This is a genomic window from Shewanella sp. NKUCC01_JLK (genome assembly GCF_019345615.1).
GTDB lineage: Bacteria > Pseudomonadota > Gammaproteobacteria > Enterobacterales > Shewanellaceae > Shewanella > Shewanella oncorhynchi.
In genome coordinates, this window is record NZ_JAHKRD010000005.1 from 115,343 (window position 1) to 230,685 (window position 115,343).

Consider the following 115,343-nt stretch of genomic DNA (forward strand, 5'->3'; position numbering starts at 1 on the left):
GCCGAATTATACGATTTTACTGACACAAACCCAATAAAAAAGCCCGGAGATCCGGGCTTTGTCTTTGTGATCATCTTGAAGTTGCGAGCTGCAACCTAGACGCTGGCAGATTTAGTTCATCATATTGCAAGTATCACAGTAGATGTAGACGTTATTTGGATCATCAAAAGAGGTTAACGTTTTCAAACTGCTAGTCCACTGTTGTAGCATTTGCTCTAACATCGATGACTGACTTAGTGAGGCGGGCAGGTAGCTCGATACTGAGGCAAACATCTGCTGCATGAATTTTTGTTCGGGTGTCAGCTCTTGTTCGATGACGCGGGTGTCAAATAGCGTCATATCCGCGAGTTTAGCGGCTTTAGCTATGGCTTCATCTACATCACCCAGTTCATCGACTAAGCCAAGCTCAAGAGCCTTTTTACCGCTCCACACACGGCCCTGAGCAATCTTATCGACTTGTTCTATGGTCATCTTACGTTCTTTAGCGACCAGGGAGATAAAGTCTGAATAGCCGCGTTCAATATGACGTTGGATAATCGCTTCAATCTGGGGGGAAAGTGTGCGCGTAACAGATAATCCTGCCCATTCTGAGGTCGATACGCCATCGGTATGCACGCCTATACTGGCCAATGAATCTTCAAAGGTAGTGATCATACCAAAGATCCCAATCGAACCTGTGAGTGTTGTTGGCGTTGCGAAGATATAGTCGGCACTGGCTGAAATCCAGTAACCACCGGATGCGGCTAAACTGCCCATGCTCACAACCACGGGTTTACCTGCTGCTTTAAGTGCCAGTAATTCTTGACGAATTTGCTCAGAGGCAAAGGCGCTACCGCCAGGGCTATCAACACGTAATACTAAGGCTTTAATGTGCTTATCAAAACGTGCCTTACGTAGCAGCTCGGCGGTGCTTTCGCCGCCAATTTGGCCCGCAGGTTGAGTGCCGTTCAAAATTGTGCCACTTGCCACAATAATACCAACACTGTCTTGCTCTACAAAGCTGGGTAATGGCGTCACTAAGGCTAAGTAATCATAAAAACTGACTTGTTTGAAACTGTCACCACTGCTGGCTTTTCCTACGGTTTCTAGCATGGTTTTACGAAAATCTTCTGTGGTCGCTAGGTTATCAACCCATTTCATGTTGATTGCCATTGTGGCTGAATCGCCATTGGCTTTATCAAGCTCTGCCAAATAAGTGGTTGCGTCGGGCACCAGAGAATTCGGTTCGATATTGCGATTGCCTGCAACCGTTTGTGTGTAGCTTTGCCATACATCGGCTAACAGTGCACTACTGGCTTCCCGCGCAGCATCTGACATATTGTCACGTATGTAGGGTTCAACCGCAGATTTAAAGGTCCCCACGCGGAAAATATGCGCTTTGACTTTGAGTTTTTCTAAGGCCGATTTGAAATATTGGTTGTACATACTCAGGCCATCAAGAGAGACACCGCCTTGGGGATTGAGGTAAATGGTGTCGGCAAAACTGGCGAGGAAATATTGATTTTGCTCGTAGTAGTTGCCGATGGCGATGACTTTTTTACCGCTCTCTTTAAAGCGATTGAGTGCATTTCCGATAGATTGTAGTTTGCTGATCCCTGCACGTTTAAGATCGACTAGATCGAGCACTAGTACGCTAATACGTTGATCTTGCGCTGCATTGTCAATGACATAAAGCACATCGGCGAGTAGGATTTCACCATCGGCGTTGGCATTTTGGCCTTGTTTGAATGCGGCTTCTAAGGGATCGACTTGTTGTTTCTGATCGACAATAGAGCCGGCTAAATTAAGCACCAGTGCCGAATTATCTTCAACTTGGATATCTTCGCTACTGCCAATGGAGATAATGATCGCGGCTAAGAGTCCAAAAAAGATTAGATTGAGGATGAGTTTACGTGTCCCGTTCAGGGTGTGCCAAATAAACAAACATATTCTCTTGAAAAACGATGGGTTAGCGGACATCTGCCACTCCTTTATAAGTCCAATCTGCCAATGCTAACTGAAAATGGCGCTACAGGCTAAACACAATTGTAAAGGATTTTGACTGATGGCCTCGATCCAACGGTTGAGCTTAGATTTGACACAAGGTATGCTGATTTAAATCACTTGTTTTAAAAGGATGTTTGAATGTCGTTTCCCCATTTATTAGAACCCTTAGATCTGGGATTTACCCAGCTCAAAAACCGTGTGCTTATGGGCTCAATGCACACAGGTTTGGAAGAAGAAAAGGGCGGATTTGAGAAACTGGCAGCGTTCTACAAAGAACGCGCTCTGGGCGGTGTAGGTTTGATTGTGACAGGTGGTATTTCCCCCAATCTTCGTGGTCGCCTTACGCCCCATGCCTGTCAGCTGAGTTTTCCTTGGCAAGTGGGTAAGCATCGCGTGGTAACGCAGGCGGTGCATGAGGCTGGCGGTAAGATCTGTATGCAAATTTTGCATGCGGGACGTTATGGCTATCATCCTTTTTCCCAAGCACCGAGCAAGATTAAATCACCCATTACACCTTTTACGCCGTCTGCTATGTCTAGTCGCCAAGTGCGCTCGACCATTAAGGATTACGCCAGCTCCGCCGCCCTTGCCAAGAAAGCGGGTTACGATGGTGTTGAGGTGATGGGCTCTGAAGGATATTTGATCAATCAGTTTGTCAGTGCGCGCACCAACACTCGCACCGATGAATGGGGTGGTGCGTTTGAAAAACGGGCGCAATTCCCGATTGAGATTGTTAACGCGATACGGGCAAAAGTTGGTAAAGATTTCATCATTATCTTCCGTTTATCCATGCTCGATCTGGTGGATAACGGTTCGACTTGGGATGAAGTAGTGCAACTGGCCCAGTGGTTAGAGCAAGCTGGTGTGTCCATTCTAAATACGGGCATTGGCTGGCATGAAGCGCGAGTACCGACCATTGCGACAAGCGTGCCCCGTGGCGCCTTTGCGTGGGTGACAGAAAAGCTCAAACAATCTGTTTCCGTTCCCTTAATTGCGACTAACCGCATTAATACCCCTGAGATTGGTGAGCAGATTATCGCCTCTGGTCAAGCTGACATGGTGTCGATGGCGCGGCCTTTCCTTGCTGATCCTGAGTTTGTGAATAAGACTGCGGCGAACACGCCGGAGCTTATCAACACCTGCATTGGCTGTAACCAAGCTTGTCTTGATCATACTTTTTCCCTCAAGCGCGCAACTTGCTTAGTGAATCCTCGCGCCTGTTATGAGACTGAAATCAACTTCTTACCCACAGCCAATAAAAAGCGTATTGCGGTGATGGGGGCAGGCCCTGCGGGCATGGCGTTTTCTGTTTATGCCGCTATGCGAGGCCATCACGTTGTCTTGTTTGAAGCGAAATCTGAGGTGGGTGGTCAGTTTAATCTCGCCCGTAAAATCCCTGGGAAAGAAGAGTTTAACGAGACTATTCGTTACTTCATAAACCAAATTAAGTTGCATAAGGTGGAGCTGAGATTAAACACTCGTCTCGATGCCAGTGTGCTGGCGACGGAAACGTTTGATGAAGTGGTAATCGCCTCAGGCGTTGTGCCGCGTGATTTAGTCTTACCCGGCTTTGATGACCCACGGGTGGTCGATTATCAAAAAGTGCTTTCGGGTGAAGTGACTGTCGGTAATACGGTGGCCTTGATTGGCGCCGGCGGTATAGGATTCGATATGGCGCACTTTTTGTGTGAGCGCCAGTCGAGCACCTTGAACCCCGATAAATGGCTGCAACAGTGGGGCATAGATAAAACTTACCAGCATGCGGGCGGCCTAACTGAACCTCATTCCGACAATACTGATCATCGTAAGGTGTTTTTACTGCAACGTAAAACGTCGAAGATGGGCAAAGGCTTAGGCAAAACAACAGGCTGGATCCACCGTCTTGTGCTTAAGCAACATGATGTGAAGATGAAAACGGGCGTGAGTTACGACAAGTTTGATGATGCAGGACTGCATATTCGCGTGGGTGAAACCGCTGAAGTGCTGGCCGTTGATAATGTCGTTTTGTGTGCTGGGCAAGAATCGAATCGCACGTTAGTGGATGAGATGAAAGCGACGGGCCTGCCTGTGCATCTGATTGGTGGCGTAGATGTCGCGGCAGAGCTTGATGCTAAGCGTGCAATCCGCCAAGGCGCTGAACTGGCAATGCGTTTATAGAAAGTCGATAAGCCTTACGTTTTAAACCTTAAGTATTCAATTTTAGATCCTGAAAGCCTGAACCTGTGTTCAGGCTTTTTTGTTTTAGTTTGTTTTAGTTTGTTTTAGGTTTTTTAGTGTGAATGCATTGAAAATAGAGAGAAGGGAAAATAGTGGGGTTTAAAACGTTTGGTATCTAATGGCACGGATTGATTTAGGCTGTATTGAAAGGGGCTGTTTGTCTTAAAGCGATTTTGGGTTTTAACGACACATCTTGTTTAAAGCAGCTTATTGAACAATCGAGTCTTGCCACTATGAGTCTTCAAGCACTGCCTGTTTCTGCGTGCGTGTGTCACTTGCTACATTTTGTGTTTGCTTTGACTTAGCCAAACTGGCTTTATTCTGATGAGATTGACACGTATAGGTGACCACAGTTGCACCTTCAGGTGATAGATCCAGCTCTAAATCTTCGGTTGGTACACAGCAACAGGGCAAACATTCATCATGTTTGAGTTCGGCTAAGGGTTCGTTTAAGTAGCTGACTTTTCCGCTGATGACGCGTGTTTTGCAGGCGCCGCAGAAACCGTTGCGACATTCTGAGAAGATTTTAACTTTTTTAGCTTCGAGCGCTTGCAGCAAAGTGCCTTGTTGCTCGGTAAAGAGCAACACAGGTTGACCTTGAAGGCGCACGATCGGCGCCTTCGCAAACAGGTTTTGTGGCCGTTTTTTTGATGTCACTGTTTTAATGCCATTTTGTAACGTCACTTTTAAGTGTCTTATAGATCGAAGTCGAGGAACTCATCACCATCAACCGCGGAGTCAATTTGGCCAACAAGGTATGAAGAGACTTCAACTTCCTGTGGTGCAACTTGCACTGCATCGCTTTCTAACCAGTTTTTCATCCAAGGTAATGGATTGGTTATTTCTGGGTATGGTTGCGGTAGATTCACCGACTTCATGCGTTGATTAGTAATAAACTCAACGTATTGGCACAGGATCTGTTCATTCAAACCTATCATAGAGCCGTCTTTGAACAGGTATTTGGCCCATTCTTTTTCTTGCTCTGCGGCTTTGAAGAATAAATCGAAAGCTTCCTGTTGGCATTCTGCAGCAATTTCACCCATTTCTGGATCGTCTTTACCGCCTTGCATGATGCTTAAAATATGCTGAGTGCTGTTTAAGTGTAAGGCTTCATCACGGGCGATTAAGCGAATAATTTTCGCGTTACCTTCCATGAGCTTACGTTCAGCAAAGGCAAATGAGCAGGCAAAGCTAACATAGAAACGAATGGCTTCTAGGGCGTTGACTGACATCATGCACAGGTACAAGGCTTTTTTCAGGGTGCGGGTGTTGACTATGACTTCTTTGCCATCGATGACATGGGTTCCTGCACCGAGTAAATGGAATATCTGAGTCAGTTGGATCAAATGATCGTAATAAGCGGCGATATCGGTCGCACGGCTTAAGATTTCTTTGTTCACGACGATATCGTCGAAGATCACTGAAGGATCGTTAACGATATTGCGAATGATGTGGGTGTATGAGCGCGAGTGAATCGTCTCAGAGAAAGACCAAGTCTCAATCCAGGTTTCTAATTCAGGCAGTGACACCAGCGGCAAAAAGGCCACATTGGGCGAGCGGCCTTGAATCGAGTCGAGTAGGGTTTGGTATTTCAGATTCGAAATAAAGATGTGTTTTTCATGATCAGGCAATGCACCGTAGTCAATCTTATCGCGACTGACGTCTACTTCTTCCGGGCGCCAAAAGAAAGATAACTGCTTTTCTATCAGTTTTTCGAACACTTCATATTTTTGTTGATCGTAACGAGCCACGTTGACCGATTGACCTAAAAACATAGGTTCACGGGTGGCATCGTTAGGTGTTTGACAGAAGGTAGAGTAGGCCATGGTGCTATTTTTCCAATGGATAGGGATCCACTAAATAGGGATCCCTATAAAACCGTTAACGTTAAAGTTAAAGACTAGATTTTACATGCGCCGCCGGCGCAACCGTCATCTTCTTTCTCTAAATTGGTGATGTCATCGTGTGAATCCGACGCACCATCGCGAGTGTTATGGTAGTAAAGCGTTTTAACACCTAACTTGTAAGCATTGAGCAAATCTTTCAGCAGGGTTTGCATGGGTACTTTACGGCCTTCAAAACGTGAAGGATCGTAGTTAGTGTTAGCCGAAATCGCTTGGTCAACGAATTTCTGCATAATACCCACTAGCTGTAAGTAACCGTCGTTGCTTGGCATTTTCCACAGCAATTCATAGCTATCTTTCAGTGTATCGAAATCAGGTACCACTTGTTTTAGCTGACCGTCTTTGCTCGATTTCACGCTGATAAGACCACGTGGTGGCTCGATACCATTGGTCGCATTGGAAATTTGCGACGAGGTTTCTGATGGCATTAATGCCGACAGCGTTGAGTTACGCAGGCCATATTGCTTGATATCGCTACGCAGTGATTCCCAGTCTAAGTGCAATGGTTCAGCACAAATTTTATCTAGGTCACGTTTGTAGGTATCGATTGGCAAAATACCTTGAGAGTAAGTGGTCTCGTGGAATAACGGACACGCACCTTGCTCTTTGGCTAAGTTCATTGAGGCTTTCAGTAAATAGTACTGAATCGCTTCGAAGGTTCTGTGGGTTAAAGCGTTCGCGCTACCATCAGAATACTTCATGCCATTTTTCGCTAAATAGTTAGCGAAGTTGATCACGCCTATACCTAAAGTACGGCGATTCATCGAGGCGATTTGCGCGGCCTTGATAGGGTAATCTTGATAATCCAATAGATTATCCAGTGCGCGTACGGCGAGGTCGGCTAATGGCTCAATATCAGATAACTCTTTGATAGAACCTAAGTTAAGTGCTGACAGCGTACAAAGCGCGATTTCACCTTCAGGATCATCGATGTTGTTCAATGGTTTAGTCGGCAGGGCGATTTCAAGACACAGGTTAGACTGTCTGATCGGCGCGACTTTTGAATCGAACGGGCTGTGAGTGTTGCAGTGATCCACGTTCTGAATGTAGATACGGCCTGTTGAAGCACGCTCTTGCATCATCAGTGAAAACAGCTCAACGGCTTTTATCGTTTTCTTACGAATGCTGCTGTCTTGCTCATATTGCAGATATAAACGCTCAAACTCGTTTTGATCTTCAAAGAAAGCATCGTACAAGCCAGGTACGTCAGATGGGCTAAATAAACTGATGTTCTCGCCTTTGATCAGACGTTGATACATCACTTTGTTCAACTGCACACCGTAGTCTAGATGACGGATACGGTTGTCTTCGACGCCGCGGTTATTTTTCAATACCAGCAGAGATTCGACTTCTAAGTGCCAAATAGGGTAGAACAGGGTCGCAGCACCGCCACGCACGCCGCCTTGAGAGCACGACTTCACTGCGGTTTGGAAATACTTATAGAAAGGTAAACAACCTGTGTGGAAGGCTTCACCACCACGGATTGGGCTACCTAAGGCGCGAATACGACCGGCGTTAATACCGATACCCGCACGTTGGCTGACGTATTTCACGATAGACGAAGCGGTCGCGTTGATAGAATCTAAGCTGTCACCACATTCGATCAGTACGCAAGAGCTAAACTGACGCGTTGGGGTGCGCACACCGGCCATAATTGGCGTTGGCAGCGACAGTTTAAAAGTTGATACCGCGTCATAGAAATCTTTAACGTATTTCAGGCGCGTCTCTTTTGGATAACGGGCAAACAAGCAAGCCGCAACCAAAATGTAAAGGAACTGCGCGCTCTCATAGATTTCGTGGGTCACACGGTTTTGAACTAAATATTTGCCTTCAAGCTGTTTTACCGCAGCGTAGGAAAAATCCATATCGCGCCAATGGTCGATATAGGTATCCATCACATCCAGCTCTTCGCGGGTGTAATCTCTTAAAATGTGTTGGTCGTATTTACCCAGCTCAACCAATTTAGTCACGTGAGCATACAATGCGGGCGGCTCAAACTGACCGAAGGCCTTCTTACGCAAATGAAACACCGCTAAACGGGCAGCGAGGAACTGATAGTCCGGTGATTCTGGAGAAATTAAATCCGCCGCAGCCTTGATAATGGTTTCATGGATAGCTTCGGTTGGGATGCCATCGAAAAACTGTAGGTGCGAGCGAAGTTCAACTTCAGAAACAGAAACGTTTTTTAATCCCTTGGCTGCCCAAGTAATTACGCGGTGTATTTTTTCGAGATCGATATTCTCACGATCGCCACAGCGTTTTGTGACTGTCATAGTGCTATTCATTTGGAGATAGGCCTTGGTTCTTATATGTATTTAGGTGAGCAAAATCACCGTACGTATCCTTGTAAAACAATCAATAATCGTCCCTTAAATACAGCTGACTGGTTAAAAACGAGTCAATTAAGCGGCGAGCTTCTAGTGTGTCTGATTGTTACCTATACACAAGATATGGTGTTTTAAATTATATGGGATACAAGATAGTGAGGTTTGCCCCTATTTGCAAGTCTGAATTCAGGGGACATCTTGTGGATAACGTGAGGATAAAATTTTGCGTTAGTAACGACTAACCTTGAAGCTCAATTTCAGGTTAGCGTGTCACACTCATGGGGGATTTTTAGGCGATCTTTTCTTTAGATCGCGATCGCTCACGAGTGCCGATCTTTTATCCGCCTGACTTTTTCCGTGGGTCATAAATAGTATGCTGACACACTGATGTCCGTCAGTGAAGTTACGTATTGGATGCCTTAGTCTTGAGCATTGTAGGCGCTGTTTTTGGTTGATGTTGTTAAGCCAATGCTTCGATTAGTGCTTGATGTAGCTCAGTTGGGCTCGCAAAATGCGCGTGCGCTGGCCATTGCAACGGCTTGTCGTTCACGCCCAGATAACCCCATAGGGCCACGCCGCCTAACATGCCAGCAGCCTTGGCCGCGAGCAAATCTCGCTCGGCATCCCCAAGATACAAAATGTGTTCTGGAGCACAGTTCAGCTGTTGTGCGCCTAACAGCATAGGTGCAGTGTGGGGTTTTGGGTGTTTTGTAGAATCGCCACTAATGATAACGGGCATACGCAAGTGTAAATTCAGTTTTCGCAATAAGGGACGGGTAAAGCGCGCAGGCTTGTTGGTGATTACCCCAAACGGCAGCTGAGTTAACTCGAGCCAGTCGAGTAATGCCGCTATGCCTGTGAATAGCGCACAGTGATCGCCATTTATACGCTGATAGTGGGCGAGTAGCCCTTGCTGAACTTGAGACCGAAGATCTTCTGCCGCATCAGGGATCGCGGCATCGACTAAGGCAAAACTGCCGTGGGATGCGGCGTAGCGCATGGCCGCTAACGGCTGCGCGGCGATGCCGACGTCTTGAAGACTTAAATTGAGGGCTTGCACCAGATCCGGCGCGGTATCGGCTAAGGTGCCATCGAGATCGAACAGTACGCCTTTGATCTGTGCCAGACTCATATTAATCAACCTTACGCGTCGCTATCATGTAATTCACATCAACCTTAGGCGTGTACTTAAAAATGCCCGTCAATGGGTTGTAGCTTACCCCTAAGGCATCGGTACAGATAAGATCGGTATTATCTACTAGCTCAATCAGCTCCGAAGGCTTAATGAATTTTTTATGCTCGTGGGTGCCAACTGGCAGCATTTTTAGCAAATATTCCGCACCTAAAATGGTGTGCACGTAGGATTTAATGTTGCGGTTGATGGTGGAGAAAAACACATGACCACCGGGTTTGACCATGTCACAGCATGCTTTAATCACAGATTGTGGATCGGGTACATGTTCGAGCATTTCCATGCAGGTCACCACATCGTAATAGGCTTGATGATCTTGGCTGTGGGCCTCGGCAGTATTTTTTACATAATTAATGCTCACGCCCGTTTCGAGGGCATGTAGGCGGGCGACTTCTAAGGGCTCATCACCCATATCTAAGCCATCAACCTCGGCGCCGATGCGGGCCATGCTTTCAGACAAAATGCCGCCACCACAGCCGACATCGAGCACTTTCTTGCCGAAAATACCGCCAGCGGTTTGATCGATATAGTTTAAGCGCAGCGGGTTTAATAGATGCAGCGGCTTAAATTCGCCGTTGAGATCCCACCAAGTTTCGGCCATACGTTCAAACTTTGCGATTTCCTGTGGGTCTACATTGGTATTCTGATGCATGCTATTACCTGAAGAAGCTGTATTGTGCGGCTATTATAACGACTATGTTTGATAAACAAAGTGCTCGACTGAGCTAAGCCCTTGTGGTTGAGTGAATTTTCAGCAGTTATCTGCTTTTATGTTAATTGTTGTGCTCCGTATCGACCTTTTACTTTATCCCTTTGACGATTTTTCCTCATCGTAAGCCGTGAATTTCAACGCTTGTTTATCGCACAAACGACCAAATTGACAGTGTTTTCATCTATTAAGCCACCAGACTCTCAATTCGATAATGATAGGTCTGGCGACATTAAATAACTGTGTTAGAATGCCAAATCACGTTTTTGGGCTAGGCAATGATACGGATTATACGTTGTCAGCTATTTTTCAGGGGAACGAGCAGTTTATGACTGATCTGGCATCATCTATTTCGCCAATTAATATCGAAGACGAACTAAAGAATTCGTACCTTGATTACGCCATGAGCGTTATCGTGGGACGTGCATTACCAGACGTGCGCGACGGCTTAAAGCCGGTTCATCGCCGCGTTCTGTTTGCCATGAGTGAATTGAAGAACGATTGGAACAAGCCTTACAAAAAATCTGCCCGTGTGGTTGGTGACGTCATCGGTAAATATCACCCTCATGGTGACTCTGCTGTTTATGACACTATCGTCCGTATGGCCCAGCCATTCTCACTGCGTTACACCTTAGTAGACGGCCAAGGTAACTTCGGTTCGGTCGACGGTGACTCAGCGGCGGCAATGCGTTATACCGAAATCCGTATGGATAAGTTAGCGCACCAATTACTGGCTGATCTTGAAAAAGAGACAGTGGATTTCGTCCCTAACTACGACGGCACAGAACAGATCCCAGCTGTATTACCTACACGCGTACCTAACCTGTTAATTAACGGTTCATCGGGTATTGCCGTGGGTATGGCAACCAACATTCCACCACACAACCTAACGGAAGTCGTGAAAGGCTGTTTGGCATTGATTGAAGAACCTTCACTGTCGATTGAACAGTTGATGGAATACATTCCAGGTCCGGATTTCCCCACTGCAGCGATTATCAATGGCCGTAAAGGCATTATCGATGCCTATAAAACTGGCCGTGGTCGCGCGATCATGCGTGCTCTGGCAGATGTGGAAACCGAAGATAATGGCCGTGAGCGCATTATCGTCACTGAAATCCCGTATCAAGTGAACAAAGCCCGTTTAATCGAGAAGATTGCCGAGCTGGTTAAAGATAAAAAGCTTGAAGGGATTAGCGGTCTACGCGACGAGTCTGATAAAGACGGTATGCGTATTGTTATCGAAATTAAGCGCGGTGAAGTGGGCGAGGTTGTACTCAATAACCTTTATGCTCAAACGCAAATGCAGTGCTCTTTCGGGATTAACATGGTGGCCCTGACCAATGGTCAACCTAAACTGTTTAACCTTAAAGAAATGCTCGAATGTTTTATTCTGCATCGCCGTGAAGTGGTGACGCGTCGTACCGTATTCGAACTGCGTAAAGCCCGTGAGCGTGCCCATATTTTGGAAGCGCTGGCGGTTGCACTGGCTAACATTGACCCGATTATTGCACTGATCAAAGCCTCACCAACGCCTGCGGATGCCAAAGTGAAATTGGTTGAGCAAGGTTGGGAATTAGGCCACGTTCAAGGCATGCTGGAAAAAGCGGGCGATGACGCCGCGCGTCCAGAGTGGTTAGAGCCACAATACGGTATTCGTGACGGTCAATACTTCCTGACTGAGCAACAAGCTCAGGCCATTCTGGAACTGCGTTTACACCGTTTGACCGGTCTTGAGCACGATAAGATCATCGCCGAATACGAAGAACTGCTCGAATTTATCGCGGGTCTGCTGTTTATTTTGCGCAGTCCTGAGCGTTTGATGGAAGTGATCAAGGAAGAATTAGTTCAAATCCTTGAAGAATATGGTGATGCGCGCCGTACAGTGATCAATGCCAACGAAGTCGATATGAGTCTTGAAGACTTGATCAACGAAGAAGACGTTGTGGTAACACTGTCGCACTTAGGTTATGCCAAGTATCAACCATTGACCGATTACCAAGCCCAGCGCCGTGGCGGTAAAGGTAAAGCCGCGACGAAAGTGAAAGACGAAGATTTCGTCGAGAAGCTGTTAGTTGCCAATACCCATGATACCATTTTGTGCTTCTCTGATTTTGGTAAGATGTACTGGCTCAAAGTGTATCAACTGCCATTAGCGAGCCGTACGGCCCGTGGTCGTCCAATTGTTAACTTGTTGCCGTTATCCGATGGCGAGCGCATTACTGCGATTCTGCCAGTACGTGAATACGCTGCTGACAAGTACATCATCATGGCCACCTCACACGGTACTGTGAAGAAAACCGCACTAACTGCTTATAGCAACCCACGTGCAAACGGCATTATCGCCGTTAACCTCAAAGACGGTGACCAACTGATCGGTGTCGATATCACTAACGGTGATGACGAAATCATGCTGTTCTCGAACGAAGGTAAAGTGGTTCGCTTTGGTGAGAAAGTACGTGATTCTGAAACAGGCGAAGTGAAAACCGATCCTGAAACCGGCGAAGAAGTCTTGTCCTTACGTCCTATGGGCCGTACTGCAACAGGCGTTCGTGGTATTCGTTTAGAAGAAGGTCAGAAAGTCGTGTCGCTTATCGTACCCAAAGGCGATGGCGCGATTCTGACTGTGACTGAAAACGGTTACGGTAAACGGACGCAACTGTCTGAATATCCTGCGAAGAGCCGTGCGACTAAAGGTGTAGTTTCAATCAAGGTGAGCGAACGTAACGGCGCTGTTGTTGGGGCTGTTCAAGTCGGTCTTAACGACGAACTGATGCTCATCAGTGATAAAGGTACCTTAGTGCGTACACCTGCGAGCGGCGTGTCTATCATTGGCCGTAACACTCAAGGTGTAACGATTATCCGTACTGCGGGCGACGAGAAAGTGGTCGGCCTACAACGTATCGACGAAATCCAAACTGAAGAAGATGAAGTCGAGCTGGATGAAAACGGTTTACCGATTGTTCCTGTCATTGTCGAAGGCGAATTAGCCGACGAGGCGCTTGAAGAAGCGCTGGATGACGAAGAAGAGTTGGACGAAGATGAAGACGAGCTTGCTGATGATGAGCAAGACGAAGAGTAATTAAGTGTCATATTAACGAGCGTCCAATTGGACGCTCGTTTTTTTAATGGCATTGATGTTGATAGCATTGTTCGTTATAGAATGGTTTCGTATTTATCAATACCTACATCATGGTTGGGATTAAGGAGAGTGTCAGTGAGCGCGATTTATAATTTCTGTGCTGGACCTGCAATGTTACCCGCAGCGGTAATGAAAAAAGCACAACAGGAATTACTTGATTGGAATGGCCAAGGCGTTTCCGTGATGGAAATCAGCCACCGAAGTAAAGAGTTCATCGCGCTTACACAACAAGCCGAGTCCGATTTACGTGAACTGATGCAGATCCCCACAAATTACCATGTGCTATTTATGCACGGCGGTGGTCGTGGACAGTTCTCCGCTGTTGTGAATAATTTTTTAGGTAATCATGGCCGAGCCCTGTATTTAGTCAGTGGTCAATGGTCATCTGCCGCATTAGCCGAAGCACAAAAGCTCGTGGGTGAAGCGCAGATTGATAGCTTGAATATTGTTGAAAAACACAATGGACTCAATGCGGTTGTCTTGCCTGATTTACATAAAATCGATGCCGATTATCGCTATGTTCACTACAGCCCTAATGAGACAGTAGATGGTATCGAAATTTTTGATGAATTAGACTCACCTTGGCCAATTGTTGCCGATTTATCGTCAACCATTATGTCACGTGAAATCGACGTCAGCCGCTACGGTTTGATTTACGCTGGCGCACAAAAGAACATAGGTCCATCGGGTCTGTCGATAGTGATAGTGCGCGATGACATGTTAAAACTGCCGAGTTTACCGCAGTCGTCCATCATGGACTATCGTTTAGCCGTTGAGCATGACTCTATGTTCAACACACCGCCAACCTTTGCTTGGTATCTCGCCGCTGAAGTCTTTGCTTGGCTTAAGTCCATTGGCGGCATTGCGAGTATTGCAAAAATTAATCAACAAAAAGCGCAGATGTTATATCAATGCATTGATGGTAATGCTTTCTACCGTAATGGGGTTGTTGCAGCGAACCGCTCACAAATGAACGTGACTTTCCAATTAGTCAACGAAGCGCTCGATAGTGAGTTCCTAAAGCAAGCCCAAATAGCTGGACTCGTTGCCTTAAAGGGCCATCGTATCGTAGGTGGTATGCGTGCTAGCCTCTATAATGCAATGCCACTCGATGGCGTAGTTGCCTTGGTCAAGTTTATGAATGAGTTTGCAAACAAACATAGCTAGGCTTAGCTGTATTGAGTTACTCATTAGCTTGCGACGCTTAGCGTCTAGAGTTTGCTGCTTGAATATCAACGTTATGCTTATTGAATGTTGATCATCAGTTAGCCATCTCAAGTGAGACATCCCAAAAGCGAATGCTCAAATGCATTCGCTTTTTTGTTAACTTTAATTTATCGACAATGGCGTTAAGCAAGATGACGTTGAGACCAGATGCCTTCAAGAACACTCGTTTTGAGAAAGCCTGTGAGCTGACGCGCATTACTGAGTAAGATGCTGGGTTAGTTGTATGTTATTGTTTATCATAATTAAAAGAACGTATCTTTAGATGTGTATACACGATAAATCAATAGGATGTCACCGATGGATTTGGCCAAACTTTCGCGGATTAGTATGAAGCATTTGATCACTTTGCATGTGATGCTCGATACCCTGAGTGTAACCGCCAGCGCCGAACGTTTATGTTTAAGCCCCTCATCCGTCAGTAAAACCTTAAGCCAGCTCAGGGACAGTTTAAACGATGAACTGTTCTATCGTAACGGCAACTCACTTGTAGCAACCCCATTGGCAAGACGATTAGGGCCAAGTGTGCAGCAGATGATCAATGATATGAATCAGATCATGAGTCAGGATGCGTTTAACCCTGCACATTTTGAGGGGCGTTTCTCGCTTGCGATGCGGGAAAGTACCTTTGAGCTGCTGGCCGCCAAGCTCAGCGCCCATATTCTGAATTTGGCTCCTAATATTCGCCTCGATATTTACAGCAAAGACAATATTGGTTTTGATGGATTGCTTAAAGGTACATTAGACTTTGTGCTGTTACCCCATGATCTGAGTCAACCTAATCCTCTTCAAGACGATCTGGTATGGGAAACCTTGTTTAGCGATGAAATGATCTGCCTGATGAATTCATCCCATCCCTTGGCTAAACAGCCGCATATCAGCTTTGATGATTACCTGAGTTTTAGCCATATTGGCATTACAGACACAGATCTGAGTACGCCTTTTTTTGATATTTTGCTCGCCCAGCAATCTAAAAAACGTGCCGTTCCCATTTCGGTCCCAGACTTTGGCAGTGCGGCGTTAATGTGCCATCACAGTGAGTTGCTCTTTACCTGCTCGCGCCGCTGGGCATCCATCGCTAGCCAAGCTCAAGGCTTAACGATTAAATCTTTGCCTATAGAATATGGCAAAGTGGCTTACAGCTTAGTTTGGCATAGTCAAAGCATGAAAGATCCCGCACTGCGCTGGCTTTATGAGCAAATTTTGCTTTGCAGTCGTTAAAGGTATATAGAAGGCAACACGAGATTGGTTACGCCTCGCTTTGCAAGCGTTGCGGCTAAGCGTTCAATATCGGCTTGTTTACAGCTTGGCCAATTGAGAGCTTCATCGACAACACCATGATGGTGAAAGGCATTTAACTTAACTCGCGTATCTGGGCCTAGCAGAAGTAAATAGGTCGCTAGTGCGTCTATTTCTTCCTCATAATCCGTGATGCTCGGAATGTGCAGCAATCTCACCTCATACAGTTTTTGCTGTTTAGCCAATAACTGGATTGATTTGAACACGGCATGGTTATCACGACCGGTAATATACCTATGGGTATCTTGCTGCCACGCTTTAAGATCCACCATAGCGCCATCTAAAAACGGCAGCAGTTTATGCCATCCCGTTAGACTTAAACTGCCATTGGTGTCGAGCATGCAAGTTAAGTGTGATAACGACTCTGTCGCCTTAATTCCTTTAAACAACGCAAGAATAAATGGCAGTTGCAGACTCGCTTCGCCGCCGCTAACCGTAATACCATTAATAAAGTGACGCTGACTATGGAGAATCGTCAGTATCTCCTCAACGGTGTAACGACTGACCTTAGGGCTCGCTTGTTTCGGGCATACGGCAAGACAAGTATCGCATTGGCTACAACGCTCATTATCCCAGTGAATGCGAGGCTTATCATTGAGGTTTATTAATGTCAGCGCATTGTCAGGGCAGGTGGCGACACAATCGCCACAGGCATCGCATAAACCTATGGTATGTGGGTTATGGCAGTTTTTGCATTGATAGTTGCAGCCCTGCAAGAATAACACGAGCCTGCTGCCAGGCCCGTCGACGCATGAAAAGGGCAATAGCTGACTGACAATAGCGTGTCTATTTAAAGACACAAGGGGAGTGTTCATGGGCGATAACTCGTGCTTGTCGTTGCAATATTCCCGTATTAACCGTAGCTTCTGCGGCTAAGCCTGTGGTATTGAGACGCGAGCCGCACTGTTTAAACGCTTCAATATCTGAGCGTTTTACCATATAGCCAGTCACGCGCATTAAATCGTTAGAGGCGACATTGGCGGTAAACTCCCTAAAACCTAACTCAAGCGCGGCTTTACACAGTTGGAACATGGCTTGAGGATTGGATTTCACGGTTTCATCGATAGTCAAAATATCGCTAATCCCCGCCGTATAATACTGATGATGCTGCGCTAAGGCTTGAATATGGGCGATGGGATTCGGTTCAGTGCCATAGGGGATGCGGACACCGGGAGTCACATCGTTGTCGATACTGATACCGCCCTGTGAATGCAGTAGTGCCCGCTCATGGTAACCATGGGCGACGGGTGTGGATTTCACTATGGCATCGAGCGTGGCAGAAATACGGTAGCCAAGTTGATTTGCGTCTGTCTGATGACCATAGCCAGTGTGTTGATCTCGTTGAGATAACTTCGTTACATCAGTAGCCGTGAATGTCCGCAGAATATTCACGGCTTCTGCCATGCCGTAAATACCAAACATGGGTGCAAAGCGCGATTCATCAATCAATTGTTCTTTAACTAAAAAGCTGTCAAAGAAGTGTGATTCTTGATGCAAAAATGCCGAGCGCGCGTCAATGAGCTCGAAGGTGAGTGAGCAGTAATTTGGCAATACAGTATCAAAAAAATCGTTTATAGAATTGGCCTTTAACGCCACTTCTTTAAGATTAAGTCGAACTAAAGTATTGGCGCCGCCCGCTAACGGCAACGCGTTGTAGCAACTGACAATACCAAAACCGCGCTCATCAAACGCACTGGCATGCAGAGGGTAATTCGCGATATGTGGCTTACTGCACTGACAAATGTTGGTGGTCGCAAGTAACAACAATTCATCTGGCGTGACGGCGGGGTCGTACATAAAGGTCAAATTGGGGGCAACTTGTTTTAACTCGGCATCAATGCGCAGTAGGGTGCGGCAAACGATGTTATCTGTAGGGCCAATATTCACATGCATAAAGGCATCGGGCAGGGTTCGGTCGAGCATGATCCAGAATAGTTTTAATTTACGATAAAGGACTTCCGCATCCATTCCTTCAACGAAAGGCATCAAAATGTCATCCAGCTGACCTAAATACACGGGGATATTGGTCACCGATGGCACGTGATGATACAGAATCGTTAAGGCATTGATGGCTTCGTCCAAGTTTTTTGCCGCAGATAACTCTAAGTATTCAGAGCCTTGTTGAAGGTAGCGGGCATAATCTGGCAACACATAGCGTGGTTTAAACGGCGCATGGCCTTCAAACATGTCGCAAATAATACCGTCATTCATCGCCGCTTTTACCTCGGGCGATATCGACATATAGGGCAAACTGGCTTCCGCTTCTAATGCTAAATAGTTGGATTTTTGCTTGGGTGAAAGCAGCGGGTTGGTGACGATTTGCATTAATTTATCTTGTAATAACATGGCTGAACATCCACAAGTTCTATGATGACCACTAATCTACTCAGTGGCGTTGGCTTTAAAAAGTGAAAATAGCCGCAGTCCTGATTAATGAAATGGAAATCCGCCGACCGAGGTCACAATTTGTGGCTTATTGCGATAAAGCCGCGATGTCAAAATCACTAGAATGTGGTTTTACGATTAAAAATAAATGCTTGAACAGTGAGACGTGGCCTTGCTTGTCATATTGTGGATATGAAACTGAGGTTAATGAACTGCCAAAACTGATCGGGTGGGATGATTGAAAAATTTAACACTTGAGGCGGTAAATGAACTCTGCTGTATTCCTTTATTGCGGGAATACAGCAGAGTGAGCGGTGCAGATAAACTCAGCGGCGCTTAGAGCACTTTAGCAATTGATTGGGCTAAGTAATCGACGTTATCTTCACTGATCCCAGCAATACTGATGCGGCTTGAACCTACCATATAGATGCTGAATTCTTTTTGTAGGCGCGCCACTTGCTCTGGAGCCACCCCAAGGAAAGAGAACATACCTTTTTGGCGGGCGATAAAGCTAAAGTCACGGTTTACGCCGTTGGCTTTAAGTTTATCCACTAAAATGGCGCGGTTGCCGTTGATGCGATCGCGCATCACTTTCAGCTCATCAAGCCATTCTTGGGTTAATTCTTTTGATCCTAAAATCGTCTCAACAATCGCCGCGCCATGGGCAGGTGGCATAGAGTAAAGGCAGCGAACCACATAAAGCAGTACCGATTGCGCGATATTGGCGGTATTGGCATCTTTGGCAATCACAGAGCAGGAACCAATACGCTCACGGTACAAACCGAAGTTTTTCGAGCATGAGCTGCACAGGATCATATTATCGACCGCTGCCGCCATATGACGCACGCCGTAGGCATCAATATCAACGCCATCACCAAAGCCTTGGTAGGCCATGTCAATCAGTGGCGTAAAGCCTTGCTCTTTTGTAAGGGCAACCACTTTATCCCATTGCTCTGTGGTTAAATCCATTCCGCTTGGGTTATGGCAACAGGCGTGGAATAACACCACATCATCAGTACTTACTTGCGATAATGCAGCAAGCATCTCATCAAATTTCAATGATTTTCTATCGTAGTCATAGTAAGGATAGGTTTTAACAGTAATGCCAGCCGCTTCGAATAAACCGATATGGTTTGCCCAAGTTGGATCGCTTACCCATAACACGGCATTCGGGTTGCAGCGTTTGATAAAGTCACCCGCCACGCGCAGCGCGCCTGTACCACCGGGTGTTGAAACTGTGCGGATACGGTTAGCGATAATGGCACTGTGGCCAACACCAAAGGCTAATTCCGTCATCAAGGTGTTGAATTGTGGTGAGCCTGTTGGGCCGATATACACTTTGGTGGTTTCGGTATCGAGACGGAATTTTTCCGCTTTTTTCACGCAGCTTAGAATAGGGGTAACGCCGGTAGGATCTTTATAAACGCCCACACCTAAATCCACTTTTTGTGGGTGAGAGTCTTCGCGGTACTGAGTTAACAAGCCAAGGATGGGGTCCGCTGGCATTGCGATGAGTGAGTTAAACATAGCTCCATCTACCTTTCTGGTTATAGTGCAAACGTGATTGTTCGTATCAGATATGCGTTATTTATCGTTTAAAGGGTAGAATAGCGCGGAAAGGTAAAGTAATTAAAGTGAAAACTGTGATTACACGCCAGTTATCTTGGCAAAAAAGCCTGCCAAAAATACGGTTAAATCATAAATTAACCGCTTAAATTTTGCGTTTTTGTTATTTTTACACTGATCTCAGCAAATAATCTGACCAAAATGCCATTTTTCTCGAAAAAACGGTTGAATCCTTAGCGACAATCGGTAATTTTATAACGACGAAGCACCAACAAGGCCCCAATCTCCTTTTATTTGTAATCTTAACTTGACGCGCTGTAGCGTGAAGTTGCCATTTTGCGTATTCAGTCCGCGTGATCGTGATGATGACGCCCTATAGAGAAAGAAGATTTATTCATGAAGCAATTACGTCTTGAACCTGTTGTGCAAGTCCACGGTGAAATCAATATTCCGGGCTCAAAAAGTATTTCAAATCGAGCCTTATTATTGGCCACCTTAGCCCAAGGTACGACCACGCTCACCAATCTGCTCGATTCAGATGATATCCGCCACATGCTGGCCTCCCTCAAGCAGTTAGGGGTTAACTACCGTTTATCGCAAAACAATACTGTGTGTGAACTCGATGGTTTAGGTGGTGTGATTTCCTCAGCATCCGCGCAGGAATTGTTTTTAGGCAATGCGGGTACCGCAATGCGCCCCTTATGCGCCGCCTTAACCTTAGGCCAAGGTGAATTTACCCTCACGGGCGAACCACGTATGGAAGAGCGTCCGATTGGCGATTTAGTCGATGCCTTAAGGCAACTCGGTGCCAATATTGTTTATCTTAAAAATGACGGTTTCCCGCCACTGACGATTAATGCCACTGGCCTTAATGGCGGTGATGTTGAAATTGCAGGCGATTTATCGAGCCAGTTTTTAACGGCTTTGTTGATGGTGGCGCCGCTTGCTAAGGGCAGCGTCAATATCCATGTCAAAGGTGAGTTAGTCTCTAAGCCTTATATCGATATTACTATCGCTTTGATGGCGCAGTTCGGCGTTAACGTCATTAACCATGACTACGCGCGTTTTGAGATTGTTGCAGGCCAGCGTTATATATCACCAGGTAAAGTACTGGTAGAAGGCGATGCGTCATCGGCATCATATTTCCTCGCGGCTGGGGCGATTAAGGGCGGCGAAGTCAAAGTCACGGGTGTGGGTCGTTTGAGTATCCAAGGCGATGTAAAATTTGCCGATGTGCTCGAAAAAATGGGCGCAGATATCGAGTGGGGCGATGACTATATTATTGCCCGCGGCTCCCAATTAACGGCCGTCGACTTAGATATGAACCATATTCCCGATGCGGCCATGACCATTGCAACGGCCGCATTATTTGCTAAAGGCACGACGGTTATTCGCAATATCTATAACTGGCGTATTAAAGAAACCGACCGGTTAGCGGCTATGGCAACTGAACTGCGAAAAGTGGGCGCCGAGGTTGAAGAGGGCAATGACTACATTAAAATCACCCCGCCAGCCGTGATTAACACCGCTGAAATTGATACCTACAATGATCACCGCATGGCCATGTGCTTTTCTATGCTGGCATTTGCCGATTGCGGTATCACCATCAATGATCCTGACTGTACTTCTAAAACATTCCCTGACTACTTTAAGCAGTTTGCGAGCCTGCAAGGCTAAGTCTGTTTGTTTCGTCATTGTTACAACCATCGATGTCAAGAATTGTAAGCCGTATTTGTGCGGCTTCTATTCTTCATAAAAAATCCACGGATTTTGTTTGTCTTTTGTTGTACAATGCTGCGCGCTCATTTTCGGGGGCTCACTTGATGAACTCACGGATGATGGTTATTTTTTGCGGAGGAATGTATGTCTGAACGGGCTCCTGTAGTCACAATCGACGGCCCAAGTGGTGCTGGCAAAGGTACAATTAGTCAATTATTGGCTCAGCATCTAGGTTGGCAACTACTTGATAGTGGTGCCATTTACCGAGTTCTTGCGCTTGCAGCAATTCATCATAACGTTGAACTGGAAAATGAAGAGTCTATCACGTTGTTAGCGGCACATCTGGATGTGAAGTTTCTAACAGGCAATGATAAAGATCCGGTTCAAGTGATATTGGAAGGTGAAGACGTCACCAACGACATTCGCACCCAAGAGTGCTCGAATGCCGCTTCAAAAGTCGCTGCCTTTCCACGGGTGAGAGAAGCCTTATTACGTCGCCAACGGGCCTTTAAAACGGCGCCAGGATTAATTGCCGATGGTCGTGACATGGGAACAGTGGTTTTCCCAAGTGCGCCGGCAAAATTATATTTAACCGCCTCAGCTGAAGAGCGTGCCCAAAGACGCTATAATCAGTTGCAGGACAAGGGCTTCGATGTTAATATCGAGCGCCTTTTAAGTGAAATTATCGAACGTGATGACCGCGATATGAATCGTCCGGTGGCTCCTTTAGTCCCCGCCGATGACGCGCTCATTATCGATACTAGCGGTAAGGGTATTGATGAAGTGCTAGCGCTTGCGCTTAACTTTATCAACCAAAAATTATCCGGCACTAACTAAGTTAGTCCACCGGATAGGTATTCGTATTAAGGATGATACGGATAATTTGACTGACTCCACGTCTAGGACGGACAGTGGTTTAATAAAGAAAGTAACCTAAACATGACTGAATCTTTTGCTGATCTATTTGAACAATCCCTTCAAACTCTGGAATTCCGTCCAGGCTCTATCGTTCGTGGTACTGTTGTATCAATCAAAAACGGTATGGTACTGGTTGACGCGGGTCTGAAGTCTGAAAGCCCAATCCCAGCTGAACAATTCAAAAACGCTCAAGGCGTTTTAGAAATTCAAGTTGGCGATGAAGTTGACGTAGCTCTTGACTCTGTTGAAGACGGCTTCGGTGAGACTCAACTGTCTCGCGAAAAAGCGAAACGTCATGAAGCTTGGATCGTTCTGGAAAAAGCTTATGAAGATGCTGAAACTGTAATCGGTATCATCAATGGTAAAGTTAAAGGCGGTTTCACTGTTGAATTAAACGGTATCCGTGCCTTCTTACCAGGTTCTCTAGTTGACGTGCGCCCAGTTCGCGACACCGCTCACTTAGAGTACAAAGAATTAGAATTCAAAGTTATCAAGCTAGACCAGAAGCGTAACAACGTTGTTGTTTCTCGTCGTGCAGTTATCGAATCAGAAAGCAGCGCTGAGCGTGATGCACTGTTAGAAAACCTGCAAGAAGGTCAAGCAGTTAAGGGTATCGTTAAGAACCTGACTGACTACGGTGCATTCGTAGATTTAGGTGGTGTTGACGGTCTGTTACATATCACAGATATGGCGTGGAAACGTGTTAAACATCCATCAGAAATCGTCAATGTTGGCGATGAAATCAACGTTAAAGTACTGAAGTACGATCGTGAGCGCACTCGTGTGTCTCTAGGTCTGAAACAACTTGGCGAAGATCCATGGTTAGAAATCAGCAAACGCTACCCAGAAAACACACGTTTAACTGGTCGCGTTACTAACCTAACTGACTACGGTTGCTTCGTAGAAATCGAAGAAGGCGTTGAAGGTCTGGTTCACGTTTCTGAAATGGATTGGACTAACAAGAACATTCACCCATCTAAAGTGGTTAACTTAGGTGATGAAGTTGAAGTTCTGGTTCTGGACATCGATGAAGAGCGTCGTCGTATTTCTCTAGGTCTGAAACAATGTAAGACCAATCCATGGGATGACTTCGCAACTCGTTACAACAAAGGCGACAAGGTTTCTGGTAAGATCAAGTCAATCACTGACTTCGGTATCTTTATCGGTCTTGACGGCGGTATCGATGGTCTAGTTCACCTGTCTGACATTTCTTGGAACGGTACTGGCGAAGACGCAGTTTCTGAATACAAGAAAGGCGATGAAATCCATGCAGTGGTTCTGTCTGTAGATCCAGAGCGTGAGCGCATCAGCTTAGGTGTTAAGCAAACTGAAGATGATCCATTCAACGCATACTTGGCTGACAAGAAGAAAGGTACTATCGTAAACGGTACTGTTTCTGCTGTTGATGCTAAAGGTGTGACTGTTGAACTGGCTGACACTGTTGAAGGTTACATCCGTGTAGCTGACATTTCACGTGAGCGTATCGAAGATGCATCTACTGTCTATAATGTAGGTGATGCAATCGAAGCTAAGTTCATGGGTGTTGACCGTAAGAACCGCTCTATCAGCCTGTCAATCAAAGCGAAAGACGAAGCTGAAGAGAAAGAAGTAATGGCGACTCTGAACAAACAAGATGACGCTGTTATTAGCAATGCAATGGCTGAAGCGTTTAAAGCAGCTCGTAAATAATCGCCTGTTGTTTGGGGAGACATCTCTCCCCATTAGGCGACTGTGTTTGGCTTGATAATAGGGGATAGCTAGGATGACGAAATCTGAACTTATCGAAAAACTCGCCACCAGGCAGTCGCAGCTGTCGGCGAAAGAGGTTGAAGGCGCAATCAAAGAAATGTTGGAGCAAATGGCAACAACATTAGAAAGCGGTGATCGTATTGAGATCCGTGGCTTTGGTAGTTTCTCGCTTCACTATCGTGCACCGCGGACTGGCCGTAATCCAAAGACTGGTTCATCAGTCGATTTGGAAGGTAAATACGTCCCGCACTTTAAGCCAGGCAAAGAACTGCGCGAGCGTGTTGACGCCGTTAATGTGTGATTGACCGCATAGTAAAAAGCCTCCGTTAGGAGGCTTTTTTGTATCGATTGCAAGGCAATGCTGGTCAGCTTAGTAAATTTCTTGGATAATCATTAAATTGAAACGCGTTTAGGGAGTGCAGCGTGAAATCATTTGTAGCAACTGTGCTTGTGGCACTGTTATTTATTCTGGCGTTGATTTTTGGCGCGCGTAACGAACAAGTGGTGACCATCAGCTATTTTGTCGCACAGGGTGAATATCGTTTACCTGTTGTCTTAGCGATTGTCTTTTTTGCTGGTTTTATTTTGAGTTGGTTATTTGCTAGCTACTATATTGTCCGCTTGAAATTAAGTTTAGCGGCAACTAAAAAGAAACTAAATCAAGTGATCGCTAAAATCCCTCAGGATGTAGACGCCTAATATGCTTGAGATCCTCTTTCTGTTGCTTCCCATTGCTGCCGCCTATGGTTGGTATATGGGGCGACGGAGCATAAGGCAGAATCAAAGTAATCAACGTAAACAATTGAGCCGGGATTATTTTACTGGCCTCAATTTCTTACTGTCGAACGAATCGGATAAAGCTGTCGATTTGTTTATCAGTATGCTAGATGTTGACGATGAAACCATAGATACCCATCTGTCACTCGGTTCGCTGTTCCGTAAGCGAGGAGAGGTCGACCGCTCTATTCGTATCCATCAAAATTTAATCGCGCGGCCTACATTAAACAATGAGCAGCGTGACATCGCTATGATGGAGCTGGGTAAAGATTATCTAGCAGCAGGTTTTTACGACAGAGCTGAAGAAATCTTTATCAACTTGGTCAGCCAAGACGATCACAGTGAAGAATCTGAAACACAGCTGATTGCTATCTATCAAGTGATTAAAGAGTGGCAAAAAGCCATTGATATCACTAAGCGTTTGAGTCGTAAACGTCAGCAAGTTTTAAAGCCGTTAACGGCGCATTTCTATTGCCAGTTAGCCGATGAAGCCAGTGATGACGCGCAGAAAATTAAACTGCTGCAACAGGCGCTGAAGCAAGATCCCCAATGCGGTCGTGCATTATTGACCCTAGCGAAAAAATTCCTCGATATTCAAGATTATGCCCAGTGTAAGCAAATGCTGCTGCAACTGAAAAAAGCCGATATCGAGCTTTTTGCCGATGCGATTCCAACGGCCAAACAAGTTTATCGCGATACGCAAGATAAAGAAGGTTTTCAAGAATTACTCGCGGGCGCCATGGCCGATGGCGCCGGTGCTTCTGTGGTGGTCGCCTTAGCGCAGCACATGATAAGTCTTGATGAGATTAAAGCGGCAGAGACCATGGTACTCGATGCGTTATATCGCCATCCTACCATGAAAGGTTTTCAGCACTTGATGCAAATGCATTTGCGTCAAGCCGAAGAAGGGCAAGCCAAGCAAAGTTTAACTATGCTAGAGCAGCTCGTTGAACAACAAATTAAATTCCGTCCGAGTTACCGTTGTAAGGAGTGTGGTTTTCCTTCCCATGCGCTTTACTGGCATTGTCCTTCCTGTAAAAACTGGGGCAGCATTAAACGGATCCGAGGCCTAGACGGCGAATAATCTATTAGAAGAATACACAGTTTGTGTAACCCCGTTGGAGAGATGATGACGACTAAACCTATCCTCGTAGCGCTTGATTACGATAATAAAAACCATGCTTTACAACTGATAGAAAAACTCGATCCCAACATGTGCCGCCTTAAAGTTGGCAAAGAAATGTTTACCTTGTTTGGCCCGCAACTGGTGAAAGATATCCATGATCGTGGTTTTGATTTATTCCTTGATTTGAAATTTCACGATATTCCCAATACTGTCGCCAAAGCCGTGGCCGCTGCTGCTGAGCTGGGCGTATGGATGACGAACGTACATGCCAGCGGTGGCTTAGCCATGATGGAAGCGGCCAAAAAGGCCTTGCTGCCATACGGCGACAAAGCGCCTATGCTGATCGCGGTCACGGTATTAACCTCGATGAGTGATGACGATCTTAAATTACTCGGCATCAATGTGCCTGCGTTTGAGCATGTGCAACGTTTGGCGAAGCTCACGCAGCAAGCGGGACTCGATGGCGTGGTGTGTTCCGCCCAAGAAGCGACAGCCTTGAAATCACTGTTAGGTCAGGATTTCAAGCTCGTGACGCCTGGGATCCGCCCAGTTGGCAGTGATGCTGGCGATCAACATCGCGTGATGACGCCACCTCAAGCGATAGCAGCGGGTTCTGATTACCTAGTGATTGGCCGCCCAATCACCAAAGCCGCCGATCCGTTAGCGGCATTGCAAGCGATTCACCAATCATTGGCATAGACGCCACACTAGCCGTCTAAAGCGCGGTTTGAAAGCCGTTTGACCGTCGTTTAAATAAAAAAGGCTTGGAATCGCTTGTTGGTATCCTTGATATGATGGATAAAAATTGAAATAGTATGTTGAATGACAACATAAAATAATTAATCACACCCTGAGTGCTTATCTCACTGTTCACGGAGAACGCCCATGTTTAATGCTACGATGTTTAACTATCAAGGTAAGAATGTTGTCGTTGTCGGAGGAACCAGTGGGATAAATCTCGCGATTGCCATTGCGTTCGCACAGGCTGGCGCAAATGTGGCCGTTGCGAGCCGCAGTCAAGATAAAATCAATGCCGCGGTATTGCAGTTGCAACAGGCCAATCCTGACGGTATTCATTTGGGTGTGAGTTTTGATGTGCGCGATCTTAGCGCCCTTGAAGTCGGTTTTGATAAAATCGCTTCTGAGTTTGGTTTTATCGATGTGCTGGTAAGCGGCGCGGCGGGGAATTTCCCTGCCAGCGCCGCAAAGCTTTCGGCCAATGGTTTTAAGTCGGTGATGGACATTGATTTGCTCGGCAGTTTTCAAGTGCTAAAGCAGGCTTATCCTTTGCTGCGTCGCCCCAATGGCAATATTATCCAGATTTCGGCGCCGCAGGCTTCGATCGCTATGCCAATGCAAGTTCATGTGTGTGCGGCTAAAGCGGGTGTGGATATGCTGACGCGAACTTTAGCGTTAGAGTGGGGCTGTGAGGGGCTGAGAATTAATTCGATTATGCCAGGCCCCATAGCTAACACTGAAGGCTTTAATCGCCTTGCACCCAGCGCTGCATTACAACAAAAGGTTGCCCAATCCGTTCCGCTAAAACGCAACGGCGCAGGTCAGGATATCGCCAATGCCGCGCTATTCTTAGGCTCTGAATTAGCTTCCTATATTACGGGAGTTGTGCTGCCGGTTGATGGCGGTTGGTCACTTGGCGGCGCCAGTATAGCGATGACAGAGCTTGGCGAACTGGCCGCAAAAATGTAGTTTGGTTTTAGATGTTTGATATTCAAAATCGAGAACTTTGATTTTATAGAAATTAAGTAGGTAATGATCCATGGCTAATGCATTACAAGAGCAGCTACTCAAAGCAGGGCTTGCCAGTAAACAAAAGGTTCGCGATGTTAAGACTCAAAAACGCCGTGACAAAAAATCACGAGTTGATGATGGCTCCAGTGCTTTTAAGCAAGAAGTGGCCGAGCAAAAACGGTTGCAGGCGCAAAAAGATAAAGCGCTAAATGAGCAACGTTTTGCTGAGGCATCTGAGCGTGGACAGGTGCGCGGTTTAATCACTGAGTTCACTAAGTCTGCGATTAAGATCCCAGCTTATGCTGAAGTGAAATTTAACTATACTCTTGATAATAAAATCTATTCTTTATACATAGATGAAAAACTGCAGGCAGAATTGCTTAAAGGGCAGTTAGGCATAGTGCGTTACGAAGATAAGAGTTACTTAGTACCACATAAGTTAGCCGAGCGAGTTAAACTGCTGGTGCCGCAGTGGTGTGGTTATCTGTGGCAACAGGATGAATCTAAAGCTGTGGTCGTTGAAGATGATCCCTATGCAGATTACGCAATTCCTGATGATTTAATGTGGTAATTGCCACAAGCCTGTGAGCTAACGCTGCGACAACCCTGTGTTAAAGCTTATAAAATAGAGACCCTTAAGTTCAAGCTTAAGGGTTTTTTATGTGTTGAATTTATACTTAGCTCGCACACTCGCATACTTTTATATTATTCGCGGCTGTATTTGTAATGAGATTGTTTTCTACAGTGAACTGGTATAAATTAAAACAACTGTTTTAATCCTACGTTTAAGAGTCTACCAATGAATCCTTACCAAGCCCCGTTGACGGATATGCGTTTCCTACTGGAACAGGTATTTGATGCTCCAAACACTTGGGCACAATTGCCTGAGATTGCAGAAATGGTCGATATCGACACGGCCAATGCTATTTTGGAAGAAGCAGCCAAGATCAGCTGTGAGTTGATCCATCCGCTGAACCGGACGGGCGATGAGCAGGGCGTGTTGCATCAAGACAATCAAGTGATTACCCCTGATGGCTACAAAGCCGTTTATGAGCAGTATTCCCAGGGCGGTTGGATTGGTTTGTGTGGCGATCCTGAATTTGGTGGCATGGGGATGCCGAAGATGCTGGGGATCTTAGTCGACGAAATGGCTTACAGTGCTTGTAATGCGTTTACGCTTTATGGCTCGTTAACCGCGGGGGCGGCTTTATGTATCAATGCACACGGCAGCGAAGAATTGAAACAAGCTTATTTGCCTAAGTTATATTCCGGCGAATGGGCGGGTGCTATGGATATGACGGAGCCGCAAGCGGGTTCTGATCTGCGTAATATTCGCACTCGAGCTTTACCGCAGGATGATGGTAGTTATGCCATCACGGGCAGCAAGATTTTTATTACAGGTGGCGATCACGATTTAACTGAAAACGTCATCCACTTAGTGCTTGCTAAGCTACCGGATAGTAAAGGGATTTCACTCTTTCTGGTACCTAAGATATCGGTTAATGCCGATGGCAGCTTAGCCAATGCCAATGGTGTATCAGTGGGGTCTATCGAGCATAAGATGGGCCTTAAAGGTTCTGCGACCTGTGTGATGAATTTTGATAATGCCCAAGGTTTCTTGATTGGTGAGCCTAATCGTGGCCTAGTGTGCATGTTCACTATGATGAACTATGAGCGTTTAGCAATTGGTATTCAAGGGCTTGGCAGTGCGCAGGCGGCGTACCAGATGGCGGCCGATTATGCTAAAGAGCGTAATCAAGGCATCGCCGCTGGCGGCTCACCGACGGGCAGTGATTCTGATCCCATTATAGTCCACGGCGATGTGCGCCGTATGTTGTTGACCATTCGTGCGATGACAGAAGCGGGCCGTGCTTTGTCTGTGTTTACAGGACAACAGCTGGATTTAGCAAAATATGCCCAAGATGAGGTTAAGGCTAAAGCGGCGCGTTATGTGGGTTTATTAACGCCAGTGGCGAAAGCATTTTTAACCGATCGGGGTCTAGATGCGACTATCATGGCGCAACAAGTCTTTGGTGGACATGGTTATATTCGTGAAACAGGTATTGAGCAATTAGTTCGTGATACCCGTATCGCTCAGATTTATGAAGGCACTAATGGCATTCAAGCCATCGATTTCCTCGGTCGTAAAGTCACTGGCGATAACTTAGCCGCATTAAATGAATTTGTGGCTGACTTGAAGGCACAAATGCGCGCATTTACTCACGTTGATGCGGTGAAAGTGGCGGCAGTATGCGCACGTTTAGATGCCTTGGTCATCGTTGCCGAGTCAGTTAATGATCGCAAAGTGGCTCAGCCTGCACTTATTAATGCGTGTGCGGTCGACTTTTTAGATGCCTTTGGTTACACCCTGTATGGTTTCTACTGGTTGGCTATGGTCGATAAGGTCGCGGATCATGAAGATAAAGCTTTTGCCGAGCAGAAAGTCTATTTGGCTAAGTTCTATTTTGATAAGTTATTGCCAAAAGCGGATTACCATATCGCTCAAGTCAGAGCTGGTGATGCGACGACTATGGCGATGCCTGCGGAGTTGTTTTAACAAGGCTTCGGTATATTCGTTTAGATAAAAACTGAAAAAGCACTGATGACTCAGTGCTTTTTTGTGCAAGTTTTTTACTCTGTAGCAGTTAATTAATGACTCTAGTGAGCCGCAGTATTCACAGTCGCAGTGGTTGATGACGGTTGCAGCACTGAAATCAATTGTTTAAGAAACTCGGCATTGAATGAGGGTTTATGTTGATTTTTCAATTCAGGACTCATGCCATTCTCAAGGATTACAAACAAGGTATCGTTATGCTGGGGCAAACGGATAAACCCCGCTAAGTTAGACACGCCTTGCATCGAGCCTGTTTTAGCAAAAATTTGCTGTTTAAGCGGCGGCTTGTTGTAGCCCATGCGATATCTTAAGGTGCCGCTGATCCCCGCCTGTGGCAGACTCGTGATTAACGGACTAAAGCGGCTATCTTGGTGGATTAGCGCCAACACCGCGGCTAACTGCTTGGCATTGAGCAAGTTATAGCGTGACAATCCTGAACCATCCACAATATTGGCGTTACTCAAATCTATGCCTAAATTCGTTAAAATTCGCTGCATGGCAGCGGCACCATTGGTAAAGCTGCCTTGGGTCTTAAAATAACTTTTACCAAGTTGCTTAAAAAGGCTATCGGCAATCAAATTATCTGACTTGAGCAGCATAGTCTCGAGCAGCTCAGGTAAGGGCGCCGAGCTATGGCTGGCAATTAGTTTTGCCTTTTGGGGTAAGCTAGTGCCGAGTTGTACTTTACCCGCAAGAGACATCTCGCCTTTAAGTAGGGAGGTGAGGTTATCTTGGGCAAATTTGAACGGATCGCTGACCGCAATCGCCAGTGGTATCGCCTCACCGCCAGGGTAACAGCCGCGTAAATGGTAGTTATTTTGACCTAATCTGACCATATCAAGTTGGCAAAATTCGCGGCTCGCCTTTTGATCAAACACCGCATCGCTGCTGATTTTAACTCCATAACTCCCCGCACGCAGACTTACCTGTGAAGGTTTGCTGGTAGAGCTGGGGCTAAACTGACCATAGACACAGTTTTGATTGATAATATAACTCGATACAGGCGCAGCAAAACAAATACCTAAGTCATCCCATACCCAACCGGGAGCTTGCATTTGCTCTTGTTTATCGCCGAGCAAATACAGATGTCCATCAATGCGATTAATGCCTTGTTTTACGAGATTGACAAAAATGGCCTTGAGATCGGCTTGAGTCAGCGTGGGATCGCCACTAAAACGCAGATAAGCACTGCCTGCGATATGGCCCTTGCGTATCGGTGCATCTGTCCATAATTGTGTGACATAACGAAAATCAGGCCCAAGCTGAGCCATAGCACTGACTGCCGTGAGCAGCTTTTGGGTACTGGCTGGAATAAACAAGGTCTCAGCTTGTTGGCTATAGATCACTTGATTGTTCGACATATTCATTGCCAGTAAGGCGATTTGTGAATGTCGAGGGCTGATCTTACTGATTGCTTGGCTAAGCGAAGTGGTTTGAGCACTTATCGGCCTAGAATCATGTTGCTCTGCATAGGCCATATTATGACTTGCGGCTAGGAGCAGGCCGGCATATAGAGTGGTTTTCAGTAACGTTTCCATGTTAGCTATTGGCCATTTTTATCAAAACATCATTAAGATTAGGTTGGTATTGTGTGCGGTTAATCCTCACTGCTGCCGTCATCCTTTTCCATCAAGCGATATAAACGTAGGGTAACAAACAATACTAGCCCAATAAACAACGGCAGGATGAGTAACCCTAACTGGGTTTTAAAATGGAAAATACCCCAAGCAAACAGCAATGTCAGTGCTAACGTCAGCAGAATTTTTTTGTTCATAGTCTTAATCTTGTATCGTGTGGTCTAATCGCAGATAGGCGGTTTAGTTTACGCTAAATCACTGGATTCGGGGTGAATGAAATGGGTTTGAAGATTATTTTGTGATTTGGCAGACATTTTGGGTGCAGTTTAGTGAAATTTGGACTGATTTGTAGCGTTAAGAATCACCCTATTTAGGGGCGAAATATTGTGTGGACGGGCAAATAATGCCGAGAATACTCGCCGTAAAATGCGATTTCAAGCAAGGATAAATGAAGAAGATTTTTAGGTAAATCGGTGCACTGAAGTGGAATAAAATCGCGTGAGGTCAAATTACCAGCAAAACCGTTAGGTTTAACAAGACTTTTGGGAGAAAAGTCTTGCCGAGACGAGGTGAAGTCGGTAATTTCTACCCCTTACGATTTTAGGTTCTTAGGTAACAACTAAACCATGCCACATATTAGTATGCGCGGCTTACCACAAGCGGTCGTTGCAGCGTTCAGCCAAACATTACTGCAGTCATTGGCGGATATATGTAAAGGTAATGCAGAGAGTTTCACATTAGATTGGATCCCAAGCATCAGTTTTCGAAATGGAAAAATTGATCAACGCTTTGTCCAAGTTGAGTTACTCTGGTTCCCTAAGGACCCTGATATACATCTTAAAGTAGAACAAACGATCAGGTTGGCAGTGACAGAGGCCTATCCAGAGTTAACACATATTGCTGTGATGTTTTTATCACTGAACCCTAGTGCTTCCTATCGGGGTGGTCAGCATGTTTAAAGGAGGATGCCTTGCTAGATAAGCTTGGTGGAATAGCCGTTCAACCCGAGGCTTTAACGTGGTTGCTCACGCCATGCCGTTTCAAGGCAGAATTACTCGCTCGTATTGCGAGCGCCAAGCACAGTATTTATATTGCGGCGCTGTATTTAGAAGATGACGAAGCGGGTCGTGAGATATTACAAGCCCTCATGGATGCCAAAGCAGCAAATCCAACGCTTGATATCAAAGTGTTAGTCGATTTTCACCGTGCAAGACGTGGCCTGATTGGCCATAAAGGTGATAGCGGTAACTATTTGATGTACCGCAAAGTTATGGCTGAAGCCGAACATCCCATTGATATCTTAGGTGTACCCGTCAAATCCCGTGAATTTATGGGTGTGTTGCACCTTAAGGGATTTATTATCGATGATGCCGTGATTTATAGCGGTGCCAGTCTCAATAATATCTATTTGCAACAACACGATAAGTACCGTTTCGATCGTTATCACTTGATTGAGTCTGCCGAATTAGCGCGCAGTATGCGCGCGATGATCCAGAAAAATATCATTTCTGATCCAGCTGTGTGTTCATTAACGCAAGATGCTGAGCAAGAAGTGCTACCACCAAAGACAGATATGCGTAGCTTTAAGCTGAGACTGTCTGACGCTGAGTATCAGTTTAAGGAGACCCGTGATGGCAATCGCATCACGCCGTTACTTGGGCTAGGACGTAAGAAAAACTTGCTCAATAAAGTGGTTGTCGCCTTGGTGGAAGAGTCAAAAGACTCGCTGTTTATTTGCACACCCTATTTCAATCCGCCGTACATTTTAGTGCGCGCTTTAGCGAAGCATTTACGCAATGGCAAACGTATTGATATCGTTGTGGGCGACAAGACGGCTAACGATTTTTATATTCCGCCTGAGCAGGATTTCTCGACCATAGGTGCCTTGCCCTATATGTATGAGCAATCATTGCGTAAGTTCGCTAAACGCCAACAGTGGGCGATTGATAATGGTCAGTTGAATATCCATCTGTGGAAACACGGCATCAACAGTTATCACCTCAAGGGCATCAGTGCCGACGGTAATAAGCATTTGATCACAGGCTCTAATCTGAATCCAAGAGCTTGGGCGCTGGATCTTGAGAATGGTTTGTTGATCCAAGATGAAATTGGCTGCTGGAAAGCTCAGTTTGAAGCCGAGCAGGCACATATTCTGGAACACACACAGCGGTTATATCACTACAGCCAAGTGGATACCTTACAGAGCTATCCTGCGCCAGTGAAGAAGATCATGACCCGAATTCGTCGCCTTAAAGCTGACTTTTTACTGCGTCGCATTTTGTAACGATTAAAGCTATAGAAGCAATAAATTAATCGATATTTTTGATTTATTACAGTGTCTTATCGATTTAAAAAGCCCACAACAATGTGGGCTTTTTATTGACTGACGGTAATAGATTTAGCTTAAACCAAGAATTGTCGCTTCAAATCATATCCATTAAATCTGTGGCATTAAATTCTGGTGAGTATCATTTTGATCTTTGGCGTAATAAAGAGACAGGATCACTAAAACCACCATTACAGCACTTAATAAACCTATGCTCAACTGGCCGCCCATAGGCACTAAAGACATTGTTAATGCGGCAAGTCCAGCACCAAAATTTTGTAATCCCCCCAATAATGCGCCCGCAATCCCCGCCTGACGTGGAAATGGCTCTAACGCAGCAGATGTTAGGGTAGGGAACAGCATGCCTGCGCCACTGAAGAATAAAATTGATCCAATAAGTAAACTCCAGCCAACCACTAAATTAAAAAGACCAGGGATCAACATAAATAATGCGCCAGCACCGAGTAACGCAACACCTTGGTAAACAACTCTTTGTGGCTTATTCTGTCGGCCCGCGATGAGTGCCCCCAGTAAGTAGCCAGGAATTGGCGCAACAAAATAACAACTGACCATAAAAGGTGTCAGTCCGAGATATTGGCCATAGAGTACACCAGCAATTGCTTCAAACGCCGCAATACCGGCAAAGGTGGCGATCAATGAAAATAAATAAGCGCGAAACGCTCTATGGCGCAGGACATGCTTATAGGATTTGAAAACGGCTTGATGTTCCCGTTGCGCCTTAGGTAAAGACTCTTTAAAGAGGAATATTAACAACAGCCAGACCATGACACCGAATACCGCTAATACCCAGTATACGGCTTGCCAGCCAAAATAGGCCGCAGTGGCGCTGCCGATAAATGGTGCAAGCAAAGGTAAAAACACTACAGCCATAGAGACATAGCTATTAAATTTTACCAGTCGGTCGCCAAAGTAATGATCGCGGGGAATGCTACGGCACAATGCGCCTGCGCTGGCTGTGCCTAATCCTTGGATAAGGCTTGCCATAATTAGTTGGTTAAAGCTTGTGGCCTTCGCCGCGAATACAGCGCCTAGAACGAAAATTGCGATACCCACGATGAGTGGCATTTTGCGGCCAACGCGATCTGACACTGGGCCATACACAAATTGAAACATCCCGTAGGAGAGTAAGTAACAGGCCATCACGGCTTGTAGTTGGCTGGCGTCCACATGGAGCCCGAGTGCGATTTGCGGAAGGGCTGGAACAAAAATCGTCTGCGCCATTTGGCCACAGGCGACCATAAAGACAATCATTAACAGTAGGCTAGACTGACTCGCCGCGGGAGCGACATCGTGATGAATAGGAGAATGTGGCGTGCCTGACATGATATTTCCGAAAAAGGTCACTTAAGGTATTTGCGCGCATCTTACTCCCTAAAAGCGTAACTTCAAGTGTCAATCATATTGATTTAACGAAATAATTTTTAATGCGATGCATAAGTTTTTATCCTGATTTTAAGCTGTAAAGCTAAACTTACGATAGGTTATTTGTCTGTTAACTAGGTCGATGAGTTGCAAATGAATTAATACTCAGATTAACCCTTCACTGCCTATTTTCTTACATGGGAGTTTGCTTAAAAATATTGGCTATTAAGAGATTGGAGGTAAGTAAGTGGATAAGGTGCTTAATACAAGCCACCCTAAAAAAATCACGCTAAAAGGAACAAATAAGAAAGGAGATTGCGAATCGGCCTATCTCCTTTAATAGTCGCGACTAGCAAGATGCTATTTTTGTAATTTCTCTATGCCCGTTAAAATCTGATACCCCACAGTCACCCGAGGCGGTACGGGATAATTTTTATTGCTTAACAATACTATGCCAAGCTTTTGCGCGGGAATAAATGCTGCATAAGCGGCAAAACCGCCAGTAGAGCCGGTTTTATTAATCCACACATTTTGCTGCGGCGCGAGGGGCGGCACTATGGGTTTAACGGGTGTACTGCCAAACACGACTTCCTGAGTATGGCCCATAAGTATTTTATCAAGATCAATAGGATATGAGTAATGCTCCCAAATCATATCTTGGGTCATCATGCCCACATCAAAGTATCCCGTGTGGGTCTCATCGAGTGCCGTTTGCAGTGGTTTGGGTAACGAATGTATATGCATATTGGCCTCAACAAATTGCAGTAAATCCTTGGCTGAGGTTTTAACGCCGTAGGCTTCATCGGCTAATACACCGGGATTGACTCGCACTGGCATGTCTTGCTTATCATAGCCTTGGGCATAATCGGCCATTTTGTTGCTAGGAACCTTGAGATAGCTGTTTGTCATACCCAATTGTGGAAATAGTGTTTGCTCAAGGGCTTGTGGAAACGTTTGCCCTAAACTCTGCGCGGCAATCATGCCAAGTAGTCCAATACTCGGATTGGCGTAATTCCTATGGGTCCCCGCGGCAAATGATGGTTGCCAATGCTTAAGGTAATCCATTAACTCTGCGTTATTAGTGACCTTATCAGGAACTTGCATCGGCAAATCACCCGCTGTGTGGGTGGCTAAATTGATGAGACTAATCTTATCAAAATGGCTGCCTTTTAATGCTGGAACATAATCACTGGCCATATCCGTGAGTGTTAATTTACCTTCGCCCTGTGCATAGTTAGCCAGTGTTGCGGTAAAGGTTTTACTGATAGAGCCAATCTCGAACAGAGTATCTTCAGTCACACTTTGCCCAGAGGTTTTAGAACTGACGCCATATTGGTAAAAATACTGTTTACCTTCTATGGTGATGCCAATTACTGCACCGGGAATAGCATACTCGGCCATCAGTGGTTTAACTGCGGAATCTACAATTGACTGGATGTCTTTGGTATTAAGCGTTTGGGCCGTAGTGATATTAGAAAATAGCGTAGCAGTAAGCAGTACGCTGCTTAATAACGGTATAGAAGTGAGCGGGGCTTTTTGTTGCATAATTGACCTTTCATTGAGACTGTATTTGTAGAGTAGATTTTCGCATGATATTAGGGCAATTCCACACTAAGTTAAGTCATTACTGATATTTAGCTTAAATACTCCCCCAATAAGTAAGTTAAACGTTAATTTGGTCGGTTTAGTGTTGCATACTAAGTGGTAACACAGATTAATACATTACAGTTGTTTTAAGAGAAGATTATTCAGTGCTCTTAAATTATCTCGCTGACGTTAGGCTGCAGATGAAACCATCAACCACTGATACCTGCCTTTTATCATGATCATGTATTGCGCGATTGCACCATTGATGGCCAAGGGATAAACTGCGCCACCGCGATAAAAAAGTGCTAACTGATGTGGTCGCGATCCTTAATAAGTTTGATAGAGAATTGGTTTTTATGGCTTTAGCCCCCCATGCAGTGCACCATTTATATCAGTACCGTAAGTCTATTTCGACTAAACCCTTTGGTGCCCGCGGTAAAAAACTGATCCGCTGTCCATTATGCCTCTTAGGTGAGCAGTTCTGTACCTGTGCGCTACGCCGTCAGTTAGATACTCACGCCAGTTTTCTGCTGATTATGTATAACGATGAGGTGTTAAAGCCGACTAATAGCGGACGACTAATAGCGGATCTTATTCCTGATACCCACGCCTATATTTGGTCACGTACAGAACCTGAAGCTGAGTTGCTTGCTTTGCTGAATTCGCCGCAATATCAACCCTATTTAGTGTTTCCTGCCCAGTATGCAGAGCAAGGGCAAACCGTACTGAACCAAGTGCCAATGTCGACATTGGCCGAAGGTAAACGGCCGCTGCTTGTTCTGCTTGATGGCAGTTGGCGTGAAGCGATTAAAATGTTCCGTAAGAGCCCTTACTTACACTCACTGCCGTTGCTTTCCTTCGATCCCGACACGCTCGCGACCTATGCATTGCGTAAAGGTAGTCATGATTTTCAACTTGGCACCGCCGAGGTGGCATCATTGGCTTTAGGAGCGATTGGCGAAGCGGCTAATGGCAAAGCCTTAAGTACTTGGTTTGATTTGTTTGTTGAATCTTCCTTACTTGGCCGCAATCGCCGTTGCCGTGAGGATCTTCTGCCAATTACAGATTTTACCGATGCTTTTGAACTGGCCTTTGAACAAGCAAGTCGTAGTAAGAGTTAATCGATGTTAGATTTAATCTATTTTGAAAAAGGCTAGTTAACTATCTTCTTAAATAAAAAATCCCCTACAGTGAGGGGATTTTTTATGTGTAGCAATTAACTTATAGGAACTTCATATTTAAGAAGATACCTCGCACAAGCATAATTGTTTATACCGCGACTTCTTTACCATCTAACTTACGGATAACGACCGTAGCGGCGCGAGGGCGTAATGTCGTGCCCGCAGGCGTTTTTTCAGCGGCATTGGACGAATAAGGCCAATTACCGGGATGCTGAATGTTAGCAAAAACAGAAGTGTAATCAGGGCTAATAGCAAAACCCGTAACCTCACAGTCGTTTGGTCCAACGAAGAAACGCTTTAATTCCATTTGGTTATCAGCCGTTACGCCGAGCTGTTTCTCTTGGCCATCAACAAGCGTTGAAGGCACTATTGCTAGCATCTGATCGTTGGTTTCTTCTGCGACCTCCTTGGCTCCATTGTCGGTTTGAACCCACAAAATACCGCGTTGATCGAAGGCTAAACCGTCTGGGCTGGCAAATTGGTTAAGATCTGTTAAGCCTGATAAGTTTGTTTCTGCGTTACCATCACTTGGTGATCCGAATACGAAGATATCCCATGTAAATTCAGTATCTTTGTCACTTTCATCCCAACGAATAATATGGCCAAAGTGGTTTTTCAATCTTGGGTTCGCTGGATTGGTTTCAGTTCGTTTTGAGTTGTTGGTTAGGGTCAAATAAATTGAACCTGTGAAAGGATCGACAGCACACCATTCAGGGCGATCCATAGGTGTTGCACCAACAAGATCCGCTGCGCCTGCGGTGTTCAAAATAATCTCGGCTAAGCTAGCGAAAGTATTGCCTAGGGTTTTTCCGTCCGTAGTCTGGCTATCTAAGGTTAAAGGCAACCAAACACCACCACCATTTGCATTAAACTTAGCTGCATATAAAGTACCTTCATTCATATACTTATCGCCAGTTTGTATGCGATTGCTGCTGTCAGCATCTTTTGCATCCCACGCCGCGGCCGAGACAAATTTATATAAGTATTCGAATTGTGAATCGTGACCAGAATAGAATACTACTGGCTTACCTTCGGTTAGCTTGCCAAAGGTACATCCCTCATGGCGGAAACGACCAAGCGCGGTACGTTTAACTGCGCGCGATGTTGGATTGAAAGGGTCAATTTCAACAATATAACCGTGACCATTCGCTTCATTACGATAGTCATCTTGAGCACTTGCACCTTTTGGCGTGACATCAAAACGCGCGAATTCATCGAGACGTTCTTCATCATGACCTGCAAGATCATCCCAGCCATAACGTGTGCTGGTTTTGCTGATCCCAATGCGATTTTGCTCGGCAGTTAACGTACCACGGTTTGCGAAATAGCCAGGCCAGTTTTCTTCACAGGTCAAATAAGTGCCCCAAGGAGTGTAACCATTGCCGCAGTTATTTAATGTACCGCGAGCCTGACTCCCGTCGGGAGAATAGCGGGTTTCGAGTAGAGAAGAGTAGGCGAGAGGACCGCTAATATCCATCACAGTCGCACCGGTGAATCGGCGGTTATGGTTATCATTGCTAACCACTTCCCATTGATTATTAACCAGTTTTATACGTACAACCGATACGCCATGGGCGTTGATTTCTTTACGTACCTCATCGATAATCGTGCGCAAACCTGAAGTAGGATCAAAAGTTTGTCCTGCAGGATGTAATGCAACTTCATCAATGTATTCATGGTTAATGCAAAGTAAACCGTCATTACCCGAATCATTTAATGGAAAGAAATGCATGCCATCATGGTGCATACCGACTGAGTTCGCTTGGTCATCGGCAGTGTTACTACCATCGCTTTTCCATGGTGCTGCTTTTGCATTTAATGGCGTGCCCCATGGTGCAAGTACCTGCGCTGTATAGCCTTCTGGCACAACGACGGCATCTAAACGAGAACCCGCAACTGACGTAAAGTTTAGCTTGGCGGTACTTTTTGTCGGTGGCAAAGGTGTCACTGGATCAACAGGTTTTGTAACGGGTGTGTCATCTGATCCGCAAGCAGTTAAGCCTACACTGGCAAAAGCTGTCATAGCACTGAGGCCTAAACCACTTTTTACGAAGTTACGGCGAGATAAATGTTTATCCAACACTTGGTTAAATGGCTCGTTATTACTTTTATTATAAAGTGTAGGATCAAAGGTGGCCTTACTCATATATTACTCCGGCTAGTACGATGGATTAAATTCGTGACTAAGGCTAAAGTATCAATATGACAATAAAGATGATTTTATATTACAATAATACTGCAGTGAGCAATAAACCCGATATGCTATGAAAATGTTAACCTGCAGTTTGCTATGGTCTAAGCTGCTGATGTCAAAGTACCTCAATTAGAATTTTTACTCTGTCATAATGTCAAATCTTGTATCCAAGATAAAAATATATAATGTGAAATTATTGCTTTAATTATTTTTCAAATTAAAAATTGGAAATAATTTTAATATAAATTACTGAATATCATTTTTATTCATAAACATGATAGGTTTATTTTAACGTTATAATTGCTATTTTATTTTAGGTAAAAAAATAACTGATTCTTATTGAGTCATGATCTAGTTTGGTCTTTTGGGTTTTAGTCTCTTGGTTTTAAATAATGGCGAAGTGAGCGCGGATCGGTATGGCCAGTTCTGGCCATAATGTATAAATGATCTTTATCATTTTCATAGAGTTGAGTGACACAACCACTACGCAGACTGTGGGCGCCATAAAACTTTGCAGGTAGGCCCGCTTTTGTGCAATATTTTTTAATGATGCGATAAATATCATCTCCCGTGAGAAAACCACTATTTTTATGTAGACTTGAATTAGCTTCAGAGTGATGTTCTACTATTTGATAAGGGCGTAAATATTTCCCATCACGGGAAAGCGATCTAAATAAATGTCCATCCTCTATATTGGCTAGTGATAACCAATTTTTTACCGCGCTGAGAGCTGCAAAAGGTTCATGATCCGGCAGGTCTTTCCATTCCCGTTGACCTTGCTGATTACTCTTCGAATAAGGTAGGCGAACTTTTAGCTTATTGCGTAAAAAACTGACATATTGAACTTTTATATCTGCAAGTTCAGAACGGCGAAACCCACCTTGTAATCCTAACTGAATAATGGCTTTGTCTCTTGCTCGGGTTAATGGCTGCACTTGTTCATCGATAGCTTGAATGAGCATTTCCACTTCATCATACATAATCGGTTGTTGATCATAATCACTCACATGGCGAGATTGATTTCTGCTCAAGCCACGCATCACTCTGATCACCAGTGTATGTTCGGTAGGCGAGTGGAATCCTGCTTGAATATGATGGTAGCGAATGGCTGCCAACCTTGTGGTTAATGTTTGCTTTGAAAGTTGAACGCCAGTGCTTTCTTGGATCAGTTCTTTTTGATGACCAATAAATGAAATTACGCTTCTTGGATCTGCGGGCAGGGCCTGCAGTTGGTGTTCGGCACAATAACGGCTAAATAGACTAAAGCTCGTATTATAAACACGGCGGGTGTTGGCTGAAATTTCATATTCAGTTTCTTCGGCAGCACTTAAATAATCACTTCGAACAGATTGTGGCAGGAAAGTCTCTTCAAAAAAACGTGGCTGTTCAGCACAGTTATTATTGTGATGCTCTGATCCTGTCACTTTTTCATTCGTTACATTGGTGTTATTTTGAGCATTACTATTTGTCCGGATCATTTTAGACATGCCGTTGAAGTGACCTGATATCGAATTAAGAAGGCGTAATTATACGCAAATCACACCTACATCTACCAGTGATAATCGTCATTATCACTGGTAGAGTGCTTATTTGTTCAAATAAACTTCTGTTATCGGAATAGGGCGCATTAAATAACATTTAGCTGGATTATTTAGTTTAAAAAACAGCCAAGATAAATCTATTCTAACAATGGCGATTAATTAAGCGGATATAAAAATAAAGGCAATAATAGTATGAAATTCGTACTTTCCCTATGCGGTGGTTTCTAACTTGGTTAGCCACAGAAGCATAATTTTAAAGAATGGTATAACCATTCTATTGGTTTGCATGAATGGCATGCCGCGAAAACTTGGCTTGTGTGTCGGGTGAAATTTAAGCTAATAACGACAACCGCTTATCTGGTACTTGACGTGATATGATTTGAGCTATTTCTGCCAAAGGCAAAATGAAGCATAAGGGATCGATTCCCAACCAATAAAATGGTTGAACCAATAAAATGGTTGAACCATATATTAATACTTATCGATTTGTACTAGCATGAGGTCCCATTTATGTCATCCGCATTAAACGCGTGCTTAACTAAAGAAACGTATTTATGGAACCGCAAGCTTGGATATATCAACAAGACAAACCGACAGCAGGGAGAAAATTATTATTGCTTGAGGAAGCAGAATTAATTTTTGCCTTACCCTTAATTTATCGCCTTATCAATCCTGAAGCTGTGGCATCTAAACCAGATTGGTTTTGTGACGCTGAGTTACAAACGGTTTCCTATACTGAGTTGGTGACACAATTAAATGAATTGGTCCGATTACGTAAAAAGACACAGCGACTCGACAATGAGCTTAAGAATGTAAACAAAATGCTCAATCAGTATTTTACTGATTTGGGTTGGCGCATGGTTCGTAAAGAGCTATCTCAAATAAAAAAGCGTCAGAAAAAATCCCATATAGAGGTAAGTAGGGATATTATTCAGAGATTAAAGCGTTATATGGAGACACAAAAATTAGACAGTTTTGATCAGGCGATTGATAACTTATTGTCAGAGCATGATGCCGATATCTCACAAAGCCATTTGCAGCATCCAGATGACCTAGATGACAATATGAGTGTCGACGATATGCTTGATGAATAATCTCTGGCTTGTCTCGTCCTGAAATAAAATGGGCAGAGTTAAGTTCTGTTGATCTTTATTATGACGTCGCAATATCGCCTAAAATGAATTTGTTAATAATCGCTTAAATGAGCAAGTAAGCCGTGACTTATCTGTGCAGACACGTAAAATTGCTGTTAAGTTTAAAGGGATATTTTAAGTTTAAGACTCGGTAACATGGGGCATCAGAAATGAGTGTAAGCATTGAAAATGATAGGAAAATTGCTGTCCTGTGCCGAATTGAGCCTGGCTGTCTCGGACCTGATGGTGTGGATCATATTGAGGCTTTTTGTGCTTTGGCCCAGAAAGCGATGCAACATTTCGACGTCGATGTTGGCACTTGGTTGCTGATCCCAAGATACGATAAAACCTTGGAAGAGATGCAATACAGTGTTGCCAATAAATTACTTTCCCGCGAACAAGCGGCTAAATATCTTGTCTCTATCGGACGTGATATTGATAGTTTTGAAGAAAGATTTCAGGATAAACTCACCTCGCTGATTAATTTATACCTTGCGAGAAAACCTTAAAATGAAGACTGCATGTTGCCGAGATGAACCTAAGCTCTAGCCTCGGCGCTTACCTTGTCGCTCATTTTTTAAAGCCGTTTTTATTTTCGCATTCAATTTTTTATAAAAATAGTCAATTACTTCTTATAAAATCAATAGATTAACCGTCACACTTTATCTGCGGCATCATGGTTTTCAACTGATAAATTCAGCTCCAAAACTCAGTTGTCGGTAATTAACTCCGTAAAGTACCTCAAAATTTGCTAGACTAGTCGACTCACTTAATGCTGAATCTTTTTCTTGCGGTATACCCGAATTTTTTGGGTGGTAAGGATGAGTGTAAAGGACGGTTGATGTTCAATCCCATTCCAGAAACCAATCCATACATTAGTTTGTTGCAGCAGGATTTCGGGTTTTCTGAATTTCGGCCTGGCCAAGCGCAAACGATAACACAACTGTTGGCGGGGAAGTCGAGTTTAGCGATTTTTCCGACGGGTTCTGGTAAATCCCTTTGTTATCAATTTACAGCATTGCAGTTACCCCATTTGAGTTTAGTGATTTCGCCTTTACTCGCCTTGATGAAAGATCAGCTGGAATTTTTACAATCTAAGGGAATTAATGCGGCCAGCATAGATTCAACCTTAAGCGTCGAGCAGAGTCAGCAAGTGATGGCAGATGCGCGCTCTGGCAAGCTGAAAATCTTAATGGTGTCGGTGGAGCGTTTCAAAAATGAACGTTTTCGGCAATTTATTCAATCGGTTCCGCTGTCCATGCTGATCGTCGATGAAGCGCATTGTATTTCAGAGTGGGGCCATAATTTTCGGCCCGATTATCTTAAATTGCCCGATTATCGGCGCGAGCTTGAGATCCCATTGGTACTGTTATTGACGGCCACCGCGACACGTAAAGTGAAACTGGATATGGCCAAGCGCTTCGATATAGCGCCCGAACACATAGTACAAACGGGATTTTATCGACCCAATTTAGATTTGACTGTTCTGCCTGTATCAACGCAAGAGAAGAATGCTTTACTGGTTAAGCAGATTGCATCATTCTCAGGTGCCGGTATTGTGTATGTAACTTTGCAGCAAACCGCCGAAACGGTCGCACGACTTTTGAGCCAACAAGGTATCGTCGCCAGTGCCTATCATGCTGGATTTGAAGATGAAAAACGTCAACAAATTCAAAATGATTTTATGCAGGATAAGCTGCAAGTGGTAGTGGCAACCATCGCCTTTGGTATGGGAATCGATAAGAGCAATATCCGTTTTGTGATCCACTATGATTTGCCTAAATCCATTGAAAACTACAGTCAAGAAATCGGCAGAGCAGGGCGTGATGGTGCATTATCCCATTGTGTGACTTTAGCCAATCTTGACGGACTCAATACCGTTGAAAATTTTGTGTATGGCGATACGCCTGAGCGAGAAGGTATAGCGCAAGTCATTGAAGCAATTCGACTTGAACAAGATTCTGGTCAGTGGGAATGTCAGCTTAATGGCGTGTCGACGGCGAGTAATATTCGCCAGTTGCCGTTAAAAACGTTACTTGTGCAGCTAGAAATTCTAGGTGTGGTTAAGCCGTTATTTGCTTACTACGCCGATGTTAATTACAAATTTTTAGTGGATAAACATGTCATTCTGAGCCGCTTTAATCCAGAGCGGCAGGCCTTTTTGACGCAAATTTTTAATCATACGCAGATGAAGAAAATATGGGGCGCATTAGATTTTGATGCCTTGTACAGTGCAACGGGCCATGAACGCAGTCGCGTGTTGGCCGCGCTGGAATATTTAGCTGAACATCAGTTGATTGAATTAGAAACCAAACGAATTACTGATGTTTATCGGGTGGATGTTGCCGCATTAGCGCGTCCGGAACTCATCGATGAGCTGTACCATTATTTTATTGATAAAGAGCAGAAAGAAATTGCGCGAATAGCGCAGTTAGTCCGCTTTTTTGAACTTGAGACGTGCTTAAGCCACAATTTATCCCGTTATTTTGATGATAATGAGACGCCGGCTTTCTGCGGTCATTGCAGTGTCTGCCGCGGCAATTTTGCTAAGTTGAGTTATTCGACGGAACCGACTTGGCCGACAGATCAGCAGATGTTGGCTGATTTACATGAGTTGAAGCACCATTTAACGGCCAAAGGCATAGATGCTTTATCACTTGATACCTATTGTCGTTGCCTTGCTGGCATGTCAGTTCCTTTGGTGAGTCGTTTTCAAGTGCGTAAGTTGAGTGGTTTCGGCCGCTGTGAAAAATTGAGATATGCTGAAATTAAACAGAAAGTTGAGTCACTGTTGTCGCAACTAGATGATAAAAGAGTTGAACATGAATAAGGCCGTAAAAAAGATGTTAGCCACCCATGAACATTTGGTTCACTCTGAAGGTGTGACTGTGGTTTCGCATATGCAAAGGGAAAAAGCGGAGTGGATACAACATACTGTTATGATTGAAGATTGTGACGTGCCGTTTAAATTTAGACGGGTCAAAAAGTATCGTAATCTGCAAGGGCAAAAGATCAATGTCATCTATTACCCAGAGACAGAAACTGTGGCAGGTTTTGAAATAGAAATTATGCAAGTCGTTAGAATTAAACGATTCTAGTTAATGCGCTTCGAGTCTTTGCTTTTATCAATCAGCAAAGACTCGAAGCGCATTTGATTGATGACGCAAGAGTTAAATTCGGCTATTTACTTGGAATATTGATAGGTTGAATCTACTTTCCAAGTTCTGAAACGCAGTTCAGCGCCTTCTGGTAGATAAAACACCTTAGGCAAGCGACTGTCATAGCGCATTTTTAGTTCACCCGGAATACGTACAAAAGCTTCTTTCTTCGCCAATTCGAAACAGGCCATCATAGTGCTTGGGCCTTCAGCGATTTCATCCACTTGATAGTAGTTATAACCCCAACCTTGCACTGTCAGTTCCTTCAATTCCCCGTTTAATCCATGCTTATTGCAATCAACCATTTGAGTCTGACCAATTTGGATTTCGACCATGTAGTCATCTTCGTTTTCTAATTTAGGTAAACTTAAAATGTGCTGCACCATACCTGCTGCCGGAGCAGGGAACATCTTAGTGGCTTCCTGTGCGCTGTAATCTTTTGGATCGAAACGTTGAATACTGATCATAGGCGCATTTAACCCTGTTGGATGTGGTGGGCTCACCGCCGCGGCATTGAATGACAATAGTGCAAATGCAAGGGGAACAGTGCTAACGCTAAATAAGGTCTTCAATTTCATTTTGTTTCTCCTAATCGAACTGAATTGATGTCGATAAATTTGTCTGTGTTCTGCTCCCTATAAACGCAGCAGAGGTAAAAAAGGGTTAAATTATTCAATAAAAAATCGATTTTTTATTCAAATAATCTTTATCAATCTGGATAATAAGGGTTAATTACACTTTCCAATGACTTATTTTGTTAAGTTCGCAGCTATTTCAATTCTTTGCTGTGGCTGTTTTATGACTCATATCATGCGAAAAATATACGAAATAGCCTAGATAAAAACCTTAAAACTTGGATTTCAACTTGCACTGAAAAGCCACCGCTGTGTCTGTCTATAACTGCATAAGGCTGTAATAAAGCCAATCTAACTCAGCTATGTGAGCTTTTTTTACTCATAAATCAAGCGCTAATCCATTAAACCTTGCCTGATATCCTTTGCCTAGTCTAGCTGCCTATCTTAATTTACATATCAGTGTCTCGACTGATGGCAGGAGAGCAGATGCATTATGGGGATCCAAATACACGTTTAAAAGTTTGAAAACAGTATATCTTGATAAATAGTTAATTTGATCTTCATATATTTTGATTTTCAAACTATAATTCAAGCGACGAGTTTTTCACCATTAATAGCGATAGAAATGGAACAGGGGCCATACAATGAAATCAATGACAGCCGAGCAAGCGACAGGGCATCAAGCTACTACGGGAAGCAGCCAAGGGCACTCACTCGCCCAATGGCAGCACGCCCATGAGTTTTCCAGTCAGAACCGCGATGGCGAGAAGAACACTCGCTATGTACTGTATTTAACCGTGATCACTATGGTGGCTGAAATTGCTGCCGGAACCATCTACGGTTCTATGGCACTGCTCGCCGACGGTTGGCACATGGGAACCCATGCCGCGGCCTTTATGATCACGTTATTCGCCTATTCCTATGCCCGTAAACACGCTAACGATCCTGCATTTGCTTTCGGTACTGGCAAAGTGAGTGTGCTTGGCGGTTATACCAGCGCAATAGCGCTAGGACTTGTGGCACTGGTGATGTTGATTGAATCGGGAATGCGACTGATTAACCCTGAGCAAATCCATTTTAACGAAGCCATATTTGTGGCTGTCATAGGTTTGAGCGTTAATGTGCTGAGTGTATTTTTACTCAAGGATCACCATACCCACGACCATGGGCACACTCATGGTCATAGTCACGATCATGGACATCAAGATGATCATGAAGACGAGCATGCTCATCACAGCTGCGAAGCACACTCCTCCCATGACGATCACGTCCATACGGCTCATTCACATGGTGCGGGTCCACATACACATGATGACTCACATGCACACGATGAAAGTCATCAAGATCATAGCCATTGCCATCATAAACAGGAGCACCATGTTGCTCAGCATGAGCATGAGCATGAGAGTCAGAAGGCACACGGTGGTCATGATCACAACCTACGCGCCGCCTATTTTCACGTATTAGCCGATGCGTTAACGTCAGTGCTCGCCATTGCGGCCTTGTTGTTTGGTAAATACATGGGACTGACTTGGCTCGATCCGGTTATGGGTATAGTGGGTGCTGTGATTATTAGCCGTTGGTCATGGGGACTCATTCAGCAAACGAGTCCTATCTTACTTGACGGTGGTGTTAAAGCGTCATTGCAGCGTAAGGTCGTGGAAACTCTTGAGGCCGTACCGGATCATCAAGTGGCCGATTTACATCTTTGGCGAGTGAGTGCCGATCACCATGCTATTATGGTGTCTATCGTGTCCCATTCACCGAAAGATGTCAGTTATTTTAATCAGTTACTGTCACAATTTCCTGAATTGGCTCATATCACTATTGAACTCCATACTTGTCGTCAGCGCGAGTGTATGGTTAAGGAAGCCTAAATGACTGTTGAACATCATCATTCATCAAACCTGAATTTAACGACTGCTCATTCAACGGCCGCACATTCAACAGATCATGCATTAAATCATGTGATTATTGAATTTTACGAAAAGCTGTCGTCTTGGGAACACGCCATTGTACGTGACAAAGGTTTTAGCCTATCGCAGGTGCACACCATTGAGTTACTCGGCGTGCACGGCGCTATGAGGATGAAAGAACTGGCGGATAAAATTGGTGTCACAACAGGTACACTAACGGTTCAAATCGACAAAATGGTTGAAGCTGAGTGGGTTGTACGTCGTCCCCATGAAACCGATCGTCGTTCAATTCTGGTGGAGTTAACCGAAAAGGGTCAAACTTTGTTCCTCGAACATGATGCATTACATCTACAACTCACCACAGATCTCACCGCTAAAATGAGCAGTGAGGAACGAATCGTACTGCTCAATTTGTTGTCTCGTATGAATAACGAGTTTTAATTTACCCTATTTCATCCACTAAAAAGCGTCCCTCGTGGACGCTTTTTTATAGCATGACATCTTTAAAAACGCGATTCATTCTAGATTAATCATCAGCTATTACAGTACCTTACCTTTTGTTACATTCTTGTTGGATTAATAGTTGAACTGGATATTAATTAAGGTAATGTAAGGGCAGATCTCAAGATGGACTTTGTTTAAAAGGAATAGAATGAATAATAAATTACTGCCTTTGTGCATTGCAGGAGTGCTCGGTATGAGCGGTCAACTTCACGCAGAAGAAGATAAATACATTTGGTTAGAAGATGTTGAAGGCGCAAAGCCGATGGAATGGGTGAAAACCCAAAATGCTGCATCTGCCGCCGAAATTAAAGCGTTTAAAGGTTTTGATACCTTAGTGGCGAACAGTCTCGCCATCCTGAACGATAAAGAACGCATTCCCTACGCGACCCACATTGGCGACAAGTTATACAACTTTTGGAAGGATGACACCCATGTGCGCGGTATTTACCGCCGTACTACCATGGAAGAATATGCCAAGGCCGATCCTAAATGGGAGACTGTGCTTGATATCGATGCCTTAGGTAAAGCTGAATCCGTCAATTGGGTATTTAAGGATATTAGCTGTCAGTATCCCGAAAATGAGCGCTGTTTTGTCTCACTTTCCCGCGGCGGTGCCGATGCGGTGGAAGTGCGAGAATTTAATTTAAATACTAAATCCTTTGTTGCCACCAAAGATAAGCCATTCTTTTTAAAAGAAGCCAAATCAAGTCTGAGCTGGATAGATAAAGACCACGCCTTTGTCGGTACTGATTTTGGTGATGGTCAAAGCATGACTGACTCAGGTTATCCACGGGAGGTGAAACTCTGGCAACGTGGTACAGCACTCGAGCAAGCGAAACCGATTTTCACTGGTGACAAAACCTCTGTCGCTGTATCAGGCTGGGTTTTATTCGATGATAAAACACCGCTGAGTTTAGTCACCGAGGCACATACTTTTTATACCGCCAGCCAATATGTCTATCAAGATGGCAAACTCATAGGGTTGCCATTACCTCAAGATGCTGAGATTAAAGGTTATTTTGAAGGTAAGTTATTTATTGAGTTAAAGAGCGATTTAATCAACAAAGACGGTAACTTTAAGCAAGGCGCGGTCGTGTATGCCGATGTGGCGGATCTTATCGCCCAAAAAGCCAAATTCAGTTTATTTGTGAGCCCGACTCAGACCGCATCGATAGCGCAGCTTAGTTTTAGTAAGAGTGCGATTTTCGTGAATTGGCTCGATAACGTGAAAAGCAAATTAGTACGGTATGAGCAAGACGAAAAGGGCGCTTGGCAAAGCACCCAAGTCCCATTCGAAGCGAATGGCGCCCTGACGGTAATGGACGTTGAGCAAGACAGTGATGATTTTTTCGTGAATTACACCAGTTTTCTTGAGCCTTCAAGCCTCTATACGGTTAATGCAAAAACCTTAAATCCGAAGAAAATTAAAGGTATGCCGCAACAGTTTGCTGCGGATAAGTTTAAAACTGAGCAATACTTTGCGACGTCTAAAGATGGCACTAAAGTACCGTACTTTGTGGTGATGGCTAAGGATCTTAAGTTAGATGGCACTAATCCTACGCTACTTTATGGCTATGGTGGGTTTGAAGTCTCACTGCGTCCATCCTATTCGGCCACCATTGGTAAGAATTGGTTAGAGCAGGGCGGCGTATATGTGTTATCTAACATTCGTGGCGGTGGCGAATATGGCCCAGCTTGGCATCAAGCGGCGTTAAAGCCAAATCGACATAAAGCCTATGAGGATTTCGAGGCAATAGCGGAAGATTTGATTGCCCGTAAAATCACGTCAAGCAAACATTTAGGCATCCAAGGTGGCAGCAACGGTGGCCTGTTAATGGGGGCGGCATTTACCCGCAGACCGGATCTGTACAACGCTGTCGTGTGCCAAGTACCTCTGCTTGACATGTTTAGATTCAATAAGTTACTCGCCGGTGCCAGCTGGATGGGCGAATATGGTAATCCGGATATTCCTGAGGAATGGGCTTACATTAAAACGTACTCTCCGTACCATAATCTGCATAAAGACGTGCATTATCCAAAGGTCTTTTTCACCACATCGACCCGTGATGATAGGGTTCACCCAGGTCACGCCCGTAAGATGGTTGCTAAGATGAAAGACATGGGAATTGATGTCTTGTACTACGAAAATATTGAAGGTGGCCACGCCGGCGCTGCAGATAATAATCAAGCTGCGGAACTTAATTCAATGGCGTTTGCCTACTTATTACAGCAATTAAGATAATTACCGCTGGGTTAGCATGAATTGTTAACTCTTCACTGGTAAAACTGAGCAAGACCCTAATAGGTTGGGGAGCAGAAAACGGTCGAACTTATTGAGGTTCGGCCGTTTTTTTAAGTTTATTATTTAATGTTAACAATACCCACAGATAATTTGAGCCATTGCCGAGAGCTTGCTACTATTGCGAAAAAATTTCACTGTCAAAGGCTAAGACTACCTTAAGAATACTAAGTTATTCTCGACAAACAACTAATTTGAGTGAGAGCTATCAGTGTTAGCAAGATTTAAGACTCTATCGGTGAATCGATTCACTTTTATCACAGCGTTATTTTACGTCTGTATTTTCAATATCCCATTGTTTGGCATCATTAAGAAAGGCATTGAAAAACAACCTGATGTCGATCCTATCTTCATCGCTACTGTGCCGTTGTTTTTAACCTTTGCACTCAGTTTTGTATTTTCCTTATTTACGGTGAAGTATCTCGTTAAACCGTTTTTCATCTTACTCACCTTGTTATCATCGAGTGTGTTCTTCGCTGCCTACCAATACAATGTCGTCTTCGATTACGGCATGATAGAAAACACTTTTCAAACCAATCATGCCGAAGCGTTCATGTATGTGAATTTCGCTTCGATAATGAATATGTTACTGACTGGGATTTTACCCGCATACCTTATCTATAAAGCGGATATTCAGTACAAACCTTTCCTAAAAGAACTACTGCATAAAGTGCTTTTTATGCTAGCGATGTTGGCAGGACTGGGCATTATTGCTTTCTTCTATTTTCAAGATTACGCGGCTTTTGGCCGTAACAACGACGAGCTAAAACGTTATATCGTGCCGACATATTTTATCGGCGCTGTCTCTAAGTACATCAATGTGCAGTACTTGCAAACGCCAATGGAATATCAGCAACTTGGCCTCGATGCAAAAAATGTCAGTGCCAACTCAAATGGAAAACCGAATTTATTAGTTCTAGTCGTGGGGGAAACCGCGCGTTCAATGAGTTATCAGTATTATGGCTACGACAAGCCAACCAACGCTCATACCCAAGACCAAGGATTAATAGTCTTTAAAGATACCCATTCATGTGGCACGGCAACGGCGGTATCTTTGCCTTGCATGTTTTCTCGCATGGGACGGGAAGATTACGATTCACGCCGTGCCTATGCTCAAGACACCGCCGTTGATGTGTTGGATCATGGCGGTATTAAAGTGCAGTGGTTTGACAATGATTCTGGCTGTAAAGGGGTGTGTGACCAAGTTGAAAACATAACCATTGATTTGAACAGTGATCCTAAGTTGTGCACTGGCCAATATTGTTTCGACCAAGTGTTACTGAACAAATTAGATGAAGCCTTAGCCAACGCAGAACGCAAAGATACTGTGATTGTATTGCATGTTATTGGTAGTCATGGCCCGACTTATTTCTTACGTTATCCAGCAGAACACCGTAAGTTCACACCGGATTGTCAGCGCAGTGATATACAAAACTGCAGTGAAGATGAGCTGATGAATACCTATGACAATAGTATTTTGTACACTGACTATATTATTAGCGAAGTGGTTAAAAAGTTAGAAAACCAACAAGATAAATTTGATCCAGCCATGTTGTATCTGAGCGATCATGGCGAGTCTTTAGGCGAAAAAGGCATGTATTTACATGGCGCGCCTTACAGTATCGCACCGATTGAGCAGACGAGCATTCCTATGCTTGCTTGGGTGTCAAAAGATTTTAGCAAAGATAATCAATTGGATATGGATTGTTTGGCTGAGCATGCGGCGAAAGGTGGTTTCTCTCATGACAATTTATTCGATAGTCTATTGGGACTAATGAATATCAAAACTGAGGTATATCAGCCTGAATTAGATATCTTTGCTCGCTGCCGTGGTTAATTGTGGACTTAATTGTCGCGAGGTTTAGCTCGTTCTAGTTGGTTCGGTACCGTGATGAGGAAGAGGATGGCAACATCCTCTTTTCTTTTGCTCCCTGTCATAATAATTGATTTCTCCCATATCCAAATCGAATCAGTTGAGTTAACTTAATATATACAAAAACATAACAAATTTATGGTTCGCGATTTATGTCTTCTACTGCAGAAAATAAAGAACTTGATTCTGCCGCGCAAATTTTGCGTTTGGCCGTGCCGCAAATGTCTGCCCTCGATATTCCTGTTACTCCTGAAAATTACACTGTTTGGTATGAATATTTTGCAGGTACAAATCTCGATTTAAATCGCGCGATTGATGGTTTTTTGGCGAATTCTGTCTCTTTTACCAAGGAAGTTAATACCAGTCTTTATAAAACCTTTATCCAAGAACAGTCACCAGAAGTAATTGAAAATGTTCAGATTGAAACACAAATCTTGATCAATAGCCTGTTGAATAAAATCAGCCAGTTGAGTCAAGGAACCGCGGCATTTTCTGGCTCATTAGCCGAGTTTGGTTTGCGATTACAAACTAATCCCGATATCAATACCTTAAACGAGCTGGTTGATGGTGTGGTCGATGAGATGCAGATGCTACTTATCAACAACCGTGAGATGGAGCAAAGTCTGTGTACCATGGGTCAAGAAGTACAAAATCTTAAATCTGAAATGGAAAATCTTAGCCTCGCGGCGATGACAGACCAATTAACGTCTCTGCATAATCGCCGCGCCTATGAATTGAGTATTCAGGATCAAATCTACCGTTCTCAAGATCACCAGACCCGCTGTAGTCTCTTACTGATTGATATCGATAATTTTAAAGCCTTTAACGACACCTATGGTCATTTAACGGGTGATAAAGTATTGGCCTATGTCGCATTAGCCTTAAAGCAATGTGTGCGTGGGGATGACTTTGTTGCGCGTTATGGCGGCGAAGAATTTGTGGTGGTGCTACCTAACACCCATTTTCACGACGCATTGCAAGTGGCTGAAAATCTGCGTGAACGTATTTCTGAGCGGCGCTTAACGGTAGGGAAAGACAAAAAACTTTCCCTTGGCGCGATTACTGTCTCGATTGGGATGGCCTCATTGCAACAGGGTGATGATGCTGAAACGCTGTTTAGTCGCGCCGATAAAGCACTGTACCAAGCTAAGTCTGAAGGCCGTAACTGTGTTAGAGGCTGAGAATGTGGGTACGAGTGTCGATGTTTCAAGGTGTTAAGTATTAGCTCGGTCGCTATTTCGTTAAATAATCATTTACTTAGGATAACAAAACGCCGCAATGATTTGCGGCGTTTTTGTTTGTCTGGGTAGGTGCTATTGATCACTGGGCGGTTTTAAATCCATGTGCATTTTGATCAAATGTTCCTCCATATCGAAGGTCACTTTAAAACCGAGACTCTTGGCAAGACTGGCCATATTGCGATTCTCAAACATGGTAAAGCCGGTGAGCACGGGCGTGTCGTTGGCCTGATAATACTTGATCAATTTTTCGAGTAACAACTTACCTAACCCTATACCTTGATGATCGCCACGCACCGCCATGGCAAACTCGGCCTCGGTATTATCAGGGTCAATAGATGCACGCACGGCACCTAAGGTGATGTCATCGCCATCGGGTCCCTTAGCCGTGGCGATAAAGGCCATCTCACGGGCGTAATCGATTTGAGTTAATACCGCCATTTCTTCATGGGTCATTTTCGAGCGCACCCCAAAATAACGTTTGTATCTGTCTTCATCGGATAACGAATTATCGAAGGCCAAATGTTTAGGCTCATCTTCGGGCAAAATCGGCCTTAGCATTACCTTAAGGCCATTTTTAAGCTCGGCGAATTCTTCTAATTCCTTCGGATAGGGCATGATGGCCATCCGCGATGAACTGTCGGCATTGCCATCATGCAAACGGATATTCACATCGAGCAGAGTGATGTTTTCACCCGCGGCCAGTACTGGGTTTAAATCTAACGAGGCGATTTCAGGACAATCGATAATAATGTGGGATATTTGCGTTAACATCACGCACAGGGCATTCATGTCTAGACCCAGTGGTAAATGTCTGTCCTTTAACTTATGGGTCTTTAACGCTTGGATCACCATATAACGCGCCAGTGCCATATTCAGGGGAGGCAGGGCAACGGCAGCATCATTGGTGGGGTCCCATTCTGAGCCACCTTCGCCAAGGCAAATCGCCGGACCAAAGACGGGATCGCTTATCACGGCCACGCGGATTTCCTGCGCGCCAGCGGTCAACGCCATTTTCTGCACTATCATGCCTTCAATAATGGCTTCGGGATTGGCTTGATGCACCCTCTGGGTAATCGCATTCGCGGCGTGGCGGATATCTTCAGCCGAGGTTAAATTGAGCATCACTCCGTGCACATCGGACTTATGCAAGATGTTAGGGGATTGCACTTTTAACGCTAAGGGATAGCCCGCTTCATTCGCAATGGCCACCGCTTCATCGGCATCTTTCACAAACCAAGTGTCTATGGTGTTAAGCCCATAAGCCCGCAAAATAGGGCTGGCCTCATGGGTTTCCAGTACCGATTTTCCTTTAGCTTGAGCCGCTTGCAGTAATTTGCGCGCCGTGAGGCTATCTGTCGGAATATTATCGGGGATCGATTGCGGCACTTCTTGCAGCAGTTTTTGGTTACGACGGTATTCAACCATGTGCATAAAGGCACCCACAGCACCTTCGGGTGTACGGTAGGTTGATATACCGCCCTTAGTGAAGCGTTTTCGTGCCTGATAAGCCGAGTCTTCACCGCTCCAGTTCGTCAAAATATTGAGGCGATTCTTTTTGGGATGCGCGTGGATCACACTCACCAAAGCATCAGCTATCTCAACACTTTCACCGAGTGCTGAAGGGGAGTGCAAGACCAAAATAGCGTCAAGTTCATTGGAATCCATCAAGATAGTCAAAGCTTTAGCATATCGTGATGCGTTCGCATCACCAATGATATCGATGGGGTTTTGCCTTGACCAAGTATTAGGTAACACGGCTTCTAATTTGGCTATGGTGTCTTCTGATAACTCCGCCAGTTTACCGCCGCGCATAATGAGTTCATCTACCGCTAATACGGCAGGACCGCCACCATTACTGATAATCCCTAAGCGCTCACCTTGCAGCGGATTGGAATGCGCTAAACTTTCAACCGCGGCAAACAGTTCAATTAAATCGTTAACCCGCAACATACCTGCACGGCGAAACGCCGCTTCATACACTGCATCGTTACCGCCAACACCGCCCGTATGCAATTTTGCGGCGCGGGCACCTTCGGCGCTGCGGCCCGATTTAATCACTAGAATTGGTTTATTGCGTGAAGCGGCTCGAGCGGCCGAGAGGAAATGGCGCTTCTCATTCACTGAGTCGATATAAAGCATGATGGCGCTGGTGCGGCTATCGCGGCCAAGGTAATCGAGCAGTTCGTCAAAGTTAATGTCGGTGGCATCACCGAGGGAGATAAAGGAGGAAAAGCCAATACCTTTGTTATTGGCCCAATCGAGTACCGTTGTACAAATGGCGGCCGATTGAGACACAAAGGCTATTTTGCCCGGTAGGGCGCTGGCGTGGGCTAAGCTGGCGTTTAATCCCAATGGGGGTAATAGCATTCCTAAGCTATTTGGCCCCAGAATGCGCATCCCATAACGCTTAGCATTTTGCATGGCAAGGTCGAGCAGGCTCACACCATCTTCGTTAAATTCCTGTGCCATTCCCGCTGCCATAATAATGGCCACCTTACAGCCAAATTGCGCAAGGGTTTCAACGATGGCGGGCACACGGCAAGCGCGGGTACAAATAACCGCTAAATCGGGTTTGATGGGTAAGGCTTCAATATTGGGATAGGCGAGCACACCCATCACTGCCCGATACTTAGGGGTGACTGGCATGATAGGCCCCGAAAAACCACTCGATAGTAGGTTTTTCATCAGCACATTACCCGCGCGTTTTTCGGTATTCGAAGCGCCGATAATGGCAACGGAAGTCGGTTTAAATAAGGAGTTTAATGTACGTTGACTCATAAGCGATTCCATCCCAATCCATGACGCTTCCAGTGTAACCTAGGGTATGAGGACTGCACAGTTAAGTTTCAGGTTCCATTAAGACAAGTTTATTAGCAAATCATGAATTTACGCCAATTTACTGAGAATTAGCGCTCAATACTGAGGATTTCTATCGCGATAACTGCATTTTCCGCATTGCGACACGTAACAATGTGAATAATTTCACTTTCGTGTTTGAAAATCACCCAATATGAAACTACTTTTTAATCACTGTACAATTATTGTGAAGTCCATATGACATACAAGGATGGGGTCGTTGCGGTGCTCGCGGCAGGCGTTGGATATTCGCTGAGTTTGATGACATTGTGGGCTATTGGTCCGGTTATTTCTGTATTGATTATGTTGCTGTGGCAATTTTATCAGCACCAGCAAATGCAGTCAGTTCAACAGCATGATGATAAGTCCTTCAATAACCAACTTGCCGCAGATTGGCAAGCCCATATCAATCTGTATCAAGAGTCAATCACGACACTTAACGGCTGCGAGGCTAACATTGACAGTGTGCTAGCGGTGCAAGGTGACGCAGTCAATTTGCTCGGTGAGTCATTCGATGGTTTAGGGCGGTTAATGACGGAGCAGACAGGATTTATTTCAGCGCTTGTCCAAAGCACGGACGATGCTGAGTTATTCCATTCAGATCAAATGAAGCAATTTGCCAATAATACCTCAATGACGTTAGAGCGCTTTATTCAATCCACCATAGAAATGTCGGCATCAACTATGGAGTTGTTGGAAAAAGTGAATCTCATCTACGAGTCTATGCCTCAAGCGATGAAAGCCTTGCAAGACATAGATCAAATCTCGTCCCAGACTAATTTGCTGGCTTTAAATGCGGCAATTGAAGCGGCGCGGGCGGGTGATGCGGGTAGGGGCTTTGCCGTTGTGGCAGATGAAGTGCGCGCTTTATCTACTCGTAGCGCGGGTTTTAGTGAAAGCATACAAAAACAGCTTAAATCAATTCAAATTCAGATTGAACAATTAACCGTACACGTGAGTAAAGTCGCCGCTCAAGATATGACTTATATTATTGATGCAAAAAAGGATATAGATACTGCACTAAGGCAGATTATCGTTAAAGCAGAGAAGGATTCTCAAGTGATTGAACGTATCGATTCATCGGCACATGAACTAGAACAAGCCATCTCGGATACTATTCGGGGATTGCAGTTCAGTGATATTACTTCCCAAAGCCTGATTTACACAAATCAGTCCCTAAACCATTTAAAAGAATCGCTCAATCGCGTCACTACTATGTCACAACAGGAGTTTGGCATTAAGGGGGATGACATCACAATACAAATGAGTCGCCGACGTCAGGAGACTCATAATCCCGTTTCAAGGGATCAAATTACCTGTGGTGAAATTGAACTCTTTTAATTAGGGATAACACAATGTCAAATATTAAAGTTATTTCATTGCCAGAGCGCTTTGACTTTTATTACCACAAGAAATTCACCAGTGATTATCAAGATATTTTAACGCTTCCAGAGGTTAACCATATTATTTTAGATTTTAGTCGAGTGCTTTACCTCGATAGTTCTGCTTTAGGCATGATGGTACTGCTGCATCGTAAGGCGCAGGAGTTACATATTTCTACGTCTGTAAAAGGTGCACATGGTCAGGCGAATGAAATCCTTAGTATTGCCAATATGCAGAAAATCTACATCATAGAGTAACACTCATTATGGTATCTCTTACTCAGCCGGAACATTTTATCTTAGTTATCGATGATGACGCTATTGCGAGTCAAAGGATCAGTGACTTTATTCATAGCAAAGGTTACAACGTTATTGTTTGTAGTGATCTAGAAGAAGGTTTATTTGAAATAACGCAAAATACGGTTGATTTAATTCTGATTAACTATTGGTTAAAGGATGGTACCGCACTGGCGTTACTGGATAAGTTGAATAAGGATAAAAAAGAAACACCTGTTATAGTCATGAGCGAGACAAAAGAAAATCAATCCGTATTAGCCTGTTTTAGAATGGGGGTTTTGGATTTTGTTGTTAAACCGATAAATGTTGAAATATTTTGGTACAAGGTTGAATGTTTACTTACCCGGGTGCAACTTCAGCATAAAGTAGAGCATCAAAGAATTGAACTTGAAAAAATGCTTTATGAAAAGGCCCGAGAAGAACACATGGCCCGGCATTTATTTGAGCACTTAGTCAATATTGATAATACTGACTTTGATTTTGTACATACTTACTGCCAAGCCAGTGCCAATTTTAGCGGTGATATTATCCTCAATGGCATAGCACCTAATGGCAATTTCTTCTTAATTCTCGCCGATTCAACGGGTCATGGTCTTAGTGCAGCCATGCCCATCATGCGTGTTGCCAGTACATTTAGGGCCATGGTTTCAAAGGGATTTTCTTTAGTTACGTTTATTTATGAACTAAATGCTAAGCTCCACCGAGAAAACCCTGAAGACAGATTTGTTGCCTGTATTATTTTAGAAGCCGATTTTAATCGTAATAAATTACACATTTGGAATGGTGGTATGCCCCCCGTGTATATTCAAACGGGGGGAATTGACTGTTTAACAAACCACAATATTAAAGAAACTGACCATTCTAGTTCAGTCAGTAATCAATCCATCGATAAATTTAAATCGACAAATATGGCCCTTGGTATTTTACCTCCGCATACTTTTATAGCGGATATTGTTACGGTTGATTTACCATCCCATGGACATGCTTGCCTTTTTAGTGATGGTTTAATAGAGCAATATACCCATGACGGTAATCCATTTGGCATTGATAAATTAAAAGATCTATTTATTCATTTGTCCGGTGGTCTAGTCAAATATTTAGAGAACAATATGCATGAGTACTGTTCTGCTGAAAATATTGCCGATGACATCACTATTTGTACCTTAGATTTTGAACGATTAAACACTTGGCATCAAGATCGTGATGTTAGTCGTATTAAAGCCATTATGGATGGTGAGTTCTGCTGGGATGTCAGTATTGCAGGGCCTATGTTACTCAGCGCTGATTATTTAAGTTCATTGAATCAGTTTCTCAGCATATTGGGATTTGCGACTAATTTCTGTCAACGGGTTTTTACTGTTGTCGCAGAGTTATTTAGCAACGCCATTGATCATGGTGTACTAAAATTAGATTCTCGACTAAAAAATGATCCAGAAGGCTTCGAACTGTACCATAGTATTAGGGACAGTTTTGCAGATAGGCTCACGGAAAATGATTGGGTAAAAGTGAGCATCATCTGGCGTTCATCGCAGGATGAATTACATATTAGCGTGGCTGACAGTGGCAAAGGCTTTGAGGGTGATGAAAATTTGATGGCGGACATTCCTCAGTTGTCTGGGCGCGGTCTATGGCTGGTGAAAACATTATCTAAGACATACGAATTAGTACCGCCAGGGAATATAACTAAAGTCATAATGGAATAGCGCATGAGTAAAAGAATATTAATTGTTGATGATTCCGCAGCGATTCGACAAATGGTCGAAGCGACCCTTAAATCGGCTAATTATCAAGTGGTACTGGCCAAAGATGGTCGAGAAGCACTCGATATCTGTAATGGGCAGAGATTTGACTTCATTCTGACAGACCAAAACATGCCTCGAATGGATGGGCTGACCTTAATTAAATCCTTACGTGCTATGTCGGCATTTATGCGTACGCCGATCATTATGCTCACCACGGAAGCGGGCGATGACATGAAGGCCCAAGGGAAAGCCGCGGGTGCGACGGGATGGATGGTAAAACCCTTTGATCCTCAAAAGTTGTTGGCTATTACGGCTAAAGTGCTGGGTTAACTGCAACGGGGTGCGCTATGTCCATCAATATGGCCGAGTTCCATCAGGTCTTTTTTGAAGAAAGTCATGAACATCTTGAAAATATGGAACAATTGCTATTGGCATTGGACCTTGCTTCTCCAGATCCTGAAGAACTGAACACCATTTTCCGTGCTGCACATTCTATAAAAGGCGGCAGTGGTATTTTTGGTTTTACCGCATTAACCAGTGTCACCCATGTGATGGAAAACCTGCTGGATAAAACGCGTAAGGGTAACTTCAAATTAACGTCATCTATTATCGATTTACTGCTGAGTACTGTGGACACGTTATCCCATATCTTGAGCTTGTACCGCGAAGAAGAGCAGATTGATTGGCAGGAGGTCGAATACAGTAAAAGCCAGTTGGTTGCAGCGTTAAATGGTGAGCCTTTTAGTTCATCAGTTGCGATACGTAATGGCACAGACGTCGCTAGCACTCCCACCATAAATGCAACACTCACCGCAGCAGTGGCGGCAGAAGATCTGGGTTTTGGATTTTTTGAAGATGAAATGGCACGTGATATTGCCATCGAAGGTGAAGACTTTGGATTTTTTGATGAGGCTTATCAAGCGGAAGACATCAGCGCTGACAGTGTGGCAAATAACAAAGAGTGTATTGCTGAGCTGTGTGATGTGACAATTGACGATGATGAGTTAGGCTTTGGTTTTTTTGAAGCATTAACGCCAGAATCCTTCGCCAATGAAATCGAGTTATTAAGTTCGAAACCGCTAGTGCAGAAGGTTTATAAGCCAGTGACCACTCGAGCACATCAAGCCAAGGAAACTGGAAGTAGCCAATCCAAAAACACTTTATTTAAAGCCAAAGCGACTGAGCCCACCGCACCCATTTCAACCGTGCCCACGAGTCCTTCTGTGAAAGCAAGCTCGCCTGCAATACTGAGTTCAAACGCAACATCAAACTCATCCGTTGCCCCAAAGCCCAATACCACAGAGGTGAAAACAGCGACAAAAAAATCAGCCACGCCAGCCCAAGATGCCACCTTAAGGGTCGAAACCTCCAAAATAGATACCCTGGTCAATCTCGCTGGCGAGCTGGTGATCACTCAGTCCATGTTGACCCTCATTGGTAACGAGATGACGGGCGATTTAGGTGAGCGACTCAAGACTGCGCTCAATGAATTGGAACGTAATACCCGTGAGATGCAAGAGGCAGTGATGTCGGTGCGTATGCTGCCGGTATCCTTTGTGTTTAACCGTTTCAACCGTTTAGTGAGGGACCTTTCTGAGCAACTGGGTAAAAACGTCAATCTCGTGATTGAAGGTGGCAACACAGAAATTGACAAGGGCATGATTGAAAAGCTCGTCGATCCGCTGACCCACTTAGTGCGCAATAGTTTAGATCACGGTATCGAAAAACCTGAAAAACGGCTCGCTGCGGGTAAATCTGAAGTGGGTGTGTTATCCCTTAAAGCCAGTCAAAGGGGCGGCAATATCGTTATCGCTGTGTACGATAACGGCGCAGGCTTAAATCGTGAACGCATTATTCAAAAGGCGCGGGAAAATGGTTTGCAAGTGGCTGATAACAGTAGCGACAAGCAAGTTTGGCAATTGATTTTTGCCGCAGGATTTTCAACTGCGGAGGAAGTCACAGATGTGTCAGGCCGCGGTGTCGGTATGGATGTGGTGCGCCGTAATATTGAAGCCTTAGGTGGACGCATTGATATTGAGTCCACTGAGGGCCAAGGCTCAACCTTTGAAATCCAGTTGCCACTCACGCTCGCCATTGTCGATGGTATGACGGTTTCTGTGGGAAATCAGATCTACATTCTGCCCTTAGTGCACATCATAGAATCTATTCAGCCGCAAACGGAACAACTTAAATTTCTCGCCAAAGAAAGACTCTTAAAAGTACGTGAAGAGTACTTACCTCTGCTCAATCTTTATCAGCTGATGGAAATTGAGCCCAATGCCCGCTGCCCAGAAGAGGGGATAGTCGTATTGCTCGAAAGCAACCACAAGCGCTTTGGCCTGTGCGTTGATGCCTTAGTTGGCCAGCAGCAAGTGGTGATTAAAAGTCTTGAAAAACATTATCGCAGGATCCCCGGTGTTTCCGGCGCCACCATCATGGGCGATGGCAGCGTCGCGTTGATCCTCGATGTCGAATCGCTCGCTCTGCACATTAAAAATTAAGGAAATAGCCATGGAGAGTCGATCAACTATGACCGCCAAAGTGGAATACAACGCCCATGATGAGGTGGAGTTTTTAAGCTTTATGTTAGGCGAAGAGCACTATGCCCTCGATATTATGTCCGTCAAAGAAATTCGCGGTTATGAGTCGGTCACTAAAATCGCCAACGCCCCTAGCTTTATAAAAGGCGTGATTAATTTGCGCGGTGACATAGTGCCCATCGTGGATTTGCGTATGAAATTTGCTGTTGGAACCGCCACTTATAACGAGTTCACTATCGTTATTATGCTCAATGTGTTTGAACGTATAGTCGGCATAGTGGTCGATGCCGTCTCCGATGTGATTAAGCTGTCGGCGGAGGAAATCTTACCTGCCCCAGAATTTGGGGTGGCGTTCGATAGCCGCTACCTCAAAGGCTTAGCCACAGTCGAGGATAAGATGATCATTTTAGTAAATATTCAGGCTCTGATCAGCAGTGATGAGCTGGGTCTAATTGATGCAAATAGTCTGACTGATCAGGAGTAACAATAATGAGTATTTTCAATTTTTTTGGCAATGATGAGGCGCGTGAGCAAAGGGATGAAGAGCGTCAGCGCTATTTTCAGCTACTTGATAACAGTGGCAACAGCTTTATGATAGCTGACAGTCAGCGCAATATTATTTATGCGAATAAAGCCGTCGTCCGTTTACTACAAGAGGCAGAGGACGATATTCGTAAAGAGTTACCTCAGTTCTCGGTTGCCAAACTGATCGGCAGTAATATCGACATTTTCCATAAAAATCCTGCACATCAGCGTAATTTATTAGAGCGTCTAACCCAATCCCATACCGCGCAAATCACCATAGGCAAACGTACTTTTAGGTTGATTTTGACGCCGATTATCACGGCTGAAAATAAGCATTTAGGCACAGGTGTTGAGTGGATAGACCGCACCGAAAGTATCGAAGCCGAGCGAGCAACCCTGCGCATCCTCGAAGCGCTCAATAATACCAGTACCAACGTTATGATAGCCGATGCTAACCGTACGATCATTTATATGAATCGCTCGGTCGAAACTATGTTGCGCCATTCTGAAAGTGAGATCAGACAAGCCTTACCGCATTTTTCCGTGGATAAAATCCTCGGCAGCTCTATGGATATCTTCCACCGCAATCCTGCTCACCAAGCAAGTTTACTCGATAAATTAGACCGTAAATATGAATCGCTTATCAAGGTCGCGAGTTGCCATTTTCGCTTAACCGCCAGCCCCATAGTGTCTAAAGGAGGTGAGCGCTTAGGGACTGTGGTTGAGTGGCTCGACCGCACCATTGAAGTCCAAACCGAGCAGGAAATTTCCCGCATAGTCACAGCCGCAGCTGCGGGTGATTTCTCCCAAAGGGCGGAAACAGATGGCAAGCAAGGTTTCTTTTTAATGCTAGCGAACAATTTAAATTCGTTAATTGAAACCTCGGAACGTGGATTGCAAGATGTGGCGCGGGTGCTGATGGCGCTGGCCGACGGAGATCTCACCACTCGCATTTATAACGACTATGAAGGCACCTTTGATGATTTGAAAAATTACTCAAATCAAACGGCTGAAAAGTTATCCTTCATGATCCAAGATATTCAACGAGCCGCGGATACCATCAATACCGCTTCGGCAGAAATAGCTCAAGGCAACGCTGATTTATCCAGCCGCACCGAAGAACAAGCTTCGAGCCTAGAGCAAACCTCGGCCAGCATGGAGGAACTCACAGGTACAGTGAAACTCAATGCGGATAATGCCAGTCAAGCCAATGCCTTAGCCTCTAAAGCGGCTGAAGTCGCTGTGGACGGTGGTGAGCTTATTCAGCAAGTTGTCCAGACCATGGCATCGATTAATGAATCGGCGCGTAAGATTGCCGACATTATTGGTGTTATCGATGGCATTGCTTTCCAGACCAATATCTTAGCGCTCAATGCTGCGGTTGAAGCGGCGCGGGCGGGCGAACAAGGCCGCGGCTTTGCTGTGGTCGCGTCAGAAGTGCGTAGCTTAGCCCAACGTTCGGCCAATGCAGCTAAAGATATCAAGGCACTGATCTCGGATTCTGTGTCTAAAATCGAGAGTGGCAACAGCCTTGTCGGTAAGTCCGGCGATACCATGAAGGAAATTGTCATTGCCATTAAACGGGTGAACGACATCATGGCGGAAATTGCCTCAGCCTCTAATGAGCAGGCCATCGGTATCGATGAGATCAGCAAAGCCGTAGTGCAAATGGATGAAATGACGCAACAAAATGCGGCATTGGTTGAAGAAGCGGCCGCTGCAGCGGAAAGCATGCAATCCCAAGCGCAGCAACTCTCAGACAGTGTCGCCAGTTTTCGCGTGGACGACGAAGATGAAGCCCCAAGACGCAGCAACGCGAGATTAGCGGCGCCCAAAGCGAAGGCGATGAAACCCATCAAACAGCAGCTTCAACCTATGGCAAAATCAAGGGTGACAGAGAAACCTAAAACCAATGCGATGAAGCCCATGAAGCAAGATCAAGATGAATGGGAAGAATTTTAATTGAGTGAAAACAAACCATTGGAACGAGAGTTTACCTATACCTCGGTGCACTTTAATACCGCGAGGACGACGCTGTACCGCTTAGCGGGGATCAAACTCGCCGATAGCAAGGATGCTATGGTGTATAGCCGTTTAGTGCGGCGGATCAGAACATTGAAATTAGCCGGATTTTCGGCTTATTTTGAGTATCTGCTAAGCCATGAAAACGAACACCAAGAATTTATCAATGCGTTAACCACTAATCAAACAGCATTTTTTCGGGAACCGCATCACTTTGAAGTGTTAAAGCAATATTTAATCGATAACCCTGATACCCGCAGGATCTGGTGTGCGGCCAGTAGCACAGGGGAAGAACCATACTCGATTGCGATTGCTGTCGCTGAACATTTCAACAGTTTTAAAACGCCTATCGAGATCATTGCTTCCGATATCGACAGCGGCGTGCTTAAAAAGGCTGAAATGGGCATTTATCCCTTAGACAGGATCGATACAGTCAGCGATATCCGCAAGAAACGTTTTTTTCACCGCGGACGCGGTTCACAGTTGGGCAATGTGCGCGTTGTGCCCGAATTAAAGCAGATGCTCAAGTTTACCCGCATCAATTTACTCGATTCTTTTTGGCCGCTTAAAATGCCAATCGATGTGATTTTTTGCCGTAATGTAATGATTTATTTCGATAAAGAAACGCAGGAAGTCATATTAAAACACATGATGAACTCCCTTAGCGAGGATGGGCTTTATATTGCGGGACATTCGGAAAATTTTAATATGTTCCCGCAAATCATCACTGCCGTTGGTCAAACAACCTATCGGCCAGTGAAGGGGCTCATGAGTGCTAAAACCTAATATCGAATATGCTATTGCAGAGCCGAATCGCTATCACGATCATCATTTTGGTTGCGATGCGGTAAAAATATTACCCGGCGAGTATTTTGCGACCCGTGAAGATACCATGATAGTGACAGTGTTAGGCTCCTGCGTCTCAGTGTGCTTGTATGATCCTAAGCTCAAAATTGGCGGAATGAATCACTTTTTATTGCCAAGTGACAATAGCAATTGTACTGGGGTGCTCGCCGATTCTGCCCGTTACGGCGTGTATGCCATGGAGTTGTTAATCAACGACTTGCTCAAGCTTGGCGCACAGCGCAACTCACTCGAAGCTAAGGTGTTTGGGGGCGGCAATATGTTACGCAGTTTTACTGTGCACAACATTGGTGAGCGTAATGCTGAGTTTGTGATTGAATACCTCAATCTGGAAAATATCCCTATCGTTGCTGCCGATTTACTCGATGTGTATCCGCGCAAAGTGTATTTTTTTCCCCATACGGGAAAAGTGAAAGTCCGCAAAATTAAATCCATGCATAACAGTACAATTCTTGACAGGGAAAGTGAGTACCGTTTACGGGTTCGTAATTTACCTTCGGGCGGCGACGTTGAACTATTTGGTGATTAAGTTATGACGATCAAAGTGTTAGTTGTTGACGATTCTGCGCTGATGCGCAGCTTGCTCGGTAAAATGATTGAGGCTGACTCTGAACTGTCTCTGGTTGGGCTCGCTGCCGATGCCTATGAGGCCAAGGATCTGGTGAATCAATTTCGCCCCGATGTGATTACCTTAGACATTGAAATGCCCAAAGTAGACGGTTTAACATTTTTGGACCGCTTGATGAAAGCCAGACCCACTGCGGTGGTGATGATTTCATCGTTAACCGAGCAGGGCGCTGATGCGACATTTAACGCCTTGGCCTTAGGCGCGGTGGATTTTATCCCTAAACCGAAATTAGACTCGCCCCAAGGTATCCATGATTATCAGGATTTGATTTTAGATAAGATCAAATCTGCCGCGAAAGCCAAAATCATCAAACCGCAGAAATTTGTTGAGCCAGTACGCCCTGTTTCAAGTAAGCGACCAGTATTGGCCAATACAACCCTGACTCAGCATTTAGTCGCGATAGGCGCATCTACTGGCGGTACTGAAGCCATTCTTTATGTATTACAACATTTACCCGCGGCTATGCCGCCGATAGTGATCACCCAACATATGCCAGCGGGGTTTACCCGAACTTTTGCGGAACGTTTAAACCGACAGTCACGGATCACTGTCAAAGAAGCCGAGCATGGGGAACGACTCTTACCCAGTTATGCCTATGTTGCACCTGGGGATCATCACCTTGAGATCATCAAAGTGGGTGGTAGTTATAAAGTCAAATTAACCCAAGATGAAAAGGTCAGTGGCCACAGACCTTCGGTCGATGTGATGTTTACGGCCTTGGCCCAATGTGCCGCGCCCAATATGAGCGCGATGATTTTAACTGGTATGGGCAAAGATGGCGCCGAAGGCATGGTGGCGCTACACCAAAAAGGCGTCACTACATTTGCCCAAGATGAACAAAGTTGTGTGGTATTTGGCATGCCACGAGAAGCAATAAAGTGCCGTGCAGTAGATTATGTGGTGGAGTTATCGCAGATGCCGAGCAAGCTCATTAACCATTTAAGCTCACTGTGACCGCCCACGCTGAGTGGGATTAAAAAGTAACGAATAGAGCGTGAGTCTCGCAGGAAGAGCATTACGCCGAACTGATTTGTGCGCTGCAGTGGCTCATTCTGTTTAGGGTTAGTCAGTCGGAGAAACCACGAGCTGATTTCTACCTAAACGCTTAGCTTCGTAAAGGTTTTTATCTGCCAGTAACAGGCAATCTTGAAATTCCTCACATTGATCCGAAAAGGCTAAACCGCCGCTGAGCGTCACCTTAAATTCGACGCCATCTTCAACAAATACGATATGGCTAAAGCTTTCACGGATCGCATTCAACTTGGCAATCGCCAGTGGTTTTTGCATATCTGGCAGCACTAACATAAATTCTTCACCACCGTAGCGGCCGGTAAAGTCAGTTTGACGTAAGGATTGTTGTAACAGGTGGGCAAATGCCAACAACACCTTATCACCACCGGAATGACCATAAGTATCGTTGACCTTTTTGAAGTGATCTAAATCGAACATGGCAATACAAACTTGAGAGTTAATCCGTTTCGCTACGTTAAAACAGCGTCTCGCAGCCACCAGAATTTGGGTATGGTTTAACAGCCCAGTTAAGCTGTCGCGACTAGCCGAACTGCGAATGTCATGACCCCGCTGAGCACGGGAAATCACCTGCGCGACGAATAAACTCGGCGCGGTTTGCTTTGAAATTAAGTCATCTGATCCCGCTTGTATGATGCTGACTTTATTCTGCATTGTATCGTCTGAGCTCAACACGAGAATTGGGCTCGAGGTGTATTTATCCAATTGGCGGATCATCTTTGCCAGCTCAAGCCCGTTCACTTCGGGCATGTACAAATCGAAGATAAACAAATCAGGCTCAAATTGCTCAAGGGCAGGCAAGACTTGCTCGGCACTGGACAACCCTTTTACCATCAAACCATGGCTGCGTAACAGGCTTGAAAAGTAATCCACCATAGATTGTTGATCATCCACCAGTAACACCTTAAGCGGCTGTTTCTCTGACATTTTGAGAGATTGATGGATTTTGCGCACCAATAAAGTGGTTTCCGCAGGTTTAACAAAATATTCGCTGACGTTGGCACGAATGGCCAATAGCCGCATGTCAAAATCCCCCCGCGAGGATAAAACAAACACTCGGGTATTGTTCTTCTCAAACTCAGTGGCGGCTTCGAACAAGGCCTCTTCAGTCCAATCGGGCAGAATTAAATCCAATAGAATCAGATCGAAGGGCGTTTCATTTTGCACCACCAAAAAGCTCGTGAAATTCAAAAAATGCTGCACACTAAAACCGAACTCTCGCAGCTGCTTTGTGATCATCGCACCGACATTACCATCGTCTTCTATGATGGCAATATGGTGCTCATGGCGCGCCTTTGACGGTTTATAGGGGCTTTGCTGCATTTGCGCCTCTACTACTGGCGCCGACGGTTGGCCACGCATATTGTTTTGTAACAACTGGTGGAAGAGGGTATCTAAGCCTTTGATAGTAGGAAGTTCGGGGGCTGGCGCATTGAGCAGCCCCTTAAGCAGCAACTCCAGTTTATCGACTATGTGTTTGGTATCTGACAACCCAAAGGTCTCGCTCGACCCTTTTAAGTTATGCACCTCTCGGTACACGGCAGACAGCATGTGAGCGTCCCAATTTTTACGCAATGAAATCCACAAGGTAATGATTTGTTTCTTTTTATCCGGCAGTGCATGTAAAAACTGTCGTTTAAGTTGCTCTAACGAATCTTCAAAACTCATAGGCAATAGATATCCTAAATAATTGAGCCCTAGGTCTTAATCTCTATATAGACGCTACGCCAAGACGTTAAAACCCGTTCACTCCCACACTGAAATGGAAACTGCTCTGGAGAAGCATGTAACAGATTCAATCAATTGCACTTATCTTTACACTCACTCATAGAGTGTAAACCACTGCGAAAAAAACGACGGGAAAATGCTGAGATTGCATAGGCATTGATAAGAATATTGGGGCGAATAGCCGAAATCAGCACAGTGATCGCGAGCTGCATAATGCTAAATATTTTATGCAAAACAGCATGATAATGATGACATGTATTTTTTATCAAATACGATTGTGATAAGTTAGCGTCTGTAAAAATAATCACTTGTTGCAAAAGGATCGTTGTCAGTGAGCACAGTGTTTTATAATGACCACGCCGAAATACTCGCGGCGCAGTATTTGTCTAAAACCTTTGAAGAAGTGCATTCGAGTTGGTTGCATCATCTTTTGCCTCTACTCACCCAAAATACATTGTCGATATTGGATGTGGGAGCTGGTTCTGGGCGGGATGTGTATTATTTAGCCGAAAAAGCACAGAGCAAAAAGACACAAATTATTGCAGTCGAACCTGCGGTTGTTTTAGCGAAAATGGGGCAGGTGTTAACTCGGGATCTACCCGTGCGTTGGATTGAGGATGGTTTACCTCAGTTGCAAAAAGTGGTTGGCCTAGCGCAATAGTTTGATCTGATTTTACTCAGCGCTGTGTGGATGCATTTATCTCCCTCAGAGCGCCCACTTGCACTAGCAACACTCTCACGCTTACTCAATTCGACTGGACTTTTAGTCATCAGTTTGCGCCATGGCCCAAGCCCCGATGCGCGCGTTATGCACCCAGTCAGTGCCGATGAACTGCTCACACTTGCTGCAGATTGTCAGCTACGACTTTTAGATTTGAGCCAAGATGAAACCGATAAACTCGGTCGCTCACAAGTGCATTGGCAGACGTTAGTTTTTACACCCAAACTGATGCCAAACGTAAATGCACCTGAAGCAAGCGTTATTATTCAGGAGCGACTGAATGCCGATTGATGCGAGAAGACAAGTTGAATTTATTAGCTATTTACAACGTCTGTTAGTTGAAGGGGATTTCGTTGCAACTTACAAATTTGCCTTACTGCATGCGATCGCCGATATCTGTATCGAACGGCCATTAATACTCAATGCCGATCCTGCGCTGAAAACCGCCATCAGTATTGATGATTTGGTAGAGAAGTTTATTGAACTTTACTGGCAACACTCTTTGCCTTTTGGTGCCAATGATGGGTATTTTGTCTTGATCCAAAATAGTGGAAAGCAATCAGCCTTGATCAACAGTTTGATTGAACTACGCCATCAAGGTGTTAACAGTCTATCCCAGTTAAAAGCGCATCTTAGTTATCCAGCTTTATTGCGTAAAACGCGCGGTACGTTTAAAGATGGCCCCTTATGGCGCTTACAAAACTTGTCACGTAATGAAGAATGTTTTCTTTATCCCCATGATAAAACGAAAAATTACATCGAGTTGAATCCGGGTATCGCATTTTGCTTCAGGCGATTTCACGATTTAGTGGTGTCATTGGCTCGTACTCAATGGGTACAAAAAATCGCCGAGTTTCCAGCAAATCAAGTGATTATAGGCAGTAAAGGCAATTTAAGTGAGTTTCTGTTTGGTAGCGACAGACAGACGATCACCCATGCTAGACCTGTACTGCTTGATATCCAAAAAGGCCAATGCTTCTATTGCCAAAAATCATTAAAAGAAACAGGCGAAGTGGATCATTTTATCCCTTGGGCACGATATCCTAATGATTTAGGCCATAATTTTGTCCTCGCACATAGCAGTTGTAATAATCAAAAACGCGATCATCTTGCCGTTCAGCACCATAAAGATAACTGGTATGAGCAAAATATTATCCGGCATGGCCAAACGTTACACTCTGAACTCAGTCGATATTTCGTCTGTGAGAGTGATCGCTCTGAAGCCATTACTACTTGGGCTTATCAGCTTGCAGGACAAAATCGCTCGCCTCTCTGGCTCGATAAAAAGACCTTTGTGCCTTTTAACGCATTAGACAATGACCTGTCAAATACTGCAATTTAGAGCATGCTCACAGCTTTATGGCACTTATTTTTAGCACTCGCCAAGGTAAGCAACTGTGCTGCAATTGAATGAGCAACGCTGCCAAGCTAAAGTAATCAATGAACTATTTACATGTTATCTTGGTGGCATTACATTTTATCTTCATTGATTTTGTTACCTGTTGATAGTAAAGGTTTAATTTCTGCCAAGGTAATTGATTTCAAAGAGAATAAGGAGTATTTGGTAGACATATATGGCGCACTCGTTCAGTGACAACAAGCAGATGAATGCACCATGGAATTTATTGATAATACATGTCTAGTTTTGGAGGTTAGATGATGAAATCGATTTTCTTACTGCCCATATCTGTGCTTGTGCTGATAGGTTGTACAACGCCTAAATCGCCGAGCGAAGTCTATGACGAGTACAATGCTAAGGTACAGCAGGGGATGAGTTATCAAGAGGACAAGGCTTACTATACCCAACGTAAGCAAGCGGATGTTGAGTCTAAGTTCCCACAGTATATGCAGCAGATGAAGCAGTCCCGCGATGAAGTGATCGCATCTTATCTTTCATTTTCAAAAGCGACTGCCAAGTGCAAAGCACTCACCTTAGTGTCGCAGGTGATAGAAGGGGATACGGCCGTTCTTGAATATGCACAAAAAGATCTCTGTGGTAATGCATCGGAGGCGAATGAAAAACAAAGAATTAGCATGATAAATGAAGGTGGTTGGAAAATTGATGAGCTCCAAATTAGTCTCTAAATCATTTGGAATGTCGTATCTATGACAGGATTTTATGAGTTTTTTAGCCTGCCAAACGGAGTTGAAGTTACTTGCCCCCATTGTGCTGGCTGCGCCACTTTTACCTTTGCCCATGTTTTTCGTTTAGAGAAAAAAGATGTGCATTTATTTGAGGGTAGGCAGTTTGAGATCAAGCTGTTTAATCAAAGATTTGCTCATAAATGGCCTGGAGTGCAGTTTTTCCCTCCGCTATTGGATGCTTCTTGGCGGGAAAAATTGCCAGAAAAATACCAAGGTACTTCGACTTGGGAACATAGGGCAAACAGTGCTTTTACAGATGGTACAGATCTTGGTCTTATTTGTTGTTATCAGTGTATGGCAAAACAGAAACATCGACTTGAATGGCCCAATGACGCATTTTATTCCCTTGAGTTTAAAGGTCATTCACTTTGGGCATTTAATAAACAGATGATGCTTCAGATCCGTGATTATATTCAGGCCAAAGATCGCGATGCGGTATTCGAGTCTGAGCCGATAGTCATTCGACATTTGCCGACAATTTTTAAACTGGCTAAAAATCGCGAGATATTGGTTAAAAAAATTAATAAGCTAATTTATAGCCCATAGTTTCTACATACCTATTTCAAAGACTTGTGTGGTCAATCTCATCGAGTAGTTGTGTTAAGTTTTCTGTGACTCGGATATTTGCTTTTCTATTAGTTATTACAGTTAGCGGGTCTATTATCATGTCGAAATATCATATTGGCACTACCGAGGATGAATTCGAACCCGGTTCCGGCGGCCATATACTTCGTAACAAACTCGCGATAACCGATGAAGAGGATATGGCAGAGGTAGAGACTCAGTTGTTACTAAAGCTTTATGAGTACGTGTTTCAATCTAGTGTTATTGAAAGCGAGCATCTATCGGTTGGTTTGCTCTTTGAGTGGCATCGAAAATGGCTCGGTAATGTTTATTACTGGGCTGGTGAGCGGCGTACAGTCAATATGGGAAAAGGTGGTTTCGAATTTACGGCAGCGGCTCAAATACTTAAGTGTCTCACTCAGTTTGAAAAGGAATATTTAAGCAAGTTCAATGGTTTAAATTCGTTTTCTAGAGACGAAGTTGTGAGTTACTTGGCTGAAAGTCATGTGGAATTTATCCTAATTCACCCATTTAGAGAGGGAAATGGACGTTTGTCACGTTTGATACTCGATGTGATGGCAGTAAAGGCGGGTTATCTCCCACTTGATTATGGGATTTGGGAACAAAATAGAGATTTTTATTTTAAGTCAATTCAAGCAGGGTTGGGTGGGGATTATCAACATATGGCTCGTTTGGTAAACGATGTGCTCAGCGCTAAAAACGAATGAAGTTTAGGCTAAGGTCAAATGACTGAAACGGCTTTTTTTGGCCTTCAATTTTGCTTCAACTTCAGCCGTAGTTTTACCCGTCTCAATAGCGGTTGAACTGGCCACAGCGCGATAGAGTCGATTTTGAGTCACTTGTGTGTTTTTTGATTTAGCTTTCATAGGATCAACCTCAATTAAGTGCATGAATTATAGCACTCTAGATAACGAATAGACAGCTGTGTATCCAAGGCCCAAAGCAGCAATACTTCATGTTTTACCAATCATATCGCTCTTTAGATATCGATAAAAAGTCGTCAGTAGGTTCTCCAATGACGACTCTTTTAATCAAGCTGACATAGCCGATTAAGGTTTATCAAAGCACAACATTACGCGCTTTTTCTCGCTTCCATTTCAGCTTGACTTGAAAGGTACTCATCGAAAGTGCCTTGGAAGTTAATCACTTTTTTATCTTTAATATCAATGATACGTGTTGCAAGTGACGATACAAACTCACGGTCATGACTGACGAATATCAAAGTGCCTTCAAAGTCTTTCAACGCATTATTGAGTGCTTCGATGGCTTCCATGTCCATGTGGTTAGTCGGTTCGTCCATGATCAGCACATTGATGTCTTGCATCATTAACTTACCGAATAACAAGCGGTTTTTCTCTCCGCCTGAACAGTTACGAGCTTTCTTGTTCGCGTCATCTTCAGTGAACAGCAGACGGCCTAACATGGCGCGTACCATAAGATCGTTGTGCTTAGGTTGGCGCCACTGTGACATCCAATCCATTAATGTGTAGTCATTATCAAATTCGTCACTGCTGTCTTGTGGACAGTAGCCGATTGATGCGTTTTCTGACCACTTGATCACGCCTTTATTATGTTCTAAATCATTGACTAAGCAACGTAGGAAAGTGGTTTTACCCACGCCGTTTTCGCCGATAATCGCTAATTTTGCACCGGCTTCGAGGATTAAGTCGCCGCCTTCGAATAGCAGCTCACCATCAAACCCATGGGCCAAATCTTCGAGGATCAGTGCTTGGCGATGCATTTTCTTGCCAGCATCGAAACGAATAGAAGGGTGAATACGGCTTGATGATTTCACTTCATCAAGCTTGATCTTGTCCATTTTTTTCGCGCGCGAGCTGGCTTGTTTTGCCTTAGATGCGTTGGCACCGAAGCGGTTAACGAAGTCTTGCAGTTCTTCGATTTCAGCACTCTTCTTGGCGTTGCCCGATAATAATTGTTCACGGATCAAAGACGATTGTGCAAGGAAGTATTCGTAGTTACCAGGGTAAATGCGCAGTTCGCCATAATCGATATCAGCCATGTGGGTACATACGGCATTCAAGAAATGCCTATCATGGGAAATAATGATCATGGTGCATTTGCGTTTGTTCAACTCGGCTTCTAACCAGCTAATGGTATGTATGTCCAAGTTGTTGGTTGGTTCGTCGAGCAGCAAAATATCTGGGTTGGCAAATAGTGCTTGTGCCAACAATACCCGCAGTTTCCAACCCGGTGCGACTTGTTGCATTAGGCCGTAATGGAAAGATTCTTCAATACCCGCTTCGAGCAGAATTTCACCGGCGCGGCTTTCGGCGCTGTAGCCATCCATTTCGGCAAATTCACTTTCAAGATCGCCAACGCGCATGCCATCTTCTTCGGTCATATTCGGATTGGCGTAGATTGCATCGCGTTCCTGTTTGACTTTCCACAGGGCAACATCCCCCATGATCACCGCATCGATCACACTGTATTGTTCAAACGCGAACTGATCTTGGCTTAGGGTACCGACTTTTAAGCCGGGCGTGATGGAAACATTGCCAGAGGTTGGCGCTAACGCTCCGCTGAGGATCTTCATAAAGGTCGATTTGCCACAGCCATTCGCGCCGATCAAACCATAGCGGTGACCATTGCCAAATTTCGCTGAAATGTTTTCAAACAATGGCTCAGGGCCAAACTGCATCGTGATGTTCGCGGTAGAGATCAAAGGAGCTTTCCTAGGTATTTGCTAACGGGGATTGTGACAAACAAGCCTCAAAATGAAACATGCGCTTCACCCACTCTAAGCCAAAACATTAAAGTTGGGATAATAAGGTCGCGGAGTATACAGACTAAGGGCTAAAGATGCGAGCAAGGATGTGATGCGCAGCTATAAATCGAGCCGTTTCAGTTGCGTTTATTTTGAGGTTGACCCAAGGCATCAGCGGATCATAGGTAAAATTTAGAAATGGGTTTGAGCTTGACGCTGAGTTCATACCTGTTAGCGTGATATCGCGGATATGTAGATTAAAACTGTCAGCTGCGGCGTATTTTCTTTGCCCTAAAGCCGATACCAAACCTCGCTAGCGCAAATAAAAGAAGGCGTTTAGCTTATTTACCGTTATTATTCCCGCAGTTTTGTCGAGCAGCAGATTTTACGGCTAATATTTAATGGCTCTGTTTGGAGGCTTCAGGTCCTTAAGATTTAAGATCTAAGCATCACGAGTAACAAGGCTTAACGCCCTATGCTATTGCCGTAACAACGTCAGTGACTCATGACTTCATAACTTGAGTGATTTCTCTAATCGCGAGTTGTTAGTAGCGAATTGAGTCACTCGTTTAACAACTCAAAACCGTAAACTAATACAGTAAAATCAGCCAATAGGGCTGAACTTGGAATTCCCATGATTGAAGAGCAACAGAACAACCCATTACACGGCCTCAAACTCGAGACAATGATCACTGAGTTAGTCGATTTTTATGGCTGGAAAATTTTATACGCGGCATTAAAGCTAGGTTGCTTTAACACCAACCCGACCATTGAGGCCTGTATTATTTTCCTCAAGAAGACTGAGTGGGCGCGGGAGAAAGTGGAAAACTTTTACCTGTATCGATTCAAGCGTATGCCTAAAGCCGTCGGTGAGCAGTTTGATCTTAAGCCACGCGAACGAGGTTTTGCCTCAGGTATCGCGCCGCGTAAACCGATGGAACTCACCATAGAATCTATCGCTAAAATGCAGGCACAAGCCAGCGCCGAGTACGAAGCGGGTAATAAACGTCCTAACTCTGGTTATGGCTCAGGTAAGAGCTTTGGTAATGGTTCAGGTAAAAGCTCAGGCAAAAAACCTACGGGTGGACGTGGCACCGGCTCTGGATATGATTCATCGAATAGCAACTCACAGCGCCGCAGCGAACTCCGAAACGAGCCAAGAAACGATTCAAGAATGGCTGAACGTTCAGGACCAAGCCCATCGACGGATGACAACGATCCGTGGGGCACTAAACGCGGCTAATCCCATGTCTGCCGAATTGTGTGGGCATGGTTTTTCACAGGCGTTAGTTTTACATTCGTTATTTACAGTGACTAGCCTCAGCTTGCTATTTCCGTACCCGTAAAAATTAGCTCTGGTATGAGTTAGCTTTTGTAAGAGTCGTTTTGAAGTCATGGTTCTAGTTGTATGATAGAACATCTGATTTATCGCCTGATTTAAAGAGAAGAGGTTAGCTGTTGAATACAGCCAACCTCTTTTTTATGATTAACTATTCACTTTATTGCATTAAGGTGAGAAAAATCTCGGGGATTATAGTTTTAGATTTGCATATCTAGTGCATAACCAGTTAATTCATCAATTTGCAATCAGATGGTGCCGGTTGCTCATGTTTACGACCAATACCAGCGCCTTCTCTAACTCCTGTGCTTTATACTTTGTGTCTTTTGTTCATCTTCGTCGCTTAAATGTCCAGAGTTAACGTCAAGGTGTTTGACGATACAGCTCCAAGGTAACCATTTAAATGTTGGATTATCATTGGGTAAGTAGTTTTAGCCGTCTTGCTCCACCAGCATTCTCTGTTGCCAAACGCCGCTGCCGACTTGCAGATGCGTAATGGCCAAACCATAGGTTTCGGCGCTGCCGTCATTCCGCGCTAAGGGATATGTCAATCACTACTATATGCGAACTGTGGTTAGGCTTAGCGGCTGGTGTTCGTTTGTGTCTAATGCGGGATTACTTAAGTTTGTCTGACATAGCTGAAAAACTGACAATGAGCCCAGCCACCTTAAAACGGTGTTTGCCCGAGATGGATTTAAACTTTGCCCAACTCGCTGATACTTGCTGATGAGACCCGTTTAATCAAAGCACTGTATTACTTGGCTACACCTGTGCAAGATGTATTGCCACTTCTTTATCCTTCAGCGACGCCAGTGATTATAGGCGTTCCTTTAAACGCTGGACTGGCCAATTCCCCACTTTTTCGCAGCTGGCTTGCTTAAGCCATAAGCTATTAAAAACTATCCTAGTAATATCTCTAAGCTGATACTGCCGCGGTTTGCCTATTCCAAACGTGAATAACCATGCGTGAAAAACGTGGTTCAGTGAGAAAAACCCCGAAGTTATATCCCGTATTTTGAATTTTTAGCGCATAAATAATCAATTTGGCGTTTTGTGGCCATTGCTGGTGAATCTTATATTTTATGCGGTTTTATAGGGGGTTCTGTTGATTGCGGTTTTATCTATGATGCAATGATTTAACCGAACGAATAACTAGACACTTTTTTCCATCGCTTTTTTGACTGTGCCATGGTCTCAGATAAACAATGGCATTTATACTCGTTTTCCTATTGCAAAAAACGTGGTGAATAAAAGGCTGAGATGGAGGAACTGAGTGATGAGTGACGAAAAAATCACTGGACTTTATTTCATCGAGAAACTTCAACGCATTTGGATTACTTTTACATTTAGACATCCAGAGCCAGTAGATGACATCGACCATAAGACGTATATGGAGCTGCTAGATAAAATAAAAAATTCAGATGGAACGCGATATGATTTGTACACCTATCTCCTATCAAAGCAAAACAAGTGCACAGACATTCTCCAATTTCTTAAAACACACCCGCAGTGAGAATAATTTATCTCAAGAAGATTTATGTAGTCTGCTCAGGCAAAAAAGCTGCCTGTTCGATATGTTAGATTCCATCACTATTAGCCGTTGGGAGCGGGGAGTTAACATTCCATCCCTAGCTAAACAGTCTGAAATCGTTGAAATATTTGGCTCTGAACTGTTTGATATTTATCGGGAGGACAAAAAATTCATCAACGAAGGTTTAGCGTTAATTAACCTTTTTGAATCGACCATAGAACGCAGCGATCATCCGTACTACCGTAATACTCCTTATCGTGTCGAGTTTATCGAAAGCCACCATCAAAACTTTATGACTCTGCTGCAACTCAGTTTGGTTTATGAAAGTAACCCGCGTTTATCCTTTGTGAGCCGTAAGTTGTCTCAACCTTTTTTTCGTGGACTCTCATTGGTGGTGGCTTTTAGCTTTGGGGATCAAATCATTGGACACAGTCTATTCTGCCGCACTCAAGGCAAAATTGCCCTCGAATTTATGAATGATGAGGTGGACTTGTTTGAGGTCATTAACCATAACAGTCAAGCTTTGCCAGATACCTTAATGGTGTTCTCCTCCTTTGGCGTAACGCCTTATATTGAAAATTATATGATGTCTGTTTATCTCAATGAATTGGCCACGAGTCGCTCACTTAAGTTTTTGAGTTTTAATATCTGTGATGAGTCACTAAAACGAAAATTGACGCAATTTAAGTTGCCCATATTTAAAGTAAGAACGATAGAAGGCGGCTTCAAACCAGTCAAAAACTATTCGTTTTTCTCCAGTCGCACAGAAGTCATGGCGAATCGTAATTTACTCAAGCTTTCTGTTATCCCTACATCCAAATCCCAGACGATCGATCCCATTTTCTTTATGCAGTTAGAGACCAATATATGAATATTCTCATCATAGATGATCAACGCTTTATTAGAGAAACCATGAAAGCTGATATCCATAAGTACTTAGCAGAGGACAATGTGGAGATCTATGAAGCCAGTAATGGTAATCAAGGAATTGAACTGATCTTAGCTGTAGAAGCCAAACTTGATTTAGTCATTTTAGATTTAAAAATGGATCAAGGTGACGGTATTGCGGTGATTAATATGTTGGCCTCCGAGCCCCGATTTACTGCCATTCCGATTGCGGTGATAAGCTCCTCGGATAAACGGACTTTAGAACTGGTGGATAGCATTATCACGGGTTTGAAGCTCAACTTGCTTGGCGTATTTGCTAAACCTATCAATGTGAATGACATTTTAACGCCATTGCTAGACGCCTCCGACGATAGAAACCGTGCCCATCAAGATGAGTCTATCGTGCAAGACATGGCGGCGAATATCAATGTGCGGCAATTGCTCAAAAATGAACAATTAATTTTGTGTTATCAGCCTAAGATTAACCTTAAAACAAAGGAGATCATCGGTTTTGAAGTGCTTTCGCGGCTTTGCGATCAATCCAATGGCTATATTTATCCCGACGTTTTTCTGCCACTGGTGAATCAGCAGGGACTAAATAGCTTGTTTTCGCGGATGGTTATTTCCCAAGCATTGCAATGTTGGTCGCGCCAACCGTTATTAATGGCGTTTGCCCTGTCGATTAACATTACCGCAGATGATCTGACCTGTGATGAACTCATTGAGTACATCATCGAATGTGGTCGTGAGTATAAACAAATCCATTTGATTTTAGAGCTCACCGAATCACAGGAAATCATTAACCAAGATAGAGTGCTTAACTCAATTGCACGGCTGATCATCAATAATATTGATATTTCCCTCGATGATTTCGGTAAAAGTTATTCTACCTATGATCGTCTTGATGCCATTCCCTTTAAAGAGATCAAAATTGATAAAAGTTTTGTCTCCGATATGGATATCAATCACCAACATTATCTCATCGTAGAGTCCACCATCGCGCTTGCGCAGAAGATGCACGTAAAGGTGGTTGCTGAAGGCGTTGAGACAAGTGCAATAGAGTTAATTCTCTCTGAGTTGGGGTGTGATGTTGCCCAAGGTTATTTGTACAGTCCCCCGATTGAAGGTCGCTATCTTATTGATTGGATTGCTCAATATAATAGGAGTGCCTAATGTATGAATGCTAATACTGAGTTACTCAAGGCCTTATCTGTATTCTTTGAGCAATACGGCCAAGAACAGCAATCGCGACTGCGATTGACACTGATTGCTGAATTACAGCGAATGCGACTTGAGCTAGAACAATATGAATCTTCTGACAATATCGAAGGGCTGAAACATCAATTTACGGGTATTGCGCGCTACTTGCAGCTTAAAGATATGCTGTCTGTCATGGATGTTTGCGAGCGAGAGCAGTTTGAACATCAGTTATGCAGCTTGCTAAAGGCCGTAATGGATTACGCTAATGAGCTTTAAATATAGCGCTTGTATCAATATGTTCAGTGGCTTATGGGTCACTCTGTTGGTGCTGTGGTTAACCTTGTCCCACTCACGTTATGAATTTGACTCCATTTACAATAAAAAAGCAGAAGCGGTTTTTACTTCTTCACGGGATATGTTCTTACAACATGAAATTATGTTGGATGCGCTAAAATCGTTTTTTTATGCTTCGAGTGAGGTAACGTCACAGGAATTTGAGGTTTTTGCAAAGGACTTACTGAAGATCAAATCTGCTGTCGCTTTTACACTGACCCCCGAACTTGAACTGGCCTATATCTCTGATCAGACAATGGCGCCAGAACTTAAGCCACTTAAATTAGTCAAGAATAGTAAAGGGGAACTTCAGGCTAGCCTTGCCGATTACACGTTAGCGGTTGTTAATATCGATGGGCCTAATATGCTTTATTTAGTCTATGCCATTTCTCATCAGCGGATATTAGCGCGGATTGAGCAGGAGCAGGGTGTATGTATTAGCTATCAATTTGAACAATCGTTATTGCAAAGTTCATCCTGTAACCATGAGTTTTCCACAGGCATATTTTCAATGTTTAGCTACTCAGATAGCCGAACTTTGGATATTCCTGGATACCAAACCCGTGTAGATTTACGCATAGAATATCAAGTGCCACAAAAAGAGGTTGTCGAGCTAATCGTGATTATCTTACTGATTGCTTCTCTTGGTATTACTCTGTCTTTTCTTTTGTACTTTAAGTCTAAAAATCAGCATATTGTAGAGCAGATTAAGCTCGATAATCGATCTAGATTAGCAGTACTTTCCAGCATAAATCATGAGATCCGCACTCCTATCAATGCCATTCTTGGCTACAGTCGCATGTTAAAAAAAGCGCGCTCACAGCCACAAAAACTGGACGAAATTATCGATAAAATGACCTGGTCAGCTAACTTACTTTACTCGGTTGCCGAAAATACGTTGAATTACAGTAAGGCTGAAGCTGGGCAGTTAAAATTGAATCGGCATTTAGTCAATTTGCACGAATATCTGAGCAATATTGAGGATTACTATCGTGCTTTTAGTGCGACATCGGGTAAACGTTTACAGGTTGTCGTGAATGAGTCTCTGCCGAAGTTTATCGAGCTCGATGGGACTAAGTTATTCCAACTCATGACTAACATTATCAATAATGCCTTTAAATACAGTACGGGTAGCGAAGTGCATTGTTATATGGACTTACGCCTTAAACGTAACCATAAAGACCATAGTCCTATGCTTAGGGTACTGATCCGCGATTTTGGCGAGGGAATGTCAAAGGAAGCACAGCGCGCTTTAGTTGATCCCTTTATGCACGCATCTAACTCATATACAACAACATCGGGCATGGGATTAGGACTCTATACTTGTAATCGATTGCTTGAGCAAATTGGCGGTAAGTTTATGTTGCGCAGTCAAAAGGGCAAAGGCACCACAGTGCTGTTACATTTTCCCTGCCAACTTACCGAGGTGAAAGAACGATTAACGATTCAATATGATCAACAAAAAGTGTTAATCATAGATGATAATCTGTTTAACCTTGAGATTTGCAAAGCCATGCTAGAGCACTATCATTTTCAAACCTTCAGTGTTGATAACGCAGCGCAAGCACTTAAGATGTTGATTCACTCATTGCCACATATTGTTATTGTGGATTACCGTTTACAAGATATGAATGGCTTGCAACTTATCAAACAGATGCAACAAACATTACAAAACCTTGCCAGTGATACCCAGCTTGAGCATCACTGTCGCTTCTTTTTACTTTCAGCTAATGATAGCGATGATATTCCTGAGTTAGCATTATTCCCTGAGGTACATTTTATGCAGAAACCTTTTAGTGCTGAAATATTTCTCAGTAAATTGGCCGTAAAATCGTAAATTATCAAAGCATTGGATCTGGTTTTTAAAGCTTATTTGCCGAATGTGTGGGATTTACATCGCGGTAGAGCCAATCCCGTTGCGGTAATATGGGGTAAAGACAAAGACGCTGTGATTAGTGTAGAACGCTGCTAATCTAAACATGTCGGAGATCTTCTCTAAAAGCGTCATTGCTAGGAATAATCGATGGAAAAAGAATCTCTTGAGTCTGTTTATCCCTTTTTAACCGAAGCCTTACGGCTAAGCGAGAATGGCCTCGCTGTTTTGGACAAGCACAATCATTTTATCTTTTATAACCATACCTTTGCGAAAATGTTTGGTTTTGTTGATCAAGACATGGCTGGCCGGCATTTTGACGACATGATGCACTTTGCCTTTACCCATAAGCAAGGGCCTAAAATTGATCATGAAACTATAGAGGAATGGCTTGAACTTATTCATGCGAATCAACGTAAATCAGCTTTTCGACGTTTTGAAGTGGATCTGGTCGACGGTAGCTGGTTGCAACTTTCTGAGCAGGTTTATCACAATGGCGATATGGTCATTGTTTGCACCGATATTACCCAGTTAAAACAGGTCGAATTTGCCCTAAGGAATGCGCAGACTGAGTTGAATCGACTCGCACTCACCGATGAATTAACCGGTATTGCCAATCGACGGCATTTTTTCCAGCAGTTAGAGCATGAAATCAAACGCTTGAGTCGTCTACAGTTACCTTTGTGCCTGGTCATGATGGATATCGATTATTTTAAACTCGTTAATGATCGCTATGGGCATCAAGTGGGTGACAAGATACTGCAGCATTTTACCCAATTTATCAGTGCTCGTACGCGCCCATACGATATCTTTGGTCGCTTCGGCGGTGAGGAATTTGCGCTATTACTGCCAGAAACGTCGGTCGATGTCGCGCAGAAAATTGTGACGCGTATGATGTTAGCGCTGGCGAATGAAGATATTTCAGCGATAGTCGCCGATTTTCACTATCAATTTTCGGCAGGAGTGAGTGCGTTAACACCTGTAATTACTCATCATGCCATCGAAGAAAACAGCGGTATTTTAGCGCTTCAGTCTGTGCCTTCACCGATTGAAATAGGGAGTCAGTGCCGTTCAGATGCTGAAAAGCTGGTGGCCGAGGCCGATAAAGCCTTGTACCACGCTAAAACTACGGGGCGAAATCGTGTCGTGGTTTGGGATGATGTGATATTAACGGCTAAAGCTTAGCGAACCCAATGGTTGACGAAATCTAAGCATCGTGATACCAAACCAAGAGTAAGCGCTGCTTGGCTCCTATTCTTAACTTGATATTGCACTTAATGCAGCGTTTTGTTCCTGTGCATTTTCACCTAAAATAGCCAGCTTAATTTGTCTCTCACTGTCATAGGGTTCAAGTGAAGCCGTGTTAATCAATCAGCAATATAACCGCCATGGACCCGATTATCGATTTGGTGAGCAAGTCACTTTTCTTGATATTAAACAAACCTTTGGTTTTAGCCATGTGCGTGTTGGCCGCTGGGTGACGCGGGATGAATCGCGCATTGCTGCAGATTTAGTGTTTGATTCGCTCGCCGATTTGGCCTTTATCTTAAAATTACCACCTTTAACTTTAGGGCTGCGGGAAACCGTCAGCCTGGCCTTTGGTCATGGCGGCCAAAAGGGCGTTCAGGCCCATTATGCTCCCGCGACCCGAGAGTTGGCATTGGCTAAAAATGCAGGTGCAGGTGCTTTAGCCCATGAGTTTTGGCATGCGTTTGACCATTATATTGCCGCTAAATCATTCAAACCTACTAATAAGCGGTTTCAGTGTGCGAGCGATCTTTGGCTATCCGATCTGCCCATCATAGAGCACCCATTAAATGCTCGATTATCTGAGATCTTCAAAGTGACATTGTTGAGTGGACAGGGTGATGAGCCCCATGATTATGTTCGCCGAGCGATTGCATTAGATAAAAAACATGGGATGCAGTACTTCTCTCGGCCAACGGAGATGATGGCGCGAGCATTTGAAGCCTGTATTGAATCCTATACTGATATTTCGAATCCGTATTTAGTGTCGGGAACCCGTTTCTCAGCAATGGCAAAGGAGGGGGCTTATCCCGATGCGGCCCACAGACAAGTGATTTTTCAGGCGCTGATCAATTACTTTGAACCGTTGGGGATCGCATTGGGTAAAAATCCCCTTAACTAGGGTGTGTTGACGTTTTGAGTCATGCATTTAAACAGAGGTTGGTTTAGCGTCGCTAGAGGGCAAGGTAAAAGGTAAAACGACATTCGCCTTAGGTATTTTGAATGCGAATGGCAGTAGACAGGGGAAGGTCACGAGCCGTTTGAAAGCTCGTTGCCAATCAAGCTCGCCTGCTTAGTCGACAACGTTTGCCAACAATAGGCCAAACTATGGCGAATCGCATCAAGATATTGAGATGCCTGAGTATCCATTAAATACCAATTGCTGGGTTTTGATTCTGGCATGTGGTTGAAAAATAAAGCTTCAGTATTGATGAGCTGGCTAGGATGAGCAAATTGCTGCCAAATATTAATGGGGGTATGCGCCAGTGTGATTAGCCATTCAAGTTGCATCTGCCGCGTGGCTGGATTTAGTGCATCTGCGATTAATGAATTCGACTCCTGTAAACGCTCAAGCAAATCAAAGGGATTATCTGCGTTTATCCTAGGTGCGACTCGGCATGGTTGCATTTGGTTTATTGCGGATAGGCGAGGTAAAAATACGGACGCTAAGCTAAATTCAGGCCAGTCGAGTGAGGGTACCAAAGCCTGGGCAATCCGTCGTTCGCCTAACCAATTATGCACCATGCAAGGTAAGTGATCGTCAGGCGGTAAATCATTGGGTCTTGATAAACTCGGAAACAGCGACATCCGCTGCACTTGCACATGCTGAGACAACTGCTGCATCAACACGATTGTGGTTAACCCAGATGAAGGCCAGCAACCGAGTTTAGGGGTTAATTCAATCGCGACTTGTGTCAAGGCTTGCGTAAGCAGACCACTTTGTGGATGACCTTGTACCACAAAGGCATATTTTGATTCAGCAAAACCACCGTTGGCGATATTCACTATCTGATTATTTACATTGCTGTTTTCAGCCCATTGAGTACCGTTAAAAATAAATGTCGTACCTGTGGTTGCAGGCTGCCAATCGCCAGAAGCATTACCAATAATGGTCACTTGCTCAAAGGCAAGGGTGCCCGCTAGAGCTTGCAGATCTAATTTAGCATGTGGCATCTGCAAATGTTGATGCATGTGGGTGTGAGACTTAGGCATAGGCGGAACATCTGTTTTACGAACTCAAAATGGACTTCATTGTAATGGATTATCCCCCTGAGCCCAAAGGGTTAATCCATTGAAGTTTACCGGATGCTGTTTTAACGCAGGATAGTTTAGCCTTAGGTATACCGCGCATAAAAGTGATGCGCGGTATTGGCGATTAACAATTAGACTAAAAATTATAGCTCAGGCTAAGTTCGACATTTCGCGGTTCGCCGAAGAAACCTTGATTGTAGAAATCGATACTAGAGTAGTACTTTTCATCAAACAAGTTTCGAATATTCAAACGGACAATCGCATCATCAGTGAGTTGATAACTTGCCATAAGATTGGTAAGGAAATAACTGGCTTGTTCAGAGCTTTCGCCATTAGGACCTGCGTTTTCTACATAAATCTTGCTCTGCCAGCTTAAGTTGCCACCTAGTGTGAGATCTTCTAGAGCGCCATCAAAGTGATAGAGCGAAGATAATCGTACTAAGTTTTTAGGCAAATGCGTGCCAAAGACCGAACCATCGGCTTTTTCAGATTCACTGTAGGTGTAACTGAAGTACAGATCCCAATCCTCTGTGGGTCTACCCGTTAGTTCCATTTCAAAACCACGGTTACTGGTGCCATCCACAGCGCGCATTGGAAAGCTACCATCAGGAAGTGGGTCTTTAATGTTAGGATCTTTTTCCGCCACATTTTCCTTTTGAACTTTAAACACTGCAACACTGGCGGTGAGTTTTTCGTCGAAAAAATCGGCTTTACTGCCAAGTTCAATATTATTGCCAGTTGTCGGGTCTAAGCGTTTGTTATTAGCATCTTTGGCATCTTGAGGCTGAAAAATCTCAGTGTAACTGGTATAAATCGACACACTGTCACTGATATCGTAAATCAATCCCGCATACGGCGTAATGACATCATTGTGCTCATAACCTGGATCGACTTTATATTGGCTGATACGGCTTCCTAACAGCAGTGTGACCTGATCGTGCAAATTGAGTTGGGTAGCAATATAGGCACCTTTTTGGATCTCTTCAGTCTCTTCATTGGTGGGAATCGATGGATAATTTGGCTCTGCAATCGAGCCATCCCACTCAAAGAAATTGCCTACGCTTAAAACATCTGTGGTGTAGAAAGAGTCGGCGCTAATATCTTGTTTTGAATAGAGTAGGCCGGTTGTTAGTTTATGTTCTCGACCCAATAGTTCGAATGGCCCTGAAGCAAATATTCGCGCCGCATCTTGCTTACGGGTTGATTGGTAGATCATAGGCAATGCACTCATCCCCAAACCTGTGGTTTTATCTGGGGAGCCATATAAATATAGCAAGTGTCCATCCATCTTATCCTCACGATGTTCTATGTCGAGTTTGAGTTCCCAGTTATTATCAAAGTTGTGTTCTAAAGTAGAAAAAACGTTCGCACCATGGCGTTTCCAACTAGACCAAGATGCTGCAGTGGTCGTCGAACGGGGAAGGTCACTCGCTAAACTGCCGTCGGCATAAAACAGTGGCAGCGCTCCCCAAGTGGAGCCTTTAGGATCGCGGTCACTATAGTCCGCGCCCAAAGTGAATAATGTGCTATCACTTAATCTTGCAGTAACGACACCATAAATTTGCAGATTTTCATCTTCGGCTAGATCGGTAAAACTATCTGATTTTTCATAGGCAGCGGCAAAACGTGCTTGGACATCGGCATCTTCTGTTATGTCAACTGAACTATCACCTTCTACACGATAACTGTCCCATGAACCTACTTTTGCACTGAGGTAACCCCCTGGTGAAGATTTTGGACGTTTACGAATGAGGTTGATGGCGGCCGAGGGTTCTCCTGCACCCGTTAATAATCCGGTTGCACCACGAACCACTTCTACTCGATCGAAGATAACCGTATCGGTCGAAGCATCATTGAAGAAACTAGAATAGTTAACAGGCACACCATCAAATTGGAAGTTAGTGATTGGATTACCACGGGCGCTGAAAAAGTAGCGGTTAGTTTCTGCTTTCTGTGCAGAAATACCCGGTGTTAAAAACATTAAGTCAGCAACATTGTTAAGAGAAAAACTCTGAATAAATTCTTGATCTATAATCGTCACTGACTGCGGCGTTTCTCTCAGTGTTAAGGGTAAGCCCGTTGCTGTAGCAGCTTTATCTAAACGACTACCTTTAATACTGATCACTTCGATATTGGCGTCTGCGTCTGATTGAGTTTCGTCGGCGTAGGAACTCGGCGCTAACAATAGGCTCGAAATGAGCGCTGCTAACAAGGTTTTATCCATCATGATTCCCCATCATAGTATTTTGTGACCGGCATTCTAATTGAAAACAATTCCCAGTACATCGTATTGATAACAATTTGCATTACCTTTACACTCGCGAAATACGATAAGTGTTAGGAAAGTCACAAATGGCGAAGATCAGTAACCGATTCTGGTTTATGTTGCATGGTTGGGTGTCGCTCCCAATTTGGTTGTTATTTTGTTTTATCTGCTTGACGGGGACGATTGCAGTGCTGAGTCATGAGATCACTTGGTTAACGAATCCTGCATCGAGGGCGTTGAACCCTAATGATTTACCCGTAAAACCGGTTAGTGAATTGATGACGATTGTTGAGGAAGCCTACCCAAGTGCGGCAGTTTCTGGCGCTATGACCTTAGAACCTTATATGGTCAATGTGATCATGTTCAGTGACGCTGATAAACCCTATGCCATGGCCTATGTCAATCAATACACTGGTGAGATCCAACAGATTAATGAAGGCATGACATTTGCCGGTTTTATCAGATCTTTGCATGCTTGGTTATTATTTCCTTGGCAAAGCGGTTACAGCTTGGGCTATTACCTTGTCTGTTCGATGGCGCTGTTTATGCTCGCGTCTTTAGTGACGGGACTCATTGTTTATAAACGTTTTTGGCGAAGTTTTTTTGCTCCGAAATTGCGTGTGAGTCAAGGTAAAAAGACACTATTGGCCGATTTACATAAATTGTCTGGTGTGTGGTCTATTTGGTTTATCGCGATTATGGCCGTTACCGGATTATGGTATTTAGTCCAAGCCATTTTTTGGCATGCTGATATTGATATTGAGCCACATGCGCCATTGGTTGCTGCTGAGCAATTGCCCTTTATCCAAAAGGGTGATGTGAATCCCGCAGATCCAAGCGTGACATTTGCACAAGCCTTAACATTAGCGCAAACGCACTTTCCAGACTTTCAACCAAGCTATGTGATGAAACCCGAGCATAATCGTGACATGTATCATCTGAGCGGTAGTGGCGAGCACATTTTTTACGATCAGTATTCTTACAACCTTAGCATTAACCCTTGGACGGGGGAGATTGCAAGAGCGACATCACCCGAGACAATGACAGGGATACAAACGCTAATGCATATCGCAGATCCTTTGCATTACGGTACCTTAGGTGGTATCTGGACAAAAATCATTTGGTTTATTTTTGGGGTGATCCTATCGGGTATGTCAATCACGGGATTTATGATGTGGGGACTGCGTAATGTGCGTGCAATTAAAAAAATGGGATCCCCCAGTACTGTGGCAGATAGGTTAGAGGAGGTACGTTAATGGCTTTCATTCATTCAACTTTTTGGCAAAAAAATAAATATAAACTGAGTGGGTTTATTCTATTGCTCCCCCTATTGTTTTTGTATCAGTCGCTAACACCTACATTTCCACCGGCCTGGCAGGCTCAAGAGTTAGGTGAATTTAAAATAGCCCCTTTACCCTTAGATCTAAAAGCACCCTATGTGCATCATGATGACTATGTGAAAGATTTTATGTTGGTTTTTGAAAAAGGTGAGGTAGGCAATATACGCCAAGGCTATGCCAATATTGGAACGCAGGCTTTGCCAATAGCAGATTTACAGCGCAGCGAGAATGGTATTTTGCACGGTAATAAGCATGGCCAACACGTACACGCCATCGCAACTAAGACGCTAACCTCCGCCGATAGTCTGTGGATATCGATAGAGAATTGGCAAGGTGAGTGGCAAGTGGCAAAGTGGCCTCTGCCTGCCGAGCTAATAGTACAGACACACTGAATGAGGTAAAAGCTAAACACTAATGGCGATCCTATGGAGTAATAATTTCAGGGTCGCTTTTAGTGGCGTAGATTAAGAATGATTAACCGAATACGGGTAAAGAATAACCTTTTTCACCGTAAACTCTCACTTTTGAAGGCATAAACACAGCGGGGACGTTTATTCCTCATTAATAAATGATGAATTTGTTATATACATCACCAAAATACAAATGAAAGTGATTCGCAATAGTGTTACCGTATATCCATCCTAAATAAACTCCCTAAATTACTATGCGCTTTTATCTACTACCTCTCGCGTCTGCCATTACGTTGGCATTAAACCCTTTGTCAGTTTTGGCTGCAGAGCCGTCTTCTGCAGCAGATGCAAATGATCAAAATATTGAAAAAATAACAGTGATGGGCAAGTACACTGTGAGTCGAACCATTGATACCGCCACAGGTTTAGGGCTGTCACTGCAGGAAACGCCACAGTCAGTGAGCATCTTGACCGCTGAACGGATCCAGGATCAGGCACTCAATACCGTTGTTGATGTGGTTAATAACACAGTAGGTTTGTCTTCATCTAAAACAGATAACGTTCGAAATGGCTTTATGGCCCGTGGTTTTGCGGTTCAGAATTACCAGATCGATGGCGTACCTTTATCTTGGAGTTTGGGGGGCGATGCAGGTGAAACTGTGTCTGATATCTCTCTGTATGAGCGTGTAGAGGTGGTGCGTGGTGCAACAGGCTTACTAACGGGGGCAGGGGATCCTTCTGCTTCAATCAACCTAGTGCGCAAACATGCCGACAGTGATGAACTTAAGGGCTATGTTGATGTTGCTACGGGTAGCTGGGATAAAAAACAAGTTACCGCAGATGTTTCTAATGGCCTCAACGACAGTGGCAATGTGCGCGGTCGCATGGTCGCGAAATATGTCAATAGCGATTCTTATCAGGATCTTTATCAAGACCGTAAGACCATTCTTTACGGCGTAATTGATTCAGACATTACTGACAATACTATGCTGCGCGTCGGCGGTAGTTACAATAACAATAACCCCAAAGGAGCGATGTGGGGTGCGTTACCAGCAGTATTCAGCGATGGTTCGGCTACTGATTGGGATGTTTCTACTACAACAGCGGCAGATTGGAGCCGTTGGGAAACGACTAACATCAACTATTTTGCTAACTTGAACCATTATTTCAGCAATGGTTGGCAGTTGGTGGCGAACTATAATCGCATGGAATATGAAACCACCACCAAAATGATCTATATGTCTGGCTTGCTGAATAAAGAAACCGGTGCAGGTTTGAGCGGTCAGCGTTATCACAGCAATGGTGAAAGTAACTCTGATAATTTCGATTTTCAGTTGAAAGGCGATTACCAACTCTTTAACCGTGAGCATCAATTTGTGACTGGTGCCTTATACAGCAAACAGAAATCCTATGCTGATACCTATGAACCCATCCGTGAGAATATGACGGGCTGGGACTCAAAGGCAGTTGAAAACTTTTATGATTGGCAAAGCAACGCCTTTGAAGAGCCTGAATGGTCAACAAATGCCAATCGCCAGTTGAATATGGATACCGAGCAGAAAGGTTTCTACGCAGCAACACGGCTGACAATTACCGATGATTTAAAAGTGATTGCCGGTGGCCGTATTTCTAGTTGGAACCGCGAAGGGATCAGCTATGGTACTGATACCAACTTTGGTGATGATGGCGTGTTCGTTCCTTATGTTGGCGCCTTGTATGACATAAATGAAGAGCATCGTGTTTACGCCAGTTATACCGAAATATTTAATCCGCAGAATAAACAAGATGCTAGCGGTAACTATCTGGATCCACTCGAAGGTAAAGCCTATGAAATCGGTTTAAAGAGCGCTTATCTGGACGACCGTCTGCACACCACTGTGGCACTGTTTAAGATTGAACAGGATAATTTTGCTAAGCAAGATACAGACTTTGAGCCGACGGATGAGCAAAAAGCAAATGGTCAGACAAGTGCTTATTATGCAATACAAGGTACTAAAAGTACTGGCTTTGAGTTAGAAGTTGTAGGTGAGTTTATTGATGGCTGGAATATTTCGGCAGGTTACTCTCAATTCACCGCAGAAGATGCAGAAGGCAAAGATCTTGAGACCACGAGCCCTCGCAAACAGTTTAAACTCTTTACTACCTATCAGTTTGTCGATCATTTACCTGAATTAACTGTTGGCGGTGGCGTTAACTGGCAGAGTGATAGTTACGCACAGAATGGTAGCGTTGTAATTGAGCAAGATGCTTATTCACTAGTTAACCTAATGGCTCGTTATAATCTGGCGGAAAATATGGACCTACAACTAAATCTCGAAAACCTGCTGGATGAAAAATACTATGCCTATATGTCTGCAGCATCCTATATGCCTCTTGCATACAGTGTGTATCATTACGGAACCCCACGTAATGTGACCCTGAGCTTTAATTACCGCTTTTAAATTTTCCGCTAAATAAAAGGAGTAGCCGATTTATCGGCTACTCCTTTTTTATCTTCTATTATTGTTATTCCCAATATTTTGATGGCTTGTTTCGTGCGTATTAACGACTCAGTACTGATATCGGTAAATATTGGGCTAGCTCACCTATGGTTCGTTCCAAAATCTAATACTGTTATTAACTGAAAGCGGGAAGATGATGCCCTTCAATCTAGTTATGGAAGTGCAACATATCGTATTGGTAGTTTTCCCTCTTTCTTGTGCGCATTGTATTGTCAACAATCAGTGCGGCAACGAACAGAGTCAATAGAAAAATATAGGTATACTCATGCCATTAGCCTTATTACAAGGTTGTGGTTTATCGCCAGCTTTTTAAGCTAAAGACCAGATGTTACATAGATTAAGCCGTTATTGGACTGATAAAGTATTTTATGTTGATGACAAGATGTCAACAATTCATATCATCAATAATAGACATCAGCGTTTGACTATTTAGTCAATAATCATTTCAAAAATGCGCTTTTAATGAGGAATAATGCCATTGTAAATAGGGGCTTGTTTAGTAAGTTTATTGTCATCAATGCATAGAAACGTGATTCATTTTTTACAGTAAAGACCAAGGACTCCTATTTTGAGGAGAATAATATGCAAATAGAAACACTTTATGATGTTATGCAATGGACTAGAAATATACACCAACAGCTGCATGCATTTGCGGCACATTGCGCACTTACAAATGATAGCGAAAGAAGCGGATTACTGTTGGAGTATATTTCAGCCCACGAGCAAAAAATGGCACTGGTTATCAGACAGTTCGAAGATAATGGCAATAGCAATGCACTTAACACTTATTGTCGGCATTATTATGAAAAAACCGCTATTCCTTTTAACACCATAGGTGAACATCCGTTTAAGAGGATGGATACGGATGAAATAGCGATGGCCACACTTGAGTATCATAAAAATATTGTAGGGCTGTTTGAATATCTACAAAATTGCAGTTCTGCACCTTCCGTAACTGAATTTCTTAGCAATATACTGTCCCTTGAAGAAGCTGAAAAGCGATTACTGGCACGTAATATGAAACAAATTGATGACTTTTAGTATGTCTGCTAAAAATCACATTCTTGTACCTATTGCTCGGTTTAGCCTCGGTATTTATTCTGTAGTTCAGATATTGAAATCTTGACTTCATGTGGGTAACAAGTAGATCTGCCATCATAATAATTATTGATTAGCCTTGAAACTAGAGTGTATGACTTAAACTGCCACCTTATTAAGGATTAACATGAATCAACCCCTGATCATTGATTACTATTCTGATATTCTTTGTGTGTGGGCTTGGGTTGCACAACAACGTATTGAGGAGTTAAATCAAAAGTTAGAAAATAAAATTCATTTTAAATATCATTATCTTGATATATTTGGTGATGTTCAAACAAAAATTGAGACGCAATGGAAACAGAAAGGTCAATATAATGGTTTTGCAGAGCATGTACATAAATCTGCATCTATCCGTGATGACGTTCCCACAAACTCAAAAATATGGACAGAAGTCAGACCGACAACGTCGGCCAATGCTCATTTAGTGCTTAAAGCCATTGAACTTATCTATGACAAAAACACCAGTATCGATATGGCATTGAAATTTCGGAGTGCATTTTTTATCGACGCATTGGATATTGGTAAGCTTGAAATACTTTATGATCTGGTTGATTTCTATGGGCTGGAACAGAAAAAAATCATCTCAAGCGTTCATGATGGTTCAGCTATAGCCGCATTAATGAGCAACTATCAAAAGTCAACACAACAAAATCTACAAGGCAGTCCAAGCTATATTATCGACGAAGGTAGACAAATATTTTATGGTAACGTAGGTTATCGTGTTCTTCTTGCGAATATAGAAGCATTATTGAAAAAATCAGCAGTCGAGGTTAGTTGGTGCTAAAAACCTTAGACTACCAGCTGTGGTTTTCTAAGCTCTACAAGAGGCTATGAACACCTCTAGACCATTTTAACGTTTTTAGAGTTATACCTCTTAGTTCTTTCTGAGTTTATTCACTGAATATTCATATTTTTAATGGCATCTATGACATACGCAAATGTAGCTATATTAGGTATCAGCTGATTTTTCATTGTGTTTTAAGTTAAATTACGGATTAAAACATTTATAATGTGTACGCTATCGCACAGACACACTTTTAGATAAATTATAAATTGGATACAGAGTTTAGATTGATATGCCTTTAATGGGTAAGCTTTATCTTAATAAGATATTTTATGTTATTTATCTTGATTTTGCAGCTCATCATTAGGATGTCGTTTAGTTGAAAATCACTAGGTAATTGAATGATGGAATTCAGTCATGGTTAATACTAGATTTCAGTAAATAAAATGATTGCCACAATTTATACTTAAGATAAAATTCAAGAATGCTACAAAATATTTTCCTATTTAAACCAATGTCATATTGTAGAATTAATACCTAAGTTGACACGGTATGATTGATGTGGAGCCAGTCACACAATTTTATGAAAATACCGCGGAATTAATTTTAGTCTAATTTTTATGTCGCTTTACTGATATTTTACCAACTAAGATATTTACTAAAAATATTTAGATGTTTGCTAAACGCTATTTACTAAAATGAAAAATAGCTCATAGCTGATTGTTAGCGCTCATTATTATTTAGATGTTATATCAACAACAAAAGGAAATTGACCATGAACAAAGACCAAATAGAAGGTTCAATAAAAGATGCTGCAGGCAAAGTGCAGCAAAAAATTGGTGAGATCGTTGGCAACCCGAAACAGCAGATGAAAGGGGTTCAGAAACAGATAAAAGGTAAAACTCAAAAAGCAATTGGTAATGTAAAAGAAGCGGCTAAGGATGCCGAAAAACACAGTTGATGTCAGAGGCTTTTACAATTAAGTAAGCACCTTAAGCATAAAGTTTGGCAGCTTTATGTGGGTATTTAAAAGGATCTTTGTCATATTGATTAAGATTTCTGGTTCGAGTTATATCCATAATGTCTAGGAGACTCTCATGAGTATAGGAACAATATTATTGGTGGTTTTGATTCTGATGCTGATCGGTGTGGCTCCGACTTGGCCACACAGTAAGAGCTGGGGGTACGGCCCGAGCGGTGAATTAGGTTTGGTAGTATTGATCCTCGTTATACTCCTTTTACTCGGTAAAATTTGAGCGATAAAGCCTAAGTTATGTACGACCTCAATATTGAGTCGTCATTTCTAACTGCCGTAGGTAGCTAAAAATAGTGAGTGATGTTTTTAGTCGTTCAAAAATGGCTGACATCGCTCGTTTTTCTTGCACGGCAGTGCTCGCCATTCTGAGATTGAAAGGTCCTATACGCCTAAGATTTACACGCAAGATATTTCGTTAAGGTAGCATTAGGTGAAGTCCTTCACGCTAAAAATGAAAGTCACTAAGTCCGTAGAATACAGTGTCCGTAGTAATACATTTGCACGCTAGTATTCTGCAAGGCTGTATGAAATGAGCTAAATGGTGCAATAACACATGCAGAGGTTTGTTTTATAAGAACGGCAGCTTAGTGACTAAAGGCGTTTGCTCACGAAAATGGCTTGCTCAAACAGCCAGATTGAATACTTATTTGTGAACAATAGCTGTGTGAGCAACAGGCGTATCTGTAAAAAGGTAATGTTTTAGCTGTTTATCAAAGCTCGGATCTTGTCTCCTTATCCATTCTTGTAGCATTGCAGCATGTTCTTTTTCTTCGTCTCGATTATGTATAAGTATCTCTCTCAACTCATTATTTTTGCACGCATCAACTCTTTGGTTATACCAGTCTATTGCTTCAAGCTCTTCCATCAGTGACGTAAGTGCACGGTGCATGTCCTTGGTTTTATCGGTGAGTTCAGTAATGGGTTCATGATAACCTTCATTCGACATTGGGATTTCCTCGCTAAATGCAGATAGGATCGCTCACTATTGAGCGGTGATGATAATTGCAGATGATTGTCTGAACGCTATTTTCAACGAACAGACTTTGAATGCATTATTCTGCGACCTTAACCGTCGAGTGTCTGTTCGATGCCGTACTTAGTCAAAAATTTTTAGGCCGCTCGTTTAAAAGGATTGGAGAGGGCGCAGAAATACCACTGCGAATATTTGATTTAGCACAGGATATTACTTTGGATTTTGAACTTTGAGATATTTGGGAATGAATTTTAAATCAAAAGATAAAGGCAGTGAAAACCATAAACACCTGCTTTAAAAGGCAGATTAATTGTATTTAGCTTGATAAGCAGGGGGGATTAATGAAATACATAATAAGAAATGGTACACCCGAGTGGACTCGAACCACCGACCCCTACCATGTCAAGGTAGTGCTCTAACCAACTGAGCTACGGGTGCACTGTTTGAATTTCAAATTTAGACTCTTTGAAGAGAGTGGTACACCCGAGTGGACTCGAACCACCGACCCCTACCATGTCAAGGTAGTGCTCTAACCAACTGAGCTACGGGTGCATCGCAAAATTTAACAAGCTATTCAAAAGCGTTGCGCCTTGGAACGAGCGCTATATTAGGGGCATAGCGCAGGGCTGGCAAGCAAAAAAAACAAATTTGTCGTCAAATGGTGAATTGCTGTGCAACTTGCCCAGTGTTTCAACAATGCCGCCGATAAAACCGCAATTTTTTATTCGCTTTACTTCAGAGAATGCATCGAAATCAAACTGATAAACCAAAAAGCGAGCACTGTCGCTCGCCATTAATGCAATCAATGGTGAACACTGTCACCTTCAATAAGGCTCAAATGCACGCCATGCTTTTGGATGTAACGCAGACGAATGAAAAATAACAGCGCTGCTGAGGTCAAGCCAGCAATCAATCCTGCCCAGAATCCATGGGCGCCCATCGCGGGAACGATATGGTTCGTATAAGCTAAGGTATAACCGAGTGACATACCAATCCCCCAGTAGGAAAACAGCGTGATATAAAAAGCGCTGCGTGTATCTTTATAACCGCGAAGAGCACCCGCTGCGACCACTTGAACTGAATCAGATAATTGATACAGGGCTGCCATCAACATCAAGCTGCCGGCTAGGGCAACCACTTCAGGATCACCATTATAAAGTTTCGCAATTTGGAATCTAAATAATACGGTCAAAACCGCTGTCGTTAGAGCAAGGGATAGTGCCAGCCATAAGCCCACTTTAGTGACCACAGCGGAAATATCGGCGCGATCACGGCCTAAGTAATAACCAATCCGAATCGATACCGCGATACCGATAGATAACGGCAGCATAAATACGATGGCAGAAAAGTTGAGCGCAATCTGGTGACTTGCGACCACTGTTGCGCCAAGTGGCGCGAGTAATAGCGCTATGATGGCAAATAAACTCACTTCAAAAAACAGCGCCATTGCTATCGGCATGCCGAGTTTGGTCATTTTCTTCATCGTTTCAAAGTCTGGACGATGAAATTTACTGAAGGGAGCTAAAGCCGCGAATTTTTTATGTAACTGCATGTAAATGGTCATGGCAACTAGCATGGCCCAGAATACGAGAGCAGTGGCGATACCACAGCCTGCGCCGCCCATGGCCGGTACGCCAAAGTGTCCATAAATAAAAATATAGTTAGCGGGGATATTTACGGCTAGACCGACAAAACCAATGACCATGGTCGGTAAGGTATAGGATATACCTTCACTGCAGCCACGTAGCACTTGATAAAGCACAAATGCGGGTGCGCCCCATAAAATACCGTCGAGATATCCTATGGTTAAGCGGTATAATTCGGGTTCTAAATCCATATGGCTAAGCACAAAGGGCGCAGATGCGAGGAAAACCATCACGCCAATGCCGCCAATGATGGCAAGATAGGCACCTTGAAAGGCCAAAGGTTGGATGGCTTTTTGATTATTCGCTCCATTGTAGTGGGCAAATAAAGGCGTAAAAGCCATCAGTAAACCTTGGACGAACAGAATAGCGGGTAACCAAAGGCTAGTGCCGACCGCAACAGCGGCCATATCAACCGCGCTAACACGGCCCGCCATAACGGTATCAATAAAGCCCATCATGGTCTGAGTGACCTGAGCTATTAGCACCGGCAGCGCCAATTGGATTAAACGTTTGGCTTGATAGCCTGAATGATTCATAAATACAGCCTTTAACGATTAAGCGAGCAGAAAATGTTTACAGGTATAGTTCAAGCCACCTGCGAGGTGGTTGCAATACATAAGAAAGATGGCCTAAATACCCTTGAGGTAGCGTTCGAACCTGATTTGCATGAGGGACTTGCGATTGGTGCAAGTGTGGCAAATAACGGGGTATGTCTTACTGTGACTCAGGTCGTTGATGATAGGGTATTTTTCGACGTAGTGGAAGAGACCTTGCGACTGACGAATCTGGCTAATTTGTCTATAGGTCAAAGCGTTAATGTTGAGCGTTCGTTAACTTTTGGTAGTGAAATTGGTGGGCACATTCTCTCTGGCCATATCCATACTAAGGCCAAAGTCATCGATATTAGCCATACAGAACAGCATTATGATCTGACACTTGGCATTGAGCCTAAATGGATGGATTACATTTTTTATAAAGGTTTTGTTGGCGTTAATGGCTGTAGTTTAACGGTTGGCGAGGTGAGTGACTCCGGTTTTAAGTTGCACTTAATTCCTGAAACCCTAAAACTGACCAATTTAAGTCAGTATAAAGTGGGTGATGAACTCAATATTGAGATCGACAGCCAAACACAAATTATCGTCGACACAGTCGAGCGCGTGCTGGCCAGGCGTTTTAACGAACAAGCACGTTAGTTTTGTGACATCGCAGCGTGTAGTGCAATCTCGTTTAATAGATTTGCTCGTCGTCTGAATCGATATACAGCTCAACCGTTCGTCTCGATTCATCGATGTGTAAGCGTAAGTGAATCGGATTACAACAAATTCGGCAGTCATCGTAATAATCTTGGTCTCCACAGCTGGCATCGATACTGATATCTTGATGGTGCCCGCAGTGGGGACAAGCAATAACTTTGTTCATGACTCTCATGGTGCAACTCCTTATCGCCAATAGAGCGAATCGCTCTGCTCAATCAACGCATCTCATACTTCGTACGCTTATCGCTTATATTGTCTGCGCTTTGACGATTTCGAAACCTGAGTGCGCTTTATGTGCTTCCTATTTGAGTATACAGCAGAGTGCAGTGCACTGACTTAGATGAAGTCGGTCTCAAAACGCAGCATGATAGACCTTCTGGTTAAATATTTTCTTGTTGGATCATTATCTCTTCTAAAAACTAGTCCTTTGCCGTCACTAACCCCTCCATTTCATTGCTGTGTAACACGCCATCGCGGGCATCTTGGGTAATATCCAGCGTTAAACGCTGCATCTGTTGCTCAAGTTCACTTTTAATATCAACGAGTAACACTTGAGTATCAATCAAAGATTTGCTTGTGATTTTCACCTGCGGCTCAGGTAAAGCGGTTGCTGTGTGCGTGAGTGTTACAGCCAGTAGAATACAGTTCAACATATCAACTCCCTTGTCATGTTTTCAGTGATGCCCAATAAACTGGCGCTAGAATAGGGGAGTTAGATGACCAAGAAGTTACCAAGACACTGCAAAATCATGAATTTGCTTTTTGTTTCCAATCCCAATTCTGGTCAATATGCTTGCGCCTTTTAGCTACAATCCCTTAGAATAAACGCCCTGCTACGCAAGGCGGCTAAGACTCCTGTACTGTCTTAACCTAGCGAGCATTTCTCTTACATTAACTAAAACCAAGTGGCCCTACGTGTGGGTCACCACTGGAAAGGACATTTCATGCCTGTAATTACACTTCCCGATGGTAGCAAACGCGAGTTTGCTCATGCTGTATCGACCCTCGATGTTGCCGCCGATATTGGCCCTGGTTTAGCGAAAGCTTGTATCGCTGGCCGCGTTAATGGCGAATTAAAAGATGCTTGCGATCTCATTGAAACCGATGCTGAGCTATCAATCATTACCGCCAAAGACGAAGAAGGTGTTGAAATTCTTCGCCATTCTTGCGCGCATTTATTAGGTCACGCGATTAAGCAAATGTGGCCAGAAACCAAGATGGCGATTGGTCCTGTTATCGATAATGGCTTCTACTATGATATCGACCTTGAGCACAAGTTGACTCAAGATGACATCGACGCATTAGAAAAGCGCATGCTTCAACTGGCAAAAACCAACTATGACGTAGTAAAACGTGTCGTTAGCTGGCAAGAAGCCCGTGATACATTCGCTGCGCGTGGTGAAGATTATAAGATTGCCATTCTGGATGAGAACATCAGCAAAGACGCGACGCCTGCGCTATATCATCACGAAGAATACACTGACATGTGTCGTGGACCGCACGTACCTAACATGCGTTTCTGCCAGCATTTTAAATTAATGAGCATTGCCGGCGCTTATTGGCGTGGCAACTCAGAAAACAAGATGTTGCAACGTATCTATGGTACCGCTTGGGCCGACAAAAAAGCCCTGAGCACACACTTAACCCGTCTTGAAGAAGCGGCTAAGCGTGACCACCGTAAAATCGGTAAACAGCTCGACTTGTATCACATGCAAGAAGAAGCGCCGGGTATGGTGTTTTGGCATAACGACGGTTGGAGCATTTTCCTCGAATTAGAAAGATTCATTCGCCGTAAGCTAAACCAATACACTTACCAAGAAGTGAAAGGTCCATTAATGATGGACCGCGTGTTGTGGGAACGTTCTGGTCACTGGGATAAATACTCAGAAGCCATGTTCACGACCAGCAGCGAAAACCGCGAATACGCTATCAAGCCAATGAACTGCCCTGGCCACGTGCAGATCTTCAACCAAGGGTTGAAATCTTACCGTGATCTGCCATTGCGTATGGCTGAATTTGGTTGCTGTCACCGTAATGAACCTTCAGGCTCGTTACACGGATTAATGCGTGTACGTGGCTTTACGCAAGATGACGCCCATATTTTCTGTACTGACAGCCAAGTTCAAGAGGAAGTGAGTGCCTGTATCCAGATGGTTTACGATACTTACGCGACCTTCGGCTTTGAAAATATCGTAGTAAAACTGTCGACTCGCCCAGAGAAACGTATCGGTGACGATGCGATGTGGGACAGAGCGGAAGAAGCACTTAAGCAAGCTCTGCGTGCCAATAATATTGAATTCACTATTTTGCCAGGTGAAGGCGCGTTTTACGGACCAAAAATCGAATTTACTTTACACGATTGTTTGGACCGAGCGTGGCAATGTGGTACTGTGCAGCTCGATTATGCGTTGCCAAGCCGTCTTGGTGCAACTTACGTTGCCGAAGATAACAGCCGTCAAACCCCAGTCATGATCCATCGTGCTATTTTAGGCTCTTTGGAACGATTCTTGGGTATCTTGATAGAAGAATATGCAGGACGTTTCCCAACTTGGTTAGCCCCAATGCAAGTTGTCGTGATGAATATCACCGATAAACAGGCTGATTATGTTGAAGAAGTCGTAAAATTCTTCAAAGAACAAGGTATTCGAGCGTCTTTTGACTTGAGGAATGAGAAAATAGGCTTTAAAATACGCGAGCACACCTTAAGGCGTGTCCCTTATTTGTTGGTCGTTGGCGATCAAGAAATGGAAAATAAGGAAGTAGCGGTGCGTACCCGTGATGGTATCGATTTAGGTAAGATGCGACTTGAAGATTTCGCCACTAAAATCCATCAACAGATTTCGCTCCGTAGTCTCAAATTGTTGGAGGAATAGGTCATAAAGATCAAAAAAACAGCAGGGCGTCAGCCGGCCCCTAATAGAATCAATGAAGAAATCACAGGTGTACCAGAAGTACGCTTAACAGGCATTGATGGTGAAGCTATTGGTGTGGTAAGCATCAGAGATGCTCAGAATTTGGCAGATGAAGCAGGTGTAGACCTAGTAGAAATCAGCCCAAATGCTGAACCTCCAGTATGTCGCATTATGGACTACGGTAAGTTCCTTTTTGATAAGGCTAAGTCAGCCAAGGAACAAAAGAAGAAGCAAAAGCAGGTTCAGGTCAAGGAAATTAAATTCCGTCCTGGAACTGACGAAAACGACTATCAGGTAAAACTACGCAACCTGATACGTTTTCTGGAAGACGGGGACAAAGCGAAGATTACGCTTCGTTTCCGAGGTCGCGAAATGGCACACCAAAACCTGGGTATGGATCTATTGAACCGTATCAAGGCTGATTTGGACGAGTATGCGGTTGTTGAATCTTTCCCGAAAATGGAAGGCCGACAAGCAATTATGGTGCTAGCGCCTAAAAAGAAATAAGTAGGGCAAAACTTAAAGTAGCAAAGGTCTATGGCCTTTGCTCGCCTTGCTTTTTATTAAACATCCCAATGCGGAGTTTTAGAAATGCCTAAAATGAAAACAGACAAGGGTGTAGCGAAGCGTTTTAAGAAAACCGCTAATGGTTTCAAGCGCAAGCAAGCACACTTACGTCACATTTTGACGAAAAAAAGCACTAAACGTAAACGTCACTTACGTGCCAAATGTTTAGTATCAAAAGCTGACGTTCCAGCAATCGCGCGTCAATTACCTTACGCTTAATTTAGGAGATTAGAAAATGCCAAGAGTTAAGCGTGGTGTAACCGCTCGTGCTCGTCACAAGAAAGTTTTAAAACTAGCTAAAGGTTATTATGGCGCTCGTAGCCGTACTTACCGTGTTGCTGTTCAAGCAGTAACTAAAGCTGGTCAATATGCTTACCGTGACCGTCGTCAGAAAAAACGTCAATTCCGTCAACTTTGGATTGCACGTATTAATGCTGCCGCTCGTCAAAATGGTCTGTCTTACAGCCGTTTCATCAACGGTCTGAAAAAGGCGTCTATCGAAATCGATCGTAAGATTTTGGCTGACATCGCTGTATTCGACAAAGTTGTATTTGCAACTTTAGTTGAAAAAGCAAAAGAAGCGTTAAACTAAGAAATTAGTTTGTTGCTGTAGAGAAGGGACCATTTGGTCCCTTTTTTTGTGCGCCATTTTAGGCTTAACCCAACCTAAACACTTATAAGCGCTCATTTAACTGGTACAAGATTAATAATCGGTGAAGGAAAGACATGTGCGTGCGTGAACAGTACTGACTGGTAATCCCGCAAAAATTTTTTGCTATTGCTTAACAATTTTGACCTAAAAAAATAGCAGGCTAAGCCTGCTATTCGTTGAAAAATCGAGTCTAGTTACTTTTTAGCGTCTAAATAACGCTCTGCATCGAGTGCGGCCATACAGCCTGTACCGGCAGAAGTAATGGCTTGACGATAATGTTGGTCCATCACATCACCACAGGCATAAACACCTTCTATACTGGTTTGCGTGGCGTTACCTTGCAAGCCACTCTGAACTTTTAAATAACCGTGGTTCATTTCCAACTGGCCTTCAAAAATACCGGTATTAGGGCTGTGACCAATAGCGACGAACACGCCAGCAACGGATAAGTCAGTGATCGAGCCATCTTTAGTGCTCTTCATCTTTAGACCTGTCACACCCATGGCATCACCAACCACTTCATCCATGGTTTGATCTAAGTGAAGGATGATGTTGCCATTGGCGACTTTGTCCATCAGACGGTCGATCAAGATTTTTTCTGAGCGGAAGGTGTCACGGCGATGGATGAGGTGAACTTCAGCAGCAATATTGCTTAAATATAATGCTTCTTCAACGGCGGTATTGCCGCCACCGATCACAGCGACTTTTTGATTGCGATAGAAGAAGCCATCACAGGTTGCACAGGCTGATACACCGCGACCTTTGAAAGCTTCTTCTGACTCTAACCCTAAGTAACGGGCAGAAGCGCCAGTTGCGATGATCAGCGCATCACAGGTGTACTCGCCGTTATCGCCTTTCAGACGGAAAGGGCGCTCGGTTAAGGTGACTTCGTTAATGTGATCGAACAAGATTTCAGTATCGAACTTTTCAGCATGCTTCTGCATACGTTCCATCAAGGCTGGACCCGTTAAGTCGTCCGCGTCACCTGGCCAGTTTTCAACTTCAGTCGTCGTGGTTAATTGACCGCCTTGCTGCATACCTGTGATCATCACAGGTTTTAAATTCGCACGCGCAGCATAAACGGCTGCGGTATATCCTGCTGGGCCTGAACCCAAAATCAATAAGTTACAATGTCTGACCTGGCTCATTTTTATCTCCGTGCCTTTAGCAAATTGCAAGGATTGTAGGGAATTTACCTGTGGGGGTAAAGTGTTGGAGGGCGATTCTTTTAGATTGCACTAATCGAGTCCATCCGTTTTGGTATGGAGAGTGTCAGTTTTACTTTACTGTGAAAACATAAATAGCTTAAGTGTGAACCACGAAATGAAGCACGGGATAAGCTTGTATGAATATGATGGTACGATCGTAGTGAAGCGTATTTCTACCCAATAAAAAAATCGGCCTCAATTGTATCGAGACCGATTTGAATTACATACTAAGTAAAGCTAGCTCAAATTCACATAAAAAGTTAAGTTAATTAAAAGCTTATACTAATAGTGTCGCAGGAGATGTGAACGCTAAGTTTAGGGCGTGAGCCACTTCCTTACACACCACTTTACCGTGCATGACGTTTAAGCCATTAAGAAAATGCTTGTCTTGCAACAGCGCTTCTTTATAGCCTAAATTTGCTAACTTGAGAATGTACGGTAAAGTTGCATTGTTAAGCGCAAATGTTGAAGTACGAGCGACCGCACCAGGCATATTTGCAACACAGTAATGCACAACATCATCAACAATATAGGTAGGATCTTGGTGAGTAGTGGCATGTGAAGTTTCAACACAACCGCCTTGATCGATCGCCACGTCAACGATAGCGCTGCCAGGCTTCATACGTGAAATCATGCTACGAGTAACCAATTTTGGCGCCGCAGCACCTGGAATTAGTACACCACCAATCACAAGATCGGCCTCAATAACATGACGTTCAATTGCATCTGCAGTTGAGTAAATGGCTTTTACAGCAGAACCGAATTGCACATTTAAACGACGCAGAGCATCAATACTGCGATCAAGAACAACAACATCAGCACCCATACCAACTGCCACTTGTGCTGCATTAGTACCAACCATACCGCCGCCAATAATGACGACTTTAGCAGGCTCAACCCCTGGTACGCCGCCCAGTAACATACCGCGGCCACCAGAAGATTTCTCTAATGCCATAGCGCCAGCTTGGATTGACATACGACCAGCGACTTCAGACATAGGAGCAAGCAAAGGCAGGCCACCACGATCGTCTGTCACAGTTTCGTAAGCGATACATACGGCACCACTTTTGATTAAATCTTCAGTTTGCGGTAAATCTGGAGCAAGATGCAGATAAGTAAATAAAATCTGATCGTGACGCAACATAGCGCGTTCAACTGCTTGAGGCTCTTTTACTTTTACAATCATCTGCGCTTCAGCAAAAACTTCAGCAGCAGTCGCTAAAATTGTGGCGCCAGCATCAATATAATCTTGATCTGAAAAACCAATACCTATGCCTGCATTTGTTTCAACAAAAACGTCGTGACCTTTGATCGCCAACTCGCGAACACTAGAAGGAACCATACCGACACGATATTCGTGGTTTTTAATTTCCTTGGGAACACCAATAATCATCTTTGAGCCTCAATTGCCTGAAATCCCACTTTTAATGGGCATAATTGTTATTTTATCGTGACCTGAACGTGATTAATTCAGGGATATCTAGTATAGTATCGGCGACGCAGTTTATGCTGCTGAACTTTCGGCATACGTAGAATAAAATGTTGTTTTAGTGATAAAGCAAGGTTAAATAAATGGCATATAATAAAAAGAGTCCTGTAAAAGACTTGGATCGCATCGATCGCAACATTCTTAATGAACTACAACTTGATGGCCGCATTTCAAATGTGGAATTGTCAAAAAGAGTCGGACTAAGTCCAACTCCGTGTTTAGAAAGAGTAAAACGTCTCGAAAAGCAAGGTTACATCAATGGCTATACCGCATTGGTGAATCCTCATTTCTTGGGTGCATCCCTACTGGTATTCGTGGAAATCACATTAAGCCGTGATACTCCCGAAGTGTTTGATAAGTTTAACCGCGCAGTGCAACTACTCGATGATATTCAAGAATGTCATCTGGTTTCAGGCGATTTTGACTACTTACTGAAAACTCGTGTTTCAGATATGTCGGCTTATCGTCGCTTGTTAGGTGAAACTTTATTGAAATTACCTTCTGTTTCCGACACGCGTACTTATGTTGTGATGGAAGAAGTTAAGCACACCAGTCGTGTAGCGATAAATCATCTACTCTCAGATATCTAAATTACCCTGATTGTTTGGTTTTACAATAAGGGGCTTAGGCCCCTTATTTATCAGTAACGTCGATATATCCATCTCATTTAACGCTTATTGCTATTAGCCTTGTATTGCCCTTAAGTTTGCTAACTTAGGGGCTTCTTTTTGTGGCATTTTTAAACAAATTTGTTAACGGAAGTGTTTGTGTAATAACTCATTCCTCCCCAAAAGCACACTAAAACACCTCAATAGACCAAATTTTGCCAATCATGACCAATTCTGTATAGAAAAACAGGCTAATGTGCTCCACATTTAGTGGGATTCTGGTATCGTTAGCCCACCTGTTTTCACTTTTATGGATTACGTCGTTTGTCTCAAGGAAATAGTGTACGCACGCTCACTGGCCTGCAACGTCTGCTGGAAGGCGGACTCATCATTTGTTGTGTTCTCGCCACTTATATTTTGCTCGCATTGACGAGTTTTAGTCCGTCTGATCCTGGTTGGAGTCAGTCGCATTTTCAAGGCGATATTAAAAACTGGACCGGAGCAGTAGGGGCTTGGATTGCCGATATTCTGTTATATTTCTTCGGCGTTACGGCTTATATCATGCCAATCATTGTCGCATCGACGGGTTGGTTATTGTTCAAACGTGCCCATCATTTACTAGAAATTGATTACTTTTCAGTGGCCCTGAGATTGATTGGATTTTTACTGATCATTCTGGGATTTTCTGCTTTGGCTAGCATGAATGCCAACAACATCTACGAGTTTTCGGCAGGCGGAGTGGCGGGTGATGTGATCGGTCAAGCCATGTTGCCGTATTTTAATAAACTCGGCACTACCTTATTACTGCTGTGTTTCTTGGGCTCAGGCTTTACGCTGTTGACTGGGATTAGCTGGCTGACTGTGGTCGAGAAAATCGGCTTAGTCTCTATTTGGATTTATAAAAAGTTAAAATTATTGCCGCAAGCGATGAAGCGTGAGCATGAAACCGAGGATACCCGTGGTTTTATGTCCGTGGTGGATAAGTTTAAACAGCGCCGTGAATCCCAATATGTGCTAGAAAAGCCCCCCATAGTTGAAAAGCCTAAGGTGCGTGAGCGTCATATTGGTCGTAGAGCTGAGATAACCCCAACGCTATATGCTGCCACTGATGATATGGTCATTGAACCAGAAGGTATTATTACTGAAACTGAGAATAATTCGTCGCCAAAAAACAAACTATCGGCGCTTGCAAAAATTCTAAGCTTGAATGGCAGTAAAAGTAAGAGTGCACAACGGGTTGAGCCACAAATCGATAATGATGATTTGGCCGCCCATGGCAATTTTGAAGCGCCACCTTGGTTAGCTGAACCTCAGCATTCAAATGCCGATGAGCAAGACAGTGCCGATTTTAATTCGCATTCATTCGATCATGATGACAATGAGCCAGTGTTTAGCAGTCAAGCATTTACAGAAGATGAAGACGATGAAAGTCTCGGTTTTAGCGATGATGACGTCATTGATTTTGATACTAAAGTGTCAACAGGTGCAGTGAATCAAGCGCAGCGTAATAAGCAAGATCAAAAAGCTAAAATTGTCGATGGCATTGTGGTATTGCCAGGACAAGAAGACAAACCCGCACCGAAAAAACCGATGGATCCTCTGCCGAGTATTAACTTGCTCGACATACCTGACCGTAAGAAGAATCCGATCAGCCCAGAGGAATTGGATCAAGTCGCTCGCCTTGTTGAGCTTAAATTGGCCGATTTCAACATCATCGCCAATGTAGTGGGTGTGTATCCAGGTCCTGTGATCACACGCTTTGAATTAGAATTAGCGCCGGGCGTTAAAGCGTCAAAAATCTCTAATCTATCAAAGGATTTAGCTCGTTCATTACTGGCTGAAAGTGTGCGCGTGGTTGAAGTTATTCCGGGTAAGGCTTATGTCGGACTCGAATTGCCCAATAAATTTCGCGAAACCGTGTTTATGCGCGATGTGTTAGATTGTGCCGCCTTTACTGAGAGTAAATCCAACTTAACTATGGTGTTAGGCCAAGATATTGCTGGTGACCCTGTTGTTGTTGATCTTGGTAAAATGCCACATTTATTGGTAGCCGGTACTACAGGCTCTGGTAAGTCTGTGGGTGTAAACGTGATGATCACCAGCTTACTGTATAAGTCTGGCCCAGAAGATGTACGCTTTATCATGATCGACCCCAAAATGTTGGAATTGTCTGTCTATGAAGGTATTCCGCATTTGCTATGTGAGGTAGTTACCGACATGAAAGAAGCTGCCAATGCGCTGCGTTGGTGTGTCGGCGAGATGGAACGTCGCTACAAGCTGATGTCTATGATGGGCGTACGTAACATCAAGGGCTATAACGCTAAAATTGCCGAGGCGAAGGCCAATGGCGAAGTGATTTTAGATCCTATGTGGAAGTCTTCTGACAGCATGGAGCCAGAAGCGCCTGCGTTAGATAAGCTGCCATCGATTGTTGTCGTTGTCGATGAATTTGCTGACATGATGATGATTGTTGGTAAAAAAGTTGAAGAGTTGATTGCCCGTATTGCCCAAAAAGCGCGTGCCGCAGGCATACATTTAATTCTTGCAACCCAAAGACCTTCAGTGGATGTGATCACAGGTTTGATTAAGGCCAACATTCCCACACGTATGGCGTTCCAAGTGTCATCGCGTATCGATTCGCGCACCATTTTAGATCAACAGGGTGCCGAAACCTTGCTTGGTATGGGTGACATGTTATTTTTGCCACCGGGTACTGCGGTACCGAATCGTGTTCATGGTGCGTTCGTTGATGATCATGAAGTTCACCGTGTCGTTGCCGATTGGTGCGCCCGTGGCAAACCGCAATATATCGAAGAAATCCTCAACGGTGCCAGTGATGGTGAACAAGTATTATTGCCTGGTGAAACCGCTGAATCAGACGAAGAATACGATCCGTTATATGATGAAGCAGTCGCCTTTGTGACTGAAACTCGTCGCGGCTCGATTTCAAGCGTACAGCGTAAATTTAAGATTGGTTATAACCGTGCAGCCCGCATTATTGAACAGATGGAAGCACAAGGTATTGTTTCTGCTCAAGGCCACAACGGTAACCGTGAAGTCTTAGCGCCGCCAGCACCAAAACATTATTAAGCCGCGCTAAGGCGTAGCTTTGATACACCCAAGGGTTTACAGGGTAAGGAATAAAATGAAAAAACGATTATGCGCTGTGTTGTTAGCTTCACCTTTGCTATTTAGCGCGGCTGTGTTTGCCGATGATGCGCAGCAGCTCAGGGAAAAATTGATTGGTACCGCGTCACTAAAAGCCGATTTCAAACAAACCGTAACAGATGTCAATAAAAAGGTTATTCAAACAGGGTCTGGCATTTTTGCCTTAGCGTATCCGAATCAATTTTATTGGCATTTAACCCAGCCCGATGAATCGCAGATTGTCGCTGATGGTAAAGATTTGTGGATCTACAATCCTTTCGCCGAGGAGGTGGTCATCATGGATTTTGCTGAAGCAATCAATGCATCTCCCATCGCATTGCTCGTCCACCGCGACGATGCGACTTGGTCACAGTATTCAGTGTCCAAGAAACAAGATTGCTATGAGATCAAACCTAAGGCGATTGATTCGGGCATATTGTCCGTCAATGTGTGTTTCAAAAATGCCCAGTTAGTCAACTTTAATGTTGCCGATGATAAAGGTAATTTAAGCCTGTTTGATTTAAGCAATCAGCAAGCCATCACAAATAAAGACAAAGCCTTGTTCACCTTTGTGATCCCAGACAGCGTCGATGTTGATGATCAACGTCGAAAAGCAGCGCATTAGGCTATCGCGTGAGCAGTTTATCGTTTAATTTTGCGCCCGATTTTCGTCCCTTGGCCGCGCGCATGCGGCCAAGAACGATTGGCGAGTACATAGGTCAAGCCCATTTACTGGGTGAGGGCCAACCACTACGCAAAGCATTGGAAGCAGGGCGCGCCCATTCCATGATGTTGTGGGGACCGCCGGGCACAGGTAAAACAACCTTAGCCGAATTAATCGCACATTATTCAAATGCTCACGTTGAACGCATTTCCGCGGTCACCTCTGGCGTTAAGGACATTCGCGCCGCGATTGAGCAAGCAAAAGCCGTTGCAGAATCCCGTGGCCAACGTACCTTATTGTTTGTCGATGAAGTCCACCGATTCAATAAGAGTCAACAGGATGCTTTTCTGCCATTTATTGAAGATGGCACAGTGATCTTTATCGGCGCGACCACAGAAAATCCGTCTTTTGAAATCAATAATGCCTTACTCTCGCGGGCAAGGGTCTATCTTATCAAGCGCTTAAGCCATGATGAAATCGCCCATATAGTGACTCAAGCCTTAAACGATAACGAGCGCGGTTTAGGCCTACGACGATTTGTAATGCCAACCGATGTGCTCACAACATTGGCACAACTTTGTGATGGTGATGCCCGTAAAGCGTTAAATCTTATTGAGTTGATGAGTGATATGCTCATCGACGGTGGCACCTTTACCACTGAAATGTTAATTCAAGTGGCGGGGCACCAAGTTGCTGGTTTTGATAAGAACGGCGATCAGTTTTACGATCTTATTTCAGCAGTGCATAAATCCATTCGCGGCTCAGCACCCGATGCGGCGTTGTATTGGTTTTGTCGAATATTAGAAGGCGGTGGCGATCCGCTTTACGTGGCAAGGCGCTTACTGGCGATTGCCTCTGAAGATGTGGGCAATGCCGATCCTGCGGCGATGACAATCGCACTGAATGCCTGGGATTGTTTTCACCGTGTTGGCCCCGCAGAAGGTGAGCGAGCAATAGCACAAGCCATTGTTTACCTTGCCAGCGCGCCTAAGAGCAACGCTGTGTATACCGCATTTAAGGCTGCGCGTGAGTTAGCTCGCGAAACAGGGCAAGTCGAAGTACCGCACCATTTACGCAATGCACCGACTCAATTAATGAAAGACATCGGCATGGGTGCAGGGTATCGATATGCCCACGATGAAGCCAATGCCTATGCCAGTGGTGAAAATTATTTCCCCGAATCCCTGCAAACAGCACAGTTTTATTTTCCGACTGAGCGAGGGTTTGAGAAGCGGATCAAAGATAAATTGGCGCAATTAGCCCAGTTAGATCAAGCCAGTGAGAACAAAAGATATGACTAACATCTTATTAGTGGCTTTCGGCGGGTCAATTGGAGCAGTTTTACGCTATCTTATTTCAATATTCATGATCCAAGTATTTGGCAGCAGTTTTCCTTTTGGTACACTGTTGGTTAATGTTATAGGTTCATTTTTTATGGGCGTAATTTACGCTCTGGGGCAAATGAGTCATATCAGCCCTGAACTCAAAGCGCTTATAGGTATCGGTCTATTAGGTGCTTTGACAACGTTTTCGACTTTCTCTAATGAAACCTTGTTGCTGATGCAAGAAGGGGATTGGCTGAAGGCGATTTTGAATGTGGTGTTGAATCTAAGTCTATGTTTATTCATGGTGTACTTAGGTCAACAACTGGTTTTTTCTCGCATTTAACTATTAAGAATATATCACATGTTAGATCCTAAATTTTTGCGCAACGAATTAGAAGTTACCGCTGAGCGACTGGCTACCCGTGGCTTTATTTTAGACATAGCTCATCTCATTCAATTAGAAGAAAAGCGTAAGTCACTGCAAGTGGCTACCGAAGAATTACAAGCGTCGCGTAATGCCATCTCCAAATCTATTGGCCAAGCTAAAGCCCGTGGTGAAGATGTTGACGCGATCATGGCGCAAGTGGGCGATTTAGGTTCACAGTTGGATGCCAAAAAGATTGAACTGGCCGCCGTACTTGAAGAAGTCAATGCCATTGCCATGTCTATGCCTAACCTGCCTGATGAATCAGTACCAATGGGAGCCGATGAAACAGAGAACGTTGAAGTGAGACGTTGGGGTACGCCACGCACTTTTGATTTCCCGATTAAAGATCATATCGATTTAGGCGAAGGCCTAAACGGCTTAGATTTTAAAAATGCCGTTAAAATTACTGGCTCACGTTTTATAGTGATGAAAGGCCAAGTCGCCCGCTTAAACCGCGCCATTGGTCAGTTCATGTTGGACTTACATACCACAGAGCACGGTTATACCGAAGCCTATGTGCCATTACTGGTTAACGAGGCAAGCTTACTCGGCACAGGCCAGCTACCTAAGTTTGGTGAAGATTTATTCCACACTAAACCTGCGACTGAAGAAGGCCAAGGCTTGAGCCTTATCCCAACCGCAGAAGTGCCATTAACGAACTTAGTTCGCGATAGCATTGTTGATGAAGACGAGCTGCCAATAAAGTTAACAGCGCATACTGCATGTTTCCGCAGCGAAGCGGGCTCATACGGCAAAGATACCCGTGGTCTGATCCGTCAGCACCAATTCGATAAAGTTGAAATGGTGCAAATTGTTAAGCCTGAAGATTCAATGGCGGCACTTGAAGCGCTGACAGGTCATGCTGAAACTGTATTGCAGCGTTTAGGTTTACCGTATCGAACAGTGATTTTATGTACTGGCGATATGGGCTTTGGCTCAAGCAAAACCTACGATATCGAAGTCTGGTTACCAGCACAAAATACCTATCGTGAGATTTCTTCTTGCTCAAACATGAAGGATTTCCAAGCCCGTCGTATGCAAGCACGTTACCGCGTGAAAGCAGATAATAAGCCTGCGCTATTGCATACGTTAAACGGCTCAGGTTTAGCTGTGGGTCGTACTTTAGTGGCTATTTTAGAAAACTATCAAAATGCTGATGGCAGTATCACAGTCCCTGAAGTTCTGCGTCCTTACATGAGCGGTTTGACTCAAATAGGCTAATGGAACACAAAATAATACTATGGATAAAGGCCAGCGCTATCTCCGTTGGCTTTCCTATACCGCTGTGATTGCAGTATTTTTTGCTATAATGCTCGCCACCGTAGGCAAAGCCATCTGGGTTGTGTTAGAAAACGTCAAATAACCCTATCAACTTTGTTCAAGTAAAAAGAAAGGCATGTTTCCCAAAGGAACATGCCTTTTTGTTTGTGTCATGTTTACGTGATGACTTAACCCTTTGCCATTAAATACACTTAGCTGGTTTGGGCAGGCCCGCGATTTTCGTTGCTTGTTTCGCAGGTCCAATCGGGAATAGGGTATATAAGTATTTAGAATTGCCTTTGTCTGGTCCTAAGGCTTGGCCAATGGCTTTAACTAATACTCGGATAGCAGGGCTCGTTTTATATTCGAGATAGAAATCTCGAACAAAGTTAATCACTTCCCAATGTGCAGGCGTAAGTACAATTTGCTCTTCTGCCGCTAACAACAGGGC

The 115,343-nt window shown here is 44.0% G+C and carries 96 protein-coding genes, 2 tRNA genes and 1 pseudogene (1 of these 99 cut by a window edge); 68 read left to right on the plus strand and 31 right to left on the minus strand.

Annotated elements, in window-relative coordinates; all coding sequences use genetic code 11:
- Positions 1-111: 111 nt before the first annotated feature.
- On the minus strand, positions 112-1,959 hold the full coding sequence (gene sppA / locus KO537_RS07150) for a signal peptide peptidase SppA (RefSeq protein WP_219234124.1): 1,848 nt from the start codon (positions 1,957-1,959) through the stop codon (positions 112-114).
- A gap of 165 nt (positions 1,960-2,124) precedes the next feature.
- On the opposite strand from sppA, the gene KO537_RS07155 reads away from it, so the two are divergent.
- A complete protein-coding gene (locus tag KO537_RS07155; protein ID WP_219234125.1) occupies positions 2,125-4,143 on the plus strand; it encodes an NADPH-dependent 2,4-dienoyl-CoA reductase in 2,019 nt (672 codons plus the stop codon).
- A gap of 291 nt (positions 4,144-4,434) precedes the next feature.
- On the opposite strand, the gene yfaE is transcribed toward KO537_RS07155, so the two are convergent.
- The 5 genes from yfaE to ubiG all read right to left on the minus strand — a co-directional run bounded on the left by yfaE (position 4,435) and on the right by ubiG (position 10,278).
- The gene (gene yfaE, locus KO537_RS07160) at positions 4,435-4,860 is read right to left on the minus strand and encodes a class I ribonucleotide reductase maintenance protein YfaE (protein WP_131524067.1); all 426 of its coding nucleotides are present in this window, start codon (positions 4,858-4,860) and stop codon (positions 4,435-4,437) included.
- Positions 4,861-4,898: 38 nt separating this feature from the next.
- A complete protein-coding gene (gene nrdB / locus KO537_RS07165) occupies positions 4,899-6,029 on the minus strand; it encodes a class Ia ribonucleoside-diphosphate reductase subunit beta (protein ID WP_028759863.1) in 1,131 nt (376 codons plus the stop codon).
- A gap of 74 nt (positions 6,030-6,103) precedes the next feature.
- Positions 6,104-8,392, minus strand: a complete 2,289-nt coding sequence (gene nrdA, locus KO537_RS07170; RefSeq protein ID WP_105252559.1) for a class 1a ribonucleoside-diphosphate reductase subunit alpha — start codon at positions 8,390-8,392, stop codon at positions 6,104-6,106.
- Positions 8,393-8,894: 502 nt separating this feature from the next.
- Positions 8,895-9,566, minus strand: coding sequence for an HAD-IA family hydrolase (locus KO537_RS07175; protein ID WP_173496880.1), 672 nt, complete (start codon positions 9,564-9,566; stop codon positions 8,895-8,897).
- Position 9,567: 1 nt separating this feature from the next.
- Positions 9,568-10,278, minus strand: a complete 711-nt coding sequence (ubiG, locus tag KO537_RS07180; protein ID WP_028759866.1) for a bifunctional 2-polyprenyl-6-hydroxyphenol methylase/3-demethylubiquinol 3-O-methyltransferase UbiG — start codon at positions 10,276-10,278, stop codon at positions 9,568-9,570.
- Between the two features lie 385 nt (positions 10,279-10,663).
- Between ubiG and gyrA the strand changes: the two genes are divergently transcribed.
- The 3 genes from gyrA to KO537_RS07195 all read left to right on the plus strand — a co-directional run bounded on the left by gyrA (position 10,664) and on the right by KO537_RS07195 (position 15,919).
- Positions 10,664-13,414, plus strand: a complete 2,751-nt coding sequence (gene gyrA / locus KO537_RS07185) for a DNA gyrase subunit A (protein ID WP_105253124.1) — start codon at positions 10,664-10,666, stop codon at positions 13,412-13,414.
- Between the two features lie 135 nt (positions 13,415-13,549).
- Positions 13,550-14,641, plus strand: coding sequence for a 3-phosphoserine/phosphohydroxythreonine transaminase (gene serC / locus KO537_RS07190; protein ID WP_219234126.1), 1,092 nt, complete (start codon positions 13,550-13,552; stop codon positions 14,639-14,641).
- A gap of 357 nt (positions 14,642-14,998) precedes the next feature.
- Positions 14,999-15,919: a LysR family transcriptional regulator gene (locus KO537_RS07195; protein ID WP_173244738.1), complete on the plus strand. Its 921-nt coding sequence runs from the start codon at positions 14,999-15,001 to the stop codon at positions 15,917-15,919.
- On the opposite strand, the gene KO537_RS07200 is transcribed toward KO537_RS07195, so the two are convergent.
- From KO537_RS07200 to KO537_RS07210, 3 genes are all read right to left on the minus strand, one after another.
- On the minus strand, positions 15,916-16,812 hold the full coding sequence (locus KO537_RS07200; protein ID WP_173244741.1) for a YjjW family glycine radical enzyme activase: 897 nt from the start codon (positions 16,810-16,812) through the stop codon (positions 15,916-15,918). The genes KO537_RS07195 and KO537_RS07200 overlap by 4 nt on opposite strands.
- The gene (locus KO537_RS07205; protein WP_219234127.1) at positions 16,784-18,343 is read right to left on the minus strand and encodes a YjjI family glycine radical enzyme; all 1,560 of its coding nucleotides are present in this window, start codon (positions 18,341-18,343) and stop codon (positions 16,784-16,786) included. Before KO537_RS07205 ends, KO537_RS07200 begins: the two co-directional genes overlap by 29 nt.
- Positions 18,344-18,718: 375 nt before the next feature.
- On the minus strand, positions 18,719-19,909 hold the full coding sequence (locus KO537_RS07210; RefSeq protein WP_219234128.1) for an amino acid aminotransferase: 1,191 nt from the start codon (positions 19,907-19,909) through the stop codon (positions 18,719-18,721).
- 435 nt (positions 19,910-20,344) lie between these two features.
- On the opposite strand from KO537_RS07210, the gene aroA reads away from it, so the two are divergent.
- The 10 genes and pseudogenes from aroA (at position 20,345) to KO537_RS07260 (ending at position 30,543) form a co-directional block, all read left to right on the plus strand.
- Positions 20,345-21,625: a 3-phosphoshikimate 1-carboxyvinyltransferase gene (aroA, locus tag KO537_RS07215; RefSeq protein ID WP_105252551.1), complete on the plus strand. Its 1,281-nt coding sequence runs from the start codon at positions 20,345-20,347 to the stop codon at positions 21,623-21,625.
- Between the two features lie 186 nt (positions 21,626-21,811).
- Entirely contained in the window at positions 21,812-22,504 is a 693-nt protein-coding gene (cmk, locus tag KO537_RS07220; RefSeq protein ID WP_028759874.1) for a (d)CMP kinase, read from the plus strand.
- A gap of 99 nt (positions 22,505-22,603) precedes the next feature.
- Positions 22,604-24,274 (plus strand): annotated as a pseudogene (gene rpsA, locus KO537_RS07225) (30S ribosomal protein S1); the annotation flags it as partial.
- Between the two features lie 73 nt (positions 24,275-24,347).
- Entirely contained in the window at positions 24,348-24,635 is a 288-nt protein-coding gene (gene ihfB, locus KO537_RS07230; RefSeq protein WP_006081718.1) for an integration host factor subunit beta, read from the plus strand.
- A 122-nt stretch (positions 24,636-24,757) separates the two neighbouring features.
- Complete coding sequence (locus KO537_RS07235; protein ID WP_028759876.1) at positions 24,758-25,033, plus strand: lipopolysaccharide assembly protein LapA domain-containing protein; 276 nt, start codon at positions 24,758-24,760, stop codon at positions 25,031-25,033.
- 1 nt (position 25,034) lies between these two features.
- The gene (gene lapB, locus KO537_RS07240) at positions 25,035-26,195 is read left to right on the plus strand and encodes a lipopolysaccharide assembly protein LapB (protein ID WP_219234129.1); all 1,161 of its coding nucleotides are present in this window, start codon (positions 25,035-25,037) and stop codon (positions 26,193-26,195) included.
- 45 nt (positions 26,196-26,240) lie between these two features.
- Positions 26,241-26,936, plus strand: coding sequence for an orotidine-5'-phosphate decarboxylase (gene pyrF / locus KO537_RS07245; protein WP_011846776.1), 696 nt, complete (start codon positions 26,241-26,243; stop codon positions 26,934-26,936).
- Between the two features lie 186 nt (positions 26,937-27,122).
- On the plus strand, positions 27,123-27,944 hold the full coding sequence (locus tag KO537_RS07250; protein ID WP_219234130.1) for an SDR family oxidoreductase: 822 nt from the start codon (positions 27,123-27,125) through the stop codon (positions 27,942-27,944).
- 70 nt (positions 27,945-28,014) lie between these two features.
- A complete protein-coding gene (locus tag KO537_RS07255) occupies positions 28,015-28,557 on the plus strand; it encodes a DUF2058 domain-containing protein (RefSeq protein ID WP_028759879.1) in 543 nt (180 codons plus the stop codon).
- A gap of 228 nt (positions 28,558-28,785) precedes the next feature.
- On the plus strand, positions 28,786-30,543 hold the full coding sequence (locus KO537_RS07260) for an acyl-CoA dehydrogenase family protein (RefSeq protein ID WP_219234131.1): 1,758 nt from the start codon (positions 28,786-28,788) through the stop codon (positions 30,541-30,543).
- Between the two features lie 101 nt (positions 30,544-30,644).
- On the opposite strand, the gene dacB is transcribed toward KO537_RS07260, so the two are convergent.
- Positions 30,645-32,138 carry a D-alanyl-D-alanine carboxypeptidase/D-alanyl-D-alanine-endopeptidase gene (gene dacB / locus KO537_RS07265; RefSeq protein ID WP_219234132.1) on the minus strand — a complete coding sequence of 498 codons (1,494 nt, stop codon included), beginning with the start codon at positions 32,136-32,138 and terminating at the stop codon, positions 30,645-30,647.
- 59 nt (positions 32,139-32,197) lie between these two features.
- Positions 32,198-32,374: a hypothetical protein gene (locus KO537_RS07270; protein ID WP_006081710.1), complete on the minus strand. Its 177-nt coding sequence runs from the start codon at positions 32,372-32,374 to the stop codon at positions 32,198-32,200.
- A gap of 429 nt (positions 32,375-32,803) precedes the next feature.
- On the opposite strand from KO537_RS07270, the gene KO537_RS07275 reads away from it, so the two are divergent.
- Entirely contained in the window at positions 32,804-33,136 is a 333-nt protein-coding gene (locus KO537_RS07275) for a DUF1904 domain-containing protein (protein ID WP_028759882.1), read from the plus strand.
- 11 nt (positions 33,137-33,147) lie between these two features.
- On the plus strand, positions 33,148-34,461 hold the full coding sequence (gene pssA / locus KO537_RS07280; RefSeq protein ID WP_219234133.1) for a CDP-diacylglycerol--serine O-phosphatidyltransferase: 1,314 nt from the start codon (positions 33,148-33,150) through the stop codon (positions 34,459-34,461).
- A 153-nt stretch (positions 34,462-34,614) separates the two neighbouring features.
- On the opposite strand, the gene emrD is transcribed toward pssA, so the two are convergent.
- Positions 34,615-35,847 (minus strand): multidrug efflux MFS transporter EmrD, encoded by a 1,233-nt coding sequence (gene emrD, locus KO537_RS07285; protein WP_028759884.1) that lies wholly within the window; start codon positions 35,845-35,847, stop codon positions 34,615-34,617.
- Positions 35,848-36,246: 399 nt separating this feature from the next.
- Positions 36,247-37,431, minus strand: a complete 1,185-nt coding sequence (ampC, locus tag KO537_RS07290; protein ID WP_219234134.1) for a class C beta-lactamase — start codon at positions 37,429-37,431, stop codon at positions 36,247-36,249.
- Between the two features lie 398 nt (positions 37,432-37,829).
- Here ampC and KO537_RS07295 point away from each other — a divergent pair, with 398 nt between their 5' ends.
- Complete coding sequence (locus KO537_RS07295; protein WP_028759886.1) at positions 37,830-38,594, plus strand: tRNA-uridine aminocarboxypropyltransferase; 765 nt, start codon at positions 37,830-37,832, stop codon at positions 38,592-38,594.
- A gap of 148 nt (positions 38,595-38,742) precedes the next feature.
- Here the strand turns inward: KO537_RS07295 and KO537_RS07300 are convergent, their stop codons facing one another.
- Both KO537_RS07300 and KO537_RS07305 read right to left on the minus strand, forming a co-directional pair.
- Positions 38,743-40,800, minus strand: a complete 2,058-nt coding sequence (locus KO537_RS07300) for a PhoX family phosphatase (RefSeq protein WP_219234135.1) — start codon at positions 40,798-40,800, stop codon at positions 38,743-38,745.
- A 419-nt stretch (positions 40,801-41,219) separates the two neighbouring features.
- Complete coding sequence (locus KO537_RS07305) at positions 41,220-42,335, minus strand: tyrosine-type recombinase/integrase (RefSeq protein WP_219234136.1); 1,116 nt, start codon at positions 42,333-42,335, stop codon at positions 41,220-41,222.
- Positions 42,336-42,943: 608 nt separating this feature from the next.
- Between KO537_RS07305 and KO537_RS07310 the strand changes: the two genes are divergently transcribed.
- The 4 genes from KO537_RS07310 (at position 42,944) to KO537_RS07325 (ending at position 46,620) form a co-directional block, all read left to right on the plus strand.
- Entirely contained in the window at positions 42,944-43,483 is a 540-nt protein-coding gene (locus KO537_RS07310) for a hypothetical protein (protein WP_011846790.1), read from the plus strand.
- A 209-nt stretch (positions 43,484-43,692) separates the two neighbouring features.
- Entirely contained in the window at positions 43,693-44,031 is a 339-nt protein-coding gene (locus KO537_RS07315) for a hypothetical protein (RefSeq protein WP_219234137.1), read from the plus strand.
- 332 nt (positions 44,032-44,363) lie between these two features.
- A complete protein-coding gene (locus tag KO537_RS07320; RefSeq protein WP_219234138.1) occupies positions 44,364-46,352 on the plus strand; it encodes a RecQ family ATP-dependent DNA helicase in 1,989 nt (662 codons plus the stop codon).
- Entirely contained in the window at positions 46,345-46,620 is a 276-nt protein-coding gene (locus tag KO537_RS07325) for a hypothetical protein (protein WP_028759892.1), read from the plus strand. The genes KO537_RS07320 and KO537_RS07325 overlap by 8 nt, the downstream gene beginning before the upstream one ends.
- Before the next feature lie 86 nt (positions 46,621-46,706).
- Here KO537_RS07325 and eco read toward each other — a convergent pair whose 3' ends face one another.
- Positions 46,707-47,258: a serine protease inhibitor ecotin gene (gene eco, locus KO537_RS07330; protein WP_028759893.1), complete on the minus strand. Its 552-nt coding sequence runs from the start codon at positions 47,256-47,258 to the stop codon at positions 46,707-46,709.
- A gap of 641 nt (positions 47,259-47,899) precedes the next feature.
- Between eco and KO537_RS07335 the strand changes: the two genes are divergently transcribed.
- The 5 genes from KO537_RS07335 (at position 47,900) to KO537_RS07355 (ending at position 55,028) form a co-directional block, all read left to right on the plus strand.
- Positions 47,900-49,132, plus strand: coding sequence for a cation diffusion facilitator family transporter (locus tag KO537_RS07335; RefSeq protein ID WP_219234139.1), 1,233 nt, complete (start codon positions 47,900-47,902; stop codon positions 49,130-49,132).
- Positions 49,133-49,612: a MarR family transcriptional regulator gene (locus tag KO537_RS07340; protein ID WP_173244777.1), complete on the plus strand. Its 480-nt coding sequence runs from the start codon at positions 49,133-49,135 to the stop codon at positions 49,610-49,612.
- A gap of 211 nt (positions 49,613-49,823) precedes the next feature.
- A complete protein-coding gene (locus tag KO537_RS07345; protein ID WP_219234140.1) occupies positions 49,824-51,917 on the plus strand; it encodes a prolyl oligopeptidase family serine peptidase in 2,094 nt (697 codons plus the stop codon).
- A gap of 268 nt (positions 51,918-52,185) precedes the next feature.
- Positions 52,186-53,811 (plus strand): phosphoethanolamine--lipid A transferase, encoded by a 1,626-nt coding sequence (locus tag KO537_RS07350; RefSeq protein ID WP_219234141.1) that lies wholly within the window; start codon positions 52,186-52,188, stop codon positions 53,809-53,811.
- 188 nt (positions 53,812-53,999) lie between these two features.
- Positions 54,000-55,028 carry a GGDEF domain-containing protein gene (locus tag KO537_RS07355; RefSeq protein ID WP_028759897.1) on the plus strand — a complete coding sequence of 343 codons (1,029 nt, stop codon included), beginning with the start codon at positions 54,000-54,002 and terminating at the stop codon, positions 55,026-55,028.
- 132 nt (positions 55,029-55,160) lie between these two features.
- Here KO537_RS07355 and KO537_RS07360 read toward each other — a convergent pair whose 3' ends face one another.
- Entirely contained in the window at positions 55,161-57,866 is a 2,706-nt protein-coding gene (locus KO537_RS07360; protein WP_219234142.1) for an acetate--CoA ligase family protein, read from the minus strand.
- 276 nt (positions 57,867-58,142) lie between these two features.
- On the opposite strand from KO537_RS07360, the gene KO537_RS07365 reads away from it, so the two are divergent.
- Genes KO537_RS07365 through KO537_RS07410 form a run of 10 tightly spaced genes read left to right on the plus strand, consistent with a single transcriptional unit; the run spans position 58,143 to position 68,898 of the window.
- Complete coding sequence (locus KO537_RS07365; protein ID WP_219234143.1) at positions 58,143-59,285, plus strand: methyl-accepting chemotaxis protein; 1,143 nt, start codon at positions 58,143-58,145, stop codon at positions 59,283-59,285.
- A 14-nt stretch (positions 59,286-59,299) separates the two neighbouring features.
- Positions 59,300-59,584 (plus strand): STAS domain-containing protein, encoded by a 285-nt coding sequence (locus KO537_RS07370; protein ID WP_028759900.1) that lies wholly within the window; start codon positions 59,300-59,302, stop codon positions 59,582-59,584.
- 8 nt (positions 59,585-59,592) lie between these two features.
- On the plus strand, positions 59,593-61,326 hold the full coding sequence (locus KO537_RS07375; protein ID WP_219234144.1) for a SpoIIE family protein phosphatase: 1,734 nt from the start codon (positions 59,593-59,595) through the stop codon (positions 61,324-61,326).
- Positions 61,327-61,329: 3 nt separating this feature from the next.
- On the plus strand, positions 61,330-61,695 hold the full coding sequence (locus tag KO537_RS07380; protein WP_028759902.1) for a response regulator: 366 nt from the start codon (positions 61,330-61,332) through the stop codon (positions 61,693-61,695).
- A 17-nt stretch (positions 61,696-61,712) separates the two neighbouring features.
- A complete protein-coding gene (locus tag KO537_RS07385; protein ID WP_219234145.1) occupies positions 61,713-63,866 on the plus strand; it encodes a chemotaxis protein CheA in 2,154 nt (717 codons plus the stop codon).
- A gap of 10 nt (positions 63,867-63,876) precedes the next feature.
- The gene (locus tag KO537_RS07390) at positions 63,877-64,389 is read left to right on the plus strand and encodes a chemotaxis protein CheW (RefSeq protein WP_049821692.1); all 513 of its coding nucleotides are present in this window, start codon (positions 63,877-63,879) and stop codon (positions 64,387-64,389) included.
- Positions 64,390-64,394: 5 nt separating this feature from the next.
- On the plus strand, positions 64,395-66,392 hold the full coding sequence (locus tag KO537_RS07395; RefSeq protein WP_028759905.1) for a methyl-accepting chemotaxis protein: 1,998 nt from the start codon (positions 64,395-64,397) through the stop codon (positions 66,390-66,392).
- Positions 66,393-67,238 carry a CheR family methyltransferase gene (locus tag KO537_RS07400; RefSeq protein WP_219234146.1) on the plus strand — a complete coding sequence of 282 codons (846 nt, stop codon included), beginning with the start codon at positions 66,393-66,395 and terminating at the stop codon, positions 67,236-67,238.
- The gene (gene cheD, locus KO537_RS07405) at positions 67,225-67,845 is read left to right on the plus strand and encodes a chemoreceptor glutamine deamidase CheD (protein ID WP_219234147.1); all 621 of its coding nucleotides are present in this window, start codon (positions 67,225-67,227) and stop codon (positions 67,843-67,845) included. Before KO537_RS07400 ends, cheD begins: the two co-directional genes overlap by 14 nt.
- A gap of 3 nt (positions 67,846-67,848) precedes the next feature.
- Positions 67,849-68,898 carry a chemotaxis response regulator protein-glutamate methylesterase gene (locus KO537_RS07410; RefSeq protein WP_168827113.1) on the plus strand — a complete coding sequence of 350 codons (1,050 nt, stop codon included), beginning with the start codon at positions 67,849-67,851 and terminating at the stop codon, positions 68,896-68,898.
- Positions 68,899-69,006: 108 nt separating this feature from the next.
- Here the strand turns inward: KO537_RS07410 and KO537_RS07415 are convergent, their stop codons facing one another.
- Entirely contained in the window at positions 69,007-70,641 is a 1,635-nt protein-coding gene (locus tag KO537_RS07415; protein WP_198573199.1) for a diguanylate cyclase, read from the minus strand.
- A gap of 391 nt (positions 70,642-71,032) precedes the next feature.
- Between KO537_RS07415 and KO537_RS23125 the strand changes: the two genes are divergently transcribed.
- The 6 genes from KO537_RS23125 (at position 71,033) to KO537_RS07440 (ending at position 74,859) form a co-directional block, all read left to right on the plus strand.
- The gene (locus KO537_RS23125) at positions 71,033-71,362 is read left to right on the plus strand and encodes a class I SAM-dependent methyltransferase (protein ID WP_251071043.1); all 330 of its coding nucleotides are present in this window, start codon (positions 71,033-71,035) and stop codon (positions 71,360-71,362) included.
- 30 nt (positions 71,363-71,392) lie between these two features.
- Entirely contained in the window at positions 71,393-71,713 is a 321-nt protein-coding gene (locus KO537_RS23130; RefSeq protein WP_251071044.1) for a hypothetical protein, read from the plus strand.
- Positions 71,703-72,764 (plus strand): HNH endonuclease signature motif containing protein, encoded by a 1,062-nt coding sequence (locus KO537_RS07425; RefSeq protein WP_219234148.1) that lies wholly within the window; start codon positions 71,703-71,705, stop codon positions 72,762-72,764. Before KO537_RS23130 ends, KO537_RS07425 begins: the two co-directional genes overlap by 11 nt.
- Positions 72,765-73,078: 314 nt before the next feature.
- Complete coding sequence (locus KO537_RS07430) at positions 73,079-73,507, plus strand: hypothetical protein (RefSeq protein WP_198573202.1); 429 nt, start codon at positions 73,079-73,081, stop codon at positions 73,505-73,507.
- A 21-nt stretch (positions 73,508-73,528) separates the two neighbouring features.
- Positions 73,529-74,113, plus strand: coding sequence for a hypothetical protein (locus KO537_RS07435; protein ID WP_219234149.1), 585 nt, complete (start codon positions 73,529-73,531; stop codon positions 74,111-74,113).
- Positions 74,114-74,232: 119 nt separating this feature from the next.
- Positions 74,233-74,859 (plus strand): Fic family protein, encoded by a 627-nt coding sequence (locus KO537_RS07440; protein ID WP_219234150.1) that lies wholly within the window; start codon positions 74,233-74,235, stop codon positions 74,857-74,859.
- Positions 74,860-74,862: 3 nt separating this feature from the next.
- On the opposite strand, the gene KO537_RS07445 is transcribed toward KO537_RS07440, so the two are convergent.
- Complete coding sequence (locus tag KO537_RS07445) at positions 74,863-75,018, minus strand: hypothetical protein (RefSeq protein ID WP_219234151.1); 156 nt, start codon at positions 75,016-75,018, stop codon at positions 74,863-74,865.
- Between the two features lie 206 nt (positions 75,019-75,224).
- A complete protein-coding gene (locus KO537_RS07450; RefSeq protein ID WP_131524739.1) occupies positions 75,225-76,835 on the minus strand; it encodes an ABC-F family ATPase in 1,611 nt (536 codons plus the stop codon).
- A gap of 676 nt (positions 76,836-77,511) precedes the next feature.
- On the opposite strand from KO537_RS07450, the gene KO537_RS07455 reads away from it, so the two are divergent.
- The 7 genes from KO537_RS07455 to KO537_RS07490 all read left to right on the plus strand — a co-directional run bounded on the left by KO537_RS07455 (position 77,512) and on the right by KO537_RS07490 (position 86,190).
- A complete protein-coding gene (locus KO537_RS07455) occupies positions 77,512-78,120 on the plus strand; it encodes a VF530 family DNA-binding protein (RefSeq protein WP_219234152.1) in 609 nt (202 codons plus the stop codon).
- A 1,529-nt stretch (positions 78,121-79,649) separates the two neighbouring features.
- Positions 79,650-80,618 (plus strand): helix-turn-helix domain-containing protein, encoded by a 969-nt coding sequence (locus tag KO537_RS07465; RefSeq protein WP_105253121.1) that lies wholly within the window; start codon positions 79,650-79,652, stop codon positions 80,616-80,618.
- Positions 80,615-81,808: an EAL domain-containing response regulator gene (locus KO537_RS07470; RefSeq protein WP_173496905.1), complete on the plus strand. Its 1,194-nt coding sequence runs from the start codon at positions 80,615-80,617 to the stop codon at positions 81,806-81,808. The genes KO537_RS07465 and KO537_RS07470 overlap by 4 nt, the downstream gene beginning before the upstream one ends.
- Positions 81,809-81,811: 3 nt before the next feature.
- Complete coding sequence (locus KO537_RS07475; protein WP_219234153.1) at positions 81,812-82,111, plus strand: hypothetical protein; 300 nt, start codon at positions 81,812-81,814, stop codon at positions 82,109-82,111.
- On the plus strand, positions 82,101-84,005 hold the full coding sequence (locus tag KO537_RS07480) for an ATP-binding protein (protein WP_219234154.1): 1,905 nt from the start codon (positions 82,101-82,103) through the stop codon (positions 84,003-84,005). Before KO537_RS07475 ends, KO537_RS07480 begins: the two co-directional genes overlap by 11 nt.
- 186 nt (positions 84,006-84,191) lie before the next feature.
- Positions 84,192-85,226: a sensor domain-containing diguanylate cyclase gene (locus tag KO537_RS07485; RefSeq protein ID WP_168827133.1), complete on the plus strand. Its 1,035-nt coding sequence runs from the start codon at positions 84,192-84,194 to the stop codon at positions 85,224-85,226.
- A gap of 175 nt (positions 85,227-85,401) precedes the next feature.
- The gene (locus tag KO537_RS07490) at positions 85,402-86,190 is read left to right on the plus strand and encodes a CLCA_X family protein (protein WP_219234155.1); all 789 of its coding nucleotides are present in this window, start codon (positions 85,402-85,404) and stop codon (positions 86,188-86,190) included.
- Between the two features lie 128 nt (positions 86,191-86,318).
- On the opposite strand, the gene KO537_RS07495 is transcribed toward KO537_RS07490, so the two are convergent.
- Positions 86,319-87,281: a hypothetical protein gene (locus KO537_RS07495; protein ID WP_219234156.1), complete on the minus strand. Its 963-nt coding sequence runs from the start codon at positions 87,279-87,281 to the stop codon at positions 86,319-86,321.
- 175 nt (positions 87,282-87,456) lie between these two features.
- On the minus strand, positions 87,457-89,544 hold the full coding sequence (locus KO537_RS07500) for a TonB-dependent siderophore receptor (RefSeq protein ID WP_219234186.1): 2,088 nt from the start codon (positions 89,542-89,544) through the stop codon (positions 87,457-87,459).
- 128 nt (positions 89,545-89,672) lie between these two features.
- Here KO537_RS07500 and KO537_RS07505 point away from each other — a divergent pair, with 128 nt between their 5' ends.
- From KO537_RS07505 to KO537_RS07535, 7 genes are all read left to right on the plus strand, one after another.
- A complete protein-coding gene (locus KO537_RS07505; protein ID WP_219234157.1) occupies positions 89,673-90,842 on the plus strand; it encodes a PepSY-associated TM helix domain-containing protein in 1,170 nt (389 codons plus the stop codon).
- The gene (locus KO537_RS07510) at positions 90,842-91,318 is read left to right on the plus strand and encodes a hypothetical protein (protein ID WP_105252512.1); all 477 of its coding nucleotides are present in this window, start codon (positions 90,842-90,844) and stop codon (positions 91,316-91,318) included. The genes KO537_RS07505 and KO537_RS07510 overlap by 1 nt, the downstream gene beginning before the upstream one ends.
- A gap of 272 nt (positions 91,319-91,590) precedes the next feature.
- Positions 91,591-93,777: a TonB-dependent siderophore receptor gene (locus KO537_RS07515; RefSeq protein ID WP_219234158.1), complete on the plus strand. Its 2,187-nt coding sequence runs from the start codon at positions 91,591-91,593 to the stop codon at positions 93,775-93,777.
- A 642-nt stretch (positions 93,778-94,419) separates the two neighbouring features.
- On the plus strand, positions 94,420-94,878 hold the full coding sequence (locus KO537_RS07520; protein ID WP_113940432.1) for a hypothetical protein: 459 nt from the start codon (positions 94,420-94,422) through the stop codon (positions 94,876-94,878).
- A 184-nt stretch (positions 94,879-95,062) separates the two neighbouring features.
- Complete coding sequence (locus KO537_RS07525) at positions 95,063-95,722, plus strand: DsbA family protein (RefSeq protein ID WP_219234159.1); 660 nt, start codon at positions 95,063-95,065, stop codon at positions 95,720-95,722.
- 775 nt (positions 95,723-96,497) lie between these two features.
- On the plus strand, positions 96,498-96,683 hold the full coding sequence (locus tag KO537_RS07530) for a CsbD family protein (protein WP_028759929.1): 186 nt from the start codon (positions 96,498-96,500) through the stop codon (positions 96,681-96,683).
- Between the two features lie 142 nt (positions 96,684-96,825).
- Positions 96,826-96,978: a DUF3309 family protein gene (locus KO537_RS07535; RefSeq protein ID WP_346729598.1), complete on the plus strand. Its 153-nt coding sequence runs from the start codon at positions 96,826-96,828 to the stop codon at positions 96,976-96,978.
- Between the two features lie 423 nt (positions 96,979-97,401).
- Here the strand turns inward: KO537_RS07535 and KO537_RS07540 are convergent, their stop codons facing one another.
- The 4 genes from KO537_RS07540 to KO537_RS07555 form a co-directional block, all read right to left on the minus strand.
- A complete protein-coding gene (locus tag KO537_RS07540) occupies positions 97,402-97,704 on the minus strand; it encodes a ferritin-like domain-containing protein (RefSeq protein WP_219234161.1) in 303 nt (100 codons plus the stop codon).
- Positions 97,705-98,092: 388 nt separating this feature from the next.
- Positions 98,093-98,169, minus strand: a tRNA-Val gene (locus KO537_RS07545).
- Positions 98,170-98,206: 37 nt separating this feature from the next.
- Positions 98,207-98,283 (minus strand) — tRNA-Val (locus KO537_RS07550).
- A gap of 250 nt (positions 98,284-98,533) precedes the next feature.
- On the minus strand, positions 98,534-99,913 hold the full coding sequence (locus KO537_RS07555) for an MATE family efflux transporter (protein WP_219234162.1): 1,380 nt from the start codon (positions 99,911-99,913) through the stop codon (positions 98,534-98,536).
- A gap of 33 nt (positions 99,914-99,946) precedes the next feature.
- Between KO537_RS07555 and KO537_RS07560 the strand changes: the two genes are divergently transcribed.
- Positions 99,947-100,570 carry a riboflavin synthase gene (locus tag KO537_RS07560; protein WP_028759933.1) on the plus strand — a complete coding sequence of 208 codons (624 nt, stop codon included), beginning with the start codon at positions 99,947-99,949 and terminating at the stop codon, positions 100,568-100,570.
- A gap of 34 nt (positions 100,571-100,604) precedes the next feature.
- Here the strand turns inward: KO537_RS07560 and KO537_RS07565 are convergent, their stop codons facing one another.
- Together KO537_RS07565 and KO537_RS07570 are read right to left on the minus strand one after the other, a co-directional pair.
- Positions 100,605-100,805 carry a CPXCG motif-containing cysteine-rich protein gene (locus KO537_RS07565; RefSeq protein ID WP_028759934.1) on the minus strand — a complete coding sequence of 67 codons (201 nt, stop codon included), beginning with the start codon at positions 100,803-100,805 and terminating at the stop codon, positions 100,605-100,607.
- 247 nt (positions 100,806-101,052) lie between these two features.
- On the minus strand, positions 101,053-101,286 hold the full coding sequence (locus KO537_RS07570; protein WP_131525575.1) for a hypothetical protein: 234 nt from the start codon (positions 101,284-101,286) through the stop codon (positions 101,053-101,055).
- A gap of 291 nt (positions 101,287-101,577) precedes the next feature.
- On the opposite strand from KO537_RS07570, the gene thrS reads away from it, so the two are divergent.
- The 4 genes from thrS to rplT all read left to right on the plus strand — a co-directional run bounded on the left by thrS (position 101,578) and on the right by rplT (position 104,704).
- Entirely contained in the window at positions 101,578-103,506 is a 1,929-nt protein-coding gene (gene thrS / locus KO537_RS07575) for a threonine--tRNA ligase (protein ID WP_028759936.1), read from the plus strand.
- 3 nt (positions 103,507-103,509) lie between these two features.
- Positions 103,510-104,052 (plus strand): translation initiation factor IF-3, encoded by a 543-nt coding sequence (gene infC / locus KO537_RS07580; protein WP_012089240.1) that lies wholly within the window; start codon positions 103,510-103,512, stop codon positions 104,050-104,052.
- A gap of 84 nt (positions 104,053-104,136) precedes the next feature.
- A complete protein-coding gene (rpmI, locus tag KO537_RS07585; RefSeq protein ID WP_006081653.1) occupies positions 104,137-104,331 on the plus strand; it encodes a 50S ribosomal protein L35 in 195 nt (64 codons plus the stop codon).
- 16 nt (positions 104,332-104,347) lie between these two features.
- The gene (rplT, locus tag KO537_RS07590) at positions 104,348-104,704 is read left to right on the plus strand and encodes a 50S ribosomal protein L20 (protein ID WP_006081652.1); all 357 of its coding nucleotides are present in this window, start codon (positions 104,348-104,350) and stop codon (positions 104,702-104,704) included.
- Between the two features lie 254 nt (positions 104,705-104,958).
- Here the strand turns inward: rplT and trxB are convergent, their stop codons facing one another.
- Together trxB and ald are read right to left on the minus strand one after the other, a co-directional pair.
- The gene (trxB, locus tag KO537_RS07595) at positions 104,959-105,912 is read right to left on the minus strand and encodes a thioredoxin-disulfide reductase (RefSeq protein ID WP_219234163.1); all 954 of its coding nucleotides are present in this window, start codon (positions 105,910-105,912) and stop codon (positions 104,959-104,961) included.
- Positions 105,913-106,249: 337 nt separating this feature from the next.
- Entirely contained in the window at positions 106,250-107,365 is a 1,116-nt protein-coding gene (gene ald / locus KO537_RS07600; RefSeq protein ID WP_173496917.1) for an alanine dehydrogenase, read from the minus strand.
- Positions 107,366-107,544: 179 nt separating this feature from the next.
- Between ald and lrp the strand changes: the two genes are divergently transcribed.
- The 7 genes from lrp (at position 107,545) to KO537_RS23235 (ending at position 114,995) form a co-directional block, all read left to right on the plus strand.
- Positions 107,545-108,051 (plus strand): leucine-responsive transcriptional regulator Lrp, encoded by a 507-nt coding sequence (gene lrp, locus KO537_RS07605; RefSeq protein ID WP_006081649.1) that lies wholly within the window; start codon positions 107,545-107,547, stop codon positions 108,049-108,051.
- A 342-nt stretch (positions 108,052-108,393) separates the two neighbouring features.
- Positions 108,394-111,159, plus strand: coding sequence for a DNA translocase FtsK 4TM domain-containing protein (locus tag KO537_RS07610; protein WP_219234164.1), 2,766 nt, complete (start codon positions 108,394-108,396; stop codon positions 111,157-111,159).
- A 55-nt stretch (positions 111,160-111,214) separates the two neighbouring features.
- Complete coding sequence (lolA, locus tag KO537_RS07615) at positions 111,215-111,841, plus strand: outer membrane lipoprotein chaperone LolA (protein ID WP_028759940.1); 627 nt, start codon at positions 111,215-111,217, stop codon at positions 111,839-111,841.
- Positions 111,842-111,849: 8 nt separating this feature from the next.
- Positions 111,850-113,181, plus strand: a complete 1,332-nt coding sequence (locus KO537_RS07620; RefSeq protein ID WP_173244856.1) for a replication-associated recombination protein A — start codon at positions 111,850-111,852, stop codon at positions 113,179-113,181.
- The gene (gene crcB, locus KO537_RS07625; protein WP_028759942.1) at positions 113,174-113,548 is read left to right on the plus strand and encodes a fluoride efflux transporter CrcB; all 375 of its coding nucleotides are present in this window, start codon (positions 113,174-113,176) and stop codon (positions 113,546-113,548) included. The genes KO537_RS07620 and crcB overlap by 8 nt, the downstream gene beginning before the upstream one ends.
- Before the next feature lie 18 nt (positions 113,549-113,566).
- Positions 113,567-114,853 (plus strand): serine--tRNA ligase, encoded by a 1,287-nt coding sequence (gene serS, locus KO537_RS07630; protein ID WP_173244859.1) that lies wholly within the window; start codon positions 113,567-113,569, stop codon positions 114,851-114,853.
- Between the two features lie 19 nt (positions 114,854-114,872).
- Positions 114,873-114,995 (plus strand): hypothetical protein, encoded by a 123-nt coding sequence (locus tag KO537_RS23235; RefSeq protein ID WP_276572366.1) that lies wholly within the window; start codon positions 114,873-114,875, stop codon positions 114,993-114,995.
- Positions 114,996-115,094: 99 nt separating this feature from the next.
- On the opposite strand, the gene KO537_RS07635 is transcribed toward KO537_RS23235, so the two are convergent.
- Positions 115,095-115,343, minus strand: partial view of a TusE/DsrC/DsvC family sulfur relay protein gene (locus KO537_RS07635; RefSeq protein WP_105252498.1) — the 3' portion only. The gene runs 90 nt beyond the window's last position; 249 of the gene's 339 nt are visible here — the last part of the coding sequence; its start codon lies beyond the right edge, outside the window — the gene reads right to left on this strand; it ends in the stop codon at positions 115,095-115,097.

What these genes read in the sequence shown, in the direction of transcription:
- KO537_RS07295 (WP_028759886.1), top strand. Translation starts at nt 37,830, where the DNA reads ATGGCTTTAGCCCCCCATGCAGTGCACCATTTATATCAGTACCGTAAG.
- KO537_RS07470 (WP_173496905.1), top strand. Translation starts at nt 80,615, where the DNA reads ATGAATATTCTCATCATAGATGATCAACGCTTTATTAGAGAAACCATG.
- KO537_RS07395 (WP_028759905.1), top strand. Translation starts at nt 64,395, where the DNA reads ATGAGTATTTTCAATTTTTTTGGCAATGATGAGGCGCGTGAGCAAAGG.
- KO537_RS07255 (WP_028759879.1), top strand. Translation starts at nt 28,015, where the DNA reads ATGGCTAATGCATTACAAGAGCAGCTACTCAAAGCAGGGCTTGCCAGT.
- serS (WP_173244859.1), top strand. Translation starts at nt 113,567, where the DNA reads ATGTTAGATCCTAAATTTTTGCGCAACGAATTAGAAGTTACCGCTGAG.
- KO537_RS07565 (WP_028759934.1), bottom strand. Translation starts at nt 100,805, where the DNA reads ATGAGAGTCATGAACAAAGTTATTGCTTGTCCCCACTGCGGGCACCAT.
- cmk (WP_028759874.1), top strand. Translation starts at nt 21,812, where the DNA reads ATGTCTGAACGGGCTCCTGTAGTCACAATCGACGGCCCAAGTGGTGCT.
- crcB (WP_028759942.1), top strand. Translation starts at nt 113,174, where the DNA reads ATGACTAACATCTTATTAGTGGCTTTCGGCGGGTCAATTGGAGCAGTT.
- KO537_RS07385 (WP_219234145.1), top strand. Translation starts at nt 61,713, where the DNA reads ATGTCCATCAATATGGCCGAGTTCCATCAGGTCTTTTTTGAAGAAAGT.
- KO537_RS07360 (WP_219234142.1), bottom strand. Translation starts at nt 57,866, where the DNA reads ATGAGTCAACGTACATTAAACTCCTTATTTAAACCGACTTCCGTTGCC.
- KO537_RS07570 (WP_131525575.1), bottom strand. Translation starts at nt 101,286, where the DNA reads ATGTTGAACTGTATTCTACTGGCTGTAACACTCACGCACACAGCAACC.
- ubiG (WP_028759866.1), bottom strand. Translation starts at nt 10,278, where the DNA reads ATGCATCAGAATACCAATGTAGACCCACAGGAAATCGCAAAGTTTGAA.
- KO537_RS07345 (WP_219234140.1), top strand. Translation starts at nt 49,824, where the DNA reads ATGAATAATAAATTACTGCCTTTGTGCATTGCAGGAGTGCTCGGTATG.
- KO537_RS07465 (WP_105253121.1), top strand. Translation starts at nt 79,650, where the DNA reads ATGATTTGTACACCTATCTCCTATCAAAGCAAAACAAGTGCACAGACA.
- KO537_RS07415 (WP_198573199.1), bottom strand. Translation starts at nt 70,641, where the DNA reads ATGAGTTTTGAAGATTCGTTAGAGCAACTTAAACGACAGTTTTTACAT.
- sppA (WP_219234124.1), bottom strand. Translation starts at nt 1,959, where the DNA reads ATGTCCGCTAACCCATCGTTTTTCAAGAGAATATGTTTGTTTATTTGG.
- lapB (WP_219234129.1), top strand. Translation starts at nt 25,035, where the DNA reads ATGCTTGAGATCCTCTTTCTGTTGCTTCCCATTGCTGCCGCCTATGGT.
- KO537_RS07430 (WP_198573202.1), top strand. Translation starts at nt 73,079, where the DNA reads ATGATGAAATCGATTTTCTTACTGCCCATATCTGTGCTTGTGCTGATA.
- KO537_RS07370 (WP_028759900.1), top strand. Translation starts at nt 59,300, where the DNA reads ATGTCAAATATTAAAGTTATTTCATTGCCAGAGCGCTTTGACTTTTAT.
- gyrA (WP_105253124.1), top strand. Translation starts at nt 10,664, where the DNA reads ATGACTGATCTGGCATCATCTATTTCGCCAATTAATATCGAAGACGAA.
- lrp (WP_006081649.1), top strand. Translation starts at nt 107,545, where the DNA reads ATGGCATATAATAAAAAGAGTCCTGTAAAAGACTTGGATCGCATCGAT.
- KO537_RS07275 (WP_028759882.1), top strand. Translation starts at nt 32,804, where the DNA reads ATGCCACATATTAGTATGCGCGGCTTACCACAAGCGGTCGTTGCAGCG.
- ihfB (WP_006081718.1), top strand. Translation starts at nt 24,348, where the DNA reads ATGACGAAATCTGAACTTATCGAAAAACTCGCCACCAGGCAGTCGCAG.
- KO537_RS07365 (WP_219234143.1), top strand. Translation starts at nt 58,143, where the DNA reads ATGACATACAAGGATGGGGTCGTTGCGGTGCTCGCGGCAGGCGTTGGA.
- KO537_RS07390 (WP_049821692.1), top strand. Translation starts at nt 63,877, where the DNA reads ATGGAGAGTCGATCAACTATGACCGCCAAAGTGGAATACAACGCCCAT.
- KO537_RS07210 (WP_219234128.1), bottom strand. Translation starts at nt 19,909, where the DNA reads ATGTTTAACTCACTCATCGCAATGCCAGCGGACCCCATCCTTGGCTTG.
- KO537_RS07305 (WP_219234136.1), bottom strand. Translation starts at nt 42,335, where the DNA reads ATGTCTAAAATGATCCGGACAAATAGTAATGCTCAAAATAACACCAAT.
- KO537_RS07375 (WP_219234144.1), top strand. Translation starts at nt 59,593, where the DNA reads ATGGTATCTCTTACTCAGCCGGAACATTTTATCTTAGTTATCGATGAT.
- KO537_RS07485 (WP_168827133.1), top strand. Translation starts at nt 84,192, where the DNA reads ATGGAAAAAGAATCTCTTGAGTCTGTTTATCCCTTTTTAACCGAAGCC.
- lolA (WP_028759940.1), top strand. Translation starts at nt 111,215, where the DNA reads ATGAAAAAACGATTATGCGCTGTGTTGTTAGCTTCACCTTTGCTATTT.
- KO537_RS07335 (WP_219234139.1), top strand. Translation starts at nt 47,900, where the DNA reads ATGAAATCAATGACAGCCGAGCAAGCGACAGGGCATCAAGCTACTACG.
- KO537_RS07520 (WP_113940432.1), top strand. Translation starts at nt 94,420, where the DNA reads ATGCAAATAGAAACACTTTATGATGTTATGCAATGGACTAGAAATATA.
- eco (WP_028759893.1), bottom strand. Translation starts at nt 47,258, where the DNA reads ATGAAATTGAAGACCTTATTTAGCGTTAGCACTGTTCCCCTTGCATTT.
- KO537_RS07410 (WP_168827113.1), top strand. Translation starts at nt 67,849, where the DNA reads ATGACGATCAAAGTGTTAGTTGTTGACGATTCTGCGCTGATGCGCAGC.
- KO537_RS07475 (WP_219234153.1), top strand. Translation starts at nt 81,812, where the DNA reads ATGAATGCTAATACTGAGTTACTCAAGGCCTTATCTGTATTCTTTGAG.
- KO537_RS07260 (WP_219234131.1), top strand. Translation starts at nt 28,786, where the DNA reads ATGAATCCTTACCAAGCCCCGTTGACGGATATGCGTTTCCTACTGGAA.
- KO537_RS07315 (WP_219234137.1), top strand. Translation starts at nt 43,693, where the DNA reads ATGAGTGTAAGCATTGAAAATGATAGGAAAATTGCTGTCCTGTGCCGA.
- KO537_RS07340 (WP_173244777.1), top strand. Translation starts at nt 49,133, where the DNA reads ATGACTGTTGAACATCATCATTCATCAAACCTGAATTTAACGACTGCT.
- KO537_RS07530 (WP_028759929.1), top strand. Translation starts at nt 96,498, where the DNA reads ATGAACAAAGACCAAATAGAAGGTTCAATAAAAGATGCTGCAGGCAAA.
- KO537_RS07500 (WP_219234186.1), bottom strand. Translation starts at nt 89,544, where the DNA reads ATGGATAAAACCTTGTTAGCAGCGCTCATTTCGAGCCTATTGTTAGCG.
- pyrF (WP_011846776.1), top strand. Translation starts at nt 26,241, where the DNA reads ATGACGACTAAACCTATCCTCGTAGCGCTTGATTACGATAATAAAAAC.
- KO537_RS07425 (WP_219234148.1), top strand. Translation starts at nt 71,703, where the DNA reads ATGCCGATTGATGCGAGAAGACAAGTTGAATTTATTAGCTATTTACAA.
- KO537_RS07320 (WP_219234138.1), top strand. Translation starts at nt 44,364, where the DNA reads ATGTTCAATCCCATTCCAGAAACCAATCCATACATTAGTTTGTTGCAG.
- KO537_RS07380 (WP_028759902.1), top strand. Translation starts at nt 61,330, where the DNA reads ATGAGTAAAAGAATATTAATTGTTGATGATTCCGCAGCGATTCGACAA.
- KO537_RS07495 (WP_219234156.1), bottom strand. Translation starts at nt 87,281, where the DNA reads ATGCCTAAGTCTCACACCCACATGCATCAACATTTGCAGATGCCACAT.
- nrdA (WP_105252559.1), bottom strand. Translation starts at nt 8,392, where the DNA reads ATGAATAGCACTATGACAGTCACAAAACGCTGTGGCGATCGTGAGAAT.
- nrdB (WP_028759863.1), bottom strand. Translation starts at nt 6,029, where the DNA reads ATGGCCTACTCTACCTTCTGTCAAACACCTAACGATGCCACCCGTGAA.
- KO537_RS07310 (WP_011846790.1), top strand. Translation starts at nt 42,944, where the DNA reads ATGGAACCGCAAGCTTGGATATATCAACAAGACAAACCGACAGCAGGG.
- ampC (WP_219234134.1), bottom strand. Translation starts at nt 37,431, where the DNA reads ATGCAACAAAAAGCCCCGCTCACTTCTATACCGTTATTAAGCAGCGTA.
- KO537_RS07560 (WP_028759933.1), top strand. Translation starts at nt 99,947, where the DNA reads ATGTTTACAGGTATAGTTCAAGCCACCTGCGAGGTGGTTGCAATACAT.
- KO537_RS23130 (WP_251071044.1), top strand. Translation starts at nt 71,393, where the DNA reads ATGCATTTATCTCCCTCAGAGCGCCCACTTGCACTAGCAACACTCTCA.
- KO537_RS07525 (WP_219234159.1), top strand. Translation starts at nt 95,063, where the DNA reads ATGAATCAACCCCTGATCATTGATTACTATTCTGATATTCTTTGTGTG.
- KO537_RS07300 (WP_219234135.1), bottom strand. Translation starts at nt 40,800, where the DNA reads ATGAGTAAGGCCACCTTTGATCCTACACTTTATAATAAAAGTAATAAC.
- emrD (WP_028759884.1), bottom strand. Translation starts at nt 35,847, where the DNA reads ATGTCAGGCACGCCACATTCTCCTATTCATCACGATGTCGCTCCCGCG.
- KO537_RS07440 (WP_219234150.1), top strand. Translation starts at nt 74,233, where the DNA reads ATGTCGAAATATCATATTGGCACTACCGAGGATGAATTCGAACCCGGT.
- KO537_RS07355 (WP_028759897.1), top strand. Translation starts at nt 54,000, where the DNA reads ATGTCTTCTACTGCAGAAAATAAAGAACTTGATTCTGCCGCGCAAATT.
- KO537_RS07510 (WP_105252512.1), top strand. Translation starts at nt 90,842, where the DNA reads ATGGCTTTCATTCATTCAACTTTTTGGCAAAAAAATAAATATAAACTG.
- trxB (WP_219234163.1), bottom strand. Translation starts at nt 105,912, where the DNA reads ATGAGCCAGGTCAGACATTGTAACTTATTGATTTTGGGTTCAGGCCCA.
- KO537_RS07200 (WP_173244741.1), bottom strand. Translation starts at nt 16,812, where the DNA reads ATGAACACTCCCCTTGTGTCTTTAAATAGACACGCTATTGTCAGTCAG.
- KO537_RS07540 (WP_219234161.1), bottom strand. Translation starts at nt 97,704, where the DNA reads ATGTCGAATGAAGGTTATCATGAACCCATTACTGAACTCACCGATAAA.
- KO537_RS07175 (WP_173496880.1), bottom strand. Translation starts at nt 9,566, where the DNA reads ATGAGTCTGGCACAGATCAAAGGCGTACTGTTCGATCTCGATGGCACC.
- KO537_RS07515 (WP_219234158.1), top strand. Translation starts at nt 91,591, where the DNA reads ATGCGCTTTTATCTACTACCTCTCGCGTCTGCCATTACGTTGGCATTA.
- rplT (WP_006081652.1), top strand. Translation starts at nt 104,348, where the DNA reads ATGCCAAGAGTTAAGCGTGGTGTAACCGCTCGTGCTCGTCACAAGAAA.
- rpmI (WP_006081653.1), top strand. Translation starts at nt 104,137, where the DNA reads ATGCCTAAAATGAAAACAGACAAGGGTGTAGCGAAGCGTTTTAAGAAA.
- KO537_RS07435 (WP_219234149.1), top strand. Translation starts at nt 73,529, where the DNA reads ATGACAGGATTTTATGAGTTTTTTAGCCTGCCAAACGGAGTTGAAGTT.
- KO537_RS07480 (WP_219234154.1), top strand. Translation starts at nt 82,101, where the DNA reads ATGAGCTTTAAATATAGCGCTTGTATCAATATGTTCAGTGGCTTATGG.
- KO537_RS07155 (WP_219234125.1), top strand. Translation starts at nt 2,125, where the DNA reads ATGTCGTTTCCCCATTTATTAGAACCCTTAGATCTGGGATTTACCCAG.
- thrS (WP_028759936.1), top strand. Translation starts at nt 101,578, where the DNA reads ATGCCTGTAATTACACTTCCCGATGGTAGCAAACGCGAGTTTGCTCAT.
- KO537_RS07555 (WP_219234162.1), bottom strand. Translation starts at nt 99,913, where the DNA reads ATGAATCATTCAGGCTATCAAGCCAAACGTTTAATCCAATTGGCGCTG.
- KO537_RS23235 (WP_276572366.1), top strand. Translation starts at nt 114,873, where the DNA reads ATGGATAAAGGCCAGCGCTATCTCCGTTGGCTTTCCTATACCGCTGTG.
- aroA (WP_105252551.1), top strand. Translation starts at nt 20,345, where the DNA reads ATGAAGCAATTACGTCTTGAACCTGTTGTGCAAGTCCACGGTGAAATC.
- KO537_RS07250 (WP_219234130.1), top strand. Translation starts at nt 27,123, where the DNA reads ATGTTTAATGCTACGATGTTTAACTATCAAGGTAAGAATGTTGTCGTT.
- KO537_RS07205 (WP_219234127.1), bottom strand. Translation starts at nt 18,343, where the DNA reads ATGTTATTACAAGATAAATTAATGCAAATCGTCACCAACCCGCTGCTT.
- KO537_RS07195 (WP_173244738.1), top strand. Translation starts at nt 14,999, where the DNA reads ATGGATTTGGCCAAACTTTCGCGGATTAGTATGAAGCATTTGATCACT.
- KO537_RS07270 (WP_006081710.1), bottom strand. Translation starts at nt 32,374, where the DNA reads ATGAACAAAAAAATTCTGCTGACGTTAGCACTGACATTGCTGTTTGCT.
- KO537_RS07455 (WP_219234152.1), top strand. Translation starts at nt 77,512, where the DNA reads ATGATTGAAGAGCAACAGAACAACCCATTACACGGCCTCAAACTCGAG.
- KO537_RS07505 (WP_219234157.1), top strand. Translation starts at nt 89,673, where the DNA reads ATGGCGAAGATCAGTAACCGATTCTGGTTTATGTTGCATGGTTGGGTG.
- KO537_RS07445 (WP_219234151.1), bottom strand. Translation starts at nt 75,018, where the DNA reads ATGAAAGCTAAATCAAAAAACACACAAGTGACTCAAAATCGACTCTAT.
- ald (WP_173496917.1), bottom strand. Translation starts at nt 107,365, where the DNA reads ATGATTATTGGTGTTCCCAAGGAAATTAAAAACCACGAATATCGTGTC.
- dacB (WP_219234132.1), bottom strand. Translation starts at nt 32,138, where the DNA reads ATGGAAACGTTACTGAAAACCACTCTATATGCCGGCCTGCTCCTAGCC.
- KO537_RS07325 (WP_028759892.1), top strand. Translation starts at nt 46,345, where the DNA reads ATGAATAAGGCCGTAAAAAAGATGTTAGCCACCCATGAACATTTGGTT.